The organism is Sphingomonas sp. CFBP 13720 (assembly GCF_014842075.1).
Classification (GTDB): Bacteria; Pseudomonadota; Alphaproteobacteria; order Sphingomonadales; family Sphingomonadaceae; genus Sphingomonas.
Genome location: NZ_JACYVA010000007.1, coordinates 1 through 115,343, shown reverse-complemented (window position 1 = coordinate 115,343; position 115,343 = coordinate 1). Strand labels below are relative to the sequence as shown.

Annotated in this window: 95 protein-coding genes and 2 tRNA genes (1 of these 97 running past the window's edge); 50 read left to right on the top strand and 47 right to left on the bottom strand. The window is 65.7% G+C overall.

Annotation, left to right across the window (positions count from 1 at the left end):
* On the top strand, positions 1-187 hold the end of the coding sequence (alaS, locus tag IFT55_RS14110; protein ID WP_192092984.1) for an alanine--tRNA ligase. It extends 2,471 nt beyond the left edge of the window; the window shows 187 of its 2,658 coding nt (coding positions 2,472-2,658); its start codon lies off the left edge, out of view; the stop codon is at positions 185-187.
* Positions 188-190: 3 nt separating this feature from the next.
* The gene (locus tag IFT55_RS14105; protein ID WP_192092983.1) at positions 191-1,036 is read left to right on the top strand and encodes a hypothetical protein; all 846 of its coding nucleotides are present in this window, start codon (positions 191-193) and stop codon (positions 1,034-1,036) included.
* A 563-nt stretch (positions 1,037-1,599) separates the two neighbouring features.
* Here the strand turns inward: IFT55_RS14105 and IFT55_RS14100 are convergent.
* Both IFT55_RS14100 and IFT55_RS14095 read right to left on the bottom strand, forming a co-directional pair.
* A complete protein-coding gene (locus tag IFT55_RS14100) occupies positions 1,600-3,372 on the bottom strand; it encodes a cation:proton antiporter domain-containing protein (protein ID WP_192092982.1) in 1,773 nt (590 codons plus the stop codon).
* Between the two features lie 109 nt (positions 3,373-3,481).
* Positions 3,482-4,702, bottom strand: a complete 1,221-nt coding sequence (locus tag IFT55_RS14095) for an NADP-dependent isocitrate dehydrogenase (protein ID WP_192092981.1) — start codon at positions 4,700-4,702, stop codon at positions 3,482-3,484.
* Between the two features lie 131 nt (positions 4,703-4,833).
* On the opposite strand from IFT55_RS14095, the gene IFT55_RS14090 reads away from it, so the two are divergent.
* Both IFT55_RS14090 and IFT55_RS14085 read left to right on the top strand, forming a co-directional pair.
* Entirely contained in the window at positions 4,834-5,565 is a 732-nt protein-coding gene (locus IFT55_RS14090) for a phosphatidylserine decarboxylase (protein ID WP_192092980.1), read from the top strand.
* A 2-nt stretch (positions 5,566-5,567) separates the two neighbouring features.
* Complete coding sequence (locus tag IFT55_RS14085; RefSeq protein ID WP_192092979.1) at positions 5,568-6,335, top strand: CDP-alcohol phosphatidyltransferase family protein; 768 nt, start codon at positions 5,568-5,570, stop codon at positions 6,333-6,335.
* Here IFT55_RS14085 and IFT55_RS14080 read toward each other — a convergent pair.
* Complete coding sequence (locus IFT55_RS14080; RefSeq protein ID WP_192092978.1) at positions 6,298-6,522, bottom strand: hypothetical protein; 225 nt, start codon at positions 6,520-6,522, stop codon at positions 6,298-6,300. The two genes, IFT55_RS14085 and IFT55_RS14080, sit on opposite strands and share 38 nt — an antisense overlap.
* Positions 6,523-6,779: 257 nt before the next feature.
* Between IFT55_RS14080 and rpsB the strand changes: the two genes are divergently transcribed.
* The 13 genes from rpsB (at position 6,780) to IFT55_RS14015 (ending at position 18,596) form a co-directional block, all read left to right on the top strand.
* On the top strand, positions 6,780-7,601 hold the full coding sequence (rpsB, locus tag IFT55_RS14075; protein ID WP_192092977.1) for a 30S ribosomal protein S2: 822 nt from the start codon (positions 6,780-6,782) through the stop codon (positions 7,599-7,601).
* 89 nt (positions 7,602-7,690) lie between these two features.
* Complete coding sequence (gene tsf / locus IFT55_RS14070; RefSeq protein ID WP_192092976.1) at positions 7,691-8,626, top strand: translation elongation factor Ts; 936 nt, start codon at positions 7,691-7,693, stop codon at positions 8,624-8,626.
* Between the two features lie 154 nt (positions 8,627-8,780).
* On the top strand, positions 8,781-9,503 hold the full coding sequence (gene pyrH, locus IFT55_RS14065; RefSeq protein WP_192092975.1) for a UMP kinase: 723 nt from the start codon (positions 8,781-8,783) through the stop codon (positions 9,501-9,503).
* Between the two features lie 31 nt (positions 9,504-9,534).
* On the top strand, positions 9,535-10,092 hold the full coding sequence (gene frr / locus IFT55_RS14060) for a ribosome recycling factor (RefSeq protein ID WP_192092974.1): 558 nt from the start codon (positions 9,535-9,537) through the stop codon (positions 10,090-10,092).
* A 53-nt stretch (positions 10,093-10,145) separates the two neighbouring features.
* Complete coding sequence (locus IFT55_RS14055) at positions 10,146-10,841, top strand: isoprenyl transferase (protein WP_274604051.1); 696 nt, start codon at positions 10,146-10,148, stop codon at positions 10,839-10,841.
* On the top strand, positions 10,838-11,644 hold the full coding sequence (locus IFT55_RS14050; RefSeq protein WP_342029319.1) for a phosphatidate cytidylyltransferase: 807 nt from the start codon (positions 10,838-10,840) through the stop codon (positions 11,642-11,644). The genes IFT55_RS14055 and IFT55_RS14050 overlap by 4 nt, the downstream gene beginning before the upstream one ends.
* Positions 11,641-12,798, top strand: a complete 1,158-nt coding sequence (locus IFT55_RS14045; protein ID WP_192092973.1) for a 1-deoxy-D-xylulose-5-phosphate reductoisomerase — start codon at positions 11,641-11,643, stop codon at positions 12,796-12,798. The genes IFT55_RS14050 and IFT55_RS14045 overlap by 4 nt, the downstream gene beginning before the upstream one ends.
* On the top strand, positions 12,795-13,928 hold the full coding sequence (locus IFT55_RS14040) for a M50 family metallopeptidase (protein WP_192092972.1): 1,134 nt from the start codon (positions 12,795-12,797) through the stop codon (positions 13,926-13,928). The genes IFT55_RS14045 and IFT55_RS14040 overlap by 4 nt, the downstream gene beginning before the upstream one ends.
* A gap of 103 nt (positions 13,929-14,031) precedes the next feature.
* Positions 14,032-16,776 (top strand): outer membrane protein assembly factor BamA, encoded by a 2,745-nt coding sequence (gene bamA, locus IFT55_RS14035; protein ID WP_192092971.1) that lies wholly within the window; start codon positions 14,032-14,034, stop codon positions 16,774-16,776.
* Positions 16,776-17,399 carry an OmpH family outer membrane protein gene (locus tag IFT55_RS14030; RefSeq protein ID WP_192092970.1) on the top strand — a complete coding sequence of 208 codons (624 nt, stop codon included), beginning with the start codon at positions 16,776-16,778 and terminating at the stop codon, positions 17,397-17,399. Before bamA ends, IFT55_RS14030 begins: the two co-directional genes overlap by 1 nt.
* On the top strand, positions 17,399-17,872 hold the full coding sequence (gene fabZ / locus IFT55_RS14025) for a 3-hydroxyacyl-ACP dehydratase FabZ (protein ID WP_192092969.1): 474 nt from the start codon (positions 17,399-17,401) through the stop codon (positions 17,870-17,872). Before IFT55_RS14030 ends, fabZ begins: the two co-directional genes overlap by 1 nt.
* A gap of 95 nt (positions 17,873-17,967) precedes the next feature.
* Entirely contained in the window at positions 17,968-18,198 is a 231-nt protein-coding gene (gene rpmE, locus IFT55_RS14020; RefSeq protein WP_192092968.1) for a 50S ribosomal protein L31, read from the top strand.
* 83 nt (positions 18,199-18,281) lie between these two features.
* Positions 18,282-18,596 (top strand): PilZ domain-containing protein, encoded by a 315-nt coding sequence (locus tag IFT55_RS14015; protein ID WP_192092967.1) that lies wholly within the window; start codon positions 18,282-18,284, stop codon positions 18,594-18,596.
* 177 nt (positions 18,597-18,773) lie between these two features.
* Here IFT55_RS14015 and purU read toward each other — a convergent pair whose 3' ends face one another.
* The 6 genes from purU to IFT55_RS13985 all read right to left on the bottom strand — a co-directional run bounded on the left by purU (position 18,774) and on the right by IFT55_RS13985 (position 25,776).
* Positions 18,774-19,631: a formyltetrahydrofolate deformylase gene (purU, locus tag IFT55_RS14010; protein ID WP_192092966.1), complete on the bottom strand. Its 858-nt coding sequence runs from the start codon at positions 19,629-19,631 to the stop codon at positions 18,774-18,776.
* A 40-nt stretch (positions 19,632-19,671) separates the two neighbouring features.
* Entirely contained in the window at positions 19,672-22,860 is a 3,189-nt protein-coding gene (locus IFT55_RS14005) for an efflux RND transporter permease subunit (protein WP_192092965.1), read from the bottom strand.
* Positions 22,861-22,864: 4 nt separating this feature from the next.
* Complete coding sequence (locus IFT55_RS14000) at positions 22,865-24,001, bottom strand: efflux RND transporter periplasmic adaptor subunit (protein ID WP_192092964.1); 1,137 nt, start codon at positions 23,999-24,001, stop codon at positions 22,865-22,867.
* The gene (locus IFT55_RS13995) at positions 23,998-25,245 is read right to left on the bottom strand and encodes a TolC family protein (protein ID WP_192092963.1); all 1,248 of its coding nucleotides are present in this window, start codon (positions 25,243-25,245) and stop codon (positions 23,998-24,000) included. Before IFT55_RS13995 ends, IFT55_RS14000 begins: the two co-directional genes overlap by 4 nt.
* Positions 25,246-25,294: 49 nt before the next feature.
* Positions 25,295-25,615 (bottom strand): hypothetical protein, encoded by a 321-nt coding sequence (locus tag IFT55_RS13990; protein ID WP_192092962.1) that lies wholly within the window; start codon positions 25,613-25,615, stop codon positions 25,295-25,297.
* Between the two features lie 87 nt (positions 25,616-25,702).
* Positions 25,703-25,776, bottom strand: a tRNA-Cys gene (locus IFT55_RS13985).
* A 252-nt stretch (positions 25,777-26,028) separates the two neighbouring features.
* Between IFT55_RS13985 and IFT55_RS13980 the strand changes: the two genes are divergently transcribed.
* The 5 genes from IFT55_RS13980 (at position 26,029) to IFT55_RS13960 (ending at position 31,880) form a co-directional block, all read left to right on the top strand.
* Positions 26,029-26,700 carry a protein-L-isoaspartate O-methyltransferase family protein gene (locus IFT55_RS13980; RefSeq protein WP_192092961.1) on the top strand — a complete coding sequence of 224 codons (672 nt, stop codon included), beginning with the start codon at positions 26,029-26,031 and terminating at the stop codon, positions 26,698-26,700.
* Between the two features lie 5 nt (positions 26,701-26,705).
* Positions 26,706-28,277: a TolC family outer membrane protein gene (locus tag IFT55_RS13975; RefSeq protein WP_192092960.1), complete on the top strand. Its 1,572-nt coding sequence runs from the start codon at positions 26,706-26,708 to the stop codon at positions 28,275-28,277.
* 31 nt (positions 28,278-28,308) lie between these two features.
* On the top strand, positions 28,309-28,848 hold the full coding sequence (locus tag IFT55_RS13970; RefSeq protein WP_192093042.1) for a DUF2497 domain-containing protein: 540 nt from the start codon (positions 28,309-28,311) through the stop codon (positions 28,846-28,848).
* Between the two features lie 61 nt (positions 28,849-28,909).
* Entirely contained in the window at positions 28,910-29,122 is a 213-nt protein-coding gene (locus IFT55_RS13965) for a DUF2497 domain-containing protein (RefSeq protein WP_342029318.1), read from the top strand.
* Between the two features lie 52 nt (positions 29,123-29,174).
* Positions 29,175-31,880 carry a valine--tRNA ligase gene (locus IFT55_RS13960; protein WP_192092959.1) on the top strand — a complete coding sequence of 902 codons (2,706 nt, stop codon included), beginning with the start codon at positions 29,175-29,177 and terminating at the stop codon, positions 31,878-31,880.
* Positions 31,881-31,954: 74 nt separating this feature from the next.
* On the opposite strand, the gene IFT55_RS13955 is transcribed toward IFT55_RS13960, so the two are convergent.
* On the bottom strand, positions 31,955-32,836 hold the full coding sequence (locus IFT55_RS13955; protein ID WP_192092958.1) for a diacylglycerol/lipid kinase family protein: 882 nt from the start codon (positions 32,834-32,836) through the stop codon (positions 31,955-31,957).
* 83 nt (positions 32,837-32,919) lie between these two features.
* Between IFT55_RS13955 and hemB the strand changes: the two genes are divergently transcribed.
* From hemB to IFT55_RS13940, 3 genes are read left to right on the top strand one after another with little or no spacing between them, the layout of a single operon-like run.
* On the top strand, positions 32,920-33,906 hold the full coding sequence (gene hemB / locus IFT55_RS13950; protein WP_192092957.1) for a porphobilinogen synthase: 987 nt from the start codon (positions 32,920-32,922) through the stop codon (positions 33,904-33,906).
* Positions 33,903-34,433 carry a GNAT family N-acetyltransferase gene (locus IFT55_RS13945; RefSeq protein ID WP_342029317.1) on the top strand — a complete coding sequence of 177 codons (531 nt, stop codon included), beginning with the start codon at positions 33,903-33,905 and terminating at the stop codon, positions 34,431-34,433. Before hemB ends, IFT55_RS13945 begins: the two co-directional genes overlap by 4 nt.
* The gene (locus IFT55_RS13940) at positions 34,430-36,628 is read left to right on the top strand and encodes a fused MFS/spermidine synthase (protein WP_249403837.1); all 2,199 of its coding nucleotides are present in this window, start codon (positions 34,430-34,432) and stop codon (positions 36,626-36,628) included. The genes IFT55_RS13945 and IFT55_RS13940 overlap by 4 nt, the downstream gene beginning before the upstream one ends.
* 4 nt (positions 36,629-36,632) lie before the next feature.
* Here IFT55_RS13940 and IFT55_RS13935 read toward each other — a convergent pair whose 3' ends face one another.
* Positions 36,633-37,121 carry a hypothetical protein gene (locus IFT55_RS13935; protein ID WP_192092955.1) on the bottom strand — a complete coding sequence of 163 codons (489 nt, stop codon included), beginning with the start codon at positions 37,119-37,121 and terminating at the stop codon, positions 36,633-36,635.
* 83 nt (positions 37,122-37,204) lie between these two features.
* Between IFT55_RS13935 and IFT55_RS13930 the strand changes: the two genes are divergently transcribed.
* The 5 genes from IFT55_RS13930 to IFT55_RS13910 all read left to right on the top strand — a co-directional run bounded on the left by IFT55_RS13930 (position 37,205) and on the right by IFT55_RS13910 (position 41,904).
* A tRNA-Arg gene (locus tag IFT55_RS13930) sits at positions 37,205-37,281 on the top strand.
* Between the two features lie 216 nt (positions 37,282-37,497).
* On the top strand, positions 37,498-39,768 hold the full coding sequence (locus IFT55_RS13925; protein ID WP_249403836.1) for a TonB-dependent siderophore receptor: 2,271 nt from the start codon (positions 37,498-37,500) through the stop codon (positions 39,766-39,768).
* Positions 39,765-40,079, top strand: a complete 315-nt coding sequence (locus IFT55_RS13920; RefSeq protein WP_192092954.1) for a hypothetical protein — start codon at positions 39,765-39,767, stop codon at positions 40,077-40,079. The genes IFT55_RS13925 and IFT55_RS13920 overlap by 4 nt, the downstream gene beginning before the upstream one ends.
* Entirely contained in the window at positions 40,046-41,656 is a 1,611-nt protein-coding gene (locus IFT55_RS13915) for a PepSY-associated TM helix domain-containing protein (protein ID WP_192092953.1), read from the top strand. The genes IFT55_RS13920 and IFT55_RS13915 overlap by 34 nt, the downstream gene beginning before the upstream one ends.
* A complete protein-coding gene (locus tag IFT55_RS13910; protein ID WP_192092952.1) occupies positions 41,653-41,904 on the top strand; it encodes a DUF3325 family protein in 252 nt (83 codons plus the stop codon). Before IFT55_RS13915 ends, IFT55_RS13910 begins: the two co-directional genes overlap by 4 nt.
* Here the strand turns inward: IFT55_RS13910 and trmFO are convergent.
* Both trmFO and IFT55_RS13900 read right to left on the bottom strand, forming a co-directional pair.
* The gene (gene trmFO, locus IFT55_RS13905; protein WP_192092951.1) at positions 41,891-43,207 is read right to left on the bottom strand and encodes a methylenetetrahydrofolate--tRNA-(uracil(54)-C(5))-methyltransferase (FADH(2)-oxidizing) TrmFO; all 1,317 of its coding nucleotides are present in this window, start codon (positions 43,205-43,207) and stop codon (positions 41,891-41,893) included. The genes IFT55_RS13910 and trmFO overlap by 14 nt on opposite strands.
* Positions 43,208-43,224: 17 nt before the next feature.
* Complete coding sequence (locus IFT55_RS13900; protein WP_192092950.1) at positions 43,225-43,533, bottom strand: hypothetical protein; 309 nt, start codon at positions 43,531-43,533, stop codon at positions 43,225-43,227.
* Between the two features lie 150 nt (positions 43,534-43,683).
* On the opposite strand from IFT55_RS13900, the gene IFT55_RS13895 reads away from it, so the two are divergent.
* Positions 43,684-44,121, top strand: coding sequence for a DUF488 domain-containing protein (locus IFT55_RS13895; protein WP_192092949.1), 438 nt, complete (start codon positions 43,684-43,686; stop codon positions 44,119-44,121).
* Between the two features lie 15 nt (positions 44,122-44,136).
* Here the strand turns inward: IFT55_RS13895 and IFT55_RS13890 are convergent, their stop codons facing one another.
* Both IFT55_RS13890 and gyrA read right to left on the bottom strand, forming a co-directional pair.
* Positions 44,137-44,484: a DUF952 domain-containing protein gene (locus IFT55_RS13890; protein WP_192092948.1), complete on the bottom strand. Its 348-nt coding sequence runs from the start codon at positions 44,482-44,484 to the stop codon at positions 44,137-44,139.
* Positions 44,481-47,267: a DNA gyrase subunit A gene (gyrA, locus tag IFT55_RS13885; RefSeq protein WP_192092947.1), complete on the bottom strand. Its 2,787-nt coding sequence runs from the start codon at positions 47,265-47,267 to the stop codon at positions 44,481-44,483. Before gyrA ends, IFT55_RS13890 begins: the two co-directional genes overlap by 4 nt.
* A gap of 127 nt (positions 47,268-47,394) precedes the next feature.
* Between gyrA and IFT55_RS13880 the strand changes: the two genes are divergently transcribed.
* A complete protein-coding gene (locus tag IFT55_RS13880; RefSeq protein WP_192092946.1) occupies positions 47,395-48,483 on the top strand; it encodes a mechanosensitive ion channel family protein in 1,089 nt (362 codons plus the stop codon).
* Here the strand turns inward: IFT55_RS13880 and IFT55_RS13875 are convergent.
* The 3 genes from IFT55_RS13875 to IFT55_RS13865 are packed head-to-tail and all read right to left on the bottom strand — an operon-like array spanning position 48,480 to position 51,761.
* Positions 48,480-50,294, bottom strand: coding sequence for a DUF885 domain-containing protein (locus IFT55_RS13875; protein ID WP_192092945.1), 1,815 nt, complete (start codon positions 50,292-50,294; stop codon positions 48,480-48,482). The genes IFT55_RS13880 and IFT55_RS13875 overlap by 4 nt on opposite strands.
* A 55-nt stretch (positions 50,295-50,349) precedes the next feature.
* Positions 50,350-50,784, bottom strand: a complete 435-nt coding sequence (locus tag IFT55_RS13870) for an NfeD family protein (RefSeq protein ID WP_192092944.1) — start codon at positions 50,782-50,784, stop codon at positions 50,350-50,352.
* Positions 50,781-51,761 carry an SPFH domain-containing protein gene (locus IFT55_RS13865; RefSeq protein ID WP_192092943.1) on the bottom strand — a complete coding sequence of 327 codons (981 nt, stop codon included), beginning with the start codon at positions 51,759-51,761 and terminating at the stop codon, positions 50,781-50,783. Before IFT55_RS13865 ends, IFT55_RS13870 begins: the two co-directional genes overlap by 4 nt.
* A 51-nt stretch (positions 51,762-51,812) precedes the next feature.
* On the opposite strand from IFT55_RS13865, the gene IFT55_RS13860 reads away from it, so the two are divergent.
* From IFT55_RS13860 to IFT55_RS13840, 5 genes are all read left to right on the top strand, one after another.
* Positions 51,813-52,619, top strand: coding sequence for an HpcH/HpaI aldolase/citrate lyase family protein (locus IFT55_RS13860; RefSeq protein WP_192092942.1), 807 nt, complete (start codon positions 51,813-51,815; stop codon positions 52,617-52,619).
* A gap of 37 nt (positions 52,620-52,656) precedes the next feature.
* Positions 52,657-54,081: a M28 family peptidase gene (locus IFT55_RS13855; protein ID WP_192092941.1), complete on the top strand. Its 1,425-nt coding sequence runs from the start codon at positions 52,657-52,659 to the stop codon at positions 54,079-54,081.
* 19 nt (positions 54,082-54,100) lie between these two features.
* The gene (guaB, locus tag IFT55_RS13850; protein WP_192092940.1) at positions 54,101-55,558 is read left to right on the top strand and encodes an IMP dehydrogenase; all 1,458 of its coding nucleotides are present in this window, start codon (positions 54,101-54,103) and stop codon (positions 55,556-55,558) included.
* A 257-nt stretch (positions 55,559-55,815) separates the two neighbouring features.
* Positions 55,816-56,997, top strand: a complete 1,182-nt coding sequence (locus IFT55_RS13845) for an RsmB/NOP family class I SAM-dependent RNA methyltransferase (RefSeq protein ID WP_192092939.1) — start codon at positions 55,816-55,818, stop codon at positions 56,995-56,997.
* An 11-nt stretch (positions 56,998-57,008) separates the two neighbouring features.
* Positions 57,009-57,539: a tetratricopeptide repeat protein gene (locus IFT55_RS13840; RefSeq protein ID WP_249403835.1), complete on the top strand. Its 531-nt coding sequence runs from the start codon at positions 57,009-57,011 to the stop codon at positions 57,537-57,539.
* A gap of 217 nt (positions 57,540-57,756) precedes the next feature.
* Here the strand turns inward: IFT55_RS13840 and IFT55_RS13835 are convergent, their stop codons facing one another.
* Together IFT55_RS13835 and IFT55_RS13830 are read right to left on the bottom strand one after the other, a co-directional pair.
* Complete coding sequence (locus IFT55_RS13835; RefSeq protein WP_192092938.1) at positions 57,757-58,746, bottom strand: alpha/beta hydrolase; 990 nt, start codon at positions 58,744-58,746, stop codon at positions 57,757-57,759.
* A gap of 189 nt (positions 58,747-58,935) precedes the next feature.
* Positions 58,936-61,653, bottom strand: a complete 2,718-nt coding sequence (locus tag IFT55_RS13830) for a DUF5695 domain-containing protein (protein ID WP_197976471.1) — start codon at positions 61,651-61,653, stop codon at positions 58,936-58,938.
* Between the two features lie 344 nt (positions 61,654-61,997).
* Here IFT55_RS13830 and IFT55_RS13825 point away from each other — a divergent pair, with 344 nt between their 5' ends.
* The 3 genes from IFT55_RS13825 to IFT55_RS13815 all read left to right on the top strand — a co-directional run bounded on the left by IFT55_RS13825 (position 61,998) and on the right by IFT55_RS13815 (position 68,426).
* Positions 61,998-64,361 (top strand): beta-L-arabinofuranosidase domain-containing protein, encoded by a 2,364-nt coding sequence (locus IFT55_RS13825; protein WP_192092937.1) that lies wholly within the window; start codon positions 61,998-62,000, stop codon positions 64,359-64,361.
* A 40-nt stretch (positions 64,362-64,401) separates the two neighbouring features.
* Entirely contained in the window at positions 64,402-65,964 is a 1,563-nt protein-coding gene (locus IFT55_RS13820) for a family 43 glycosylhydrolase (protein WP_192092936.1), read from the top strand.
* 479 nt (positions 65,965-66,443) lie between these two features.
* Entirely contained in the window at positions 66,444-68,426 is a 1,983-nt protein-coding gene (locus tag IFT55_RS13815) for a M10 family metallopeptidase C-terminal domain-containing protein (RefSeq protein ID WP_192092935.1), read from the top strand.
* 597 nt (positions 68,427-69,023) lie between these two features.
* Here the strand turns inward: IFT55_RS13815 and IFT55_RS13810 are convergent.
* The 8 genes from IFT55_RS13810 to IFT55_RS13775 all read right to left on the bottom strand — a co-directional run bounded on the left by IFT55_RS13810 (position 69,024) and on the right by IFT55_RS13775 (position 78,598).
* The gene (locus IFT55_RS13810; RefSeq protein ID WP_192092934.1) at positions 69,024-70,433 is read right to left on the bottom strand and encodes an amino acid permease; all 1,410 of its coding nucleotides are present in this window, start codon (positions 70,431-70,433) and stop codon (positions 69,024-69,026) included.
* A gap of 1 nt (position 70,434) precedes the next feature.
* Entirely contained in the window at positions 70,435-71,145 is a 711-nt protein-coding gene (locus tag IFT55_RS13805) for a GntR family transcriptional regulator (protein WP_342029316.1), read from the bottom strand.
* Positions 71,146-71,182: 37 nt separating this feature from the next.
* Positions 71,183-72,181 carry a 4-hydroxyproline epimerase gene (locus IFT55_RS13800; protein ID WP_192092932.1) on the bottom strand — a complete coding sequence of 333 codons (999 nt, stop codon included), beginning with the start codon at positions 72,179-72,181 and terminating at the stop codon, positions 71,183-71,185.
* 11 nt (positions 72,182-72,192) lie between these two features.
* The gene (locus tag IFT55_RS13795) at positions 72,193-73,119 is read right to left on the bottom strand and encodes a dihydrodipicolinate synthase family protein (protein WP_192092931.1); all 927 of its coding nucleotides are present in this window, start codon (positions 73,117-73,119) and stop codon (positions 72,193-72,195) included.
* Between the two features lie 370 nt (positions 73,120-73,489).
* The gene (locus tag IFT55_RS13790) at positions 73,490-75,229 is read right to left on the bottom strand and encodes a DUF885 domain-containing protein (RefSeq protein ID WP_192092930.1); all 1,740 of its coding nucleotides are present in this window, start codon (positions 75,227-75,229) and stop codon (positions 73,490-73,492) included.
* Positions 75,226-76,254 (bottom strand): Ldh family oxidoreductase, encoded by a 1,029-nt coding sequence (locus IFT55_RS13785; RefSeq protein ID WP_192092929.1) that lies wholly within the window; start codon positions 76,252-76,254, stop codon positions 75,226-75,228. Before IFT55_RS13785 ends, IFT55_RS13790 begins: the two co-directional genes overlap by 4 nt.
* Positions 76,255-76,335: 81 nt before the next feature.
* Positions 76,336-77,736 carry a glycoside hydrolase family 28 protein gene (locus IFT55_RS13780; RefSeq protein ID WP_192092928.1) on the bottom strand — a complete coding sequence of 467 codons (1,401 nt, stop codon included), beginning with the start codon at positions 77,734-77,736 and terminating at the stop codon, positions 76,336-76,338.
* Positions 77,737-77,740: 4 nt separating this feature from the next.
* Positions 77,741-78,598: a fumarylacetoacetate hydrolase family protein gene (locus IFT55_RS13775; RefSeq protein WP_192092927.1), complete on the bottom strand. Its 858-nt coding sequence runs from the start codon at positions 78,596-78,598 to the stop codon at positions 77,741-77,743.
* Between the two features lie 115 nt (positions 78,599-78,713).
* Between IFT55_RS13775 and IFT55_RS13770 the strand changes: the two genes are divergently transcribed.
* The gene (locus IFT55_RS13770) at positions 78,714-81,347 is read left to right on the top strand and encodes a glycoside hydrolase family 2 TIM barrel-domain containing protein (RefSeq protein ID WP_192092926.1); all 2,634 of its coding nucleotides are present in this window, start codon (positions 78,714-78,716) and stop codon (positions 81,345-81,347) included.
* A gap of 36 nt (positions 81,348-81,383) precedes the next feature.
* Here IFT55_RS13770 and IFT55_RS13765 read toward each other — a convergent pair whose 3' ends face one another.
* The 5 genes from IFT55_RS13765 to IFT55_RS13745 are packed head-to-tail and all read right to left on the bottom strand — an operon-like array spanning position 81,384 to position 85,111.
* Positions 81,384-81,734: an L-rhamnose mutarotase gene (locus IFT55_RS13765; protein ID WP_192092925.1), complete on the bottom strand. Its 351-nt coding sequence runs from the start codon at positions 81,732-81,734 to the stop codon at positions 81,384-81,386.
* Positions 81,731-82,459: an SDR family oxidoreductase gene (locus IFT55_RS13760; protein WP_192092924.1), complete on the bottom strand. Its 729-nt coding sequence runs from the start codon at positions 82,457-82,459 to the stop codon at positions 81,731-81,733. The genes IFT55_RS13765 and IFT55_RS13760 overlap by 4 nt, the downstream gene beginning before the upstream one ends.
* Positions 82,460-82,475: 16 nt before the next feature.
* The gene (locus tag IFT55_RS13755) at positions 82,476-83,489 is read right to left on the bottom strand and encodes an aldo/keto reductase (protein WP_192092923.1); all 1,014 of its coding nucleotides are present in this window, start codon (positions 83,487-83,489) and stop codon (positions 82,476-82,478) included.
* Positions 83,490-83,534: 45 nt separating this feature from the next.
* Complete coding sequence (locus tag IFT55_RS13750; RefSeq protein WP_192092922.1) at positions 83,535-84,362, bottom strand: amidohydrolase family protein; 828 nt, start codon at positions 84,360-84,362, stop codon at positions 83,535-83,537.
* A gap of 8 nt (positions 84,363-84,370) precedes the next feature.
* Positions 84,371-85,111 carry a FadR/GntR family transcriptional regulator gene (locus IFT55_RS13745; protein WP_192092921.1) on the bottom strand — a complete coding sequence of 247 codons (741 nt, stop codon included), beginning with the start codon at positions 85,109-85,111 and terminating at the stop codon, positions 84,371-84,373.
* 151 nt (positions 85,112-85,262) lie between these two features.
* Here IFT55_RS13745 and IFT55_RS13740 point away from each other — a divergent pair, with 151 nt between their 5' ends.
* The 3 genes from IFT55_RS13740 (at position 85,263) to IFT55_RS13730 (ending at position 90,565) form a co-directional block, all read left to right on the top strand.
* The gene (locus IFT55_RS13740) at positions 85,263-86,417 is read left to right on the top strand and encodes a mandelate racemase/muconate lactonizing enzyme family protein (RefSeq protein ID WP_192092920.1); all 1,155 of its coding nucleotides are present in this window, start codon (positions 85,263-85,265) and stop codon (positions 86,415-86,417) included.
* The gene (locus IFT55_RS13735; RefSeq protein WP_249403834.1) at positions 86,414-87,733 is read left to right on the top strand and encodes an MFS transporter; all 1,320 of its coding nucleotides are present in this window, start codon (positions 86,414-86,416) and stop codon (positions 87,731-87,733) included. The genes IFT55_RS13740 and IFT55_RS13735 overlap by 4 nt, the downstream gene beginning before the upstream one ends.
* Before the next feature lie 81 nt (positions 87,734-87,814).
* A complete protein-coding gene (locus IFT55_RS13730; protein WP_192092919.1) occupies positions 87,815-90,565 on the top strand; it encodes a TonB-dependent receptor in 2,751 nt (916 codons plus the stop codon).
* 58 nt (positions 90,566-90,623) lie between these two features.
* On the opposite strand, the gene IFT55_RS13725 is transcribed toward IFT55_RS13730, so the two are convergent.
* Positions 90,624-92,249 carry a rhamnogalacturonidase gene (locus IFT55_RS13725; RefSeq protein WP_192092918.1) on the bottom strand — a complete coding sequence of 542 codons (1,626 nt, stop codon included), beginning with the start codon at positions 92,247-92,249 and terminating at the stop codon, positions 90,624-90,626.
* Positions 92,250-92,367: 118 nt separating this feature from the next.
* Here IFT55_RS13725 and IFT55_RS13720 point away from each other — a divergent pair, with 118 nt between their 5' ends.
* Positions 92,368-94,386 (top strand): right-handed parallel beta-helix repeat-containing protein, encoded by a 2,019-nt coding sequence (locus tag IFT55_RS13720; protein WP_192092917.1) that lies wholly within the window; start codon positions 92,368-92,370, stop codon positions 94,384-94,386.
* Positions 94,387-94,398: 12 nt separating this feature from the next.
* On the opposite strand, the gene IFT55_RS13715 is transcribed toward IFT55_RS13720, so the two are convergent.
* From IFT55_RS13715 to IFT55_RS13680, 8 genes are all read right to left on the bottom strand, one after another.
* Positions 94,399-95,199, bottom strand: a complete 801-nt coding sequence (locus IFT55_RS13715; RefSeq protein WP_192092916.1) for a kinase — start codon at positions 95,197-95,199, stop codon at positions 94,399-94,401.
* 91 nt (positions 95,200-95,290) lie between these two features.
* Positions 95,291-96,061, bottom strand: a complete 771-nt coding sequence (locus IFT55_RS13710) for an enoyl-CoA hydratase/isomerase family protein (protein WP_192092915.1) — start codon at positions 96,059-96,061, stop codon at positions 95,291-95,293.
* Positions 96,058-97,158 (bottom strand): extracellular solute-binding protein, encoded by a 1,101-nt coding sequence (locus tag IFT55_RS13705; RefSeq protein ID WP_192092914.1) that lies wholly within the window; start codon positions 97,156-97,158, stop codon positions 96,058-96,060. Before IFT55_RS13705 ends, IFT55_RS13710 begins: the two co-directional genes overlap by 4 nt.
* Positions 97,155-98,345 (bottom strand): CaiB/BaiF CoA transferase family protein, encoded by a 1,191-nt coding sequence (locus tag IFT55_RS13700; protein ID WP_192092913.1) that lies wholly within the window; start codon positions 98,343-98,345, stop codon positions 97,155-97,157. The genes IFT55_RS13705 and IFT55_RS13700 overlap by 4 nt, the downstream gene beginning before the upstream one ends.
* 12 nt (positions 98,346-98,357) lie before the next feature.
* Positions 98,358-99,104, bottom strand: a complete 747-nt coding sequence (locus tag IFT55_RS13695; RefSeq protein WP_192092912.1) for an SDR family NAD(P)-dependent oxidoreductase — start codon at positions 99,102-99,104, stop codon at positions 98,358-98,360.
* Positions 99,101-100,282 (bottom strand): aldose 1-epimerase family protein, encoded by a 1,182-nt coding sequence (locus tag IFT55_RS13690; RefSeq protein ID WP_192092911.1) that lies wholly within the window; start codon positions 100,280-100,282, stop codon positions 99,101-99,103. The genes IFT55_RS13695 and IFT55_RS13690 overlap by 4 nt, the downstream gene beginning before the upstream one ends.
* Positions 100,283-100,341: 59 nt before the next feature.
* On the bottom strand, positions 100,342-103,452 hold the full coding sequence (locus IFT55_RS13685) for an alpha-L-rhamnosidase (protein WP_192092910.1): 3,111 nt from the start codon (positions 103,450-103,452) through the stop codon (positions 100,342-100,344).
* Positions 103,453-103,560: 108 nt separating this feature from the next.
* Entirely contained in the window at positions 103,561-104,541 is a 981-nt protein-coding gene (locus IFT55_RS13680) for a sugar phosphate isomerase/epimerase family protein (RefSeq protein WP_192092909.1), read from the bottom strand.
* A 71-nt stretch (positions 104,542-104,612) separates the two neighbouring features.
* On the opposite strand from IFT55_RS13680, the gene IFT55_RS13675 reads away from it, so the two are divergent.
* The 3 genes from IFT55_RS13675 to IFT55_RS13665 are packed head-to-tail and all read left to right on the top strand — an operon-like array spanning position 104,613 to position 107,895.
* Positions 104,613-105,476 (top strand): transketolase, encoded by an 864-nt coding sequence (locus tag IFT55_RS13675; RefSeq protein WP_197976468.1) that lies wholly within the window; start codon positions 104,613-104,615, stop codon positions 105,474-105,476.
* Positions 105,473-106,429: a transketolase family protein gene (locus IFT55_RS13670; RefSeq protein ID WP_192092908.1), complete on the top strand. Its 957-nt coding sequence runs from the start codon at positions 105,473-105,475 to the stop codon at positions 106,427-106,429. Before IFT55_RS13675 ends, IFT55_RS13670 begins: the two co-directional genes overlap by 4 nt.
* A complete protein-coding gene (locus IFT55_RS13665) occupies positions 106,429-107,895 on the top strand; it encodes an FGGY family carbohydrate kinase (RefSeq protein ID WP_192092907.1) in 1,467 nt (488 codons plus the stop codon). The genes IFT55_RS13670 and IFT55_RS13665 overlap by 1 nt, the downstream gene beginning before the upstream one ends.
* Positions 107,896-107,918: 23 nt before the next feature.
* Here IFT55_RS13665 and IFT55_RS13660 read toward each other — a convergent pair whose 3' ends face one another.
* A complete protein-coding gene (locus IFT55_RS13660) occupies positions 107,919-109,226 on the bottom strand; it encodes an MFS transporter (protein WP_192092906.1) in 1,308 nt (435 codons plus the stop codon).
* A gap of 94 nt (positions 109,227-109,320) precedes the next feature.
* On the opposite strand from IFT55_RS13660, the gene IFT55_RS13655 reads away from it, so the two are divergent.
* Entirely contained in the window at positions 109,321-110,880 is a 1,560-nt protein-coding gene (locus tag IFT55_RS13655) for a DUF5060 domain-containing protein (protein ID WP_192092905.1), read from the top strand.
* A gap of 85 nt (positions 110,881-110,965) precedes the next feature.
* Here the strand turns inward: IFT55_RS13655 and IFT55_RS13650 are convergent, their stop codons facing one another.
* Complete coding sequence (locus tag IFT55_RS13650; RefSeq protein ID WP_192092904.1) at positions 110,966-111,529, bottom strand: TetR/AcrR family transcriptional regulator; 564 nt, start codon at positions 111,527-111,529, stop codon at positions 110,966-110,968.
* 105 nt (positions 111,530-111,634) lie between these two features.
* On the opposite strand from IFT55_RS13650, the gene IFT55_RS17715 reads away from it, so the two are divergent.
* Entirely contained in the window at positions 111,635-112,327 is a 693-nt protein-coding gene (locus IFT55_RS17715) for a glutathione S-transferase N-terminal domain-containing protein (RefSeq protein WP_192092903.1), read from the top strand.
* A gap of 1,816 nt (positions 112,328-114,143) precedes the next feature.
* Here the strand turns inward: IFT55_RS17715 and IFT55_RS13640 are convergent.
* The 3 genes from IFT55_RS13640 to IFT55_RS13630 all read right to left on the bottom strand — a co-directional run.
* A complete protein-coding gene (locus IFT55_RS13640) occupies positions 114,144-114,476 on the bottom strand; it encodes a hypothetical protein (RefSeq protein WP_192092902.1) in 333 nt (110 codons plus the stop codon).
* A 34-nt stretch (positions 114,477-114,510) separates the two neighbouring features.
* Positions 114,511-114,858, bottom strand: a complete 348-nt coding sequence (locus tag IFT55_RS13635) for a hypothetical protein (protein WP_249403832.1) — start codon at positions 114,856-114,858, stop codon at positions 114,511-114,513.
* A gap of 202 nt (positions 114,859-115,060) precedes the next feature.
* Positions 115,061-115,343 (bottom strand): transposase (locus IFT55_RS13630; RefSeq protein ID WP_192092901.1); only part of this gene is annotated, 283 nt, incomplete at its 5' end.

Sequence of the window (115,343 nt, the reverse complement as noted above, 5' to 3'; positions counted from 1 at the left end):
GGTCGCGGTCGGCGTCTCGCCCGATCTGGTCGGACTTGTCAGTGCGGTCGATCTGGTGAAGGCCGCCGTCGCAACGCTCGGCGGGCAGGGCGGCGGGGGCCGCCCCGACATGGCGCAGGGCGGTGGCCCCGATGGCAGCAAGGCAGCGGACGCGATCGCCGCAATACGGGATATTCTGGGGGGATAAAGCATGCTGGCCACGACGGTGATGTCGGTCGCGATAGCGGTACTGGGACAGGCCACGCCGGCCCCGCCCGAACGCCAGACCCCGCCGGACGAAATCGTCGTGACTGCTCGACCCACGTCCGACACCGAGGAAGCGAATCGCTTCGTTCGGGAAGTCGCGCCACGGCTCGACTATGATACGCCGATGGCTCGCTTCGCCGAGCCGGTTTGCGTCGCAGCCGGCGGACTTCCCACTCGGTTACTCCGGTCGATCGCCGATCGCATGACCCGGCTGGCGGTAGGTGCAGGGCTGGACGTCGCGGCGGACGGGTGCATCCCCAATGTGCTGGTGATCTTTGCGCCCGATCCCGCCCGGCAGATTCAACCCATGCTGAACCGACGGCCTGCGCTGTTCCATGGTCTCGACCATGCGGTGATCGGCCGATGGAAGAAGACCGATGGTCCCGCGCTGGCGTGGTCGATTGCCGCGACCGTCGGTCGGGACGGCGTACCCCTTGCACCGGGTGCGGACGGCGTTCCGACGCAGCAGGTCTCGTTCCCGACCAGATTGTATCAGCCGGTCCGACGCGACATCGGACTGGCGGTGGTGATGATCGACCGTCGGTCGGTGGCCGGTCGGACGACCACTCAACTGGCGGATTACGCCGCGATGCGCGCGTTCACGGACGCCCGGCCGGGTGGCGGCGGTCGGTCGATCCTGTCGCTGTTCGACGCCGATCCCTCACCGGATACCGCAACGCCCTTCGATCTTGCCTATCTTCGCGCATATTACCGCATGTCGCCGGCACAGCGTAACGGCGCGCAAAGGCAGGCGTTGACGCGAGCCTTGACGACCCCCGGCAAACGCTGAGGTCAGCCTGATCTGTGTTCGTACGCGGTGCCGCTGCATCCGATCGAGAAAGGAGATTACTGCGCGACGGGACCACGCTCGCGCGGATGCGGACCGCTTCAAGCGAATGATCGCTGCATCCGGCACGCCGTATGATCGATACGCATCGATTCCGTTATGTTCTGAACGAACGTCGAAATGCTTCGACTGGCACGCCAACGATCACCATTGATACCAACGGGCTTTAGATATGCCCGGCTGTGCCAAATGCCGAACGCTGGTAGCACCGGTATCGGTCCGTGCAGGAACGCTCCTGCATCGACAGTGACCTATCGGCGCCCAGGAGCCTGCCCGAGCGGCCGACCCCATACGTCCATAGGCAAATCGCGCTTCGGGTTATCGGTCATTCTACCGCGTTATCAATAGGTTAGACTATGTTGCTCGCGCCACTTTCCTACAGTGGGCTCGCTCGATATCCTCGACGGGTTCGTTCAATCGGCTACCCGTTCGTACCGTCGTTTCCCGCCCGGCGACATACAAATACAAATGCGCCACGAGTGTGACTTTTGTGACCTTTGGCCGGTTCAGACCGATTCATCCATGCGCCGCAGCCGCCGGATGCGCGGCTCGCGTTCGAGGCTCGCCTGCGCCCGGATCGACTGGCGCAACTCGTCGCGCTTTTCGTGGATCGACGCGATCACCGGCCCCATCGCAACGCCCAGATCGACCAGCACGGCTTCGGAAAGTTGCAGCGAGCTTTCCAGCGTTTCGGGCACCGCGTCACTGACTCCGGCGGCATAGAGTTCCGCCGCATGGCCGGCATCGCGCGCCCGGGCGAGGATGGTCAGGTTGGGCACCCATCCGCGAACCCGCTTGGTCAGCCGGACGGTCAGTACCGGATCGTCCATCGTCAGCACCAGCGCGGTCGCGCGGCCAAGGTCCAGCCGGTCGACCAGTTCGGATCGAGATACGTCGCCGAACAGGATCGGGTGCCCCTCCGCCCGCGCCTGCGCGACGTTGTCGATGTCCGAATCGACCGCAATGTACGGCTTGCCGTGAACCTTCAGCATTTCCGCGATCAGGCGTCCGACCCGGCCGAACCCGATGATGACCACACCCGATGTCGTCGCCGGGGGTGGGGGCTCCTCACCGCCGGTACGCCCTTCGATCCGGCGCGATGCCCGTTTGCCCAGCATCGCCAGCAATGGCGTGATCGTCAGTCCGATCGCGGTCACGGTCTGCCAGAAGGCGGCAGTCGACGGCAGGATCAACTGCGCCTGCGTCGCCGCAGCCAGCACGATCAGCGTCGTCTCGGAAGGGCTTGCCATCAGCAGGCCGGTTTCGGTCGCGGTGCCGGTGCGTACGCCGTTGATGCGGAGCAGCAGCGTCGTCACCACCGACTTCACCACCACGACTCCGGCGATGGCCCCGAGCAGCGATGGCCAGTTGTCCGCGATCGTCGCCAGATCGAGGCTCATGCCGATGGTGATGAGGAACACGCCCAGCGCCAGTCCCTTGAACGGCGCGGTGATGACCTCGACCTCGCTGTGATATTCGGTTTCGGCGATCAGGAGTCCTGCCAGCAGCGCACCGACGATCGGCGACAGGCCTGCGGCGGTGGTGACGAGGCTGGCGACAATTACCACCAGCAGGCTGGCCGACAGGAACAGTTCGGGGCTTTTGGTTCGCGCCGCCTGCGCGAACAGCTTCGGCAGGAAGAAGCGGCCTGCACCGTACAGCGCGATCACGCTCAGTCCGCCGTACAGCGCAGTCATGCCAAGGTTCGACCAGCCGCCATCCTGCGCGGCCGGCGCCAGCGCGCCCAGCGCGAAGATGATCGGCACCAGCGCCAGATCCTCGAACAACAGCATCGCGAATGCCGTCCGTCCGACCGGCCCGGTCGTCCCCGCCATCGGCAGCACCAGCGCGGTCGACGACAGCGCCAGCGCGAGGCCCAGACCGATCGCGCCCGCGCTGGCCTGTCCCAGCAACAGCAGCGCGAGGCCGATCAGCAGGCCCGATCCGAACAGCTCCGCCGCGCCCAGCCCGAACACCAGCCTGCGCATCGCCCACAGCCGCTTGAACGACAGTTCCAGCCCGATCGAGAACAGCAGCAGGATGATGCCAAATTCGGCGAAGGGTTCGATCGAATGCCGGTCGGTGATCGTGACGTGGAACAGCCACGGGGCATAGGGGACCAATTGCCCCAGTCCGAACGGCCCGACCAGGATGCCGACCAGAATGAAACCGATCACCGGGTTGACGCGAAACCGGGCGAAGGCGGGGATGACGAGGCCAGCGGCTCCCAGGATGACCAGCGAATCGCTGAACGGCGTCGAATCGATCGGTAACGGCATGCCCTATTGTTGCGGAAGCGGCACGGTCGCCGCAACCACGAACACGAAAACGGCGTCCGTCCCGCTAAAGGGAACGGACGCCGTCGTCAGGCGCGTCGGGGCAAAGGGATCAGCCCTGCGAACCCATCGCGCTTTCGAGGTTGACGCGAACCTGTTCGAAGAACTGCTCGGTCGTCATCCACGGCTGGTTCGGGCCGATCAGGATCGCCAGATCCTTCGTCATGTGGCCGGCTTCGACCGTTTCGATGCACACGCGCTCCAGCGTCTCGGCGAACCGCGTCACGTCGGGCGTGTCGTCGAACTTGCCGCGATACTTCAGGCCGCCGGTCCATGCGAAGATCGACGCGATCGGGTTGGTCGACGTCGCCTTGCCCTGCTGATGCTGACGATAGTGGCGCGTGACCGTGCCATGCGCGGCTTCCGCCTCGATCGTCTTGCCGTCCGGCGACATCAGGACCGACGTCATCAGCCCCAGCGAACCGAAGCCCTGCGCGACCTGGTCCGACTGCACGTCGCCGTCATAGTTCTTGCACGCCCAGACGAACTCGCCATGCCACTTGAGCGCGCTGGCGACCATGTCGTCGATCAGACGATGTTCGTAGACGATGCCGGCTGCCTGGAACTGGTCCTTGAATTCGGCGGCGAACACCTCTTCGAAGATGTCCTTGAACCGGCCGTCATAGGCCTTCAGGATCGTGTTCTTGGTCGACAGGTACACCGGCCAGCCACGGCCAAGGCCGTAATTCATCGAAGCGCGCGCAAAGTCGCGGATCGATTCGTCCAGATTGTACATGCCCATTGCGACGCCGGCGGCGGGGAAGTCGAACACTTCCTCCTCGATCGTCTGGCCGTCGGTGCCTTCCCACTTCATCGTCAGCTTGCCGGCACCGGGGACCTTGAAATCGGTCGCCTTGTACTGGTCGCCGAACGCATGGCGGCCGACGACGATCGGCTTGGTCCAGCCGGGGATCAGGCGCGGGACGTTGGATATGACGATCGGCTCGCGAAACACCACACCGCCGAGGATGTTGCGGATCGTCCCGTTGGGCGAACGCCACATCTTCTTCAGGCCGAATTCCTCGACGCGCTGTTCGTCGGGGGTGATCGTGGCGCACTTCACACCCACGCCATAGCGCTGGATCGCCTTGGCGCTGTCGACCGTGATCTTGTCGTCGGTCTCGTCGCGCTTCTCGATGCCCAGATCATAATAGTCGAGGTCGATTTCCAGATAGGGCTGGATCAGACGCTCGCGGATCCATGCCCAGATGATGCGGGTCATTTCGTCGCCGTCGATCTCAACGACCGGAGTTTTGACCTTGATCTTCGCCATGCGCGTGCTCTCGATATGGTTGGAATTGTGTCGGCCTTACGGGTTGCGTCGTCTGCGATCAACCGGTGCGGCCCGGCCCTTGCTCGGCGATGTGGTTGTCAGCACGGCCCGGCTTGGGTACACCACGCTTCATGGCATCGCTCGAACAGCCCGCGGTCGGCACCACGACCGTCAAGTGGCGCTGGCCCTCCGTCCACCCTGAAGGACGCAAATACGTCCTGATCGCCGCCGCAATCACCGCGTTCCTTGCGTTCATGGCGTGGGAAACGCTGGCGTGGCCCATGGCATTGGTGACGTTGTGGGTCGCATCCTTCTTTCGCGACCCCATCCGCGCGACGCCGCAGGGCGAGGGGCTGATCGTCGCGCCGGCCGATGGGCTGGTCACGATGGTCCAGCGCGTCGATCTTCCGCCCGAACTTCGTGGTTCGAACGGGCTTGGCGAAGGGTCGATGATGCGCGTGTCGATCTTCATGTCGGTCTTCGACGTGCACATCAACCGCACGCCGATCGCCGGAACGATCCGCCAAGTGATCTATATCTCCGGCAAATTCCTGAACGCCGATCTCGACAAGGCGAGCGACGAGAACGAGCGCCAGCATTTCGTGGTGGAGGGGCATGACGGACAACGGGTCGGCTTCACCCAGATCGCCGGACTGGTCGCGCGTCGCATCGTGGCCTTCGCCAAGGCGGGGGATATCGTCGCGACGGGTCAACGGATCGGGCTGATCCGCTTCGGAAGCCGCGTCGACGTGTATCTGCCCGAAGGTATCGAGCCGCAGGTCGCGCTGGGTCAGCGCAGCATCGCCGGTGAAACCATCCTCGGGCGGCCTGCGATGCCTGCCGTCATCGGGATTGCACAATAACCATGCGACGCCCTCTGCCAGGCCGCGGCATCCCGCTGCGCGCGATCGCACCCAATGCCGTCACGGCGCTGGCACTCTGTTCGGGCCTTACCGGCATCCGGTTCGCCATCGGCGGCGAATGGGAGCGGGCGGTGCTGATGGTGTTGCTCGCGGGCGTACTCGACGGCATCGACGGTCGCGTCGCCCGTCTGGTGCGCGGCGAAAGCCGGTTCGGCGCAGAACTCGATTCGCTGTCGGATGCAATATCGTTCGGCGTTTCCCCGGCGCTGATCATGTATCTGTGGTCGTTGATGACCGAACCGCGCATCGGCTGGATCGTCGCGCTGGTCTATGCCGTATTCACGGCACTGCGCCTCGCGCGTTTCAACGCCAGTATCGACGTGGCGGAACAACCACACAAATCCGCCGGGTTCCTGACCGGCATCCCGGCACCGGCGGGCGCAGGGCTGGCGATGCTGCCGCTCTATATCTGGATCTGGAGCGACGAGGCGATCTTCCGCTCGCCATGGATCGTGGCACCGTGGGTTGCGCTCATCGCATTCCTGATGGTGTCGAGCGTTGCGACGTTCAGCTGGTCGTCGCTCAAGCTACGCCGCAACATCCGGTTCGAGGCGCTGGTCGCGGTCGTCGTCGTGGCTGCGGCACTGGTATCGGCACCATGGCAGACGCTGACGGTGGTCTGCGTGGCCTACCTCGCGACCCTCCCGTTCAGTATCCGCAGCTATTCCCGCGTCAGGCGGCTGCGCGAAGCGGCACCGTCGAAGGCGTGACCATCCGCTGATGGATGACACCACGGCGCGATGTCAGCCGCACCGGCGGCAGCGGCTCGATCGTCCATTCCGGCCCGGCCATCAGAAGCCGCAGGATGCGTTCCCGCGCCGGCAGTATCGTTCCCACGATCGCACCGAATGCGACGAGGAACGCAAAAGCAAACATCACTGAAGCGAGCAGGGCCATCTCTTAACTCCCCGTGTCCATGGTTAATCATGGAAAACGCAACGGACGGAACCACCCGTCGCGTTTCCGGTTCCACGATCATCGTCTGAACACTGTATGTTCCTATATCGTTCTCCCCGTCAAGCCTTGATCGCAACGATGCGATCGGCTAATGGCGCACCTCTCAACCCCACATGGGAAGCGCATAACCCGGTGCCCCGGCCTTCGGCCTGATGGGGTTCCTGCTTCCCAGAGGCTCAACCGGAAGGAATTATCCTATGGCGGCACCCGTCGTCACCATGCAGGCGTTGCTCGAATCGGGCGCGCATTTCGGGCACCAGACGCATCGCTGGAACCCGAAGATGAAGCCTTACATCTTCGGTGATCGCAACGGCGTTCACATCCTTGATCTGTCGCAGACCGTGCCGCTGTTCGCCCGCGCGCTGGAATTCGTGTCGTCGACCGTCGCGTCGGGAGGCAAGGTCCTTTTCGTCGGCACCAAGCGTCAGGCTCAGGAGCCGATCGCCGAGTCCGCACGTCGTTCGGGCCAGCATTTCGTGAACCATCGCTGGTTGGGCGGCATGCTCACCAATTGGAAGACGATCTCGCAGTCGATCAAGCGTCTGAAGGCGCTCGAAGAGCAGCTTTCGGGCGACACGCACGGCCTGACCAAGAAGGAAGTGCTGAACCTGACGCGTGAGAAGGACAAGCTGGAGCTTTCGCTCGGCGGCATCCGCGATCTGGGCGGCATTCCTGACATCATGTTCGTGATCGATGCGAACAAGGAAGAGCTGGCGATCAAGGAAGCCAACACGCTGGGTATCCCGGTCGTTGCGATCCTCGACTCGAACGTGTCGCCGGACGGCATCGCCTTCCCGGTGCCCGCCAATGACGACGCCAGCCGCGCCATCCGCCTGTATTGCGAGGCGATCGCGATCGCCGCGACGCGTGGCGGACAGCAAGCGATGGCGCATTCGGGTCGCGATCTGGGTGCGATGGACGAACCGCCGGCCGAGGAAGCGCTGAGCGAGCCGGAACATCCTGCCGCTGCGACCACGCCGGAAACCGCTGCCGAGGGCGAGCGTCAGATCGACGCCTGACCTGTCACGGACCTGACTTGCGGGCGGGGCAGGGCGTTTTTCACGCACTGCTTCGCCCGTACGCACATTCAAACCAATAGGAGCCGATCATGGCAGAAGTAACCGCCGCAGGCGTCAAGGAACTGCGTGAGCGCTCGGGCGCCGGCATGATGGATTGCAAGAAGGCGTTGACCGAGAATGGCGGCGACATGGAAGCCGCGATCGATTGGTTGCGGACCAAGGGTCTTGCCGCCGTCGCCAAGAAGTCGAGCCGTACCGCTGCCGAAGGTCTGGTCGGCATCGCCGTTGCCGGGACCAAGGGTATCGCGGTCGAGGTGAACAGCCAGACCGACTTCGTCGCAAAGAACGAACAGTTCCAGGGCTTCGTGCGCGACGTGACCGCGATCGCGCTTGAAACCGGCGACGATATCGAAACGCTCAAGACGCAGTCGATGCCGCAGGGCGGCACGGTCGAGGACGCACTGGTCGCCAACATCTCGACCATCGGCGAAAATCAGGTGCTGCGTCGTGCGAAGCGCGTCGAAGTGAAGCAGGGCGCGGTGATCCCGTACGTTCACAATGCCGCTGCACCCGGCCTCGGCAAGATCGGCGTGCTGGTCGCGCTCGAGTCGGATGCGGGTGCCGATGTTCTCGAACCGCTGGGCAAGCAGATTGCGATGCACATCGCGGCGGCATTCCCGCTGGCGTTGAATGCAGAGGGTATCGACCCTGCGATCGTCGAGCGTGAAGCCGCCATCGCGCGCGAGCGCAACGCGGACAAGATCGCCGGCAAGTCGGAAGAGGTTGCCGCGCGGATCATCAACGGCCCGGTCGAGAAGTTCCGCAAGGACAACGCGCTGCTGACCCAGGCGTTCGTGATGGACGGCAAGACCCCGGTCGGCGACGTCGTCGCCAGCGCCGCCAAGGCAGCCGGCACGACGATCGTGCTGACCGACTATGTCCGCTTCCAGCTGGGTGAGGGCATCGAAAAGGAAGAAAGCGACTTCGCCGCCGAAGTCGCCGCGACGGCCGGACTGACCAAGTAAGCGTCAAGCCAGTGTCGTTCGAACGGGCCGCGCGAAGCAATTCGCGCGGCCCGTTTCATGTCGGACGTCGTGCGGCCCGGCAAAGGCCGCTTGGCATCCCGCACGCCCGCGTCTAGGGTCCGCCGCGCTCCCGCCCCCCAATATCGCAGGTTTCATGACCCGTCCCCGTTTCAATCGTATCCTTCTGAAACTGTCGGGCGAAGTCCTGATGGGATCGGGCCAGTATGGCATCGACACAACAATGTGCGACCGCGTCGCGCGTGAGATACAGGCGGCGCGCAGCGAAGGGCACGACCTGTGCGTCGTCGTCGGCGGCGGCAATATCTTCCGTGGCCTTGCCGGTGCCGCGCAGGGGTTCGACCGGGCCAGCGCCGACTATATGGGGATGCTGGCCACCGTCATGAACGCGCTGGCGATGCAGAACGCGCTGGAGCGCATCGGCGTCGAGACCCGCGTGCAGTCGGCTATCCCGATGGCGTCGGTCTGCGAACCCTATATCCGTCGGCGCGCGGTGCGGCATATGGAGAAGGGTCGCGTCGTGATCTTTGCGGCGGGCACCGGCAACCCGTTCTTCACCACCGACACCACCGCCGCGCTGCGCGCCGCCGAGATGGGCTGCGAAGCGCTGTTCAAGGGCACCAGCGTCGACGGCGTCTATGACGCCGATCCCAAAAAGGTGCCGACGGCCAAGCGGTACGAGACGCTGGGCTTCAACCGCGTGCTGGCCGACGACCTGAAAGTGATGGATGCGTCGGCCGTGGCGCTGTGCCGCGACAACAATATCCCGATCGTCGTCTTCAACATTCGCGACGAAGGCAATCTTGCCGCGGTGCTCGCGGGCGAGGGCGTGTCGACGACCGTCCAGAATGACGCCTGATCCCTGTTTCGGATAAGCAAAGGAAGTATCTATGGCCGCATATAACAAGGCCGATCTGGAGCGCCGCATGGCCGGCGCGGTCGAATCGCTCAAGGGCGATCTCGCCGGGCTGCGCACCGGTCGCGCATCGGTATCGCTGCTCGATCCGGTGACCGTCGAAGTGTACGGCGCGCATACGCCGCTGAACCAGATCGCGACCGTTTCGGCGCCCGAACCGCGAATGCTGTCGGTACAGGTGTGGGACAAGGGCAATGTCGGGCCGGCGGACAAGGCGATCCGTTCGGCGGGGTTGGGCCTTAACCCGATCGTCGACGGTCAGACGCTGCGGCTTCCGATCCCCGACCTGACCGAGGATCGTCGCAAGGAACTGGCCAAGCTTGCCGGCAAATACGCCGAAGCAGCCCGGATTGCGGTGCGCAACGTGCGTCGCGACGGCATGGAAGGGCTGAAGACCGACGAGAAGAAGGGCGTCTATTCCGAGGACGAGCGCAAGCGCCACGAAACCGAGGTGCAGAAGCTGACCGACGCCACCATCGCCGATATCGACACGGCGGCGACGGCGAAGGAAAAGGAAATCCTCGGCAAGTGACCCGGTTCGCCGCGCATGCGCCGGCCGAGGCGGCCAATGGGCCGGACCCGGCGCTGCCCGTTCCGCGTCATGTGGCGATCATCATGGACGGTAATGGCCGCTGGGCGAAGGCCCGGCGGTTGCCGCGGATCGCCGGTCATCGACAGGGCGTGGAAGCGCTGCGTCGGGTGACGCGTGCGGCGCGCGAACTCGGGATCGAGGCGCTGACGCTGTACGCCTTCTCCTCCGAGAATTGGCGCCGGCCAGAGGAAGAGATCGGCGACCTGATGGGGTTGCTGCGTCACTTCCTGCGCAATGAAATCGATACGATGGTGCGCGAAGGCGTTCGGCTGCGCATTCTGGGCAACTACCGCGTGTTGCAGGACGATCTGGTTCGGCTGATCGACGATGCCGTCGCACGTACCGCTTCGAATGACGGGCCGATCCTCGCGATCGCGCTTAATTACGGCGCGCAGGCCGAACTGGTCAGCGCCGCCCGGCGTCTCGCCGAGCGGGTGGCGGCGGGCATGCCGGTCGAGGCGATCGACGAAGCGGCGATCGATCGCGAGCTTGATACGCAGGGGTTGCCGCCGCTAGATCTGATGATCCGCACCTCGGGCGAACAGCGTCTATCGAACTTCCTGTTGTGGCAGGCGGCCTATGCCGAGTTGCTGTTCGTCGAGACGTTGTGGCCCGATTTCGACGGTGCCGCGCTGGCCGATGCGGTCGCCGCGTTCGGGCGGCGGCAGCGGCGGTTCGGGGGCCTGTGACGACCGATCCCGTTTCGTCCGATCCGGTCGCCCGGCGCAAATCGGACCTCGCCACCCGGACGCTCGCCAGTATCGCGATGATCGCGGTCGCCGCCCTGGCGTTGTGGATCGGCGGGTTCGGTTTCTGGCTGCTGGTGACGGTCGGCACGTTGTTCATGATGGCCGAATGGGCCGACCTTCACCAAATTTCGCGCGAGCACAAGCGCCTGGCGCAGTTCGCGCTGATGGTTCCACTGGCGATCCTGTCGCCATGGGCAGCGGGGCCGGGGTTCCTGACGCTCGGCCTGATCGCGGGCGCGGCGTTCTTCGTCGTCGCCGTCACGCGCTCCCCCGCGCTGGCGCGCGGCATCGTCTATTGCGGATTGCCGGCATTGTCGGTGGTGCTGCTTCGCGCGCAGGCGGACGGCCTGCTTCTCGCCTTCTGGGCGATGGCGCTGGTTTGGGCGTGCGATATCGGTGCGTATTTCTCCGGTCGGACGATCGGTGGACCGAAGCTGGCGCCAAAGATCAGTCCGAACAAGACTTGGGCTGGCTTGATCGGCGGGGTGATCGCGGCGAGCGTGCTGGGCGGTGGCTTACAGTATGCCGGACTGCCGCTCCACCTCGTGCTGGCGACGCCGGTGCTGGCGGTGCTGGCGCAGGTCGGCGATCTGTATGAGAGCCAGTTGAAACGCGCCGCCGGGGTCAAGGATTCGGGAAACATCCTGCCGGGACATGGCGGGGTGATGGACCGGCTGGACGGGCTGGTGCCTGTCGCGCCGGCTGCGGCATTGATGGTCGAGGCGGCACGATACCTGGCATGAAGCGGATCACTATCCTTGGCGCGACCGGCTCGGTCGGGTCGTCCACGCTCGACCTGATCGAACGTGCGCCGGACCAGTTCTCGGTCGAGGCGCTGACCGCGCATCGCGACGTTGCGAAGCTTGCCGCGGCGGCGATCCGGGTGGGCGCGGCGGTGGCGGTGATCGGCGACGAATCCTGCTTGCCCGCGTTACGCGAAGCGCTGTCGGGCACCGGCATTACGGCGACCGGCGGCGCGCAGGCGGTGATCGATGCCGCCGCGCTGCCGGTCGACTGGACGATGGCGGCGATCGTCGGCACCGCCGGTCTGCGTCCGGTCATGGCGGCGCTGGAGCGCGGCGGCGCGGTGGCGCTGGCGAACAAGGAAGCGCTGGTATCGGCGGGCGAGGTGATGATGGCGGCGGCCGGACGGGCCGGCACCACGTTGGTGCCGGTCGACAGCGAGCATAATGCAATCTTCCAATGCCTCGACGACTGTCCCCCCGAACGCATTCGTCGGATCATCCTGACGGCGAGCGGAGGACCGTTTCGCGAGCGGTCGCTGGCCGAGATGCGTGGGATCACGCCGGCGCAGGCGGTCGCGCATCCGAACTGGTCGATGGGTGCCAAGATCTCCGTCGATTCGGCGACGATGATGAACAAGGGACTGGAGCTGATCGAGGCGTTCCACCTGTTCCCCGTCGCTGCGGATCAACTCGACGTACTGGTCCACCGGCAGTCGGTGATCCATTCGATGGTCGAATATGTCGATGGGTCGACGCTGGCGCAGTTGGGATCGCCCGACATGCGCATTCCGATCGCACACGCGCTCGCATGGCCCGACCGGATGGCGACGCCGTGCGAGCGGCTGGACCTTGCCCGGATCGGGCGTCTGGATTTCGAGGCGCCGGACATGGTGCGGTTCCCGGCACTGGCGCTGGCCCGGGCCGCCCTGTCGGCGGGCGGAGGGCGCCCCGCGATCCTGAACGCCGCGAACGAGGTCGCGGTCGAGGCGTTTCTGACGCAGAGGATCGGTTTCCTCGAAATTGCCGCAATCGTCGGCGATGTGCTGGATCGCTACGACCCGCCGGGTCCGCAGACGCTCGACGCGGTACTCGCCGTCGATGCGGAAGCGCGTGCATTGGCACGGCAGCGTGTGAAGGATTGCGCCGCTTGATCGAAACTCCCGGGTTATTGATCACGATCATCGGGTTCCTGCTGGTGCTCGGACCGCTCGTGTTCCTCCACGAGCTCGGACACTACGTCGCCGGTCGCTGGTTCGGGGTGAAGGCGGAGGCGTTCGCGATTGGTTTCGGGCGGGAGATCGCCGGTTTCACCGATCGTCGTGGCACGCGCTGGCGCTTCGGCTGGCTGCCGCTGGGAGGATATGTCCGGTTCGCGGGCGATATGAACCCGGCGTCGCAACCCGACGCGGCGTGGCTGCAACTGCCGCCGCACGAGCGGGCGCAGACGTTTCAGGCGAAGCCGGTATGGCAGCGCGCGATCATCGTTGCAGCCGGACCGGCGGTGAACCTGTTGCTGGCGGTGTTGATCCTCGGCGGATTTGCGGTCGCTTATGGCGTCGATCGCACCCCGGCGACAGTCGGGCGGGTGGTCGAGGGCAGCGCGGCCGAACGCGCCGGTTTGCAGGCCGGCGACCGGGTGACCGCGATGGGCGGACGGTCGATCGAGACCTTTTCGGACCTGTCCTTCTACGTCGTGCTGCGGCCGAACGAACGGATCGAAGTCGACTATCTTCGCGATGGCACCGCTCGGTCGACCGAGGCGACGATCGCGGCAGTTGTGCAGCGCGATCGCTTTGGTAACGAAGCGAAAATCGGCCGGTTCGGGGTGGAGCGGTCGACACCGGTCTATGCGCCGGTCCCGCTGTGGGATGCACCGTGGCACGGCGTCCGGCTGGTCGGATCGATCCTGCGCGGATCGATCGACGGCCTTGGGCAGATCATCACCGGTCGTCGATCGATCGAGGAAATGGGCGGGCCGCTACGCATCGCCAAGACGTCGGGCGAGCAGTTCTCGCTCGGCTGGCCCGCGCTGGTGTCGTTCGTTGCGTTCGTGTCGATTAATCTGGGATTCATCAACTTGTTGCCAGTTCCCATGCTGGATGGCGGACATTTGATGTTCTATGCGATCGAAGCGATCCGGCGCGGACCGGTCAGCGCGCGGGCGATGGAATGGGCGTTTCGCGGTGGATTGGCGGTGCTACTGGCATTGATGGTCTTCGTTACGGTGAACGATCTGGGGGCGTTCGGCGTGTGGCGCGGGTTGGCCGGCTTGATCGGTTGACCGGGTTAGGGCAGGGCGCGGGCGTCCTGTGGGAAAAGTTCCTCCGGTTGGGGTGGGTTTGGTGACGGCAAGCAAGTTTTCGATTTTAGGCGCGCGGGGCGCCATGCTGCTCGCGGGCACCATGTTGTCGGGCACGGCGGCGTTCGCGCAGGGTCAGCCCACACCTGTTCCGGCACCGGCCTCCGGCACGACCGTTCCGGCGCCTGCGGCGACCGCGCCGGTGGCACCCGCCGTGGCACCCGCGCCGGTCCGCACGATCCGCACGCTGCGTGTCGAGGGATCGCAGCGGATCGAGCCGGAAACCGTGCTGTCCTATACCAAGCTGCGCACCGGCACGCCGTACACGGCGGAGACGCTGGATCAGGCGATCAAGGATCTGCTGGCGTCCGACCTGCTGGCCGACGTGTCGATCGAAGGCGTCGAGACCGGCGACATCGTGGTTCGCGTGCGCGAAAACCCGATCATCAACCGCGTGGTGCTGGAAGGCAACAAGCGGCTGAAGGACGACAAGATCACCAAGGAGATCAAGCTCGCGCCGCGGCAGATTTTCACGCGCACCGCGGTGCGTGCCGACGTTGCGCGGATCATCGAGCTGTATCGCCGGCAGGGCCGGTTTGCGGCCAGCGTCGAGCCCAAGATGGTCATGCTCGACCAGAACCGCGTCGACGTAATTTTCGAAGTGACCGAGGGCGCCAAGTCCAAAGTGCGTCAGATCAACATCATCGGCAACGAAGTGTTCGACGACGACGCGCTGCGCGGTGAGATGTACACCAAGCAGTCGCGTCCGTGGCGGCTGTTCAGCTCCGCCACCAGCTACGATCAGGACCGCTTGTCCGCCGATCAGCAGAAGCTGCGCCAGTTCTACCTGACGAACGGCTATGCCGATTTCCGCGTGATCTCCGCCGTGGCCGAGCTGACGCCGGACAAGGAAGATTTCATCATCACGTACGTGGTGGAGGAAGGCGAACGGTACAAGTTCGGGGATGTGACCGTCGAAAGCGCAATCCGTGACTTCGATGGCGCGGCGCTGGCTAAAACGCTGCCGATGAAGAAGGACGACTGGTATAACGCGAAGCAGGTCGAGGACAGCGTCGACCAGTTGAGCGAATATGCCGGTCTGTTCGGCTACGCCTTCACCGACGTGCGTCCCGAATTCCAGCCCGACCGCGAAACCCATATAATGGGGATCAGCTTCTTCCTCGCCGAAGCGAACCGGACCTATGTCGAGCGCATCGACATCACCGGCAACACGCAGACGCAGGACCGGGTGATCCGGCGCGAGTTCCGCGTCGCGGAAGGCGATGCGTTCAACGCATTCCTCATCAAGCGGTCGCAGGACCGGATCAACTCGCTCGGCTATTTCCAGGAAAAGTTCGAGATCGAGCGCAAGGAAGGGTCCGCGCCCGACCGGATCGTGCTGGCCGCGAACGTGGAGGAAAAATCCACGGGCGAATTGACGCTGTCGGCCGGTTTCTCCAGCCTCGAACGCTTCATCATTCAGGCATCGATTCGTCAGCGCAACTTCCGCGGCAAGGGGCAGGATCTCCAGGCCAGCGTCAACTATTCGACCTATTCGAAGTCGATCGAACTCGGGTTCACCGAACCCTATCTGTTCGATCAGAACATCGCGCTGGGCGGGACGCTGTTCCGTCGTGATTTCAATTCGTTCAACTTCATCGGGTCCGACCGCAACACCACCTATTCGCAGGTGTCGACCGGGGGCCAGATCGTCGCCAGCGTGCCGCTCACCGAATTCTGGACCATGTCGGGTCGCTATCAGCTCAGCCAGGACAATGTCGGGCTGGACGAAGCGACGTTCTTTACCGGTGGCCAGTGCGATCCGACCAAGGCCGGGCGCTATCTGTGCGAGGCGATCGGCGACCGGTTGACCAGCCTGATCGGCGCGAACCTGATTTTCGACAATCTGAACAACCGCATTCGCCCGTCGCGCGGTCAGCGTCTGGTCACCAGTCTTGATTTCGCGGGTCTGGGCGGGGACGTCCGCTATGCCCGTGTGCGCGGTGATTTCGACAAATACTGGAACCTCGGCGGGTTCGTGCTGTCCGCCGGGATCGAAGGCGGATACATCCATTCGCTGGAAAAGAAGCGGGGCGAAGGCATCGATCCGGTGCGGATCGTCGATCGCTTCTATCTGGGCGAACCGCAGTTCCGTGGTTTCGATATCCGTGGCGTTGGACCCCGCGTCCAGCGATTGAGCTATTCGGGGTCGGTTGCTGGCGGCGACCAGACGCTCATTACCGCGCGCGATCAGGTGATCGACGATCCATTGGGCGGACGTGCCTATTATCTCGGCAAGATCGAACTGGAACCGCCGCTGGGATCTGGTATCGCCGAACTGGGGCTGCGGCCGTCGATCTTCATTCAGGCGGGTGCGCTGTTCGGCGTCACCCGTCCACTTCCGACGATCGCATTCCAGCAAGCGACGAACGCCGATGGATCGGCCCGCGTCAACGCCGATGGTTCGCCGGCATTGCTGCCGCTGACGACGTTGAGCAAGACGACCGACGGGCTGCAGATCTACAACAACCAGTTCACTGACTCGACCGGCAGCACGTCGTTCCGCCAGACGACCTGTTCGATCGGATATTCGACCACGGCGGGCGGCACCTGCGCGGGCGGCGAGACGAACACGATCGCTACCGTCACCACCCCGCCGTTCCTCGAACGCTTCCTCGGCGATTCGCCGCGACCGCGCCTGTCGATTGGCATCGGCGTGAACTGGAACTCGCCGTTCGGACCGCTTCGAATCGATCTGGCGAAGGCGCTGCTCAGCCAGCCCGGCGACGACAAGAAACTCATCACTTTCAACGTAGGAACCCAATTCTGATGCGTACGCTCACCCACGCGGCTGTCGCCGCTCTCGCCTTCGCCCTTCCGGCCGCACCGGCGCTCGCGCAGGCGCTGCCCGATGCGAAGATCGCCGTGGTCGATTCGGACCGCATCCTGCGCGATTGCACCGCATGCCGCGCCGCCAACACGCAGTTGCAGGCGCAGCAGACCCAGCTTGAAACGCAGGCACGTTCGCTGCTCCAGCCGCTTCAGACCGAGCAGACGGCGTTGCAGACCGCGGTGCAGGCCGCCAACGGCAACCCCGATGCCGCGCTTCAGGGTCGCATCCGTACCTTCCAGCAGCGTCAGCAGCAGATCCAGCAGCAGCTTGCGCCGCAGGAGCAGCAGCTTCAGCGCAACGCAGCTTATGTGCAGCAGCAGATCGGTCAGCGGCTGGTCACGGTGATCGGCACCGTCGCGCAGCAGCGCGGCGCGACGGTCGCCATGTCGAAGGGTAACACCTTCTACAACGCAGCGGCGGTCGAGATCACCGATGCGGTGCTCACCGCGCTCAACGCACAGCTGCCCAGCGTCAGCGTGACCGCACCGGCACAGGCAGCCCCGGCCGCACCGGCACCGGGTGCCGCACCGGCCGCCACCCCGGCACCGCGCGGCCGCTGATGAGCGACGGGGCGGCGGCGTCGATCGGACCGTTCGACATCACGCGCGTGATGGCGGCGATCCCGCATCGCTATCCCATGTTGCTGGTCGACCGCGTCGTGGAACTGATCCCCGACCGGTCGATCACCGCGATCAAGGCGGTGACGATCAACGAGGGGTTTTTTCAGGGGCATTTCCCAGGCCGCCCGATCATGCCGGGTGTGCTGATCGTCGAGGCGCTGGCGCAGGCCGCGGGCATCCTCGCGGTCGAAAGCCTCGGCCTCGCGGGATCGGGCAAGCTGGTCTATTTCATGTCGATCGACGGCGTGAAGTTCCGCAAGCCGGTCGAACCGGGCGTACTGCTGACGCTGGAGGCGGAATTCGTCCAGAAGCGTTCGCGGGTGTGCAAGTTCACCGGCAAGGCGCGGATCGACGGCGACCTTGCGGCCGAATGCGAATTCACCGCGATGATCGCCGACCCGCCCAAGGCGTAACGAGGTACGATCGGTTGCCATCGGGGGCGCGTCCGTGTACGGGCGCGCCTTCCTTTATCAGGCTGGTCGGAACCAGCCATGTCCGGAGCAGACCCATGAAAAAAGACACCCATCCCGCCTATCACACCATCAAGGTGCAGATGACCGACGGCACCGTGTTCGAGACGCGTTCGACCTGGGGCAAGGAAGGCGATCTGATGACGCTGGACATCGATCCGCTGGCGCACCCGGCATGGACCGGTGGCCGTGGTCAGATGCTCGACGCGGGCGGCCAGGTTGCACGCTTCAACAAGCGTTTCGGTGGGCTGACGCTCGGCAAGAAGTAAGCCGGTATGGTGGCGCGCGACGGGAAGCTTGGCTCCTTTACCGTCGCGCGCTACGCTCCGTTCCTTGGGTGGAATGGATAACGATGTTTACGGCCGAATATGAACCCGCCCAATCGGGCAGCCGCCGCCGTTCGCGCGCGCCGGTGCCGTTGGAAGAGGGTATCGGCAGGGGCGGCATCGACCGCACGCTGTGCAAGGTCACCGGCCTGTCGGTCCACGGTGTTCGCCTGCAAACCTATTCTCCGCTGAAACCGGGCGTGCTGCTGTGGCTGACGCTGCCCGGCACGCCGCCGCGCGCGGTACGCGTCCTGCGCGCCGACGATTTCGAAGCGGGGTGCGAGTTCGTCGACACGCTGTCCAACAGCGACTTCGAACGGCTTGTCGAACTAGGCCGCTGATCGTTCTGCGCCCGCATCGTGGCATCGGAATCGATACAAAGGCAGCCTGTTCGGACTACCGGCGGCCGAGCGAACCTATCGCCGCTGCCATGATTTCGCCGGGCAGATCGCCGGCCGTCTCACGCGCAACAGGTAAACCGGTGGCGGGCGTCGTGCGGTCCCGTGCCGGCGCTGCAATCAGCGAAACACTACCGTGCGGTGCCCGTTCTGGAACACGCGCCGCTCCGCTGCCCAACGAACCGCGCGCGCCAGTACCTGCGATTCAATATCCCGGCCGATGCGAATCAGGTCGGCTTCGGTCGCGCGATGGTCGACGCGTTCGACCGCCTGCTCAATGATCGGCCCTTCGTCGAGATCGCCGGTGACATAGTGCGCGGTTGCGCCGATCAGCTTGACGCCGCGTTCATGCGCGCGGGCATAGGGGCGGGCACCCTTGAAGCTGGGCAGGAAGCTGTGATGGATGTTGATGCAACGCCCCGCCAGCCGCTGCGCCAGTTCCGGGCCAAGCACCTGCATATATCGGGCAAGCACCAGCAACCCGGCCTGTGTCGCATCGAAGATCGCCGCGATCGCCGCCTCCTGTGCTACGCGATCGCCGTCGACGATCGGCAGATAGTGGAACGGCACGCTGTGCCATTCGGTAAGGTCGCGCAGCGTATCGTGGTTCGACACCACGCCGACGATATCCACAGGCAGATCGCCGGTCTTCCACCGGTGCAGCAGGTCGTTGAGGCAATGGCTGCCCTTCGACACCGCGATTAGCAACCGGGTGCGGGCATCTTTCGCGTCCAGCGACCAGTCGAGCGCGAAGGCGGCGGCGATGTCCGCGAACCCGTCACGTAAGGTAGCAGCAGAGTTGGGAAAGCCCGGCCCAGCCGCCTTGAATTCGACGCGCATGAAGAAGCGGCCGGCATCCAGATCGGCATATTGCTGGCTGTCGAGAATGAAGCCGTCGATCCGGGCCAGATAGCCGCTGACGGCGGCAACGATGCCCACGCGATCGGTGCACGACAGGGTCAGGACATAGGCGGTCATGGCCGCTTCCATGCGGGCGGCGGACGGTGTGCGCAACGCTTCATTGCGCGCCGTCGGGTGCGCGCCATCCGCCGAACCGGGCGTACAGCGTCGGCAGCACGAACAGCGTCAGCAACGTGGCGGAGATCAGCCCGCCGATGACGACGGTGGCCAGCGGCTTCTGCACCTCCGCGCCCGCACCATGTCCCAGCGCCATCGGCAGGAAGCCGAGGCTGGCGACCAGCGCCGTCATGGCAACCGGACGCAGGCGCGACGTGGCGCCGTCGCGTGCCGCCTGCGCCCGCGTAGCACCGGCGGCGAGCAGATCGTGGACCGCACTGATCATGACCAGTCCGTTCAGCACCGCGATGCCGGACAGCGCGATGAGCCCGACCGCGGCGGAGATCGAAAAGGGCATCCCGCGCAGCACAAGTGCCAAAACGCCGCCGACCAGCGCCAGCGGGACGCCGGTAAAGACCAGCACCGCATCGCGCACCGATCCCAACGCGCCGTACAGCAGCAGCATGATGACCGCGAAGCACAGCGGCACGACAAGGGTCAGCCGATCGCGGGCCGATGCCAGGTTTTCGAACTGCCCGCCCCATTCCAGATAGGTGCCCGGCGGCAGGGTCACGTCGGCGGTGATCTTTGCCTGTGCATCGGCGACGACGCTTGCCACGTCGCGGCCCCGGACGTTGGCCTGTACCACGACGCGACGCTTGCCGTTCTCGCGGCTGATCTGGTTGGGACCGTCGACGACCTCGATCCGCGCCACGGTGGACAGCGGCACGAACGCACCCTGCGGCGTCGGCACCGGCAGTTGCCCGATCATGGTAAGGTCCGACCGCGCGGCATCGTCGATGCGGATCACGACCGGAAAGCGCCGGTCGCCCTCGAATACCATACCCGCCTCACGCCCGCCGATCGCGGCAGCGACCACGTCCTGCACGTCGCCCGCCGTGATGCCGACACGCGACAGCGTGGTGCGATCGGGGCGTATGTCGAGCATTGGCAGCCCTTCGGTCTGTTCGACACGAATGTCAGTCGCGCCGCGCGTGCTGCCCAGTGCCGCCGCGACGTCGCGTGCCGCCGCATTCATACGGGCGAAGTCGTCACCGAAGATTTTGACCGCAATGTCGCCGCGTACCCCGGCAATCAACTCGTTGAACCGCATCTGGATCGGCTGCGTGATCTCATAGGCATTGCCGGGCAGACTCGACAGCCGTTCCTCCAGCGCTTCGACCAGATCGGCCTTCGCCATCGACGGATCGGGCCATTGCTCGCGGGGTTTAAGGATGACGAAGGTGTCGGTGATGTTCGCGGGCATGGGATCGGACGCGATTTCCGACGTGCCGGTGCGGGAGAAGGCCAGCCGGACTTCGGGCTGGCGGGCAATGGCGCGTTCGACCTGGAACTGCATCGCCTGCGACTGGTCGACCGACGTGCCCGGTACACGGATCGCCTGCACCAGCAAGTCGCCTTCGTCCAACTGTGGCAGGAACTCCTGCCCAAGCGTCGTGAACGCCCCCCCCGCCAGCGCCAGCGCGGCCAGCGCTATGCCGACCGTGGTCCTTGGACGGCGCATCGCGCGGTCGAGCCGCGGTTCGTAGCTGCGGCGCAACCACGAGACGATGCGCCCTTCCTTTTCCTCGACCGGCCGCGACAGCCATATCGCAAGCGCGGCGGGTACGAACGTCAACGAAAGGACGAAGGCGAATGCCAGTGCGATGATGACGGTCAGCGCCATCGGTTCGAACATCCGCCCTTCGACCCCGGTGAAGGTGAGCAGCGGCGCGTAGACGAGGATGACGATCGCCTGTCCGTACACCGACGGACGGATCATCTCCCGCGCCGACCGTGCGACGATATCGAGCCGTTGGCGCAGCGGCAGCGGTTCGGCGCGTCCATGCTGCGCTTCGCCCAGCCGGCGCAGCGCGTTCTCCACGATGATGACCGCGCCGTCGACGATCAGTCCGAAATCCAGCGCGCCGAGGCTCATCAGGTTGGCCGACACGCCGGCGCGGAGCATGCCGGTAGCAGTCAGCAACATCGTGACGGGAATGACCAATGCCGCGATCAGCGCCGCGCGAAAATTGCCGAGCAGTGCGAACAGGACGACGATGACCAGCAGCGCTCCTTCGGCAAGGTTGCGCGCGACTGTGGCGATGGTGGCGTTGACCAGATCGGTACGGTTCAGCACCGGTTTAACGATTACATCGACCGGCAGCGACGGACGGATCGTCTCCAGCCGTTCCGCCACGGCAGAGGAAATCGTCCGGCTGTTCTCACCGATCCGCATCACGGCAGTGCCCACCACGACCTCACGTCCGTTTTCCGAAGCCGATCCGGTGCGGGGCGCATGGCCAGTGCGGACGACCGCGATCTGGTTCAGGACCACCGGCACGCCTTCGCGCGTGGCGACGACGGTGCGCGCCAGTTCGTCGGCATTGCGTATCCGGCCGTCGGATCGGACCGCCAGTCCTTCGCCGTTTCGGTTCACCACGCCGGCCCCCGCGCTGACGTTGTTGCGCTCCAGCGCGGTCGCGAGATCGTCCAGCGTGATCCGCATCGCGGCCATGCGTTGAAGATCGGGGACCACCAGATATTCGCGCGCATATCCGCCGAGGCTGTCGACCCCGGCCAGCCCCGGCGTACCCTTGAGCAACGGCGCGACGATCCAGTCCTGTACCGTGCGGAGATACGTCGCCTTATCCGCACCGTCGACCAGATGGTCGCCCTCCGGCGTGATGTAGCTGCCGTCCTTTTGCAGTCCGGGTTCGCCGTTGCGGTGGCGCACCTCGTCCAGTTCGCGCATCTCGACGGTCCACATGAAGATGTCGCCGAGACCGGTGGCGATCGGCCCCATGTCGGGCACGGCACCGTAGGGCATTTCTCGTTCGGCAGAGCGCAATCGTTCGGCGACCTGCGACCGGGCGAAATAGATGTCGGCGTCGTCGTCGAACACCGCCGTCACCTGCGCGAAGCCGTTGCGGCTGAGCGAGCGCGTATGGTCGAGACCGGGAATGCCGGCCAAGGCAGTTTCGATCGTGAACGCGACCTGTTTCTCGATCTGGTCGGGGGACAGGCCCGGCGCGCGAACGTTGATCTGGACCTGGTTGTTGGTGATGTCGGGCACGGCATCGATCGGCAGCCGCTGGAGCGCGAGCGCGCCAGCGAATGCGGCCAGCGCGGTCAGCAGCACGACCAGCCAGCGCCGTTCGACCGACAGGGTGACGATATAGGCGATCATCGCATCAATCCTCGTGTCCGGCGGCGCCCTTGCCCAGTTCCGCCTTCAGGATGAACGAGTTGGTCGACGCGATCCGCTCGTCGCCACCCAGCCCCGAGGCCACCGTCACGATCCCGCCGTTGGTGCGACCCAGCGTGACCGGCGTCGCCGTAAACCCGGTCGCGGTGCGGACGAACACATGGGGGCGGTCTCCGATCATCTGGACGGCGGTGGACGGCACCGCGATCGTCCGGTCGCCGGTCGGTGGGATCAGGATGGATGCACTGACGGTCTCTCCGACGCGCCACGTCCCGGCACGATTATCGATTGTCGCGATCACAGGCACCAGCCGGGTCGTTTCGTCCAGCACCGGCGAGACGAAGCTGATCCGCGCCCGCTGCCGCCGTCCGGCCGCAGTGATGTCGACTTGCGCACCCGGACGAACGCGACCGGCATCAGCGGGGACCAGCGACAGGGCGACGGTCGCGCGCGACAGGTCGGCGACGCGATAGAGTTCGGCGTCGGCGGCCACTGTCTGGCCCAGCGTCGCGGATCGGGCGATGACCTGCCCACCCAGCGGGGAGCGGATGGCGACACGGTTGAGCGCTCCGCCACCGCCGCCGGTCGCCGTCATTTGCTGCCGGGCGAGCCGCAGCGCGATCGCGGCTTCGATCGCGGTGGTACGCGCCGCGACCAGATCCTGCTCGGGGGACACGCGTTCGGCGAACAGCCTTTGTTCGCGCCGAAGGTTCGATTGTGCGAGTGCGGCGCGCGCCTGCGCCGCCTCGACCTCGGCATTCAGCGACGCCGCTTCGCGGCTTTCGATGATCGCCAGCGTGTCGCCGCGACGGACCGGCTGACCCAGATTGCGGGTCAGCGACACGATCCGTCCGCCGAGTGCGGCCGATACGACCTGAACGCCCTGCGGATCGCCTTCGATCACGGCGCTGACTTCGATCGCGCCGGCGGCCCCGCCGACGGTCGGCCGGGTGACTTCGATACCGGCTTCGGCGATCTGTTGCGGGGTCAGCCGGACGGCGTCGGGGGTTGCGGCATGGCCATCGTCGGTGTGGCCGGCTTCGGCAGAGGCGTTGCCGTCGTCGGAGCCGCCGCATGCGCCGAGTGCGAGCACCAGCGCGAGGGCAAGGGGGCGGATGTTCATCGGCGAGTATCCCGGTTGGCGGGCGCGGTCAGCCGGTCGAGCCGGGCCTGCGCGTCATGAAGGGTGGCAAGCGCATCGATCGCGGCCATGCGGGTGTCGGCCAGCGTCCGTTCGGCATCGAGCAGGTCGATTTGCGGAAATTTCCCCTCGCGGTAGCCGATCCGCGCGATCCGCGCCGCTTCGACCGCCGCGTCCAGCGCCGGTCCGTTCGCATTGCGCGCGGTCACTGCCGCGTTCGCGGCATCGGCCTGCGCGCCGGCCACCGCCAGTTCGGCGTCGAGCAAGGCGGCGCGGCGCAGTGCGTCCGCCCGTTCGCGTTGCGCGGCGGCGGCTTCGATGGCGGCGCTGCCGGTATCGAACACGCGGATCGGAAGCGACACGCCGACGATCGCGGCGATATCGTTGGTCTGTTCCAGCCGTCGTGCCCCGGCACTGATCGTCAGGTCCGGGACGCGACGACTCCGGGCAACCCGGACTGCGGCGTCGGCAGTCGCGACGTCCGCCGTTGCGGCGGCGGCGGTCAGCGTGCCGGACAATGATCGGTCGGACAGGCCGGTCGGCGGCCGGTCGAACCAGTCAAGATCGAGCGCGTCGACCGGCCCGTCGGTCAGTCGCGCAAGGACGGTGGTGGCAAGCTGCGCCGACCGCGTTGCGCGTTCGAGCGCACCTTCGGCCGCGAGCCTGAGGACGTCGGCACGCTGGCGTTCCAGCGGGGACGCTCGCCCCGCACGGACGCGCGCATCGGCGACGCGCAGCGCTTCGCCAGCGATGCCGACCTGATCCTGCGCGATCGTCAGCCGGCGTCGGGTCGCGACGGCGGCGATATACGCCTGCACCACTCGCAGCCGCAGGTCGGCCCGCGCGATATCGCCGTCCAGCCCGGCGCGGTCGATGCGCGCATTGGCAAACGCGATGCGTGCGCCACGCTTGCCGCCGCGTTCCAGCGGCAGGGTGAGCGCGGCGGTCGTCTCGGCGGCGCGGACGCCGCGATACAGGCCGCTGCCGCCGACATTCTCGGTTTCCAGGGTTACCGACGGGTCGGGGCGCAGCGCTGCGATCCGGCGATCGGCATCGGCTGCGCGTCGTCCGGCGTCGGCGGCCTCGCGCGATGGCGAGGCGATACCGGCGCGGTCGAGCGCCTCCGCGAGTGTGAGGACCGGCGGGGCGGCGGGCACGGTGACGACCTGCGCCGGTGCGGGTGCACAGGCGCTCGCGACCAATATGGCCGCGATGAGATGATGCATGATACTTGGCTCCTGACGACACGGGGGCCGGCGCGCGGCCGGCGGGTCGTCAGGGGCGGGGTGGTCGCAGGGCGGGGTCGATGCGCGCGCTGGTCAGTCCGGCATGGCGCGCGACGGGCCGCACGCCCGTCGGACCGGCCGGAACGATGGCGAACACATCATCGATCGGCGCGGCGATATTATGGCCGTGGCAACTCGCATGCGAATGTGCACAGCCCTTGCCCGGTTCGTCGGGTTCCGCGTCGGGCTGGCCCGCTGCATGCGCCGCGACGGTTTCGATCGCGGCCGCACAACCCAGTGCTTCCGTCGCATGCGCGCCGATCGACACGAACAACGCCAACACGGCGAACAGGCGGAGCAACAGCGTCACGCCGTGGCTGCTATCACATGAATGTCGGAATGTCAGTCGCGCTGGAGAACCCGCGATCGATGGCCGGTTGCCGAACGGCAAACCGACTGGAGGCGCGACCGGGAATCGAACCCGGGTGCAAGGATTTGCAGTCCTCTGCGTCACCACTCCGCCATCGCGCCTCGATGTCGTGGGAGGCGGGCAAATGCGTGGGTTTTGCGTCCGCGTCAACCCGCCAGGTCCAGTTTTCACGATCATGCCGAAGCCACGCGTCCGTCTGACGGTCGGAAGTAGCAGTTTCGGACGCAAATGCATTCGGCACGATAAATATGCGTCGGCCGTCGCTTGGCGGGCGCTGGCGGGCACGATAGACAACGCGCGAACCGGCGCGATGTGTATTGCGCAAGTAAAACAGTTGTGCGACAGGATTGGCCATGACCGATACGACCCGAGCCCAGACCGATTTCGACGCCATGCGCCATGCGATGGTCGTCAGCCAGCTTCGCACCAGCGCCGTCAGCGATCCGCGCGTGGTCGATGCGATGGGCACGGTCCGCCGCGAAGATTTTGTGCCGCCAGCGCATGCGATGCTCGCCTATCGCGATGCGTCGTTGTCGCTGAACGATATGCGGGCGATCAATGCGCCGCTCATCACCGGACGCTTGCTGGTTGCCGCCGAAATCGTTGCAACCGACCGTGTCCTGCTGATCGGTGCTGCGCTGGGATATGCCGCAACGGTCGCAGCGCGGCTTGCCGCGTCGGTAGTAGCGTTGGAAGAAGATTCCGCGTTGGTAGCTGGCGCTCGGGCCGCGATCACGGACCCGAAGGTTACGCTGGTCGAAGGACCGCTGTCGCAGGGCTGGGCGGCGGATGCGCCCTATGATGCGATCGTGATCGACGGTGCGATCGAAACCGTGCCCGACGCCATCATCGCGCAACTGGCGGCGGGCGGACGGCTGGCGACCGGGCTGGTCGATCGCGGCGTCACGCGGCTGTCGCTGGGCCGCAAGACCGAAGGAGGGTTCGGCCTAATCGATTTCGCCGATCTCGATTGTGTGACGCTGCCCGGCTTCGCCCGTCCGAAAACCTTTCAGTTCGCCCGATAATTGTGATGCGGGGGGGGATCTTCTTCGGCGGCGTCGCAATCGCGGCGATACTCGCGGGACCGGCGGGGGGGGAGACGTTGCGAGAGGCGTTGGTGCGCGCATATGCCACCAATCCCCAGCTGACCGGCGCGCGTGCCAATCTGCGCGCGACCGACGAGACAGTGCCGTTGGCCCGGTCGCAGGGGTTGCCGCAGGTCACGACGCAAAGCTCGGTGATCGAGAACGTGCTGAACACCCGGTCGCAGGGGATCGCGCAGCCGGCGCGAACCGGATCGGTGCAGGTCAACGCGTCGCTGCCGCTCTATGCCGGCGGAGCGGTGCGCAACGGCGTGCGCGCGGCCGATGCACGGGTCGACGCCGGACGCGCGAACCTGCGCAGCACCGAAGCGAACGTGTTCACGCTGGTCGTCGCCGCGTATAACGACGTGATCCGCGACGAGGCGATCGTGCGGCTGAATCAGCAGAACGTCCGCGTGCTGGAGGTCAACGTCCAGGCATCGAACGACCGGTTCCAGGTCGGCGACCTGACCCGCACCGACGTCGCCCAGTCGGAAGCGCGGCTGGCCTTCGCACAGTCGCAGTTGCGACAGGCGGAAGCGTCGCTGATCAGCAGCCGCGAGAATTACGTGGCGGTGACGGGTGCGCCGTCCGGTTCGCTCGACACGCCACCGGCGTTGCCCAACCTGCCGGTCGATCCGACCGCGGCGGTCGGCGTGGCGGTGGCGAACAATCCGGCATTGCTGGCCGCACGGCGGCAGAGCGATGCGGCCGGGTTCGACGTCGGCGTGGCACGCGCCGGCCGGTTGCCGACGGTCAGTGCCGTCGTCGGGGGCAGCTATACCAGTTTTCTCGGATCGGCGCAGAGCCTGAACGGGATCGTGTTGCAGCAGGATGGCGGCGCGGCGCAGGCCGGGCTGCAAATGAACCTGCCGCTGTTCCAGGCCGGCCGTCCCGCCGCGCAGGTCCGCCGTGCACAGGCGCTGGAGGGCGCGGCGCTGGAACAGGTGACGCAGGTCGAACGATCGATCGTTTCGGATACCCGGTCGGCGTTCGCGGCGTGGCAATCGGCATTGCGCGTGATCGAATCGTCCGAAGTGCAAGTTGCAGCCAACCGCCTGTCGCTGGAAGGGGTGCGCGCGGAAAACAGCGTCGGTACGCGCACGATCCTCGACATCCTGAACGCCGAACAGGAACTGCTCAATTCGCAGGTCCAGTTGGTGACGGCACGACGCGACGCCTATGTTGCTGGTTTCGCGCTGCTGGCCGCGATGGGCCGCGCCGAATCGCGCGATCTGGGGCTGGACGGCGGCGCGCTGTACGATCCGACGGTGAACTACAGCCGGGTGCGCAATCGCATCTGGGACTGGGACCAGGACGAGAAACCGGTTCCGGTCGCGCCCGGCACGGTGAATACGCCGGCACAGACGCCGGTCGTGACGCGCGAACTCGATCCGTCGTTGCAGCGCAGTCCCAATCCCTATACGCCGACGCAAGGGATCGACGCGCCGAACCGACAGGGCGGCGTGGCACCGGCGACGCAAGGCGTTGACACGCCGTCGTCGTCTCCCCAAGGCTAGGCGTTTAGAGGCGTTAACGATGAGGGTTGCGATGGGGGATATCAGCAACGAGACGTCGATGGAGGACATTTTGTCGTCCATCAAGCGGATCATCGCCGAAGAGGGCGAAGGATCGGCTCAAGCGTTGCGCGGTCGCAAATCGATCCGCACGGCACAGGCTGTGCGCGATGAGGACGACAGCGACGAAGTGCTCGAATTGAACCAGAGCGTCGCCGCGCCGCCGCCTCCGCCACAGCGCGAAGCGCCGCGTGCGGAACGGCCCCGTGCCGCGCCGCCTGCGCCCGCGCCCGCGCCCGCGCCCGAACCGCATCCCGAACCCGTTGCGCCGACCGTTGCCGCCGAGCCCGAGGCGACGATCGTGTCGGACCGTGCTGCCGAGGCAAGTCGCGGTGCGCTGGACCAGTTGTCGCGGATGCTGGTGAAGCCCGAAACCCCCGGCGGCGATACGCTGGAAGGACTGGTGCGCGAGATGCTGCGTCCGATGCTGCGCGACTGGCTCGACGCCAAATTGCCCGGCATGGTCGAGACGATGGTCGCGCGCGAGATCGCCCGGATCAGCGGACGCGAGTAAAAGGCGGGCGGCGCTTTCCTGCGTCGCCGCCTTCGTCGCCGCCGAGCCCGAGGCGACGATCGTGTCGGACCGTGCCGCCGAGGCAAGTCGCGGTACGCTGGATCAGTTGTCGGGAATGCTGGTGAAGCCCGAAACCCCCGGCGGCGATACGCTGGAAGGACTTGTGCGCGAAATGCTGCGTCCGATGTTGCGCGACTGGCTCGACGCCAAATTGCCCGGCATGGTCGAGACGATGGTCGCGCGCGAGATCGCCCGGATCAGCGGACGCGAGTAAAGGCGGGCGGCGCTCTCTTGCGTCGCCGCGCCATCCGCGCCATTCGGCGGGGATGAGCGAACTGCCCAAGACATTCGACCCCGCCGCCATCGAGGCGCATTGGTATCCGCATTGGGAACAGGCCGGCCTGTTCCGCCCCGATCGTCCGCAGGCGGAGCCGTGGACGATCGTGAACCCGCCGCCCAACGTGACGGGCAGCCTGCATATCGGCCATGCGCTCGACAACACGTTGCAGGACATTCTGGTCCGGCATGCCCGGTTGCAGGGCAAGGACGCGCGCTGGGTGGTCGGCACCGACCATGCCGGCATCGCGACGCAGATGGTCGTCGAGCGCCAGATGGCGGCCAAGGGCGAAAAGCGCACCGACCTGTCGCGCCAAGCCTTCGTCGCGAAGGTCTGGGACTGGAAGGCAGAGTCCGGCGGTACGATCACCGGCCAGTTGCGGCGGCTGGGCTGTTCGATGGACTGGTCGGACGAACGCTTCACCATGGACCCCGGTTTTTCGGCGGCGGTGCTGAAGGTGTTCGTGCAGTTGCACCGCGAAGGGCTTTTGTACCGCGACAAGCGGCTGGTGAACTGGGACCCGGGTCTGGGCACCGCGATCAGCGATCTGGAAGTCGAAACGCGGGAGGTCAGCGGCAGCTTCTGGCATCTGCGCTATCCGCTGGCCGATGGCAGCGGCTTCATTCACGTCGCGACGACCCGGCCTGAAACGATGCTGGCCGATATGGCGGTGGCGGTGAACCCGGCCGACGAGCGCTATACCGCGCTGATCGGGCAACAGGTGCGCCTGCCGATTACCGGGCGGCTGATCCCGATCGTCGCCGACGACCATGCCGATCCCGAACTGGGGTCGGGCGCGGTGAAGATCACGCCGGGCCACGACTTCAACGATTTCGAGGTCGGTCGGCGTGCCGGGATCGAGGCGCGTGACATGCTCAACATGCTCGATGCGCAGGCGCGGGTCGTGCAGACCGCCGATGGGTTGATCCCCGCCGGCTATCTGGGCGTTCCGGGCAACGATGCGAAGGCGCCGATGGACGCGCGCCGGATGGTCGTCGCCGCGTTGAAGGCGCAGGGGTTCCTCGTGCCGCATGTCGACAAGGACGGCGTGGAGCATGATGCCGAACCGCGCCGTATCCAGACGCCCTATGGCGACCGTTCGGGCGTGGTGATCGAACCATGGCTGACCGACCAATGGTATGTCGACGCCGCGACGCTGGCAAAGCCCGCGATCGAGGCGGTGCGGTCGGGCGCGGTGAAGATCGTGCCGAAGTCGTGGGAAAAGACGTATTTCAACTGGATGGAGAACATCCAGCCGTGGTGCGTGTCGCGGCAACTATGGTGGGGCCACCGTATTCCGGCGTGGTTCGCGGAAGACGGATCGGTGTTCGTCGCCGAGACGGCGGCCGAAGCACAAGCGCAGGCGGGCGAGGGCGTCGCACTGACGCAGGACGAGGACGTGCTCGACACGTGGTTCTCCTCCGCCTTGTGGCCGTTCGCCACGCTCGGCTGGCCGGACAATACCGACCCGACGCTGGGCGGGCGCTATTCCAACGACGTGCTGATTTCCGGCTTCGATATCCTGTTCTTCTGGAATGCCCGCATGATGATGCAGGGGCTGCACTTCATGCAGGAGGTGCCGTTCAAGACGCTGTATCTCCACGGCCTCGTCCGCGCCGCCGACGGCGCGAAAATGTCGAAGTCGAAGGGCAATACCGTCGATCCGCTGGGCCTGATCGACCGCTATGGCGCCGATGCGCTGCGGTTCTTCATGGCGGCGATGGAAAGCCAGGGCCGCGACATCAAGATGGATGAGCGGCGGGTCGAAGGGTATCGCAACTTCGCGACCAAGCTGTGGAACGCCGCCCGTTTCGCGCAGGCCAACGGCATCGCCGCGTCGGCGACGCTGGAACCGCCGGTCGCGACGCTTGCGGTCAATCGCTGGATCGTGGCCGAGACGATCGCATGCGTGCAGGCGCTGGACCTCGCCTTTGCCGACCTGCGGTTCGACGGCGCGGCGAACACGATCTATCAGTTCACGTGGAGCCGGTTCTGCGACTGGTATCTCGAACTCATCAAGCCGGTGTTGCAGGGCGGGGCCGAGGGCGGCGACGAAACCCGCGCGGTGGCGGGCTGGGTGCTCGACCAGATTCTGGTGATGCTGCATCCGTTCATGCCGTTCATTACCGAGGAACTGTGGCACGCGCTGGCCGATCCGGCGCATCCGCGGTCGAACGACCTGATCGTGGCGCGCTGGCCGATGGCGGATGCCCGCGCGATCGATCCGGCCGCGGCGCAGGAGATCGACTGGCTGATCCGGCTGGTCAGCGAAATCCGCGCGGCGCGCACGGAGCTGAACGTACCGCCGGGTGCGCGCTTGCCGCTGTACGTGCGCGATGCATCGGCGGCGACGCTCGCACGGCTGACGGCGCAGGACGCGGTGCTGGCACGGCTGGCGCGGGTCGATCGTATCGACGGCGATGCGCCGGCGGGCGGCGCGTTGCAGATCGTGGTCGACGAAGCGACGTTCGTGCTACCGCTGGGCGACGTCATCGACCTCGATGCCGAACGATCGCGCCTGACCAAGGCGATCGCCGCGACCGAGAAGGAGCGCGATGCGCTCGCGGGACGGCTGAGCAACGCCTCGTTCGTGGAGCGTGCCAAGCCCGAAGCGGTCGAGAAGGCGCGGACGGACCATAGCGAAAAGATGGCCGAGGCAGCGCGGTTGCACGCAGCGCTGGGTCGGTTGGGGTAACGCTTCGCCGACACGCGAAGGCCGGGACCGCTGACGTCGCGATCCCGGCGTTCGCCGCAACGGCGATGTGCCTACTACACCGCCGGTGCCATCACCTCGATGATGCCGGCGGCGATCTTTGCCTGTACCGGCGTCGTCGCCAGTACTTCGCCGTCGATCGAGATTGGCAGCGGGGGAATGGTGGTGATGCGCAACGACTGGCCGTGAAAGGTCAGGGTATCGACGCGGCGCGATTCGAGTTTGAAGAAGCTTGCCGCCCAGTTGCGCACGAGGCTGCGCTTGCCCTTGCCCGCGACGACCTGAACGATGATCTCCCCGCTGTCGAGCCGGGCTTCCTCGACCAGCTCGGTGCCGCCGTGAAACCGGCCATTCGAGATGCGGACCTCGGTCGCCATCATTCGCCGTGCGGCCGGGCCTTCGCCGACGATCAGTTCGAACGGATGGAACTTCGCGAATTGCAGCGCCGCCCATGCGAGGTAGCCGGCACGACCGAAGGCACGCTTCACGCCATGCGGAACGGTCTGCGCAATCTGCGGCGACAGGCCGATCGCCGCGCAATTGGCGAAATAGTCGCCGTCGATCATGCCCAGATCGATTCGGCGCGGCGTACCGGTCTTCAGCACTTCGACCGCGCCGGGAATGTCGAGCGGGATGCCAAGCGTGCGGCAAAAGCTGTTGGCGGTGCCGAACGGCAGCACGCCGAGGATGACGTCGTGGCCAAGCAGGTGATCGACCAGACTGCTGATCGTACCGTCGCCGCCGCCCAGTACGAGCAGGTCTGGCTTGCGCGCCAAAGCCTTGTGCACCGTTTCCACGAGGTCGTCGGGGTTTTCGACCGCGTGGGCATCGACCTCGAACGGCATCCCCTGCATCGCCGCGCAGGCTTGCGTGAACTGGTCCCGTCCGTTGCGCGAGCGGGCGTTGACGATCATGGCGGCGGATCGGATCTGGGTCATGCGGTCGATAACGCACCGTAACGAAACCGGACGCAACGACTTTCGGTTGATCGTCGTCCGGGGTTGGCCCACAAGTCGCCGCCATGTCCGCCGCTTATCCTGCGCTGCGCCTTCGCCGCACGCGCGCCTCCGCCTGGAGCCGCCGGCTGCATGCCGAAACGGTCCTCACCCCCGCCGACCTGATCTGGCCGCTGTTCGTCACTGAAGGCGATGCCGGCCCGATCGCGGCGCTGCCCGGCGTGTTGCGCTGGTCGATCGCCGGGATCGTGGAGCGCGCGCGGGAAGCGCGGGATCTGGGCATTCCGGTGCTGGCGCTGTTCCCCAACACGCCCCCCGCGTTGCGCAGCGACGACGGCCGCGAGGCGTTCAATCCCGACAATCTGATGTGCCGCACGATCCGCGCGATCAAGGACGCGGTTCCCGACATCGGCATCCTGACCGACGTCGCGCTCGATCCCTATACCGCGCACGGCCATGACGGCATTGTCGACGATGCCGGCTATGTGACGAACGACGTGACCAGCGACACGCTGGTGCGGCAGGCGCTGGTGCAGGCGGCGGCGGGCAGCGACATCGTCGCGCCGTCGGACATGATGGACGGTCGCGTCGGCGCGATCCGCACCGCGCTGGAACGCGACGGACACGTCAATGTCCAGATCATGGCCTATGCTGCCAAATATGCGAGTGCCTTCTACGGTCCGTTCCGGGATGCGGTGGGTACGCGCGGGCTGTTGAAGGGCGACAAGACGACGTATCAGATGGACCCGGCCAACGCGGAGGAAGCGCTGCGTGAGGTCGCACTCGACCTTGCGGAGGGCGCGGACAGCGTGATGGTGAAGCCGGGCCTGCCCTATCTCGACGTCATCGCGCGCGTGAAGGCAGCGTTCGAGGTGCCGGTGTTCGCGTACCAGGTGTCGGGCGAATATGCGATGATCGAGGCTGCGGTGGCGGTCGGCGCGGGGGACCGCGACGCGCTGGTGCTGGAAACGCTGATGGCGTTCAAACGCGCGGGATGTTCGGGCGTACTGACCTATCATGCGGCGCATGCGGCGCGGTTGTTGGGGGCGTGATCGTCACCGAACGGCTGGTCCTACGACCGTATGCGGCGCGGGACCGGGCGACGATCGTCGCGCATATCGCCGATGCGGAGGTCATGCGGTATCTGAACCCGGTGCCGACCGATGCGGACGTCGATGCGATGATCGAACGGCAGAATGGCTATCTGGCGACGCTCGGCTATTGCTTCTGGAGCGTCGAGGTGCGGGCGACGGGGGCCATGATCGGCGTGTGCGGGTTGAAGCCGGGAACGGCCGGCGGGTCGCTGGACGGGGCGGTCGAGATTGGATGGCGGTTCGGGCGCGACCATTGGGGGCAGGGGTTCGCGCGCGAAGCGGCGCAGGCCAGCCTCGACTGGGGTTTCGCTACGCTGCCGGTCGACCGGGTCGGTGCGATCACCGTCGCGGCGAACGTGCGTAGCTGGACCCTGATGGAGCGGATCGGCATGGTCCGCGATCCTGACGGCGACTTCGATCATCCCAGCGTCCCGGACGACAGCCCGCTGAAACGCCATATCACCTATTGGAAGGTCCGCTCTTGACCCTTCGCGACCGGACCGCCGGCCTGCCGGTCCGCTTGACCTTCGTCGCCGCGATCCTGACCGGATCGTTCCTGCTGTTCCTCGTCCAGCCGATGGTGGCGCGCATGGCGCTGCCGCAACTGGGCGGCGCACCCGCCGTGTGGAACTCGGCGATGCTGGTGTATCAGGCGCTGCTGCTGGGCGGCTATGCCTATGCCCATCTGCTCGGCAAGCTGGTGCCCAAGGCGCAGGCGACCGTTCATCTCCTGATGCTGTTGCTGGCGGCGGCGTGGCTGCCGATCGGCGTGGCGCGGACGCAGGTGCCGGCGGGCGTCGAGCCCGCGCTGTGGACCCCGTGGCTGCTGGCGGCATCGATCGGGCCGCTGTTCTTTGCCGTGTCGGCGCAGGCCCCGTTGCTGCAACGCTGGTTCGCATTCGTCTGTCCCGGCCGCGATCCCTATGCGCTGTACGCCGCGTCGAACGTCGGCAGTTTCGCTGGGCTGATCGCCTATCCCCTGCTGGTCGAGCCGCTGTTGCCGCTGCGGACGCAAAGCTGGGGGTGGAGCATCGGCTATGGCGTGGTGTTCGTGCTGGTCGTCGCGTGCGGATGGATGTTGCCGCACCAGCGCGATCAGTTGGTGGAACAGGTGGACGCCGGCGAAGCGCCCGGCCTGTCCACCGTGCTGCACTGGATCGCGCTGGCGTTGGTGCCGTCGGGCCTGATGCTGGCGACGACCACGTTCCTGACGACCGATATCGTCGCCGTACCGCTGTTGTGGGTGCTGCCGCTGGGGCTGTACCTGTTGAGTTTTACCGTCGCCTTCGCCGACCGGCGCGGCCCGGCGGAGACGATCACGCGCTTCGCTCCCGTCACGATCCTCGTGTTCGGGGGTATGATGATCGCGGGGCATCATCAATATCCGTTGCTCAACGCGCTGGCGGCGCTGATGCTGCTGTTCGCGGTATCGGTGGCGCTGCATACGCGGATGCATGCGTCGCGGCCCGCGCCGGCGCGACTGACCGGCTTCTATCTCGCCATGTCGGTCGGCGGTGCGCTGGGCGGTGTGTTCGCCGGTCTGGTCGCGCCGGTCGTGTTCGACTGGACCTATGAATATCCGTTGCTGATCCTTGCGGCGGGGATGCTGACGCCGTTGCCGTTCCTGCTGCCCGGTGCGCAGCGGTTGTGGGCCCGTCGGAACGATGCGCTGTCGATCGGTGCGCTGGTCGCGGTTGCGCTGCTGGTGGTCGTCGGGCTGACCGATCCGGGCGGGATGCTGGGCGCGAACGCCGGGGTCATCGCGTTCTTCGGGATCGTCGTCGTCGGGCTGTTCGCGATCGGCGCACGACTGCCCTATGTCTTCGCGTTGGCCGGCGCGTTGTACCTGTTCGGCGGGTATCGCGCGATCGAACTGTCGATGGAGCCGGGCGCACGGACACGCAGCTATTTCGGCGTCTATACCATCGGGGAGGAACCCGGCGTGCGCACGTTGCAGCACGGCACCACGGTCCACGGCGTGCAGTTGATCGGCAGTGCGGAGCGCGAACGCACGCCCACCACCTATTACGTGCCGCAATCGGGGGTGGGACGAGCGCTGCTCGCCGCACCGAAGCTGTACGGCACCGGCGCGCGGATCGGCGTGGTCGGGCTGGGGACGGGTACGTTGTCCTGCTACGCGCGTCCGGGGCAGCAGTGGCGGTTCTACGAAATCGATCCGGTCGTGGTCCGCATGGCACGCGATACGGGGACGTTCACCTTTCTGAAGAACTGCCTGCCCGACGCACAGATCGTCATGGGCGATGCGCGGTTGAGCCTGACCGATCAGGCGACCGGCAGCCTCGACCTGCTGACGCTCGATGCGTTTTCATCGGACGCCGTCCCGATGCATCTGATGACGAAGGAAGCGTTCGCGACCTATGGCCGGGTGCTCGACAAGCGCGGCCTGCTGCTGGTCCATGTATCAAACCGCTATCTCGATCTCGCGCCGGTCGTTGCGGCGACAGCGGGCGGCTGGATGGCGGCGGCGTTGAGCTATCACCCGGATGAGGGCATCGAAGGGCAGACCGGGTCCGAATGGATCGCCCTGACGCGCGATCCGGCGGTGCTCGACGGGCTTGTCGCGGCGGGCGGGGACTGGATGCCGCTGCCGCCGACCGACGCGTCGGCATGGACCGACGATTACGCGTCGATCCTGCCGGTCCTGCGCGCGCTGCAATAGGCGGTCAGCGCAGCGTTGCCGACAGCGCCGTGATCGTTGCGCGCTGTGCGGCAGCGGCAGTCTTGGCCCGGTCGAGCGCCGCGTCGAGCGCGGGGTAGGGCGGCTGGCCCTCAGCGGCGCGGTCGATGGTCAGCTGCTCCAGATCGGCGACCGGCGCGTCGATCTCCGCACGCGTGACGTCGAGTTGCGCCAGCCGGACCTGCGCGCCCAGCCATGCGTCGCTGCCCTCCGCCGAACGCGCGGCGGCATTCACCGCCGGGCGTGCCTGTGCGACCGCCGCGTCGAATGCCCTTGCGGCCTGCGCCACCCGATCGGACAGCGTCGCGACCCGCGCGTCTAGCGCCGCGTCCGGCGTCGCCACTGCCGTGGCCCGCACCGGCTCGGCAAAGCTGCCCGATTCGATCGGACGCGGCAGCAGCGAAGGATAGTCGCTCGCCGGTGCGACGCACGCGGACAGGAGCAGCAGGACGGGAAAGATCGCGGTGCGGTTCATGGCATTGCGATATTCGGCATCAAAAAATGAAGCAACGGGGTTGCCAGACTAAAAAACCGCCTCTAACAGGCGACCTCCACCGGGCACCCATAGCTCAGCTGGATAGAGCATCAGACTACGAATCTGAGGGTCGGGCGTTCGAATCGCTCTGGGTGCACCACTTCTCTTTCGGGGGAAGCGACGTGGATACAAAGGGGCAGCGCAAGCTGCCCCTTTTTTCTTGTCCGCCGTACACGATCGCTCCGCTTGTTCGGCGACGATGGCGCGAAATCGATCCGATCGGTAAGTTGCGAACGTATCGCATTAGCATTGCGCACCGCCGATTCTATGCCTAGAGGCTTTCTGTATTGAGAGTGATTCGCATAAAGGGGTGCTGATGCTTCGTTCCAACTGTTCGACCGTGATTGCCGCGTTGTGGATGCTGGCCGCCGCGCCAGCGCTGGCGGAACCCGTCATGGCGACCGCGTCGGCAGAGGAACCGGACGACACGCAGCAGTCGGACGAGATCGTCGTGGTCGGCAAAAGCTATGGGCAGGCGGTCGGCAAGACCGTCACCCCGTTGAAGGATGTGCCGAACACCATCACCGTGATCGATCAGGAACAGTTGCAGTTGCGCAGCCTGTTCACGTTGGAAGACGCATTGGCGGCGACCCCCGGCGTGACGATCACCGGCATCAGCAGCGAGGACCCGTCCTTCCTGTCGCGCGGATTCACGATCAGCAATTACCTTGTCGACGGCGTGCCGACGATGGGCTTTGCCTTTCCCAATGTGGTGCCCGACCTGTTCCTGTACGACCGGATCGAGGTGTTGCGTGGACCGGCCGGCCTGTTCAGCGGTGCGGGCAACCCGGCGGGCAGCATCAATCTGGTGCGCAAGCGCCCGCTGGATGCTTTCCGCGTCAGTGCGCTGGCGGGTTATGGCAGTTTCCAGAATTTCCGGGGCGAAGTCGACATGTCGACGCCGCTGGACGAACGCTCCGGGCTGCGGGTCGGGGCGATGGTTCAGGATCAGGACCAGTTCTTCGACGTCGCGCATCGCTATCGCTTCGGTGCGTTCGCGGTCGCCGATACCAAGATCGGCGACGATACGACGCTGACGGTTGGCGGCAATTACGAACTGTTCAAACCGGCGATCCAGTCGGGTCTGCCCGGTCTGGTCGGCGGGGCGGACGGCAGCGACGGCCAGTTGCTGGATATCGACCGTTCGACCTATCTGGGCGCCGACTGGAACCGGTTCCGGTCGGAAGGCTGGTCGGGGTTCGTCGAGGTCGCGCATAGGGTCAGCGATCGCTGGACCCTGCGCGCTACCGGCCTGCTGAGCGAGGTCGATCGCATCGACATCTACAGCTATATCGGCAACCAGCCGGTGACGCCCCAGAATCTGGGCGTCACCAGCCACATCGCCTATCGCGGCGACAGCACGATGCAGAGCCGTGCGTTCGACTTCAACGGCGTGGGCAGCTTTCCGTTGTTCGGGCGCGACCAGACGCTGATTCTGGGCACCGATTATCAGGCAAGTTCCGCGACGTCGGACTTCGTACGCCTGTCCAACTATGCGCGGATCAACGTGTTCGATCCGGTGTCGCCGGCCGAACCGCCGCTCAATCCCTATGGCGCGTCGCCGCCCTATCCGGTGCAGGGGACGGAGGGCCGTTGTACGACCGTGCCGACCGAATGCGTGACGCAGGTGTTCGGCGGTTCGACGACGGAGGTCGAGCAATATGGCATCTATGGCCAGATGCGGCTCAGTCCGTTCGCCGGCTTCACGCTGGTCGGCGGCGGGCGGATGACGTGGTGGGACACCACCATCGCGACCACCCGCAACGTGACCGGCATCCTGCCGCTGCCGACCAGCTACAGCTTCGAAAACCGCTTCACGCCTTATGGCGGGGTCGTGTGGGACGTGACGCCGCAGTGGAACGTCTATGCCAGCTATGCCGACAGCTTCACGCCGCAGGCACCGCCGGTCGGGCGCACCCGCCCCGATGGCGAGAAGATCGATCCGTTGATCGGCGCGCAGTACGAAGCCGGGACAAAGCTGGCGCTGGCCAACGACCGTCTGCTGCTGTCGGCGGCGGTGTATCAGATCACGCAGGACAATCGCCTGTTCAACGACCCCAACCTTCCCACCGTCGTGTTCCAGATCGGCAAGGTCCGGGCACGCGGCGTCGAGGTGGAGGCGAGCGGCGAGATCCTGCCCGGATGGCGCGTCAACGGCGGCTACAGCTTTACCCGGACGAAGTATCTGGAAGACGCGACGACCTCACTGGAGGGGATCAGCCTGTTGCCGGTCATCCCCGAACACATGGTGAAGCTGTTCAGCAACTATGCGCCGAAGGATGGTCCGCTGGCCGGGGCCAGCATCGGCGGCGGTGTGACGTGGTTCGACAAGACGTGGGGCGGGACCGCCGCCGTGTTCAACGCCGACGGCACCGTGCGCACCCGTTCCTCGATTGTACGCCAGGGCGGATATGCCGTTGTCGACCTGCGCGCCGGTTATGCATTGACTGAGCAGGTCGCGTTGTCGGTCAACGTCAACAACCTGCTGGATCGCGAATATTATTCGCGCATCTCCGCGACCGGCCGGGGCAATTATTATGGCAGCCCGCGCAGCGTGTTCGCCAGCGTCCGCGTGAACTTCCCGTGACGAGCAGCGGTAAGGCGGCCGATGCGCGCTGGCGGCGGCATGGCGACAATGCGTTGCGGCTGGTCGCGGCATTGCCGGGCGGATATGCGGTCGCCAGCCTGTGGGCGATGGCGCTGGCGCGCACCCTGCCCGGCGGACCGGCCAGCGCGACGATCGTCGCGACGCTGCTTGCGTTCGTCGTCTGCGCGGGGGCGGTGATGTGGGCCTATGCGGCGCGCAGCGGTTGGCGCGCGGTATGGACGCTGACGATCGCGGGCGCTTTGGCCGGGGCGATCGCATGGGGATCGATCCTGACGGGGGGACGGGTGTGAAGGGGTTTCGCCAGTCGCAATCGACGTTGCATACATGGTCGGGGCTGCTGCTCGGCTGGGTGCTGTTCGCGGTCTTCGTCGCCGGCACCGCCGCCTATTGGCGTGAGGCGCTCAACCGGTGGAGCCGGCCGGAGCTGACGCGGATCGAACGCCCCGAACGGGTGGTGGACGGTGCGGTCGCCTATCTGATGAAGCGCGCGCCCGACGCGAAAAGCTGGTTCATTCCGGTTCCTACTGTCCATAGCGCGGGATCACAGGTCTTTTGGCAACCGCAGGAGACGCCCGGCGTCCCGAAGCGGCGCGGGCGCGGCCGGCGTGATACGCAGGCGCTGATCGGCGCGGACGGACAGCCGGTCGCGGCGCGCGAGACGCGCGGCGGCGAATTCTTCTACCGGTTCCATTTCGATCTACACTATGTGCCGGTGTTTTTCGCGCGCTGGATCGTCGGCATCGCGGCGATGTTCATGCTGGTCGCGATCCTGTCGGGCATCGTCACGCACAAGAAGATCTTCCGCGATTTCTTCACGTTGCGACGGGAAAAGGGGCAGCGGTCGTGGCTGGACGGACATAATGCCAGCGCCGTGCTGGCGTTGCCGTTCCACCTGATGATTACCTATACCGGGCTCGTCACGCTGATGGCGATGCTGATGCCGTGGGCGGTGGTCGCCAACTATACCGACGAAGCGAAGCTGTTCGACACGCTGTTCCCGCAGGCCCCGGTCGCCGAACGCGTCGGACGAAACGCACCGCTGGTGCCGATCGTGCCGCTGCTGCGCGATGCGGAACGGCGGCTGGGCGGGCCGGTCGGCTATATCGGTGTGGCCAATCCGAACGACGCGGCGGCGCGGATCACGATGACCCGCGCGCCGACCTCCATGCTGTCGGCGCGTACGCCGAGCGTCGCCTATGACGGCGTCACCGGCGCACCGTTGTGGAGCGCGCCGTCGCCGAGTGCCGCCGTGGTGACGCAGGGCGCGATGGTCGGGCTGCACGCCGGTCGCTTCGGCGACTATGGCATTCGCTGGCTGTATTTCCTGTGCGGGATCACCGGGTCGATCATGGTTGCCAGCGGACTGATCCTGTGGACGGTCAAACGACGCGAACGGCTGCCCGATCCGGCGCGTCCGCCGTTTGGCTTCCGGCTGGTCGAACGGTTGAACATCGGGTTCGTCGCCGGGTTTCCGATCGCGATGACGCTGTATCTGTGGGCCAACCGGCTGCTACCCGTCGCGATGGAACGGCGTGCCGATGGGGAGGTCAACGCGATGTTTGCCGGATGGGGCATCGCCTTTGCCTATGCGCTGATCCGGCGATCGGCGCGGGCTTGGGTCGAATTGCTGACGCTGCTCGCCGCGTTGCTGATTGCGTTGCCGCTGTACAATCTGGTCGCGCTGCCGACCGGGCTGGTCTGGACGATCGCCGCCGGGGACTGGGTGCTGGCCGGGGCCGATCTGACGCTGGCGGCGCTGGGCGGCGGGTTTGCCTTCGCGGCGTGGCGCGTCCATCGCTTCCGCCCGAAAGTCAGACGACGCGCGGCGCGGGTCGCTCCCTCGAACGCATGGGCACCGGCGGAATGACCCTGTTCGCGCTTCTTCTCGCGCTGGCCGCGCTGACCTTGCTCGCGCTGGCGACCGATCGGCATCGCGACCGGTTGCGCCCGCACCGTCGACGCTGGGTCCGGCCCGCCGGCTGGGCGCTGGTCGTCGCAGCCTTCGCCGCCGCCATCGCCGGCTGGGGACCGGTTTACGGACCGATCGGCGGCATCGGGTTGCTGATGCTGGCGGCGGGCGTCAACCTGCTGGTGCTCAACCTCACGCGGCGTTGAGCCACTCCGCAAAGGCATCGCGCGCGCGGGCGGTGTACATCTTCTTGCGATCCGCCTTCTTCGTGCGGCCGGGAATCGGCGGCATCAGCCCGAAATTGACGTTCATCGGCTGATAGGTTTCCGCCACCGCCGCGCCGGTAATGTGGTTCAGCAAGGCACCCAGCGCGGTTTCGACCGGCGGCGCGGACAGCGCGCGTCCGGCGAGTTCGGCGGCGGCGAAGCGTCCAGCCATCAATCCCACAGCGGCGCTTTCGACATAGCCCTCGCACCCGGTCATCTGTCCGGCGAAGCGCAGATGCGGCCGCGCCTTCAACCGCAGCGTCGGGTCGAGCAATTCGGGCGAACGGATGAACGTGTTGCGATGCAGCCCGCCAAGCCGCGCGAATTCCGCATTCTCCAGCCCGGGGATGGTGCGGAACAGGCGGACCTGTTCGCCATGCTTCAGCTTCGTCTGGAACCCGACGATGTTCCACAGCGTGCCGGTGGCATTGTCCTGCCGCAACTGCACCACGGCATGCGGCCAGCGCCCGGTCCGCGGATCGTCAAGGCCCACCGGCTTCATCGGCCCGAAGCGCAACGTGTCCAGCCCGCGTTCGGCCATCACCTCGATCGGCATGCAGCCTTCGAAATAGGGGACGTTCTCCCATTCGCGGAACTCGGCCTTCTCGCCCGCGATCAGTCCGGCGTGAAACGCTTCATATTGCTCGCGGTTCATCGCGCAGTTGATGTAGTCGTGCCCTTCGCCCTTGTTCCAGCGGCTCTGGAACCATGCCTGTTCCATGTCGATCGAATCGCGGTGGACGATCGGGGCGATCGCGTCGAAGAACGCCAATGCCTCGCTGCCGGTCGCGCCGCCGATGCTCTGCGCCAGCATCGGCGCGGTCAGGGGGCCGGTGGCGACGATGGTCGCGCCTGCATCGGGCAGGACGTCGATGCGCTCGCGCACGATCGTGATGTTGGGATGTCCTTCGAGCGTCGCGGTGACGCCCGCCGAAAAACCGTCACGATCCACCGCCAGCGCCGACCCTGCCGGCACCTTATACTCGTCGCCCTTCGCCATGATGAGCGATCCCAACGCGCGCATCTCGGCATGGAGCAGGCCGACCGCATTCGATTCTGCGTCGTCCGACCGGAAGCTGTTGGAGCAGACCAGTTCTGCCAGACTATCGCCCTGATGCGCGGGCGTCGTATCGCCGCCGCCGCGCATTTCGGACAGGCGGACCGTCGCGCCGGCTTGCGCCAACTGCCACGCGGCTTCGGATCCGGCGAGGCCGCCGCCAATGATGTGAACGTCATACTGCATGGAGGTCGCTTACGGGGTCAAATTGCAACCGGCAATGAACGTCCGTCGGTCCACGCGATGAAACGGCGCGCGACCAAGGCGATCAGGATGCCGCTTGGAACGCCCAGTCCGTCGGGAACGACCGGCAGTATGTGCCGAGCCACGACGGGGATCAACGTCCCGCCTGCCGTACCGCCAGCGATTGCCCATATCGCCGGATGCCGGGACCATCGCCACCGTTGACCAAGCCAGCCGCCCATGCCGACCGCCAGTATCACCGGCACGCTCGCAATCGTCATGGAGAAAATCAGGCATATCAGGGACAATCCAAACCACTGATCGGCCACAGCAGCGCTTCTTCGATCGACCTGGGCGTTGGCAGATACATTGCGATGAATATCGGACCTGCCGCGATCGTCCCCGCATACATGGCAGGTGACCGACCGTTCACCTCAGGCGTTGGTCGCCTCGTGGAGGCGACATGGAGTATCTCCGGCATGACGACACTCATCCATACCATCGGGTACGAAGCAACGACGATGGCCGATTTTATCGCGGCGTTGCAGGCCGCGGGCGTACGCCGGGTCATCGATGTCCGCGCGCTGCCGTTATCGCGCCGGCCGGGATTTTCGAAGACGTCGCTTAGCGCCGAACTCGCGGGTTACGGGATCGACTATGTCCATTTGAAAGCGCTCGGGACGCCCAAGCGCGGACGCGACGCGGCCAAGAAAGGCGACGTGGCGACGCTGGAAGCGGTCTATGCCGAACAGCTCGAATTGCCCGAAGCACAGGCCCAGGCGGCGATCATGCTGGCGCTCGCCGCAGAGATGCCCTCCGCGCTGCTCTGCTTCGAACGTAACCCGGCACATTGCCACCGCACGTTGTTGCTGGAAGCCGTGGGGCAGGGGACGACGGTCGTCGAACTCTATGCCTGACCGCCGTCCGGCCGGTCAGCCCGTGACCGGTGGCTGGACCCGCCCGTCATCCGCGCGATGGAGCGGCCCATAGGCGACCACCGCATTCAGCGGCAACGGTCCATAAAGATGCGGGAACAACTGTCCGCCGCGTGACGGTTCCCACTTCACCTGGTCACCCAACGCGTCGAGATCGACCTCCGCAACGTGCAGATCGGTCTGACCCGCGAAGTGCTTGTCGGCGGTTTCCGTCAACTGATCAATCGTCGAAAGATGGATATAGCCATCGGACAGGTCGACCGGTGCCCCGGCAAAGCTGCCATCGGCTTCCAGCGCCGCCATCTGATCGGCGGTCAGTATCTTGAAGGCGGTGGCGTCGCTCATTCTTCTTCGATCCGTTCATCGATCGTGTCGGGACCGGTGCCGTCGTCCAGCTGGATCGAATCGTCGGCATCGGACAGATGCGATGCGGCTTCGTCAGCAACGATCGCTTCGGCGTCGTTCTCCGGCGTTTCGTCCTCGTCGATCTTCGCCGCCGATACGACATGTTCGTTCGCGCCGACGCGGAAGATCGTGATCCCCTGCGTATTGCGGCCCGCGACGCGGATGCTGCCGACGGTGGTGCGGATCAGCTTCGCCTGATCCGTCACCAGCATCAGTTGCTGCCCGTTATGCGCCGGGAAGCTGGCCACGACCGGACCGTTGCGGTCCGACGTCACGATGTTCGTGATCCCCTGACCGCCGCGATTGGTCCGGCGATACTCATAGGCGGAGGTGCGCTTGCCATAGCCGTTCGCGGTGACGGTCAGGATGAACTCCTCCGCTGCCTCGAACTCGGCCATGCGCTCGGGCGACAGCGTCACTTCGCGTTCGCCTTCCTTCCACGGCGCGGCCTTGAGATACGCCTCGCGCTCATCGGGGGTCGCGGCGAACCCGCCGAGGATCGACAGCGAGATGACTTCGTCGTCGGTGCCCAACGTGACGCCGCGCACGCCCGTGGACGTGCGGCTCTGGAATTCGCGCACGTCGGTCGCCGAGAATCGTATCGCCTTGCCCGCCTTGGTCGCCAGCAGCACGTCGTCGGTTTCGGTCAACAACGCCACGCCGATCAGCCGGTCGGGATTGTCGTCCTCGAACCGCATCGCGATCTTGCCGGCGGTCGGCACGTTGGCGAACGCGTCCATCGAATTGCGCCGTACCGTCCCGTTCGCGGTGGCGAACATGACGTGAAGGTCGCCCCACTTATCCTCGTCCTCGGGCAACGGCAGCACGGTCGAGATCGTCTCGCCCGCCGCCAGCGGCAGCAGGTTGACCATCGGCCGCCCGCGCGTCGCCGGACCGCCTTCGGGCAGACGCCACACCTTCATGCGATAGACCTTGCCGGCGGTCGAGAAGAACAGCACCGGCGTGTGGGTCGACGTCACGAACAGGTTCGTGATCGCGTCCTCGTCCTTCGTGGTCATCCCGGCGCGGCCCTTGCCGCCGCGCTTCTGCGCACGGAACGCGTCGAGCGGGGTCCGCTTGATATAGCCCTGCACCGTGACGGTGACGACCATTTCCTCGCGCTCGATCAGGTCTTCGTCGTCGATGCCGTCGGCGGCGTTGGCGATTTCGGTCCGGCGCGGCGTCGCGAATTCGGCGCGCACGTCGACCAGTTCCTGCCGCATCACGGCATAACGCTTGGCGCGGTCGCCCAGAATGTCGAGCAGATGCGCGATCGTCGACGCCAGTTCCTTCAATTCGTCGCCGATCTCGTCACGGCCGAGCGCCGTCAGGCGATGCAGGCGCAGGTCGAGGATGGCACGGACCTGAAGGTCGGACAGGCGGTAGTAATCGCCGACGTGATCCGCCTCGACCGCTTCGACCAGCCGCAGATAGGGCGCAATTTCCGCAACCGGCCATTCGCGCATCAGCAACGCATTGCGCGCCGCCGCCGGGCTGGCCGAACCGCGGATAATCCGCACCACTTCGTCGAGATTGGTGACGGCGATGACGAGACCCAGCAATAGGTGCGCCCGGTCGCGCGCCTTGGCCAGCTCGAACTTCGCACGGCGCGTGATGACTTCCTCGCGGAAGCCGACGAACGCGTCGATGATCTGGCCGAGGTTGAGCAATTCGGGCCGGCCGCCGCGGATCGCGAGCATGTTGGCGGCGAAGCTCGACTGCGCCGGGGTATGCCGCCACAGCTGGTTCAGCACGACGTCGGGGGTGGCGTCGCGCTTCAGGTCGATGACGATCCGCACGCCTTCGCGGTTCGATTCGTCGCGAATGTCGCTGACGCCTTCGATCCGCTTGTCCTTGGCGGCCTCGGCGATCTTTTCGACCAGCCCGGACTTGCCGACCTGGAACGGGATTTCGGTCAGCACGATCGAGCGTCGCTCGCCGCGCGCCTCGACGATATGCCGCGACCGCAGGATCACCGATCCGCGCCCGGTGGCATAGGCCGCGCGTGCACCGGCGCGCCCCAGCATCAGCGCACCGGTCGGGAAATCCGGTCCCGGTACGATCTCGCACAGTTCCTCATGGGTCAGCGGCTCGCCGCCTTCGACCCGACGATCGATCGTGGCAAGGCACGCGTCGACCACTTCGCCCAGATTGTGCGGCGGCACGTTGGTCGCCATGCCGACCGCGATCCCGCCCGCGCCATTGACCAGCAAATTGGGATAGCGCGCGGGCAGCACCGACGGTTCGCGTTCCGACCCGTCGTAATTGGGGACGAAGTCGACCGTATCCTTGTCGAGATCGTCGAGCAGCGCCATCGCCGACTTCGCCAGCCGCGCTTCGGTATAACGCATGGCGGCGGGCGGATCCGGGTCCATCGACCCGAAGTTGCCCTGACCGTCGATCAGCGGCAGCCGCATCGACCATGGCTGTGCCATGCGGGCCAGCGCGTCGTAGATCGCGGTATCGCCGTGCGGATGGTATTTACCCATCACGTCGCCGACGATGCGCGCCGACTTGCGGTACGGCTTGCCCGGAACGAAGCCCGATTCCTGTGCCGAATACAGGATGCGGCGGTGCACCGGCTTCAACCCGTCGCGCACGTCGGGCAGCGCGCGGGAAACGATGACGCTCATCGCATAGTCGAGATAGCTCGACCGCATCTCGTCCACGATCGAGATTGGGGCGATGTCGGATGGGTCGGCGATCAGCGTCGCGTCTGTCAAAGTTCGGTGCTTTCGGGGAATGGTTCGTTCTTGTCGCAGCCTAGCCGGTCGGGGCGGCAAAGCCAAGTCTCCCGCAGCCAGTCGGAACGCGGTCGGAACATGCTGCGGTGCAGCAGGTTGTAGCGGGATGCGAGACCTTCAACGCGCGATCGCCGACATTCCTCCCGGTGCGCTCGATCTGCTCACGATCTTCGGCGTGGTACTGTCGGCGCTGCTCGTCCACGGCGTGACGTTTCGCGTGCTGCGACGGCTGGCGGCGCGGACGCCGGGGTCGGTCGACGACGTGTATGTGGCGCATGCGTGGCGACCGGCGCGGTGGATCCTCGTCGCGATCGCGCTGGCCGGGGTGCGCCGGCCGTTGCGCCTGCCCGAACGCTGGGACGATCTGTGGACGCAGGTCGCCGGGCTGGCGGTGCCGTTGCTGATGGGCTGGTTCGCGATCGTCATGATCCGTGCATCGGTAAAGGCGGTCGAGATCGCCACCGACGTCAGCGTCGCCGACAATTTGCGCGCGCGGCGGCGACGGACGCGCAGTGCGATCCTTGGCAGGATCGCGATCATCGCGGTCGGGTTCATCACCATCTGTCTGATGCTGCTGTCGATCCCCAGCATCCGGTCGATCGGCGTCACGCTGATGGCATCGGCGGGTCTCGCCGGCCTTGCGGTCGGTGCTGCCGCGCAGCCCGCGCTCAAGAACATCATCGCCGGTATCCAGATGGCGTTTACCGAACCGATCCGCATCGACGACGTCGTCATCGTCGAGAAAGAATGGGGCCGGATCGAGGAAATCCGACTGACCTATGTCGTCGTCCGCCTGTGGGACGAACGGCGTCTGGTCGTGCCGGTATCGAAGTTTCTGGAGGAAAGCTTCGAGAACTGGACCCGGACCACCAGCGGGCTGCTGGGATCGGCATTCTTCTGGCTGGACCCCATCACGAACGTCCCGCGCCTGCGCGAGCATTTCGAGACGGTCGTGCGGGCCGATCCGTTGTGGGACGGGCGGGCGTTCGTGTTGCAGGTGACCGATACCAAGCCCGACGCGATCGAGGTCCGCATCCTCGCCACGGCATCGGATGCTGCACGCGCGTTCGACCTGCGCTGTTCGCTGCGCGAGGGCATGCTGGCGTTCATCCGCGATGAAATGCCCGAAGCACTGCCCCGCCGACGCGTGGCGATCGACGGCAGGCCGGAAGCCGCGGAAGGCGCGGCGGCCTAGCCCCGCCGCTTCGCCACGAACGCGTCGACGTTGCGCTCAAGCACCGTCATCGGCACGCCGCCGCCCTGTACCACCGCATCGTTGAACGCGCGGAAATCATAGCGCGCGCCTAGCGCCGCCTGCGCCCGGCCGCGCAGCCGGTTGATCTCCGAATGGCCGACCTTGTATCCGCATGCCTGTCCCGGCCACGAACAATAGCGGTCGACCTCGCCCGACACTTCGTCGACGCTCGACCCGTTGGTCTGCGCGAACCAGTCGATCGCCTGTTGCCGGGTCCAGCGCTTGGCATGCAGGCCGGTGTCCACCACCATGCGGCACGCGCGGAACGCGATCGACTGGAGATAGCCCAGCCGGCCGACCGGATCGCCGTCATACGCGCCCAGTTCGTCGCCGAGCTGTTCGGCATAGAGCGCCCAGCCTTCGGAAAAGGCATTAAACGCCAGCAGCGACCGGACCAGCGGCAGGCGGAAGGTATATTCACCCTGCCAGACGTGGCCGGGAATCGATTCATGATAGACTAGGGTCGGCAACGAATAGCGTGTCCAGATATCGGTGGTACGCAGGTTGATCCACATCCGGCCCGGCACCTTGCCGTCGATCGATCCCGGCCCGCCATAGGCGCCAGGTGCACCGGCTTCCTCCGCCACCGGGATGCGCCGCACCTCGACCTTGCCCGGTGCCAGCGTGCCGAACGCGCGCGGCATACGACCACGGATATCGGCCAGCCGGTCCTGCACCAGCGTCATGATCTGTGCGCGGCCGGCATCGTCGTTGGGAAAGGTGAAGCGCGCGTCCTTGCCCAGCGCGGTCATGCGTTCACCCACCGTTCCGCGCGTCAGGCCCAGCGTCTTCAGGATCGTGTCCATCTGCGCCTGCAACCCGGCTAGTTGCTCGCGGCCCATCGCATGCACCTCGTCGGGCGTCATCCGCGTGGTGGTGGAGGCGCGCAGCCCCCACGCATACCATTCGTCGCCGCCGGGCTGTGCCCACATGCCCGCATCGGCGGTCGCGCGTGCGCGATCGGCGCGCAGCGCCGCGATCTGCCGGTCCAGCGCGGGGGCGACCTTTTCCTTCGCGATCGTCGTCGCCCGTCCGGTCCAGTCGCCCGGAATATCCTTCGTCCGCCGGCCGATCGACGTCACCACGTCCCACGTCGCCGGATCGCTTGCCCGCAACCGGGTCATCTGGCCCAACGCCTTGTCGAGCAGGAAGTCCGGGGCGACCACCCCCATGGCCGACGCGGCGCGCACGCGGTCGGTCTCCCCGTCCAACTGGACCGGAAAATCCTCCAGCCGTGCCAGATACGCCTCTGCATCGGCGCGGTTCGCGATGCTGTGATCGCTGTCGAGGAAACGCGGTATGTCCAGATAGGCACCGACATTCTGGATCACGACATAGGGCGTGTTCCGCCATCCGCCGACCGCAACGTCGCCATAGGGGAGCGCAAAGCCGTCCAGCGCGGTTTCGAACGCGGTACGCACCACGTCGACATCGGTGCGCGTCGCGGGGGACAGCGTGGCGGCGTCGATCGATTTCAGCGCGGCGACATGGGCGCGCAGATGATCCGCGATCGCCCGCTGCCCAGCCGCCGACCGGTCGGCCAGCCGCGACTTGAGCGCGGCGCGTGCGCCGGTATCGATGCCGAGGCTGCTGGCGCCTTCCGGCGAGTCCGCCAGCAATGCCTCGGCGATCCGTGAGAGCGTCGCTTCGGCCGCGCGATCGGGCGCGGTCCCCTGCGCCCGGACGGGCAGGGCGGCGGCAAGGGTCGAAGCGGCGGCTCCGGCGATCCAGTCGCGGCGGGTAAGGTCCATCGGTAATCCCCGTATACGATGCGTCGCACCCTTGTTCCGTGCGGACGGCCGGTCGTCAATCGGCAAGCGCGACCGTGACGCCGGTGCCGGACACGCCGACGATGCGTACCCGGCTGCCGACGGGCAGGTCGGGACCATGCGCGGACCATTCGCCATCGCCGATACGGACGCGGCCGGAACCGCCGACGATCGGTTCGACGACGATGACGTCCTGTCCGATCAGCCGCGCCGCACGGTCGTTCAGCATCGGATCGGCGGTATCCACAGGGTAATCGCGATACCAGCGCCGTCCGATCAACGTCGCGACGACGCTCCACGCCCCGAACACGACCAGTTCGACGGGCAGCGTCAGGTCGGGAAAGATCAGCGAAAGCGCGCCGGTGATCGCGGCAGCAATCGCGACGAACACGAGGAAGACGCCGGGGACCGCCAGTTCGGCCCCGGCCAGTACGACCGCCAGCAGCAGCCAGACATAGCCGCCATCCATCATCGCGGCGGCGGCTCGAACGGTCCGTCCGTACGCACCACCGGCGCATTCTCGCGACCCGGGGGAGTGGCACCGTCGCCCAACGCTTCCTTCGCAAGCTGGCCGATACCGCCCAGCGTGCCGATCAGCTGCGTCGCCTCGACCGGGAACAGGATCGTCTTGGCATTGGGGCTGGTCGCGAACTTGCCGACCGCCTCGACATATTTCTGCGCGATGAAATAGTTGATCGCCTGAGTCCCGCCCTGCGCGATGGCGTCGCTGACGACCATCGTCGCCTTCGCCTCGGCCTCGGCGGCGCGTTCGCGCGCTTCCGAATCGCGGAACGCCGATTCCTTGCGACCTTCTGCTTCGAGGATGCGGGCCTGTTTCTGCCCCTCGGCGCGCAGGATTTCCGACGCGCGCGTCCCCTCCGCTTCGAGAATGTTGGCTCGCTTCTCGCGCTCCGCCTTCATCTGCCGCCCCATCGCGTTGACGATATCGGCGGGCGGGCGAATGTCCTTGATCTCGACCCGGGTGATCTTGACCCCCCACGGATTGGTCGCGTGGTCGACCACGCCCAGCAACCGTGCGTTGATCTCGTCGCGCTTCGACAATGTTTCGTCGAGGTCCATCGACCCCATGACCGTGCGCAGGTTCGTGGTCGTGATCTGTTGCAGCGCCACGAACAGGTCCGACACCTCGTACGCCGCCTTGGCCGGGTCCAGCACCTGAAAGAACACCACGCCATCGGTCGATACCATCGCGTTGTCGCGGGTGATGATCTCCTGCCCCGGAATGTCGATCACCTGCTCCATCATGTTCACCTTGCGGCCGACCCGATAGAAGAAGGCGGGATAGAAGTTGAACCCCGGCCGCGCGACGGCCGTGAATCGGCCGAAATGCTCGATGGTATATTGATAGCCCTGCGTGACGATCTTCACGCTGGCGAACAGGTAGAGCAGCACCAGCAGCACCAGCCCGGCGATCACACCCAGTATCATGCGGCTTCTCCCTGCTTGCAACGTCGGGGCGCAGTCTAGCATAGCGCGGGGATGGAGACAGCCCGTACCCTGCCGCCGCGCAGCCTGTTGTTCGTTCCCGCATCGCGCCCGCGCATGATCGCAAAGGCGGCGGGGCTGGCGGCGGACTGGATCGTCCTCGATCTTGAGGATGCGGTGCGCGACGACGCAAAGGACGCGGCCCGCGCCGCGCTGCCCGAATCGATGGAGGTGCTGGCGGGGCGGGCGGTGGCGGTCCGCATCAACGCGCTCGATGGCGCGCATCGTCCGGCGGACCTTGCCGCGATCGATGCGGCCGGAGTGACCACCGTCGTTGTTCCGAAGGTCGAATCGGTCGCCGGGATCGCGCAGTTGGCGGATAGCGGGCGCAGCGTCATGGCGATGATCGAGACGCCGGCGGGCGTACAGGCGGCAAGCGCGATCGCCGCCGCGCCGGGGCTTGCCGCGCTGATCGTGGGCACCAACGATCTGGCGGCTGGATTGCGCCTGCCGCCGTCGTCGGGGCGGGCCGCCATGGGCATGGCGTTGCAAGGCGTGGTGCTGGCCGCGCGCGCGGCGGGAGTGTGGGCGATCGACGGCGTTTTCAACGCGCTGTCCGACCCGGAAGGATTGGAGCGCGAATGTGCGGAGGGACGCGCACTGGGGTATGACGGGAAATCGCTGATCCATCCCGATCAGGTGGCGATCGCCAACGCCGCGTTCGGCCCCACTAACGCCGAACTGGCCGATGCGCATGCGCTGATCGCGGCGGCGGGGGGCGGGGCCGAACGGTTCCGCGACCGCATGGTGGAGGATTTGCACGTCGAAATGGCGCGTGCGCTGATCGAACGCGCGCGTTGACGCTTGCCCGTCACGAAAACGGCGGATAGTGGGGCGCATGTCGCTCCGCACCATCTTCGGACTCGCTGCCGGCCTGCTGGCCACGACGTCCGCCTTCGCCCAGTCGATCACGCCCGACATGTTGCGTGGCCACATCGCGGTCCTTGCCAGCGACGCCTATGAAGGACGCGAACCGGGCACGGCGGGCGGCGAGCGCGCCGAAGCCTATGTTCTCGAAGCATTCGCCGCCGCCGGACTGAAGCCCGGCGCGCCCGATGGCCGCTGGCGGCAGGAACTGGTGCTGACCCATGTCCGGTCGAAATCGTCGGCGGCGACGATCCGCAGGGGCGCTGTCGCGACCCCGCTGGCGGGCGTGGTCGCGACCGGCGCGATGCCCGACATGCGCGTCGCAGGTGTCGCCATGACCTATGCGGGCACGCTCGATGCCGCGACGCTCGCCGCCGCGCCGTTGCGTGGACGGATCGTTGTGCTGGCAATGGCGCCGGGGCGGGCCGACCGCGTTTCCGCACTGGCCCGGGCGGGCGCGGCGGGCGTGGTGTTCATCGCCCCGGCGTCGCTGAAGGACGACCAGTTGCCGGAGATATTCGGGTCGACCGTCGCGCCGGGCGACGTCGCGCAACCGCCGCTGGTCGCGTTCGTCCCCCAATCGCAGGCCGCGACGCTGCTCGGACCACAGGCGGCGACGCTGACGAAGGCGGGTGCCGCGAAGGACTTCCGTCCGGTCGCGCTCGACGGCACGATCGACCTGTCCGCGACCACCGAACGGCGCCGCTTCACGACGGCCAATATCGTCGGCATGATCCCGGGCACGCAGCGTCCGAACGAAGCGGTACTGCTGTCCGCGCATTGGGATCATATCGGCATCTGCCGTCCCGAAGGAACCGCCGACCGCATCTGCAACGGTGCCGCCGACAATGCCAGCGGCACCGCGATCCTGATCGAAACGGCACGGGTGCTGGCAAAGGGGCCGGCCCCGGCGCGCAGCCTGTATTTCGTGGCGACCACCGCCGAGGAAATGGGGCTGCTCGGTTCGGACGCCTATGCCGCCGCCATCGCCGGCACGCCGCTTCGTGTCGTCGCGAACCTGAACATCGATACGACCGCGATCACGCCCGCCGGGCTGCCGGTGGCGATGGTCGGGCGGGGCAATCATCCGGCGATCGACCGGCTGGTCGACGAAACCGCGCGGTCGATCGGCCGCAAGGTCGATACCGACACCGAAGCCAACATCATGGTCGAACGGCAGGATGGCTGGGCGTTCGGCAAGCGCGGCATCCCCGCCGTGATGGCGACCGGATCGGTCAGCGATATGAAGCAGTTGTTCGCCTATCTTGACGGGCCGTATCACAAGCCGACCGACGATCTAGCGCATCTCGAACTTGCCGGTGCGGCGGAGGATGCCGATCTGCACGTGGCGCTCGCCCGCACGCTCGCCGATCCCGCCCGCTACCCCGCCAACTGACGAAAAGACGACGATCCCCATGGATATCACCCTCGGCCTTACCTTCGACGACGTGCTGCTGGTTCCGGCGGAATCCGACGTTCTGCCCAGCCAGGCTGATCCGCGCACGCGCGTCGCGCGCAATCTGGCGCTCAACATCCCGTTCCTGTCGTCGGCGATGGACACCGTGACCGAAGCGGACATGGCGATCGTCATGGCGCAGCTGGGCGGGATCGGCGTGCTTCACCGCAACCTGACGGTCGAGGAACAGGTCGCCGCCGTCCGCGCGGTCAAGCGGTTCGAAAGCGGCATGGTCGTCAATCCGATCACCATCACCCCGGACGCTCCCCTGAGCTCCGCCCGGACCCTGATGCAACGCCACCGGATCAGCGGGATACCGGTGGTCGAGGCATCGGGCAGGCTGGTCGGCATCCTGACCAATCGCGACGTCCGCTTCGCCGAAAATCCGGGTCAGCCGGTTGCCGAGTTGATGACCCACGACAATCTGGCGACGGTGCGCATCGGCGTGGCTCCCGACGAAGCACGCCGGCTGCTGCATCAGCGCCGCATCGAAAAGCTGCTGGTGGTGGACGACGCGTATCGGTGCGTCGGGCTGATCACCGTCAAGGACATCGAAAAGGCGGTGACCTATCCGAACGCGACGAAGGACGGGGCAGGGCGGCTGTGCGTCGCCGCCGCGACGACGGTCGGCGATACAGGCTATGAGCGGACCGAGGCGCTGATCGACGCCGAGTGTGATCTGATCGTGATCGATACCGCACACGGCCATAACCGGCAGGTCGCCGCTGCGGTCGAGCGCGTGAAGAAGCTGTCCAATTCGGTACAGGTGATCGCGGGCAACGTCGCGACCGGCGACGCCACGCGCGCGCTCATCGACGCCGGTGCGGACGGGATCAAGGTCGGCATCGGTCCCGGATCGATCTGCACGACGCGCGTCGTCGCGGGCGTCGGCGTCCCTCAGCTGACCGCCGTCATGGAATCGGCCAAGGCGGCGCAGGGCAGCGGCGTACCGGTGATCGCCGATGGCGGCATCCGTACATCGGGCGACGTCGCCAAGGCGCTGGCGGCCGGTGCTTCGGCGGTGATGATCGGATCACTGCTGGCGGGCACCGAGGAAGCGCCGGGCGAAACCTTCCTGTATCAGGGGCGATCGTACAAGAGCTACCGCGGCATGGGATCGGTCGGCGCGATGGCCAAGGGATCGGCCGATCGCTATTTCCAGCAGGATATCAAGGATCAGCTGAAGCTCGTGCCCGAAGGGATCGAGGGGCAGGTCGCCTATAAGGGACCGGCGCGCGACGTGATCCACCAGCTGGTGGGCGGTGTGAAGGCGGCGATGGGCTATACCGGGTCGCACACGATCACCGAGCTTCAGGAACGCGCGCGCTTTGTCCGGATCACTAACGCGGGGCTGCGCGAAAGCCACGTCCATGACGTGACGATCACGCGCGAGGCGCCGAATTATCCGACCCGCTGACACCGGGTATTGTGGACTATGGATTGATGCAGATCAGTCTGTTAGGGCGATGCCCGATCAGCTCGCAGGACCGGCACCGAAAGGTGCGCGGTTCAAGCGTACCCGGTCGAGGGCGCGATATCGTGGTATCGCGACCGACGAGCAGCGCTGCGGCTGGCCTCAAGCGCCATGCCGTGACGCAGTCGCCCGACGGGCGACGATGGTGGTACAAGCTGGTCGCGAACCGCGTTTGCGGGGATGACCCGAAAGGACTGTAAGTGAACCCTGCCGCGCGTACCCAGGCGGCGATCGATCTCGTCGATGCGATCCTTGCCGCTGCCCGCACCGGCGGGGCTGCGGGCGACCAGGTTGCCAAGCGCTTCTTCGCCGAGCGCCGATATGCCGGATCGAAGGATCGCCGCGCGATCCGTCAGCTGACCTATGACGCCGTCCGCCGCTTCGGGGAACGGCCCGCCGACGGTCGCGCCGCGATCGTCGCGCTGGCCGATAGCGACGCCGCGCTGGCAGAGACGTTCGACGGATCGACCTATGGTCCGGCACCGATCGCTGCCGACGAAACACGCGCCGCGGCGACCCTCGCGCCGGCGTGGCTGGAAGATGCCATGCGCGGTTCGGGGCTGGACGATCGTGAACTCGCCGCACTGCTCGACCGGGCGCCGCTCGACCTGCGCGTCAACCGGCTCCGGTCGACGCGCGAGGATGCGCTGTCCGAACTGGGCGGCGAGCCGGCGGAAGACATGCCCGACGCCATCCGCCTGCCCGCCGACACGCCGGTCGACCGCAGCGACCTGCTGCGCGACGGTCGCGCCGAAGTGCAGGACATCGGGAGCCAGATCGTTTCTCTGGCCGTCGGTGCGCAACCCGGAGGCTTCGCGATCGACCTGTGCGCGGGCGGCGGCGGCAAGACGCTGGCCATCGCGGCGCAGATGGCCGGCGAGGGACGCATTCTGGCCTCCGACACCGATCGCGGCCGATTGTCGCGGCTGGGACCGCGTGCCGCGCGGGCCGGCGTGACGATCGCCGAGACGCGCCTGCTCGATCCGGGCAAGGAAGCGGCGATGCTCGACGACGTGGCGGGACAGGCCGACTGGGTGATGATCGATGCGCCATGTTCGGGCACCGGCACATGGCGGCGTAATCCCGAAGCGCGCTGGCGGCTGACGCCCGACCGGCTCGAACGGCTGGTCGCGACGCAGTCGCGGCTGCTCGACGTGGCGGTCGGGCTGACGGCGTCCGGCGGGACGATCACCTATGTCGTATGCTCGCTGCTCGATGCCGAGGGTGCGGGACAGGTCGATGCGTTTCTGTCGCGGCATGCCGGCTGGCGCGCACTGCCGCTTGCATTGCCGCGCGGGCGAGTCCACGGTTCGGGCATGCGCCTTACTCCGGCATCCGATGGCACCGATGGCTTTTTCGTCGCCCGTCTGGGTGCCGGCTGACGATGGCGGGCATGGCGGAGATGTGGATGCGGATCACCTCGGTTTCGGTTGCAGCGGCGCTGACGCTGGTCTGCGCGTCGACCTCGCTTAGCGGACAGCGTCCCGACAGTCAGATCGACCCGCGCTCGACCGCGTTGCTGCAACAGGGGCGGGCAGCGCTTTCGTCGGGCGATCTCGACGGCGCGACCGGTCTGATTGAAAGCGCGCTGGTGATCGACCCCCGCAACCGCGAGGCGTTCGTCACGCTGGCACAGGTCGCGGCGCGGCAAGACCTGCCCGGCAAATCGATCCGCCTGTACCGCGAGGCACTGGTGCTCGAACCCAATGATCCGGTGGCGTTGAAGGGCGAGGGCGAGGCGCTGGTCCAGAAGGGCGCGGTCGCACGTGCACGCGACACGCTGGCAAAGTTGCGCGTGGTTTGCGGTACGAACTGCCCCGCCGCGACCGAACTGGCTGCCACGATCGCCAAGGGACCGCCGGTGACCGCGACCGCGCAACAGGCTGCGCCGACGCCTGGCGCGACGCCGACCACCACGCCCTGATCCGCGTGGCGGGTCTGCACAGCGTCCGCCACGCCGGGGCGGCAGGGATAGGCGATTTCCTGCCGCACGCGACCAGTCACGTCGCATCCGCATAATCGACCCGCGGCCGATGCCGACGGATAGCGCGCTCGCCGCTCCTTTGTGACCCCAATGGCCACGGACGACCGCCCGGTCCGGTCGTCGTCGAACGACGCCCGGACCGCAGCGTATCGCAACCCTATAATCGCGCGCCGGCGTCCGGTGCCCGCGCCTTACCCTTCACCGGTTCGCCGAGCGTCTGTCGGAACCAGCTCACGACCCGTTCGATGACCGGTGCCTGATACCAGTACAAGTCGCCATGGCCCGCGCCCTCGACCATCACATAGTCGACCTTGTTCCGCCCGGCCTTCAGCGCTTCGTACAGATGCTTGCTCTGCATCGGCGATACCAGCGTGTCGGCGGTGCCATGCATGATGAGGAAGGGGGGCTTCTTGCCCGCGGCATGTCCGATCGAGCTTGCCGCCAGCGCCTTTGCGGGATCGCTGCCGATCGCCGCGCCGACGAAACGGCCGAATGCGGGGCCGTTCACCAGCAGCGCTTCGGTCACGGCCGGCGACTGGTGCACTTTCTGCACCGCGTCGGGAAAGCCTTCGCCGATGTTACGCAGGTCGGAAATGCCATACAGCGTGACGGCGGCCTGTACGTCGGACGATTTGTCGAGATAGTCGCCCTTGTCGAACGCCTTTTCGCCATTGGTCGTACCGAGCATCTGAGACACATAGCCGCCGGCCGAATCGCCGATCACGCCGATGCGCGTCGGGTCGATTCCATATTCCTCGGCATGTTCGCGCAGATACCGCACCACCGCTTTCCCGTCCTGCACCAGCGCGGGAAACTTGTCGGGGACGACCCGGTATTCCGCCGCCGCGACGACGAAACCGGCGCGCGCGAGCGCCGTGCGCATCTCGGAATATTTCTCATGGTCGGCCGATATGAAGCCGCCGCCGGGGAAATAGACGATGGCGGGTTTCAGGTCGTTGTTGCGCGGCACCAGCACGGTCATCCGAAGCTGGCGGATCGCACGCTGCGATTTGATCTGGGAATAGATCACGCCACCGATCGTATCGACCTGTCCCGTCGTCACTTCGACCCGCATCGTCTGCGCGCCGTCCGACCATGCCGGCGAAGGCGATTGCGCCGGGGCCACGCCGCCGGTTGCCATTCCCATCAGCAGAACTCCTGCACATGACTGCCATGTCCGCTTCATCGCGTTTTCCCCGATCGATAGAAAGGTCGTTACAACGTCTTGCCCGGCATCCGTGCGCCGCGAGCGGGCCGGTGGACGGGCTTCGGGATCGCTGTGCACGAACGGCCCATCGCGGTCATCTCCATCATTCGGATGACGGGTTCGCGATCATCACGTCAGTCGCACGACGGTCGGCCCTTCGCTCAGCGCGATCGTATAGCCACCACGCTCGACCGCCGCGCCCGATATCCGAAGCGGCGTTGCCCGCGCGACGGTCGCCTCCACCCGCACCCGCGCGACCGGCGTCGCGGTCGTCGCGGGGTCGAGCGTCAACTTGATCGCTCCGGTTGCGGGTACATAATCGGCGCGGGCGATCTTTCCGGCGTCCAGCGTGATCCACTGTCCGGCGGGTGCGATGAACAGCCGGCTGCGCGCCCCGTCCTTCGGCACGATGCGCACGCTGCCGCCAGCGGTGGTCACGTCGCCGCCGAACCCGATCCAGCCGAACGTCGGATGATCGACCAGATAGCTCGCCGCCGCCAGCGCATGGCCGTACAGCCCCATGCCAGAATCGCCGGTATAGGGGTCCCAACGCAGCATATCCGGTTCGGAATGGAATGCGGCCGACGCGAACCCGTCGCGATCGATGTTGGTGATGCCGCCCATCATCCCGCCATAGGCGACGCGCAGCAGGTGAAGGTCGGCGGGATCGTGACGGAACGCGTCGAACAGTGGTACGGCGTTGAGCGTCGATCCATAATGATGGATCTGCCGTTCGATCCGCGCCGTCTTTCCGCCGTACAGAAAGTCCCAATACCGGCGGGCGTTGCCGTTATAGCCCCAGTGGGGGATCGTCGGATCATAGCCCAGAATGACCTCGCGCGTCACGTCGGCCTGCGGCTGGTATCCGAAATAGCGCATCCACGCATATACTTCGGGCTGGCCGGTCGAATCCCACGCCATTTCCGATCCGAACGGATAGGCGAGCGAGCGCCAATGATCGGCGCGCGCCTTCATCAACCGCTCCATGTCGGCCGCCTCCGTGCTCATTCCCTCACGCTGCAGGTCTTTCAGGATGTCGACGAACACGTCGCCTTCCATCTGCCCGAACTGGGCATAATGCGGGGCGTCGCGCATCATCGCGGCCGTCGTGCGATACGCCCAGTCGAGATAGAAGCGCCAGTCGTGCGTCCGCACCAGCCCGGCATGATTGCGCGCCAGACGGTACAGCACCCAATGCCCGATCGCGACATGCGGATAGTTGTACGACCGGCCAAGGTCGTCCGCGCCCTTCCGGTTCCACGACGTCCAGCTTTTCCACTGATCGTCGGGCTTGGCGTAATAGCCCGGGAAGGCGGCGGGATCGTACCAGAACAGGCTTTTCTTGACCGCGCCCTGTGTCGGACCTTCGGCGACCTGAAGCTTGCCGAGGACGGTTTCGTTGACGACCCGTTCCAGCTTCGCGACTTCGCCCGCATCGGGATGATCGAGCTGCTTCATCATCGCCGCGATCCACGCACCGGCGCCGCCTTCGTCGCTCATCCCGGCGATCCAGACGCGCGGTTCCTGCGTCAGCAACCGGTCCGCTTCACGGTCGTAGCTGAGGATCGTGGGCGCCCGGCCGAACGGATCGGCCTTGTCGTCGAACCATTGCTTCGTCGTGGAGAACCGGCCGAGATCGGCCATCGCCTGATCGATCGGCTTGGTCAGGTAATAATGCACCGTCTGCACGCTGCCATCGGCATAGGTGATCGAAACGCGCGATCGGCCCCATCCGTTCGCCTTCACGTCGTATCGCGCCCACCCTTTGGTCGGGGCGGCGGGTGTCAACGTCATCGATCCCGTTGGAACCACCTCGACCCCGCGAACCGGCTGCGAAGAATGCAGGAACAGCGACGCACGCTGGTCGGTGGGGACCACATAGCCGGGGATACCGACCGCCACCGGACGCCCTGCCGCGATCAGCGTCGGTTCGATCGTGCGGATCGACGGGGCGGTGGCAAAGCGCACGCCGATCGTCCGCCGTTCGCCGGGGGCCAGTACGAAGCCGGTGGGCTGGTTCCATTGTTCGGCCCCCGACCATTCCCGGTCGGCCATCGCCTTGCTGGCGACCATCCAGTCATAGAATCCCTCTGACGTCTGGCTCCGGTCCGATCGGTCGGTGAAGATATCGCCCTTCGCCGCCCGCCGGTCCTGCGCGATGGCGCGATATGCTTCCAGCGGCGTCGCCGTTTCCGGCGTCACCAGCAACGCCGGCCCGCGCCCGTTCAGCCGCGTGACCTGAAGATAGCCGGCGTCGCGCCCGATATAGGGATCGACGAAGCTGGCCTTCGCATGCGCCTGCTCAAGGCTCCGGTCGGTGATGATGTTGTCGAACACCATCGGCATGCCCAGCGCGCCGACCTCGATCGGCTGCGCGGTCGGATTGGCGAGCGTGTAGCGCAGCGACAGCACGCCGGCATCGTCGATCCACTGCCGCGTCACCTGTAACGGCGCCCCGCCCATCGTTGCGGTGATGTCGGCCGCCGCAATCGTCCCTTTCGCTGCGGGCAGGGGGCGGATCGGCCTGCGATCGCGCGACGACGAAAAATCGGCCCACGGACCGCCGCCGGAACGTACGCGCAGGTGCAGGTCGCCGATATGGACATAGCCGTTGCCGGCACGTTCCGCCTCCCGCCTACCGGGAACGAAGTCGAATTCCGGCTCCGCACCCGGCGACAGTCGCGCCAGCGTCTGCGTATCGCGTCGCAGTTCAACGATCATCGCGCCGATGCGGAAACGGTCTTTCGCGATCGGGGGATAAACCTTCGCGACGGGTTCGGTTTGCGCCGGAGCGGGGGACAGGCCCGTCGTCAACAGGAACAGGCCAATTGTTACGGGGCGGATCATGGACGGTCTCGCTGAAATGGACGGATCGGGCTGGCCGACGGCCGGCCGGCGTGGATGGACGTGCAGTGGAACTGGTCGGGACATGGGCCGCGATGCCCAATGTCCGCGGCCGGATGACGCAACCCATCGCCTCGCGATCCAAATCCCGCCGGTTGATGGCACGCCGGATTCCAGAACCGCCACCTCGCTCCTCTGAACTATGTATACGGTATATAGTGGTAGACGGTCGGGCAACCGACTTTGGTCCGTCCAGCCCGATTTTCCATATTGGCGCTAGGCACGCCATTGGTTGACAACGATCGTACGATAACATCGTATACGATAAGGCTGAATGGAAAGTCGGCATGAAGTTGCTACGCCGTGAATTCTTGTTGGGCACGGTGATGCTGCCGCTGGTCTTGCACCCTGCGATCGCCGCCACGCCCCGCATCCTGCCGGAGAAGGCGCGGCCGTTTCCACTGTCGTCGGTCCGGTTGCGCACGTCGGACTTCGCCCGCGCGGTCGAGGTGAACCGGGCGTATCTGATGACGCTGGAATCCGACCGGCTGCTGCATAATTTTCGCCGGTTCGCCGGACTGGAACCGAAAGCCGCCGTGTATGGCGGATGGGAAAGCGACACGATCGCCGGACACACTCTGGGCCACTACCTGTCGGCGCTGGCGCTGACTCATGCCCAGACCGGCGATGCCGAATGCGTGACCCGCGCCCGCTACATCCTTGGCGAACTCGCGGAATGTCAGGGCAGGAGCGGGGACGGCTATGTCGCCGGCTTCACCCGCAAGCGCAAGGACGGCACGATCGTCGACGGCAAGGAGATATTTGCCGAGATCATGGCTGGCGACATCCGGTCGCAGGGGTTCGACCTGAACGGATGCTGGGTGCCGTTCTACAACTGGCACAAGCTGTATACGGGGCTGTTCGACGTCGCCGATCACATCGGCGATCCACGCGCGCTGTCGATCGCCGTGGCGCTGGGCGGGTATATCGAGCGCGTGTTCGCCGCGCTGGACGACGATCAGGTGCAGCGCGTGCTCGCGTGCGAATATGGCGGGCTGAACGAAAGCTTTGCCGAACTCCACGCCCGGACGCGCGACGCGCGCTGGCTGACGCTGGCCGAACGCATCTACGACCGGCGCGTGCTCGACCCGCTGACGCAACGTGTCGACAAGCTGGCCAATTTTCACGCGAACACGCAGGTGCCCAAGCTGATCGGCCTCGCCCGTCTGCACGAACTGACCGGCAAGGAAGCGCAGGCGACCGCGCCGCGCTTCTTCTGGGAACGGGTGACGGGGCATCACAGCTATGTCATCGGCGGCAACGCGGACCGCGAATATTTCTCCGAACCCGACACCATCGCCGCGCACATCACCGAACAGACGTGCGAGCATTGCAACACCTACAACATGCTCAAACTCACGCGGATGCTGTTTTCCTGGGCACCGCAGGGAAGCCTGTTCGACTATTACGAACGCGCGCATCTGAACCATGTCATGGCACAACAGGAACCGGTCTATGGCGGGTTCACCTATATGACCCCGCTGCTGTCCGGGGCGAAGCGCGAATATTCGGTGCCGGGGGAGGACGGGTTCTGGTGTTGCGTCGGGACCGGCATGGAAAGCCACGCCAAGCACGGCGAATCGATCTTCTGGGAAGGGGACGATACGCCGTTCGTGAACCTGTACATTCCGGCGGAGGCGACGTGGGCGGCACGCGGCGCCGCGCTGACGCTCGATACGCGATACCCGTTCGAACCCGAATCGCGGCTGACCTTCACTGGCCTCGCGCGCGGTGGGCGGTTCGCGGTCGCGTTGCGCGTGCCCGGCTGGGCGAAGCAGGCGGACGTGACCGTCAACGGCAAGCGGGTCGAACCGGTGCGCGAGAACGGCTATGCGATCGTCACGCGCCGGTGGAATGCGGGCGATACGGTGGCGATCACCCTGCCGCTCGACCTGCGGATCGAAGCATCGCCGGGCGATGACAAGACGATCGCGATCCTGCGCGGACCACTGGTGCTGGCCGCCGATCTGGGCCGCGCCGACGGCGAATGGGACAAGCCCGAGCCGGCACTGGTCGGCACCGACCTGCTCGCCGCCTTCTCGCCGGTCGTCGCCGACGAAGCGCAATACGCCACGCACGGCATCGTCCGTCCGGCGGACCTGACGTTCGTGCCGTTCTATCGCCAATATGACCGGCGCAGCGCGGTGTATTTCAAACGATTCACCGACGCCGAATGGAAGGTCGAGGAAGCCGGGTTCCTCGCCGATCAGGCGAAGGCACGCGACATCGCCGCGCGTTCGGTCGACGTCATGCATCTGGGCGAGATGCAGGCGGAGCGCGACCACGGCCTTACCTCCGCGCTGTCGTACCCGCTGGCGTATCGCGGGCGCAACGGTCGCGACGTCCGGTCGGGCGGGTTCATGGAATTTGCGATGAAGACGCGTGCCGGACCGCTGCTGCTGCAGGCGACCTATTGGGGCAACGAACGCGGCCGGGTGTTCGATATCCTGGTCGACGGCGTCCGGATCGCGACACAGCGGCTGGACAATGGCCGGCCGGGCAAGTTCTTCGATATCGAATATCCGCTCCCGATCGGCCTGACCAAGGGCAAGGACAGCGTCAAGGTCCGCATCGTCCCCGCCGAGGGCAACACCGCCGGCCCCGTCTTCGGTGTCCGCCTGTTCTCCGCCAAGCCGGCCGCCACCACTTGAACCCCGTCCGGCGACAGGATCGATTTATCGACGGGATGCCATGCGCGGTCGACTGACGGTGGCGCTGCTGGCGGTGCCTGCAATAGCGGGCGCACAGGAAGCGCGTGTCGTGACGACGCCCGGCAATCCAATTCTGGACACGCCGTCGTCGACCGATCCCGCCCCGCTGGTCGACGGCGACACGCTCTACATCCTCACGGGGCGCGATGAGGCGCCGCCGGGGGTCAACGACTTCGTGATGAACGAATGGCAGCTATTGTCGACCACCGACCCCGGATCGCGCAAGTGGACGCACCGCCCCGCCATCGCCCGCCCGGAAACGATCTTCGCATGGGCCGAGCCGGGGCGGGCCTATGCCGCGCAGATCGTCCGGGGACCCGATGGACGCTTCTATCTCTACGCCCCGATCGTCGAACGCGACAGCGCTGCGGAGGACCGGTTCTCGATCGGCGTCGCGGTGGCCGATACGCCGACCGGCCCGTTCCGCGACGCGCATCCCGCCGGTCCGATCGTGTCGCAGCGGCGTCCCGTCCCCAACCGCATCCACAATATCGATCCCACCGTACTGGTCGCCGCCGATGGACGCGTATGGATGTATTGGGGATCGTTCGGGCAGCTGCGCGGCATCGAACTGGCGCGCGACATGGTGACGCCGATCGGTGCGCCGTTCGCGGTGTCGGGCCTGACCGGATATTTCGAGGCACCATGGGTGCTGGAACGCGACGGCACCTACTATATGCTCTACGCCGGCAACCATGCCGGGCCGGCATCCGACTGCACGCCGGCGGTATATTATGCCTGCATCGCCTATGGCACGGCGGCCGATCCACGTGGCCCGTGGACCTATCGCGGCGTCATCCTGAAACCGGTCAGCTCGACCACGTCGCACGCTGGAATCGTGCCGTTCAGGGGCGGGTGGGTCATCGCCTATCATACCGCCGATGGTATCGACGGCGGCCATTTTCATCGCAGCGTGGCGATCGACCCGGTGCGGTGGGACGACAGCGTCCGCCCCGCACGCATCCTGCCGGTGGTGCCGACCCGGCGCGCGTTGCCGCCCGGTCCACCGACGCGCAACCGCGCCCGCTCCGCCACGGCGACGTCGTCGAACGAGCCAATTCCGTTGCAATACTGGATCGGAGCGCTGAACGACGGAAAGGTCCCCGCCAATCCGCTGCCACCCGACCTCTGGGGTAGCTGGACCGGGCACAATCCGCCGCGGCAATGGATCGAATATCGCTGGCATGCGCCGGTCACGCTCGACGGGTCGCGCATCTGGTTCTGGGCCGATCAACCCGCCGGATCGGGTGTCGGGGTCGCGCCACCCGCCGCATGGCGGATCGAATATTGGAACGGTGGTTGGAAGCCGGTGGCGGCCCGAACCGCTTATGGCACCGCACCCGATGTCGTGCAGGCGGTACGTTTCGCGCCCGTCACCACGCGGTGCCTGCGCGCCGTGTTCGATGCCAGCCACGCCGGTGCCAGCCATGCTGCCTTGGCGGTGAAGGAGTGGGAGGCGCTGTCGCCGATCGCGCAACCCGTCACACCGGCTGAAAGGGTCGCCGCGCCCTGCGAACAAATGCCGGAACGCCATGGACGTTGAAGCGCGACGCCCGTTCAGAAATGCGGCACCGCGTTCGGCAACACCGTTTCCGGGAACAACGAAATTCGGGGACCGCCGTCGCGTAGGGAGAACACGCTCGTCCCGAATGCCGGCGCTGCCCCGTCTTCAGAGGTAAATGGACCGTCCGCGTAGAAAGTCATAGTATACGGTATAAGAACTGGTTACGAAAGCGTTACGCTGCTTGAGGGGCGTGTGATGCGAAGACTAAAAACACCGCAGAAATGGCCGCAGGCCGCTCACTGCCGTTGTCACAACGAACGCTGCGCGCGTCGCTGGCATGCCCGCAAGGTCGGCGACCCGCGCTTCATCGAACGCAGCTCCGACCATCTCCGACAGCCCCGCACCCGCGTCGAGGCGGCAACGGCCGGGCAGGGCCGCCGGTCGAGCCGATCGGTGACGAAGTCCTGCGACGCTCGCGCGATGGCGCAACATCATCAAATTTCAAACTGGAGAAACTCATGGACGCTTCTTTCGACGTTGCGAGCACCTTTGGTTGTGCCTGTCCGACCTGCGCGGGGGGATTGACCCGGCATGGCGATGACGGCGGGGTGGTACTGTCGGCCTCGCTCGATCCCAGCGCAGGTTCCACCTATGGGTCCAAACCGGTCTGGAGTGCAGAACAGGCGGCGATCTTCCTCAATCGCGCGGGGCAGAACTGGAACTCGAACAATTACGGCGAACTCGACGACGGCGTACTGAACTACGGTTTCTGGCTGACCCAGGAAGAGCTTGCGAACAGCTATTACGTCAACGAGACCGGAACCGCCGCGCTCAACGAATATTTCAGCTTCGGCGCCTTCACCCCGGCGCAAATCGATCTTGCGCAGCGTTCGATCGCGTTCTGGGACGAGGTCACCGCCATCTCGTTCCGGCAGACGAAGTCGGGCAGCGCGGATATTACGTTCGGCAACGCCAATACCGGTGGCGCGCAGGCCTATGCCTATCTGCCCTTCGGCGACAGCGGCGATGCGCAGATCGAACGGGATTACGGCTTCGCCGAATTCGGCCGGCTGGGCGGTGACGTCTGGGTCGATATCGGGATCGCGTCGAATTTCACGCAACTGACCGCCAGCTATTACGGCCAGACCGCGATGATCCATGAAATCGGCCATGCGCTCGGCATCAGCCACCCCGGCGACTATAACGCGCTCGACGACAATGACGGCGACGGCGTGCCCGATCCGATCACCTATGCCAACGATGCGGTCTATGCGCAGGATTCACGCCAATACAGCATCATGAGCTATTTCGACGCGTACGAAACCGGCGCGCAGCATATCGACTTCGCGCTGCTGAACGTCGCCTATCCCGGAACGCCTCTGGTCCACGACATCGCGGCAGCCCAGCGGCTATATGGTGTCGACACGACCACCCGCACCGGCAACACCGTGTATGGCTTCAATTCCACCGCCGGTAATGCGGCGTACGATTTTTCGGTCACCACCAGCCCGGTCGTCGCGATCTGGGATGCCGGCGGCATCGACACGCTCGACCTTTCCGGCTGGAACACACCTTCGACCATCGACCTGAACGAAGGCGCCTTTTCGTCCGGCGGCGGGATCGAGGCGTTCCTGACGCTGGATCAGATCAACGCCAACCGTGCCGCAGCCGGTCTCGACCCGCGCAGCGCCGGCACCTTCGCCTATTACGAAAGCTTCAAGCAATTCTTCGGTTTGAAGAGCGGCCTGCTGACCGACAACATCTCGATCGCCTATGGCGTGGTGATCGAGAACGCCGTTGGCGGGGGCGGCAGCGACCGGATCGTCGGAAACGGGGTCGCGAACCTGCTGACCGGCGGGGGCGGCCGTGACGTGTTCGAGCTTCGGTCTGCCGGCGTATCGGGTGCGGATCGCATCACCGACTGGCAGCGCGGCGACGTACTTGCCACGACCAAAGCCATTGCCGACGGCAACGGCGACGGCATCATCACGTGGAGCGGCGCGTCCCTCATGCTCGACCGGACCGATGGCGACCGGGTCGAACTGGTCGGGGCGGCCAAAACCGGTCTGCGGCTCATGGGCAGCATCGACGGCGTCTTCTATTACGACGATGCCCGCATCCGTCCCGTCGCGTCGAGTGGTCAGCGGGTGTACGAAAGCGGCTTCGGCGACGATACGATGCGTGGCCGGTCGTCGGGCAGCTCGACTGATGTCTTCTTGTTCGACACGGCCAATCCGGTGGCGGGGCTGGGCAACGATATCGTCGTCTTCACGCGTAACGACCTGTTCGTAACGACGACCAAATTGGCGGATGCCGACGGCGACAACCGGATCACCTTCGGCAGCGACGGTCTTCTGGATCTGACCGGCGAAGGCGGCACCGTGAAGTTCGGCGGTGCGTCCGCGCTCGAATATGACGGCGTGGTCGTGAACGACGGCATCGAATATTATGTCTACAGCCAGGTCGGTTCTTCGATCGGCATCGGCGGCCTGCACGTTTGATGCGGGACGGGGCAGGGACGGTGTTCCTGCCCAGTGATACAATATGGTCGGTTTCGCCGTCAGCGCTGTTTTACCGCGCTGGCGGCGTTTCGCGCTTCATCGTCCCGACGCACGGCGCTGCGGCGATCTTCAGCGCCTGTCGGGTTTCCGCGTTATCGTCGAACCGGCTGCCACCGGGACGTGAAGCGTCGTTCGGCACTGGCCTGCATCGCCGTGCAGAACGTTCGACCAGACCTGGTTATCGTATGCACGTTCGGCGCGCATTGGATCACGCGGACTCCGAACTGGTCTAAACCTCTGCGAAAGTCACCCTGTCGTACCGCCGCGAAAGCCGGGCGCAGTTGGGGGACGTTGGTAACGTACCGAAAAGCTTTCCCAACTGGACCCGTCCTCCGCCGGGGTACGGCCCGAGGACGGCACGCTGCGGGACTTTCGCCGAGCTTACAACTGTCCCGAGGTAAGCGAAGCGGGCGAACATCGGCGCAGGCCGGCCGGATGGCAGGTAGCAACGCTGGTTCGGATAGGGCAGCGTCGGCGTAGCCGGAAGGCCTCCGCTGCAAAGCCGCTATAGTCGTCCGCCCCCCCCATGCGCCGCGTTCAGGCAGCGGCGCGACGCGCGAAGCTGGCGCGGCGACCATAAGCGACATAGGCGACCAGTCCGATCGCGTTCCAGCCGAGGAACCGCAGCAGCGTCGCGCCGGGCAGGCTGTACAGCAGGTACAGGCATCCGAGGATCGCGGCGGTCCCCACGACCATCGGCGCGGGACACCGGAACAGCCGTGGCGCGTCCGGCGCGGTGCGACGCAGGACCATCAGGCAAGCGCCAACCGCGATGAACGCGACCAGCGTGCCGGCATTGGCCAGCTCCGCGATTTCGTCGAGGCGGAAGAAGCCCGCGACGGCTGCGATCGACAGTCCGGTCAGTACGGTGATCCGCGTCGGTGCGCCGGTGCGCTTGCTGACCGTCGCCAGCCGCTGAGGCAGCAATCCGTCCCGCGCCATCACGAAGAAGATGCGGCTCTGTCCGTACATCATGACGAGAATGACGGAGGGCAGGGCGATGACCGCCGCCAGCGCGATCATGTGCGCGGCGACCGGCTGCCCCAGCGTTCGCAGCACCAGCGCCAGCGGCTCGGGCGAATCCGCGAGCTGCCGGAACGGGATCGCGCCCACGGCGGCGATCGCGACCGCCATATAAATGACCGTGCACAGGATCATCGACCCGACGATACCGATCGTCAGATCGCGCCCCGGATTCTTCGCTTCCTCGGCAGAGGTCGCGACCGCGTCGAACCCATAGAAGGCGAAGAACACGATCGCCGCCGCCGCCATGACCCCGCGCTTGGTGCCGTCGATCTCGGTGCTGCCGAAGCCATAGGGCATGAACGGCTGCAGATTCTGTCCGTCGAACGCGGGCAGTGCGAACAGGACGAAGACGCTCAGCGCCACCAGTTTGATGATGACCAGCACGATGTTGAGCGTCGCGCTCTCGCGCGTGCCGGCGACCAGCATGCCCATCACCGCCAATGCGACGAACACGGCGGGCAGGTTGATGATCCCGCCGGCATGCGGTCCGACCAGCAGCGCGGGCGGCAGCGACACGCCCAATGCGTGGATCCATCCCACCAGATATCCCGACCACCCGACCGCAACGGTCGAACATGCCAGCGAATATTCGAGGATCAGGCTCCATCCGACGACCCACGCGACGGTTTCGCCAAGCGCGGTATAGCTGAACGTATAGGCGCTGCCCGCCGCCGGAATCATGGTCGCCAATTCGGCATATGCGAGCGCCGCACACGCACAAACCGCCCCCGCGATCGCGAAGGCAAGGATCACCGCCGGTCCGGCACGCTCCGCACCGACCCCGGTCAGCGTATAGATGCCGGTGCCGACGATCGCCCCGACGCCCAGTGCGATCAGATGCGGCCAGCCAAGCGTCTTGGCCAGCGTCTGGCCGGCGGGGGCATGTGCGCCCAACACCTTGCGCGGTCCGATGATCGACATGTCACTTCCCCTGTAGGTGCGATCCCATCGCGTGGTTTGGCGCGGTCGATGAGCGACTGGTCGCGAACTGGACGCGCAGGTCGAGCAGCGTCGCTTCGATGTGGCGGTGCAGCAGCGCCTGCAGCGTCACGCCGTCGCGCGCCAGCCATGCGTCGATGATGTCGCGATGCTCCAGATGCGCCCGCGCGTCGCGTCCCGCCGGTTCGAGATGCGCGACGACATAGCGTTCGGCCTGGATCGCGAGGCGTTCGACGAGTTGCGTCGTGATCGCGCGGTCGCCCGGCCGCACCAGCGCAACGTGAAAATCGCGATTGCGCATCGCCACCTCGCCAAGATTGCCGTGCGCCGCCTTGTCCAGCGCATGGAAGGCGGCGGTCGCGGCACCGCGGTCGGCGTCGGATGCGTGCAGCGCCGCGCGTGCCGCCGCAGCAGGTTCGATCGACAGGCGCAACGCATAGATTTCGTCGGCCTGATCGGCGGACATCGGCTGAACGGTATAGCCGCGATTGGGCTGGCTTTGCAGCAGTCCGTCCTGTTCGAGCCGGCCCAACGCCTCGCGCAGCGGGATCTTGCTCACGCCCAGTTCGGTGGCCAGCGCATCCTGCCGGATCGGCGCGTCGCCGGCCAATTGACCGGTAACGATCCGTTCGCGCACGATGGCGAACACCTGATCCGACAGGGTTCGTACGACGATGGTCTGACGCGCGCTCACAAACGAACCCTCCCGGCCGTGGCGCGGTGGTTCCACGTCATCGAACGACGAAACCATTCCAGAACGGATCGTCGCGATCAATCCAGATCGTGTTGAATCCGGTGGCGACCGCCGATCCCTCGATCGACGGCACGATCGCGGGAATGTCGCCCAGCATGGTCGCGGATTCGACTCGGCCGGTGAAGCGGCTGCCGATATAGCTTTCGTGGACGAAGCTTTCGCCGACCGACAGCCGTCCGGTCGCCGCCAGATGTGCCAGCCGCGCCGACGTGCCGGTGCCGCACGGACTGCGATCGATCGCGCCGTCGCCATAGAAGACCGCGTTACGCCCGTCCGCATCAGGACTGCGCGGCGCGTCGGCCCACAACACGTGGCTAACGCCGCGGATGGTCGGGTCGATCGGATGAACGGGTTCGAATACGGCGCGCACCGCATCGCGTACTGCCCGGCCGAACGACGCCAGTGCGGCCGCGCCCAGCGCGTCGACGCCACTATACGCACCCTGCGGCTCGACGATCGCGTAGTAATTGCCGCCATAGGCGACATCGACCGACAGCGGCCCCAGACCCGGCACGTCGATCATGAGCCCCCGCGCCGCCAGATAGGAAGCGACGTTGGTGATCCGAACCGACGTCACCCGGTCGCCCTGCGCCGTATAGACGATATCGATCAGCCCGGCGGGTACCTCGACGCGCAGCCGGCCGGGCAGGGCAGGCTGGATCAGCCCGTGTTCGAGGCCGAACGTCACGATCCCGATCGTACCATGTCCGCACATCGGCAGGCAGCCGGAGGTTTCGATGAACAGGATGCCGATGTCGCTGTCGTCGCGGGTCGGGGGATACAGGAACCCGCCCGACATCATCGCATGCCCGCGCGGTTCGAAACACAGCCCCGTGCGGATCCAGTCGAACCGGGTCAGGAAATCCTGTCGCCGCGCCGACATGCTCGCACCACGCAGCAACGGCGCCCCCCCCGCGACGAGCCGTACCGGATTGCCCGCCGTATGCCCGTCGATGCAGAAAAAACTGTGGCGCATGGGGGGATCGGTCAGGCCGCGACGGCGGCTGGGGTCGATGGTGTGATTTCGGGCCGGGTCGCAGCGGCATGTTCGACCATCGCGATCACTTCCGCACGGCGCGCGCCGACCAAGGGATAACGCGGCGGCAACACCCGTTCGGACCCGCGACCCATGACCTGTTCGGCCAGCTTGATCGACTGGACCAGATCATGGTCGGCGTCGAGATGGAGCAATGGCATGAACCAGCGGTAGATTTCCATCGCCTTCGCATGGTCGCCCCGCTGGAACGCCCGCACCAACTCGACCGATTCACGCGGAAATGCGTTGGTCAGACCCGATACCCAGCCCTGCGCACCCAGATACAGCCCCTCGAGCGCGACGTCGTCCAGCCCTGCGAACAGGACGTACCGATCACCGAAGCGGTTCTTCACATCGGTGAAGCGCCGCGTATCGGGCGACGATTCCTTGATCGCGACGATCGTCGGCGCGTCCGCGACCAGTTCCAGCACCTCGTTATCGATCTGCGCGCGATAGGCGGGCGGATTGTTGTACAGCATGATCGGCAACGCGGTCGCCGCCGCCACCCCGTTGAAATGCGCGGCAAGCTCCGGCGCTTTCGGGACATAGACCATCGGCGGAAGCAGCATCAGCCCGTCCGCACCGGCTTTTTCGGCAGCGACGGCATAGCCGGCGGCGCGGCGCGTGTCATATTCCGATACGCCGGTCACGACGGGCACGCGCCCGGCGACGACCTCGACGATCGCGGTCAGCACCGACACCTTCTCCTCATGCGTCAGCGAGTTGTTTTCGCCGACCGTGCCCAGCGCGATAATGCCCGTCACGCCGTCGCGGATCAGATCGTCGACCACCCGCTGCGTATCCGCGAGATCGATCGACATATCCGTACCGATCTGCGTCGTCACCGCAGGGAAAACACCTTGCCAATCGATAGCCATCATAGTTCCCGAAGCTGATTTAGGAATATCGTATACGATGATGCCGCGCGCCGAGCAAGGTCTGAAACGAACGATGCACGATCGGATTATGATGGTTGCCGGAAAGGACGGCCGTGCCGCTCGAACAATGGCCGATAACGATTCCGCACAATCCCGGGCGGTTAGGGATGGCGAGGTTGTAGCATCCAGCGCGACCCGGCAACCTCGGCTGCCATTTTTTTCCGTGCCGGCGGGGCCAGTGGCCACCGCATGTTCCATCCGCAATCTTCGTACGGCCGCTGGCTGTGAGCCGCCGGAGACGAGCGCCGCATTCACTATGTGACAGCGGGCCGGCGGGGCCATCGTACCCGGCCGGGGCGGGGGGGGGCGATCACTTCAGCGGATATGGCCCCCGGCCGCCATCGGCGATGAACCGGTCAACACGCGCGTCGATCATCGGCAGCGTCACCGATCCCAGCGACAGCATCGCATCGTGGAACGCGCGAACATCGAACTTTTCGCCCAGCGCCTTCTGCGCCCGTGCCCGCCCGTCGACGAACGCCATCTCACCCATATAATAGCTCAATGCCTGTCCGGGCCACGCGATGTAGCGGTCGACCTCGGTCGTGATTTCATGGTTCGACAGCGCCGTATTGTCCCGCAGGAACGCCTGTGCCCGTTCGCGCGACCAGCCCTTTGCGTGGATGCCGGTGTCGACCACCAGCCGGGCAGCGCGCCACATCTGATAGCTCAGCATGCCGAACACCTCGTACGGCGTGCCGTACATGCCCATCTCCTCACCCAGCGCTTCGGCGTACAGCGCCCAGCCTTCGCCATAGGCCGAAATATACGTCTCCCGCCGATAATCGGGCAGGTCGTCGAGTTCGGCGGCGAACGGCATCTGCCACGCATGGCCCGGCGCACTTTCGTGCAGCGTCAGTGCAGGCAGCGAATAGAGCGGGCGCGCAGGCAGGTTCCAGGTGTTGAGCAGGAAGATGCCCGGGCCGCCGCGCCCTCCGGTGTAGAAGGGCGCAAGATCGGCGGGGACCGGCTCGATCGCGAAACGCGCGCGCGGCATCCGGTTGAACCATCGCGACGCCTTGCCGTCGAACTGTTTGGCGGTCCAAGCCGCGCGGTCGAGCAGCGCCTGCGGCGTACCGACATAAAATTGCGGATCGGTGCGCAGGAATTGCAGAAAGCCGGACAGGTCGCCCTTCCACTTCACCTCTGCCATCACGTTAGTCATGCGTGCGCGGATGCGCGCTACCTCCGCGACGCCGATCCGGTGGATCTGGTCGGCAGTCAGATCGCGGGTGACATATTCGCGGATCTTGGACGCATAATAGGCCCGTCCGTCGGGCAAGTCGTACGCGGCCAGCGTCGTCCGCGCGCCGGGGACATATTCGTCGCGCAGAAACGCCAGCAACCGGGCATGCGCCGGCACCACCTCGGCGGAAATCGTCCGCAACGCCTCTGCGCGCAGCGCCGTTCGCACATCGGCGGGGATCGCGTCCGGCATCGTCCGGAATGGCGCAAAGAAGGGGGACGCTTCGCCACCGCCGGCCTCGACCACCGCTGCCACGCCCGCATCGCGACCCTGCAACGTAATCGCGGGTGGCGTAAAGCCGCGCGACAGGCCCGCGCGCATATTGGTAACCTGTTGTCCGTAAAAGCGCGGAATGTCGTGGAGCCGCCGGAGATAGCCGCGATAGTCCGCCTGCGTCCGTGGTTCCTCACGCACCATGGCGGTCACGTCGATCCAGAAGCTGGTGTCGGCGGTCAGCGGCTTTTCATAGTCGCGGAAGCGTTGCTGATCGACGAGCGCGTCGATCTGCGCGCGATAGACGAGGTAATTGTCGCGCTTGCCGGGCGATAGCGTGGCCGGATCGATCGTCGCCAGCGCGCGTGCGGTCGCGGTCCAGCGCGCGGTCTTCGCGGCCTGCATCGCCGGACTCACGTCGGGCAGGGTGCTGTCGGGACTGGGCGGGGCGTCCTCTCCCGGACCCGCCAGCGTCTTGCGCCAGCGATATTCGTCTGCGGCCAATGCAGTGAAGCGCGTATCCGCGTCCTGCGCCATCGCCGGCATCGCGATCGAGGCGAGAAGCAGCGCGGGGAAGATCGTCCGGTTCATCGGGCGGCATCCCGTACCACAGCGTCGATGTCGGCAATCAACCGCCGCGGCACGCGAACCCCGTCGCGCAGGCTGACCGCCCGTGCCGCATGGCGACGCGCACCGGGCAGGCGCGCGCCCTGACCCTCGATCCCGGCGAAGACCGCTTCGGCGCGGGTCAGATGGTCTGCGGCGGCGGTGCCGAGAAACCCGGCGGGGTCGATCGCGAGGATCAGTTCGCCGCCGATCGGCGATCCCTTGCGCCCGGCATCGGCGGCCAGCGATCCGGCGCTGGTCAGGTCGCCGATCAGCGGTCCTGCGATCAGTTCGACCATCGTCGCCAGCGCCGATCCCTTATGCCCGCCGAACGTCCGCATCGCCCCGGCCAGAACGGCTTCAGCATCGGTAGTCGTGCTGCCGTCGGCGGCATGGCCCCAGTCGGGTGGCACCGGCTTGCCCGCGCGGCGGTGCAGCTCGATCTCGCCGCGCGCCACCTTCGACGTCGCAAAGTCGAACACGAACGGCAACGATCCCGGTCGAGGCCAGCCGAACGCGATGGGGTTGGTTCCGAACAGCGGCTTCGTACCCCCGGCTGGTGCGACCCACGCATGGCTGGGCGTACAGGCAAGCGCGACCAGCCCGTCTTCGGCCAGCGCCTCGACCTCCGGCCACAGCGCCGCGAAATGGACGATGTTGTTCAGCGCGAGCGCGGCGATGCCATTCGCCCGCGCCGCCGCGACCAGTGGCGCGCGGCCCGTCTCGAACGCCAGTTGCGCGAAGCCGCCGCCACCATCGACGCGGATCAGCCCCGCCCGGGGACTGGTCAGCACCGGCACCGCGTCGGGCACGACGGTGCCCACCGCCACGCTGTGCGCCGCGACCAGCAGGCGATAGAGGCCGTGCGATCCGCAGCCATCACGCTCGCCGGCGACCATCGTCTCGGCCACCGCCGTCACATGCGCCGGGGACAGTCCGACCGCTGTCAGCGTTGCGTGGGCATAGCCGCGGACCTCTTCCAGCGTCATCGAAATCAAATCATCGTCCATGTATCGTATATGATATATAAGACGACTGGGATGCAAACGCTATCCTCGAAGTCCCGTGCGATGGCTGGACGGCAGGGTGCCCTACGCGCCAGTTACGATCCGCCCCGGCGCACCGTTCACCCGAACGTTTTCCATACGGATATTCGTCGTGTCGCGGGCGATCAGGGCGGTCCGGTCGGGATCGGTCAGTCGCACGTCGATGTTCCGCAACACGAAGTCGCTGATCGTGGTGGTCGGGTTGCCCGAGATGCTGCCAAAACCGCGCGTCGTCCCGCGCACATCCTCGATCACGACATCGCGGATGATCGCGCCGGGCATCTTCGGCGCGACCTTTGTCCCATGCGTAAGCCGGGCGTTGACGATCAGGCCGATCGCCGGATCGCTCATGCTGAAATTTGGAATGTCGGTGCCATAAAACACCTCGTCATTGTGCCAGCGGGAAGTCGGCGTCGGTGCTTCGGCCAGCCGTACGCCCTTGACCCGCAGCTTTTCATAGACCTGTCCGGGCGTGTCGGGCCGCACCTTGAACCGGATGGTCGGAATGTCGCCGACATTGGTGATCCGTTCGACCCGCACGTCGCGCACGACCGTCGCGTTGCTGCCGTACGTGACACAGCCCAGCCCATGTTCGAACACGCAATCGTGGATGTGGATGCGCTCGACCGGCGGCGCTTCGGCATAGGCGGCCGCCCCCGGCCCCTGTGTCCCCTTCAGCGCGATGCAGTCGTCGTCGACCGAGAACCGGCAGCGCCGCACGACCACGTCCTGGCAACTGTCGAGGTCGATTCCGTCACTGCTGGGTGCGCGGATCACATGCGGCACCTCGAACGCGCAATCCTCGATCACCGCGCGGCGACAGCGATAGAGGTGCAGGTTCCAGAACGCCGGGTCCTTGAACGTCACGCCGCTGACCAGAACGTCGTTACAGTCCTCGATCGCGCAGAGTTGCGGCAGGTGATACTGGACCTTCGCCGTGCCGACATATTCGTCGGGCATTTCGAAGAACTTCCGCCAGAACGGATCGCCCTGTCCGTCGAGCGTTCCCGGCCCGACGATGCGCAGGCCATGGTTGCCCGTCGCGTTGACCAGCGCCAGCCGCAGCGGTTCGGGATAGGCTTCGGCAAAGCGCCGCAGGACCAGCGGATAATCGGACAGGCGGGCCGATCCCTTCAGCACCGCGCCGCGCAGCAACGCCATGCCGACCCCCGGTCGCAGGATGATCGAACCGCTGACGAACACCCCGGCGGGGACAGCGATCATGCCGCCGCCGCCCGCTGCGCATGCGTCGATGGCGCGCTGGATGGCGGCGGTATTGACGGTTCGTCCGTCGCCGATCGCACCATGATCGCGAATGTCGATCGTGCGTTGCCGCTGCCCCAGCGCGATGCCGGGGGCAGCAGCCATCGACAGCGTGCCGGCAAGGCCGCGCAACAGGGTCCGGCGTCCGTTCACGATCCCATCCCCCGCGTTCCGCACGATCATCGGGTCAGGTCCGTGCGGCCCATGCGACGAAATCCTGCCGCTGTTCGCCCAGCCGTTCGATACCCAGCGTGACGACGTCGCCGGCTTTCAGATACCATGGCTCGGGCTTCTGGCCGAGACCGACGCCGGGTGGCGTGCCCGTGGTGATGATGTCGCCGGGTTCCAGCGTCATGAATTGCGAAAGATAGGCGATGATCTGCGCCACGGTGAAGATCATTGTCGCGCTCGATCCGTTCTGCATCCGGCGCCCGTTGACCGACAGCCACATCGACAGCGCCTGCGGATCGCCCGCTTCGTCCGCCGTGACCAGCCACGGGCCGACCGGGCCGAACGTCGGAAAGCCCTTGCCCTTGTCCCACGTCGGGCCGCGTTCGACCTGCCAATGCCGTTCGGACACGTCGTTGACGACGCAATAGCCGGCGACGTGCGACAGCGCGTCTGCTTCGCTGACATGGCTCGCTTCGGTGCCGATGACGACGCCCAGCTCGACTTCCCAATCGGTCTTCAGCGAATCCTTGGGGATCACCACCGGGTCGTTCGGCCCCTGGATGCAATTGACCCATTTGCTGAATACGACCGGTTCTTCCGGGATCGGCAAATTGGATTCGGCGGCATGGTCGGCATAGTTCAGGCCGATCGCGATGAACTTGCGCGTGCCCGCAACCGGCGGTCCGTAGCGCAGATCGCCGGTCGCCAGCGGCAGCGTCGCAGGATCGATCGCGGCGATCCGCGCCAGCGACGCAGGGGACAGCGCGTCGCCGGACAGGTCGCCGACGACGGACGACAGGTCGCGGATACGACCCTCTGCATCGACGACACCGGGTTTTTCGACATTCGGGCTACCGTAACGACACAGCTTCACTTGGACATTCTCCATCTGACCGAACGACGATCATAGCCGGTTTACTCGCCACGGCGAGCCCGTTACGATTAGGTCATAATACGTCATACGTCAAATGATGGTCGTGGAGAGTAGCATGCTGCAACGGTGGTGCATGGTCGGGATGATGGTGCCGGCGATGGTCGTGACGGCGCCTGCCGCCGCGTCGGAACGTACCGAGGTGCAACTGGCGGAAGGCTGGCGTTTCCATCAGGGCGCGGTGCCGGGCGATGCGACCGCGACCGCCTATGACGACAGCGGATGGGATCGCGTGGCGGTGCCGCACACATGGAACCGCGTCGGCAATTATGCCGTCACCCGCCGGCCGGATGCGAACACGACGCGCGGGGTGGGCTGGTATCGGCTGCGCTTCACTGCGCCCGCCGCGACGAAGGGCAAGCGCGTCTATCTCCAGTTCGACGCCGCCAGCATCGTGGCCGACATATGGGTCAACCGTCGCAAGCTGGGCCGTCACGAAGGCGCGTTCAGCCGCTTCCGTATCGATGCCACCGACGCGATCCGCGCGGGTGAGAACATACTGGTGGTAAAGGTCGACAATTCCAAACCCGGACCGGGCAGCCCCACCGAATTCGTCGTGCCGATCTCCGGCGACTTCTTCATGTATGGCGGGCTGTACCGCCCGGTGTCGCTGATTACGACCGGACAGGCGCATATCGACCTGCTCGATCATGGCGGACCCGGTGTGTACGGGCGCATCGCCGCACTGGACGATGGCAGTGCGCGTGTGGCGGTACGGACGCGTCTGCGCAACGATGGCCGCTCGGGCGCGATGACGCTGCGCACGACCATCCTCGACAATGACGGACGAACGGTCGCGCGCGACGAACAACGGCTTCGGCTGGCCGCCGGGGCGAATGTCGAGCGGGAGGCGATGCTGACGATCGCCAGACCCCGGCGCTGGAACGGGACTGCGGACCCGTATCTCTACCGCATGGTCGTGGAGTTGGTCGGGCAGGGGGCGTCGGATCGCGTCGAACAGCCGCTGGGCCTGCGCACGGTGGCCGTCGATCCGAACCGGGGCTTCCTGCTGAACGGCAAGCCGTTGCCGCTACGGGGCGTCAACCGTCATCAGGATCGGCAGGAGAAGGGCTGGGCACTGACCACCGCCGATCATGCGCAGGACATGGCGTTGATCGAGGAACTGGGCGCGAATTCGGTTCGGCTGGCGCATTACAATCACGCCACGCCGTTCTACGACCTAGCCGACCGCAACGGCATGGTGTTGTGGGCCGAACTGGGACTGGTCAACCTCGCCTCGATCCCCGGCGTCGCCGATACGCCGCCTGCGATGAAGGCCAGTGCCGAGGCGCAGATGGTCGAACTGATCCGCCAGAATTACAACCATCCCTCGGTCGGGGTCTGGTCGATCGGGAACGAGATCACGAACTGGGCATCGAAGGGGCTGACCCCATCGAACGCCCGGCCGCTGATGAACGCGCTCGACGTGGTAGCGAAGCGTGAGGACCCGTCCCGGCCAACCACGATCGCCGCGTGCTGCGAAGTGCTGCCGGGCGAGAAGGACGACGGACGCGATCGCACCGCCGGGACCGCCGATACGGTCGCCTACAACCTGTATTACGGCTGGTACGTCTCCGGCCGGGTGTCCGACGCTTCGAAGCTGGGCGCGGTGATGCGCGGCTATCATCGGGAAAACCCGACATTGCCGGTCGGCGTCGGCGAATATGGCGCGGGCGGTGCGATCACGCAGCACACCGACAACGTCCATGGCGGAAAGATCGAAAGCATCTATCGCCCGCAGGCCGAGGAGATTCAGGCGGTCGTCCACGAACTGTCGTGGAAGGAACTCAAGCCGCTCGATTTCCTGTGGGGAACATGGGTGTGGCAGATGTTCGACGCGACCAGCGACCTGCGCGAGGAAGGCGACAGTACCGACATCAATACCAAGGGGTTGGTGACGTTCGACCGCACGGTCCGAAAGGACGCCTACTGGTTCTACAAGGCGGCGTGGAGCACGAAGCCCGTGCTGCACCTGACGGGGCGGCGTTATGTCGATCGCGCCTATCCGGTGGTCGACATCCGCGCCTATGCCAATGCACCCGAAGCGATGCTGACCGTCAACGGACGGTCGATCGGCCGTGCCGCCTGTGCCGATTATGTGTGCGTATGGCCGAAGGTTCGGCTGGGCGCGGGCGACAATGCGGTGGTCGCCACGGCGGCGGGGCAGAGCGATCGGATGACACTGCGCTACACCGGACCGCAGCGTGCGATCCATGTCCGCACGGGTACGCTGGAAGGCGTCACGCTCGGCAATGGCACGCGCTACGGATCGGACGATTTCTTCGATGGCGGCCTCGGCTTCACGCTCAATCCGTATCAGCGCGAACTCTATGCGGCGGACCAGACGCGCAAGCCGGGCAAGGTCGTCGCGGGCGCGGGCGAACCACGCCTCTATGCGAGCTGGCGCGCGGGCAAGGCCTTCCGCTACGCCCTGCCGCTGCCCGATGGCCGGTATCGCGTGACGCTGCACCTGTTCGATCCGACCGAGACGGCGGCGGGCAAGCGGGTGTTCACCGTGGTGGCCAGCGGCGGCGCGACGCAGCGCATCGACGTGGTGGCCCGTGCCGGTGGCGGGTTGCGGGCGACGACGGTGGACCTGCCCGCGACCGCGACTGGCGGCATGCTGACGCTGGACTTTGCCGGGGTGGTCGGCGACGCCGTGGTTTCGGCGATCGACGTCGTGGCGCGGTAAGAAGCGGGGGCGCGCCTCGCCGCGCCCCCCGCCCGGTCAGTCGTGTTCACCCAGCGCGAAGATACGGTCCATCGGATACCATGTGCCGTCCGGTCCGGCGACGGGGATCGGCTGCTGGAACCGCAGCATTTTTTCGACCCACGCGACCACGGCAGGATTTGCCGCATCGGCGGCCGCCTTGGCTTCCCCGCTGTAGCGTTCGCCGGCTTCGATGATCATGAACAGCCGGTTGCCCGCCCGCCAGATCTGCATGTCCTCGATCCCCGCATCACGAATCGACCGGGTGACAGCCGGGTCGGTGTTGCCGACGCGGTGCCAATGTTCGTATTCGGCGATCAGCGGCGCATCGTCGACCAGGTCGAGCGCAAGACAGATGCGCGTGGTCATGCGTTGGTCCACCCGCCGTCGATCACGCTTGCGGTGCCGGTGGTGTAGGACGACGCATCGCTGCCCAGATACAGCGCCAGTTCGGCGATCTCGCGCGCAAGTCCGATCCGGCCCATCGGTTGCCGTGCGACGAATTCCGTGCGGGCCTTGTCTGCGTCGCCGGTGGCGGCCAGCCGATCGTCCAGCGATGGCGACTGCACCGTGCCGGGGCAGATCGCGTTGCAACGAATGCCCTGTCCCACAAAGTCCTGCGCGACCGATTTGGTCAGGCCGATGACCGCAGCTTTCGATGCGCCATAAACGAAGCGGTTCGGCACCGCGATGATCGATCCCGATACCGACGACATGTTGACGATCGATCCTCCCCCGCGCGCGATCATCGCGGGCAGGAACGCACGGATCATGCGATAGGCGGACTTGACGTTCAGATCGAACGAGAAGTCGAAATCGGCTTCGTCGGTGGTCAGGATTGTTCCTGCGTGGACGAATCCGGCGCAGTTGAACAGAATGTCGACCGCGCCGACCTTCTCGCCGAACGCGGCGATCGCCGCGCCGTCGCGCAGGTCGAGTATGGCCGTCTCGCATCCCTCCAGCGTCGACAGGGCGTCCGCATTGATATCGGCGGCGATGACGCGTGCCCCTTCGGCCGCGAACAGTTCGGCGGCGGCGCGCCCGATGCCCTGGGCGGCGGCGGTGATGACGGCGGTCTTGCCTGCTAGGCGCATCGGATATTGCTTTCGTTCAGGGTGAAACGGGAACCGGGGTATCTGCACGGATCAGGCCGCGATCCTTCAGGTCGCGCCACATCGCCGACGGGATCGCCAGGTCCATCAGCGTGACGGCCTGCGCCACCTGTGCGGGACTGCCCATGCCGGGGATGACCGACACGACCTGCGGATGCGCCAGCGGCAGTTGCAGCGCGGCGGCGGCCAGCGGCACGCCATGCGCGATACAGACATCCTCGATCGCGCCGACGCGTTCGACGATCGCGGGTGGGGCGGGCTGATAGTCGTAATGCACGTCGCCGCCGTGCCGCACGCCCTTGGCAAGGATGCCCGAATTATACGGACCGCCCAGCACGATCTTCACGTCGCGCGCCTCGCACAGCGGCAGGAAGGTTTCGAGCGCGTCCTGCTCCAGCAAGGTATAGCGCCCTGCCAGCAGCACCACGTCGATCGCGCCGACGGCCAGCACTTCCTCGCACACCCGCGTTTCGTTGACGCCCAGCCCGATCGCCCCGACCGCGCCACTGTCGCGCAATTCGCGCAGCGCGCGGTAGCCACCGTCCATGAACTCGGCGAACCGGCGCGGATGATCGTCGCCATGCGCCATTGCCCCGATGTCATGCACATAGAGGATGTCGATCCGGTCGCGCCGCAACCGGACGCGGCTGGCCTCATAGGATCGCATCACCGCGTCGTAGCTATAGTCGAATACGCTTTCGAACGGCTCGGGCGTCACGAACGCCTGCCGCATCACACCCAGATCGGTGCCGGGAGGTACGGGCGTGAGCAGCCGTCCGACCTTGGTCGATATGATCGCGGTTTCGCCGGGGTCCAGTTCGGCCAGCGCAGCACCGACCCGCTTTTCGCTGAGGCCGAAGCCGTAATGCGGCGCGGTATCGATATAGCGTATTCCGGCATCCCACGCGGCGCGCAGCGTCGCGGCGGCATCGGTGTCGGGCATCGAACGATAGATGTTCCCGATCGACGCGGCACCGAAGCCGAGCCGTCCGAGCGTAGCGAGATCGACCATGACGCACTCCAACCGACGTTGCCGTCAGCTAGATAACATCATACGTCATACGTCAATGGCGTAAAACTCGCGGGTGGCACCGACGAACAGCCGATCGCGCTCGTCGGACGACACGGAACCGATCAGATCGAGCGTCGCCTGCACCCAGTCCGCATAGCGATCGCCGACCTGACGCAGCACCGGCCAGTCGCTGCCCCACATCAGCCGCTTCCCGAAGCATGCCCGAAGATGCGCGACATAGGGCCGCAACGCCGCATAGGGCTGTTCCGGCGCCTGTTCGGTACGCAGCCCTGACAATTTGCACCAGACGTTGGGCAGGGTCGCCAGCGCGGCGATCTCGTCCCGCCACGGATCGAGTTCGCCCTGCGCCACGTGCGGCTTCGCGGCATGATCGATGACGATCGGCAGGGTCGGCCAACGCATCGCGAACCGGTGAAGCGTCGGCAAATGGCGTGGCTGGATCAGCGCATCGAACCGCAGGCCATGCGCGACCATCGTCTCGATCGCCGGGGTCAGGTCGGCACGCAGCATCCATTCGGTATCGGCGATCCCCTGCAGCATCGGCCGCAATCCACGCAGCTTCGGATGGCGCGCGATGTCGGCGATCCGGTCCACCGCCGCCGGATGCGACAGTTCCACCCATCCGACCATCGCGCGTATCACCGGATCGTCGAGCGTCAGCATCCAGTCGGTATCGCGGTCGTCCGGCTGCGCCTGCACCAGCACCGCGCCGGCGCGATCATATCCGCCCGCCTCCGCATGCAGATCGGCGGGCAGGAAATCGCGATGGAGCAGCGGCCAGTCGGCGTCGGGCCAGACGTGCCCCGGACCACCGATCCGCCAGAAATGAACGTGCGAATCAACGATACGCATCGCGGCGGTCAGCGATGCAGTTCGCGGGCGGCCCGGCGGCGTGCCCACGACAATTCGATATGATCGCGCATCGCCTGCGACGCCCCGTCGGCATCGCCGCGAACGATCGCTTCATAGATCGCTTCGTGCGCGGCATGGGTCTGGCGGACATGCTCGACGTTCAGCTTGCCGCTATAGCCGTGGTTGCGCAGCGCTTCGGCCTGCACGCCGTCGATCACCGCCTTGCTCAGCTTGTCGCCCGAAATACGCATCACGATGTCGTGAAACGCGACGTCCTCATGCACATAGGCGGCGGGGTGGGGGATCAGCCGTTCCAGCTTGGCCATCTGTTCGGTCAGTTCGGCGATGGCGGCGGGGGTGCGCCGCTCCGCAGCCTTGGCGGCCATCGCCCCTTCGAGCAGCGAACGGATTTCGGACAGATTATCCAGATAGACCAGCCCGTCCTCGCGCTGGAACAACGCCGCGAGGATCATCGGGTCGAGCATGCCCCACGCGCTCGAATCGCGGACGATCGTGCCGCGTCCCTGCTGCGATACCACCAGCCCCTTTTCGGTCAGCGCCATCGTCGCTTCGCGGATGACGGTGCGGCTGACCCCGTACATCTCGCCCAGCATTCCTTCGGGCGGCAATGCGGTTCCCGCCGGATAGGTTTCGGTGACGATCGACTTCACCAGATCCTCGACCACTGCTTCGGCAAGACGTGGTCGGCGACGGATACGCAGCGATTCCGCAGGCGGTGTTTCGGTCATGGGCGTCGCGTCTCGTTCCGGCATGGGGGTGATATAGGATCGGAATCGTGGGCCTGTCGACGCGCGTTCGTCAACGCCTTGCCAACGACAAAGATAATACATAATATGTTTCCACGTCGCAGGACAGTTTGCGGACGTGGGGGAGGCGTGGATGAAAGTAACCGGCTATCGCAGCCTTGTCACTTCGCATGATTGGGGACGCCCGGTCGGCGATGTGAACGGCGTGGTCGCATCCGGCATCACCGACGTGCCGATCCTGATCCTCGAAACCGACGGCGGTCTCGAAGGCGTGGGTCTGGGACAGCATGGCGATATCGCCCGCGTGTTCGGCGCGGTCGAGGGACAGGACCCGCGCGCCGCGCCCGCGCTGTACGACAGCATGCTGGCGCATGTGTTCAAGAGCGGCCATGCCGGGCAGACCTATGGCGCGGTCGCCGCGATCGACATGGCGCTGTGGGATCTGAAGGCGAAGATGGCGGACGAACCGTTGTGGCGCACGCTGGGTGCCGCCGACCGGTTCGTGCGCGGATATGCGTCGGGGCTGTGCCACGGGCTGGACGACGATGCCTTTGCCGCATTGTACGCGCGCTTTGCCGAGCGCGGCTTCACCGCTGCGAAGATCAAGGGCGGCCGCGATATCAAGCGCGACATCCGCCGGCTGAAGCAGGTGCACGGGATCATGGGCGACAACAGCAGCGCGCCGGCGCTGATGCTGGACGTCAACGAAAGCTGGAATTGCAAACAGGCGATCCGGCATCTGGCGGAGATCGAGGCGGCAGGCATCGACCTGACGTGGATCGAGGAGCCGGTCCGCCGCTGGGACGTCCATGGGTTGGCCGCCGTATCGCGCGCCGCGCGCTGCGCGGTCGCGACCGGCGAGAATCTGACCGGGCTGGAACAGTTCGCGCCGCTGCTCGACGCGCACGCTGTCGATGTGGTGCAGACGGGCAGCGTGTGGGGCGTCACCCATTTCCAGCGCGTCGCGATCGCCGCGCACGTCCGCGACCTGCCCGTGTCGCCGGTCGGATATGACGGCAACCCGATCGCGCATGCCGCCGCCGCCGCGCCGAACATGATCGGCATCGAAGTGCAGGATCTGGCATGGCCCGACGGGCTGGATATCGATCAGGAGATCGCCGACGGCGGCATCGTGCTGGGCGACCGGCCGGGGCTGGGGATCGTCGTGGACGAGGCCCGGATCGCACGCGATCGTGCGGGCAACGGTTGGATGACCAGCGGCGGGCCGCATCGCCGTCCGCGCGAAGCCGGGCTGCGGCTGGTCCCGGATGGGGAGCGGGTGCGTTGAGCTCGGCACCGATCGTGCCGCCGGTGCCGGGACCCGTCCCGGTCCCGAACGACAGTGCGGCCCCTGTCGAAACCGCGATTCCAGCCTATGTCACCGGCGGTACGCGCTGGCGGCTGCAAATCTCGCTGATGGTCAATTTCTTTCTGCTGATGGCGCTCTACAGCGGCGTTCTGGGCGTCCTACTGCCGAACCAGATCGCGGAACTGGATGCGGGGAACAAGGCGAACAACCTCGCGCTGCTGTTCGCCATCACCTCGATCTTCTCGACGCTGGCGACGCCGATCGCGGGTGCGTTGTCCGATCGGACGCGCAGCCGCTGGGGCCGCCGCGCGCCATGGATCGCGATCGGATCGCTGTTCGGTTCGCTGGCGCTGTTCGGCGTGTCGTTGATGACCAGTTTCTGGTCGCTGATCGTGCTGTGGGTGATGGCCGCCGTTGCCTATAATTCGATGCAGCCCGCGATGACGACGCTGATCGCGGACCGGTTCGCGCCGGAAGTCCGCGGCAACGTATCGGGGATCGTCGGGGCGGGCATGACCGCCGGGCTGACCGCCGGGACCGTTGTCGCCGGGTATCTGGCGGGGCAGGCGGTGCTGGCATATGGCCTGTTCGCCGCTGCCGTGGCGGTGTCCGGCCTCGCCTTCGTGCTGCTGAACCGAGAACCGTCGAGCGCGGCGGTGCCGCATCGCCCGATCCGCTGGGGCGAATTCGTGCGCGGCTTCTGGATATCGCCGCGCGACCATCCCGACTTCGCATGGGCGTTCCTCAGCCGCTTCACGATCTACATGGGGTATCAGGGGGTGGCGGCGTATCTGCTGTACATCCTGCGCGACTATATCCGGCTGGGCGACGCGGAATCGAACATCGCGATCGCGAACATGGCGATCGTCACGCTGGTCTGTCTGGTGGCATCGTCGCTGCTGTCCGGGTGGCTGTCGGACCGGATGCAGCGGCGCAAGCCGTTCGTCGTTCTGGGCAGCCTCATCATGGGCTGCGCGATGGTCGCCCCGCTGGCGCTGCCGTCGATGACCGGCATGTGGATCTATGCCGCCGTCATCGGCGTGGGCTACGGCATGTTCATGTCGATCGACATCGCGCTGATGACGCAGGTGCTGCCGCAAAGCGCATTGGGCGACGAAGGCCGCGACCTCGGCGTGCTGACCACCGCCGTCAACATTCCGCAGATCATCAGCCCGGTGATGGCCGCCGCGCTGCTCGGTATGACCGGTGGCGACTACCGTGTGATTTTCGCCGCCGCGATCGTGTTCGTGTTCGGATCGGCGCTATGCGTGCTACCCATCAAATCGGTTCGATAATAGGTAATACGTATTATCATCCTTTGACATGAAACGAAATTCGTGGTGAGAAGGAACAAATAGAAAAGGGAGAGAATAATCATGGCGTTGTTGGCTCGTCGTTTGCGCACTTGCCTGTTGGCAACCCCGGCGCTGGGAGCGCTGATCTTCAGCGGAGCCGCCGCCGCCCAGACCGTCGATCCGGTGCCCGTCGCCCCTGCCGCCGAAGATGCGCAGGCCACGTCGGCCGACGACATCATCGTCACCGGCATCCGTGCCGCCGAACGCGCAGCCATCGATATCAAGCGCAACTCGGTCGGCGTGGTCGATTCGATCGTCGCCGAAGAGCTTGGCAAACTGCCCGACAACAACGTCGCCGAATCGTTGCAGCGCGTCACCGGCGTGACGATCGAACGCAACCGGGGCGAGGGGCGCTTCGTCACCGTTCGCGGTTTCGGACCCAAGTTCAACGCGGTCACGGTCAACGGCCGTACGCTCGCTACCGACAATAATGGCCGCGAATTTTCGTTCGACGTGCTGCCGTCGGAAATCATCTCGGGTGCCGACGTGTACAAATCGCCGCAGGCCAATATCAACGGCGCGTCGATCGGCGCGACGGTCGACGTCCGCACGCTGCGTCCGCTGGACGGCAAGCGCGGGTTTAAGTTCGCGGGTGCCGCCGGTGGCATGTATTCCGAACTGGCGGACACCTATAACCCCGAATTCTCGGCGGTCGGCAGCTGGAAGAACGATGCCGGCACGTTCGGCGTGGCGCTGGCCGGCGTCTATTCGGAGCAGGAAAACCGGATCGACGAGTTCACGATCGGCGCGGGCCATGTCCGCCGGTCCAGCACCGATTCCTATTATAACCGCGCGGGCGTGGCGGGCGGCCGGATCGGCCCAGGCGTCGCACCGTTCTCGCGCATCTCGATGCCGTCGAACCTGTCGCCGTTCTTCTTCGAACGCGATCTGACGCGGTGGGGCGTCAACGCATCGGTCCAGATGCGGCCCAGCGACAAGTTCACCGTCACCATCGATGGCCTGTATTCGAAGGCGCGCTTCGTCGAGCAGCAGACCGGTCTGGCGTACGACTTTGCGGGCGGCATCCTTGCCGAACAAGTGGTCGAGGGCGGCGAAGCGGTCTTCCAGCGCTATGTCGGCGGCTTCGTCGATCAGATCATCCAGTATGACGACCGCGACGTCACGACCGATCAGTTCGGCATCAACGTCGACTGGAAGCCGACCGACGATCTGCGCGTGCGCGTCGACGGGTCGCTGTCCGACGCGCGGCGTCGCGGCAAGGAGAACAACCTGTTCACCACCATCCGTCGCAAGAATGTCGATCTGTCGTTCGACCGGCGCGGCGGCAGCCCGATCTATCAATACGGCTTCACCAGCCCGACCTATGCCAATGCCGCGACCAATCCGCAGGGGCTGACCGCGCATTACTACATCTGGGGCGGCGGGTCCGATATCGACGACGAGATCGAGGAATACCGGACCGATATCGACTGGAAGCCGGGTGGCGGCCCCTTCACCATCTCTGTCGGTGCGCTGGCACAAAGCCGGATCAAGACGATCACCGCCGACGAAACGTCGTTCGCCGAACAATGCGCCTATTGCGACTCCAACCGCGTGTTGCCGCAATCGCTGTTCCAGCCGACCGACCGCAACTTCTTCAAGGGCGAGGGCGGGGACATCATCCGCGACTGGCTGATCTACGACCCGCGCGAGCTGGTGCAGACGATCGACCGGTTCGCGGCAGAGGACGGCCGGACCTTCAACCCGGCGGTCTTCTCGCCATCGGCATCGTCGGTGGTCGATGAGAAGGTGAAGGTCGGCTATGTCATGGGCGCGCTCGACACGTCGATCGGCGGCATGGCGTTGGCGGTCAATGTGGGCCTGCGCTACGAGAATACGGACTATACGTCGTCCGGCGCATCGCGCACCGTGCTGAGCGCGCGGCCCAACGGCGCGGGGCAGAACCTGATCGTCGTGTCGCCGGTCGTGCCGGTCAGCTTCCGGGGCAAGTATGACGACTGGCTGCCGTCGATCAACGCACGCCTGTCGCTGACCGATACCCTGTTGCTGCGCTTCGCCGCGTCGAAGGTCATTACTCGGCCGACGCTGTCCGACCTGTCGCCGCGCCAGACGATCCAGACCAATCCGGGGAACGAGACGATCCGTCGCGGCAATCCCGACCTGCAACCGTTCCGCGCGAAGCAGGCCGAACTGGGCGCCGAATGGTATTTCGCCCCCAGCTCGCTGCTGAACGCCGCCGTGTTCTACAAGGATATCGAATCCTTCGTGACGCTGGTGACGACGGCGCAGGTGGTCGATCAGGTGTCGTTCCAGGTGACGGTGCCCGGCAATGGCAACGGCGCGACGGTCAAGGGCTTCGAAATCGGATACCGCCAGTCGTTCGACAACTGGCTGCCCGCGCCGTTCGACGGGTTCGGCGTCCAGACCAGCTACAACTACACCGACTCCAACGCGAACTATACCAACACCGTCGCCAACGTGTCGTTCGGATTGGAGGGTCTGTCGAAGCACAGCTACAGCCTCGTCGGTTTCTACGAGAAATACGGGCTTTCGGCACGCGCCGCCTATACCTACCGCGACAACTTCCTTCAGGTGGCGTCGGGTCGCAACGGCGAGCCGGAATATTTCGACGCCTATGGCCAGCTCGACGTCAGCCTGTCGTACGATGTCGGTTCGCACTTCACCGTGTTTGCCGACGCGATCAATCTTAACAGTGCCAAGGAGTTCATCTATTCGGTGAGCGAGAACCGCACGAAGGAATATCGCCAGACCGGCCGCCGCGTGTCGGCAGGCGTGCGGGTGCGGTTCTAGGATCGCCCGACCCGGCCCGTACCCCGCAACGGCGGCGGGGTACGGGCTGGTTTCTTCCTCAGCCGTCGAACGTAACCACGTCGCCGATCGCAACGTTCCTGCTGTCCCTCGCGTCCAGCACGCCATCGCGTCGCATCGCCGATGCGATATCATCGACCACCGCCCCCTCGACATTGCGCAACGCCACGACCGGACGCTGGTCGGGCGCTTCGGTCCGCAGCCGCAGGTCGCGGACGGTCAGCCGACGGGCGTGCCGTGCATAGATGCCCGCAGCGGGCAGGGTGCCGAGATAGCTTACCTCAAGGCTCGTTTCGCGGCGATAGGCCGGCGTCCGCTGCGCATCCTCGCGCGTGCCGCCGCCCCGGGTCGTGATGTCTATGCCGTCGAAGCTGACATCCTCGACCGGCGCATCCGCAATCCCTTCGATCCCGGTCGTGAAGCGCGGATCGGCCCCGGATACGACGATATCCTCGAACCGCACTTGCCGCACGCGACCGACCGGCGTGCCCCGTGGCGCGCGCATCCGGGCGCCGTGGTGGACGAACAGCGGATGGTTGACCGGTTCGCGCAGCACGATACCCGATACCGACACGTCTTCCAGCGTACCGCCGTCGACGATCCCCATCAGGATACCGCGCGTGTTGGTGCAGATACAGTCGCTGATCCGCACGCCGCGAAACCCGCCATTGGTTTCGGTGCCCAGCTTGATCCGTCCCAGCACGCCCAGCTTGTCCGGCGAACGATAATCGGATTGCCGATAGCTGCCGTCGAGCAACGATCCCATCGCGTAGCCGCTGGTCTTGCACCCGGCGATCAGCACATCCTCGCACGGCACGGCCTTGCCCAACGCGTAACTGCTCTTCAGGACGATCGCGTCGTCCTTTGGCGCGTTGACGGTGCAGTTGGTGATGCGGACGTCGCGGCACGCGTCGATGTCGATGCCGTCGCGGTCGGTGTCGATCGTCAGCCCGTCGACGTGCAGGTTGGTGCAGCCATGCGCGATCACCGCGAAATGCCCACCCTGCAGGATGGTGAACCCATCGAGCCGGACGTTGCGGCATCGCATCAGCCCGATCGCCTTGTTGGCACGGCCGATCGTCGCCCGTTCGGCCGGATCGCGCAGCGCGAGTTCGCGCGGCGACAGGCCAAGCGCGGCTGCCGATTGCCACCCGGCCCGGCCATGCCAGCGGTCGCCCGGTCCTTCGCGGTCCAGTCCCGTCCCGTGAATCATACCGGGGCCGAGGATCGCGACGTTCGACACGCCGTCGCCGCGAATGAGGCTGTTGTGGACATGCGTGATGCCGAAGTCCTGAAACTGTTCCTCCATATAGTTTTCGGGCGGATCATAGTGCGCGCCATGCACCGCAGGATCGGCGGCGATAATGGTCGCGCCGGCCGACAGCACCAGCGCGATATTGTCGCGCAGCCGCAACGTGAAACACAGATATCGCCCTGCCGGAACCACCACGGTCCCGCCGCCGCGCCGCGCCGCCGCGTCGATCGCGCGGTTGATCGCCGGGCTGTCGATGGCGATCCCGTTTCCCTTTGCACCATGGCGGCGAACGTCTTCGAACATCCCGGCGGTGACCGCCGCCGCGCGATCCGTGAAGCCAGCGGCGAAAAGGACTGCGCCGGCTCCTGTCAGGGCGAAGCGGCGACTGACCGGCGTAGATACTGAAACCATGGGACTCTCCGTTCGGGTATCGTCTTGCAACTCCGCGATACATAAGACATCATACGTCTGTATGCGGTGCTGTCCATGGTGCCCGACGACACCGTGTAGCGGTCTAGGAGCAGGAACGATGAACGCTGGTGCCCCCCGATCGCGATATCGCGCGACCGTGCGCGTGGTGTTGACCATGGCAGGATTGATGACCAGCGCGGCGGCGCTGGCGCAGGCGACGATTCACGTCGCGCCCGACGGCAACGACCGCGCGACCGGCAGCGCGACGCGTCCGGTCCGCTCGCTCGAACGCGCGCAGGCGCTGGTACGGGCGGCAAGTGCCACCGGGGACGTGACGGTCGTGCTTGCCGATGGCACCTATCCGCTGGACCGGCCACTCCGCTTTACGGCGGCCGATGGCGGGCGGGCGGGGCATCGCGTCGAATGGCGCGCGGCGGACGGCGCCCAGCCCGTGCTATCCGGCGGAATGACGGTGCGCGGCTTCCGTCTGCACGACGCAGACCGGCGTATTTGGGTCGCGGACGTTCCCAAGGGTCTCGACGCGCGGCAATTATGGGTCGACGATCAGCTCGCCGAGCGGCCCTGGCTAGAGATCAAGGCCAGCGACGTGGCGTTCTCGGCGACGGGGTTCGATATCGTCAATCCCGACCTCGCCTATGTCGCGGCGGTCGCACGTCCCGACCGGATGGAGGTGGAGGCGACGGGCTTCTTCACCGATCGCTTCTCACCTGTAAAATCGATCGCCGGTCGCACGGTGACGATGCAGCAGCCGGCATGGGATAATAACAGCTGGGGCTATGACACGATCACCAAGCCGATCTTTCCGGCGGACTCGCGGCTGTTCCTCGTCAACGCGCTGGAGTTCATCGGAAAGGCCAATGACTGGCATTCGAAGCCCTATCAATGGTTCCTCGATCCGCAGGCGGGCAAAATCTATCTGCGGATCGCGCAGGACGACGATATCACGCGGTTGAAGGTCGTCCTGCCCCGGCTGGGTGCGCTGGTATCGGTCGCGGGGACGCCCGCCGCACCGGTCGAGCGGCTCGGCTTCCGCGGGTTGCGTTTCTCCTACACCAGCTGGATGGGGCCGTCGCAACCGACGGGCTATGCCAACCAGCAGAGTGGCGCGTTCCTGTCCGACGTGTCGCCGATCCGGCCGAAGGACGCGTGGGAACGCTGTGGCTGGGGCTGTGTCGAGTTCGAATCGATGCGTCAGAAATGGCACCAGATGCCCGCCGCCGTACAAGTCGCCGCCGCGCGCGACGTGACGTTCGAGGGCAATCATTTTACCCAAATCGGTCAGGTCGCGCTGGGCGTCGGCAACGACGCTAACGCGAATCTCAGCGGCGTCGGCCTTGCGACCGCGCGCATCCGGGTGTCGCGCAACCACTTCGCGGTACTGTCGGGCAGCGCGATCATGGCGGGCGGGGTGCGCGTCGATGCCCACCATCCGGGCGACCCGGCGCTCATCAACCGCGATCTGGTGATCGAGGACAATGTCGTGACCAGCGTCAGCCAGGATTATCGCGACAATGCCGCCATCCTGACGACCTATATCACCGGTGCGCGCATCGCCCATAACGACATCAGCGACGCGCCGTATGACGGGATCGCCGTCGGTTGGGGCTGGGGATATAACGACGTCGGCGGCAATCCGAACTATGACGAGAACCAGAAGGGGTACGTTCACAACACCCGCTACACCACGCCGACGACGCTGCGCGACACGCTGGTCGAAAACAACCGCATCCATGGCGTGAAAACATGGTTCATGGATGGCGGCGCGATCTACAACCTGTCGGCCAACCCGAACGCGATCGTCCGTGGCAACCACATCTTCGACATCGGCGGCAAGATCGCGATCTATCTCGACGAAGGCAGCAAGCATTTCAGCGTGACCGGCAACGTCGTGGAGACGCGGGGCAAGTGGCTGAACATCAACACCGCCGGCAAGATGTTCCGGCGGCGCATCTCGACCGACAATCTGGCGACCGGCAACTGGCATAATTCCAGCGCGACCGGCGGGCGCTGGCTGACCGAGATCGGCAACACCGCACGCGACAACATCCTCGTGCCTGATAGCCGGTGGCCGACAGAGGCGCATGCGGTAATCGACCGCGCCGGCGTGCGGAAGTGATCGGTCCGGTCGCTATTCCGACAGCCGGCGCATCGCGTCGAGATGCAGGACCAGATCGGCGCGGTCCGGCATTTCCTCCAGTATCCAGCGCGTCAGCCGTTCGTAATGGGCGACAAACCGCGTGATTGCGGCGTCGTCCATCAGCCCGTCGATCGGCCGCGCCGCCGCTGCCAGCCGCCGACGCAGCGTTTCCTCCTGTTCGGCGCGCCAGCGTGCGACGACTTCGAAACCGGGGGCGGCCAGCAACACCAGCCGGTCGATCCGTCCGAACAGTGCTGCATATTCGTTCGCCAAAGCAATATTTACCGCACGTCGCCAGTCGCCGCCCGCGTCCTGCTCCCGTTCGAGCGCATTGACCGGTTGAACGAGGGCGGCGGGCGACTGCGCACGTGCACCGACGCACCAGCCTTCGAAAATCAGCAAGTCGATAGCCGGCGGGGCCATCGGCCAGCATTCCACCGGCTCGGGCTCGTCGCGCGCCTTGTCGAAGCGCGGCAGCGCAACGGCGTGCCCTGCGCGGATCGCGTCGATCACCGCAATGCCTTGCGCCACGTCGTGCGTCAAAGGCACGCCGCGCGTCCGCAACAACGGGTGTACGTCGCGCGCCAGTCGGTCGCGGGCGGCAGTGCCAAGGTACAGGTCGTCCAGCGACAGGATCGCGACCCGGACGTCGTCGGCGGTCAGACGGTCGCGAAGCGCTGCCGCCACCGTGGACTTGCCGGCCCCCTGCGCACCGCACAGCCCCAGCACCAGCGGTCGCCCGCCGAGCCAACCGCGAACCGCGTTTTCAAGGCGTTCAGTCGCCCCGATCACCGGAGGTTCGTACAAGGAAGGAAACAGTACAATTCTCGGACGATCCCCTGCTCGTTTTGCCGATGGCGCGGGGAAGGGCGGCGGTCACCGGTCACCGCCTGCGAAAGTCGGGCGCACGCTTTTCCGCGAAAGCAGCGCGGCCCTCCCGCGCATCGTCGGTCGCGAAGCAGATCGCCTGAAGGTCCCGCTCATATTCGATCGCCTTGTCCCATGGCATGGTGAAGGCGGCGCGCAGGTTCAGCTTGGCGGTTTCGGCGGCGATCGGCGCGCGCGATGCGATGACCGCCGCGATCTCGTGTCCGCGCGCCATCAACCGGTCGGGTGCGACGACCTCGCTGACCAGCCCCCATGCCAGCGCCCGGTCGGCGTCGATCATGTCGCCGGTCAGCAACATCATCGCCGCGTTCGATGGACCGGCGGCATAGGCCAGACCCGCCGCCATACCGCCGCCGCCGATCCAGCCCAGCTTGATCTCCGGCGCGGCGAACCGAGCGTTGATCGACGCGATGCGGATGTCACATGCCATCGCCGTTTCCAGCCCGCCGCCGAGCGCATAGCCGTTAACCGCCGCGATCACCGGCTTGCGGCAGGCACGTAGCGCGTCGCAGTAATCCGCGCGGTTCCGAAAATCCCATGGGGTGGCATATTGATCCAGCGTGGTGATGTCCGATCCGGCACTGAACGCCTTCTCGCCCGCGCCGGTCACGACGACGGCGCGAACCGCATCGGACCGGTTGCATTCGACGACTGCCGCGACCAGCGCATCGGCCATGGCGGGCGTCATCGCGTTCAGCTTGTGCGGACGGTCGATCACGATCGTCGCGATATGATCGGCGATGGTGAAGCGCAGGTCGTCGGTCATGTTTCCGCTCCGGGCGTATGATATCGGGTATAGGCGGCATCGACCGCGTCGAGAACGGTATCGGCGGGCGTTCCGTCGAGTAATCCGGTTCGGATTGCCGCCGATGCCGCTGTCTGGAACGCGATCGCGTGATCGTGGCGCGGGCGGACCAGCGCCGCCTCCGTCGTGGCGCGCGTCGCGCTGTAGAATCCGCCGGCTGCGGCATCGACGGCGGGATCGGTCCATGCCGACCGGAGCGACGGCTGGCCGTCATGCGTTGGGATGAACCCACGCTGCGTCGCGTCCGACAATAGCCAGCGGAGATGGTCGAGCAGTTCCGGCGTCACCTTCGCCCGGCGCGACACCGCGACGCCTGTGCCGCCCAGCGTCGATCCGATGCGCCCGCCGGGGCCGCGCGGCGCATCGGCATAGCGCACCCGTCCAGCGGCGGCATAGTTCACATAGCCGTAGATCAACGGACACAGCGCGGGGCCATCACCGGACGCCATCGCTTCCAGCATCGCGATCGGGTTCATCGCCGCCGCCGCCCGAGTGGCATCGCCGGTCAGCCGCGCCATCAGCGCATAGGCCTGTTTCGCCAGTGCGCGGTCGACGAACCGGTCGCCCGGTCGCGCCGACGTATCGGCCAATGCGCCACAGATCGATTGGAAACTCAACGCCCCATGCGGACCGGCCAACGACAACGCCACCGGCACCCGCTCAGCCAGCAGGATCACCGCATCCCATGTCGCGGGGGGCGTTTCGCCCAGATCGTGCTGGATCGCCATCACCTGCGTCGCGGCATCCAGCGGCAGCGCCCAATGGTGTCCGGCATAGCGGTAACTTGCTAGCGACGGCCCGATTGCCGCTTCGCCCCACGCCGCCAGTTCGTCGGCGGCGAACAGCGTTTCGAGCGGGACAAGACAGTCGGACGCCACCGCTTCGCCGACATGCGGGTGATCCAGCACCACCAGATCGTACAGCGCGCACTGGTCGGCGATCGGGCGCGATTCGAACCCTTCCAGCGGATGCTTGTCCCACGCGATCAGCCCGCCACCCGCCGCCGCCAGCGCGTTGTAACCACGGGGATGGTCCCACGTCAGGCCACGAAAACTCATGCGTGCTGTCGCACCACACCCGATTCGACCAGCCGGTCGATCGCTTCCGCATCCAGCCCCAGTTCGCCCAGCACTTCACGGCTATGCTCGCCGACCAGCGGCGCGCCACGCGCGATGGTGGACGGCGTCTTGGAGAAGCGGATCGGGAAACCCGGCGTCTTCACTCGGCCTTCCGTGGGGTGTTCATATTCCACAAAGGTGCCGTTGTGGCGGATCTGCGGATCGTCGACCAGGTCCGCGTAACCATAGACCGGCCCGGCCCAGATATCGACCGCGCGAAACCGTTCGAGCCATTCGGCGCTGGTCGCCGACGGCAACCGCGCCTTGACCCGTGCGAAGATCGCGTCGCGGTGGGTCCAGCTGTCGCGTTCGTCGTCCAGTTCGGCAAAGAACGGGTCGTCCAGCAGTTCGCCCAGTTTCTTCAGCGGGGCCATTGCCAGCGTGATATACCCATCACTGGTTTCGAACACGCCGTACGGGGCGCGGATATAGCTGTGGGCGTGCGCTTCGGCGGATCGCGTCTGCGGCTTGTTGCCGATGGTGAACACCGACAGTTCCTGCATCTGGATCGTAGTGATCGCGTCCAGCATGTTGATCTGCACCAACTGCCCCTCACCAGTGCGTTCGCGGTGGAACAGCGCGGCCAGCGCGCCTTCGAACGCGGAATAGGCGGTGACGGCATCGACCAGATATTGCCCGGCGGGGGCGGGGGGCTGTCCCTCTGCGCCCGCCGACAGCATCGCGCCCGACATGCCCTGCAACAACAGATCCTGTCCCGGATAGCTGCGATACGGGCCGTCTTCGCCATACCCCGACATCGATACATAGATCAGGCGCGGGTTGATCGCCGACAGCGTGGCATAATCGACGCCCAGCCGTTCGGCGACGCCGGGCCGGTAGTTCTGAAGGAACACGTCGGCGGTCTTTACCATTTCCAGCAACAGCGCCTTGCCCTCCGCCGCTTTCAGGTCGACGGCGAACGAGCGCTTGTTCCGGTTGAGCGACAGGAACGACACGTTGATGAGGTTGCCGGTGGCCCCGCCGGCCGAGGCATGGCGCTGCCATTCGCCCGATGTCGGTTCGACCTTTACGACGTCGGCACCGAGATCGCCGAGCCGCTGCGCCGCGAATGGCCCTGCCATCGCGATCGAACAGTCGAGCACGCGGATACCGTTGAGGATACTCATTGTTTCGGTCCTTCAGGCCATGACCCAGCCGCCGTTGACGTGCAGCGTCTGGCCGGTAATGAAACTCGCCTCGTCGGAAGCGAAAAAGGCGATCGTCGCGGCGATATCGGCCGCCGTTCCGCGCCGCTTGATCGACTGCGCGTCGAGGACCATGCGGTTATATCCGTCGGGATCGGGGTGGATCGCTTCGGCATCGGTCGGGAAAGCGCCCGGTGCGATCGCGTTGACGGTGACGCCGTACGGCCCGAATTCGCGTGCCCATGCCCGTGTCAGTCCGATCAGTGCGCCCTTTGACGCGACATAGGGCGACAAATTGGCCCACCCGCCGGAAACGGTGATGCTGGAAATGTTGAGGATGCGTCCGAACCCGCGCGCGCGCATTCCCGGCAACGCCGCCTGTACCGCGACGATCCCGGCATCGACGTTGATTCGCTGCACCCGCTGATGGTCTTCGATCGAATATCCTTCGAACGGCTTCGACGGGTAGATCGCGGCGTTGTTCACCACGACATCAATGCCGCCCAGTTCGCCGATCAGCCGGTCGAGTTCGGTTCGAAAGGCGGTCAGGTCCGACAGGTCGATCGTCGATACCACCAGTCGCCCGGTATCGATGGCCTTTGCTGCCGCACGCAGCCGCGCGACCTTTGCCGAATCATTGTCCACCGCGACCACGGTCGCCCCGCGCCGCATCAGCAACAGCGTCGTGTCGAGGCCCAGTCCGCCAGCGGCACCGGTGTACAGGATCGTCCGCCCGATCATGCCACAAGTCCGGGTATCGGCGGGAAGTTGCCGCTGGGGGAAGGATATTCGTCGTCCGGCTGACGGGCGACGGCTTCGATCCGGGCGACGGCTTCGGCGACCGCAGCGGCATTCGGCAACACGCGCAGCACGGTATCGTACCGACGTTCCTCACCATGCTCCAGCTGGATCAACTCGCCGCGTTCACGCGCAAAGTCCTTCCCCATGACGTGGTTCGTCGATGGCTCGATCCCCATCGCATAATGACCGGCGTGGAAATTCTGCCACTGATACATCGCGGGAAACTGGTCCTTGCGGGTTTCGACCTCGAAACCAAAACCGATCCGTTCGTTGACCAGCGCGACGTTCACGCGACCATCGGCGTCGGGAGCCATGTCGTGCTGCCACACCTGTTCATGAAAATTGGCGATCGGCGCGGGGGCGGTGCGATAGCCGACGCCCTGCGCTTCGTAGCTGTCGGCGTGTGCTGCCCAGATCACGTCCCGGATCGGCGCGACATAGCGCGCGCCCTCCGCCAGCACCGGATGGCCGACGTTGATGTGGTAACAATACATATGTGGCGTCGTGTAGAAGCCGTGATTGATTACCCGGTCGTGCAGCCGGATCGCGTCGCCGCCCACGTCCGCCTCGATCCGGCGGATCAGGTGCAGGTCTTCGCCGAAGACGGTCGATTGCTGGACGATTCCTTCCGCCCATAGCACGCATTCGTCGCCGTCCCAGCGTTCGCCATAGCCGGTCAGCCGCGCGGGGATCGTGCCGACGCGACCGTGCAGCGAGGACGATACGGATTTGCGCGGGCCATAGTGATAGTGCCCGGCGGGATCGTCGTGCATGAACAGCGTATGGTCTAGGCCGCAGGTGATGTTCAGCCCCGACATCGACCGGAACCAGCCCAGTCCGCCTTCGCCTTCATAGTCGTGCAGGCCGGGATGGCGGAAACCCGATGGCGAATGCCAGCCTACCGCCCGGCCGGCATGTTCGCATTCGGCAATGTCCATCGCCCGGTCGATCAGCACGGTGAAGCGGAGCCCGGTGCCAGTGCGAAATTCGAGCTGGCGTATACCGCGTTCGACGCCGTCGCCCAGCGTCGATAGCCGGACGCCCGCGAATTGCGACAATGCCCCGGTACGGGTCGCCAGCGTCCGCCGCGACATCGTCTCGCCGAACAGCGTGACCAACTGACTCTCTCCTGCCCTATCGTAAGACGTATGATGTTTAGGTGGGGAACGCTACCTCGTCAATCGTCCGTCGCAAACTCCCAGTCGCCGGAGCCAACCGAGAACCGCACGACGCCGTCCGATCGTTGGGCCGCGTGGATATCCGGGTGCCGATCGATCAGCAGGCTACCTTCCCGCCAAGCCCGATCCGGCAACTCGATATCCGCGACGCAATTGGCTGGCACCGTGAGTGACAGCCGGCTCAAGCCTTCGGAGTCGCCGTCCGTTCGCGTTGCTATGCGACCGACGCAGGATTCATAGGTCGCCTCGACCCGTCCGGCGCCGGCCAGCCACAAGGGTCGGACCGCGATCCGGCGGAACCCCGGTGCGCCCGGCGCGATGCCGCCCAACCGTCGATAGAAGAACCCGACGACCGCACCGAACGCATAATGATTATAGCTGTTCATCGCGATATCGCCGGTGTCGCCGTTCCACCGCTCCCAGACGCTGGTAGCCCCCTGCGCCGCCATATAGCCCCAGCCGGGATAGCCGGTTTGCAGGAGCAGTTGCTCGACGTCCGCCAGCAGTCCGGCGTCAGCCAGCACGTCGAGCAGGTACGGCGTGCCGAGGAACCCGGTCGACAATTTCATGCCCCGGCGCCGGATATCGTCGGCCAACACACGCGCAGCAGCCTCCCGCAGGTCCGCTGGCACCAGCCCCATATAGAGCGCCAGCACCTGTCCGGTCTGGCTGCCATTGCCGACGACGCCGTCATGCCCGACATATTCGGCGGCGAAGCCAAGGCCGATCTCCTCGCGTATCGCGGCATATCGTTCGGCGTCGGCAGTCCGACCGGTCGCTTCGGCCATCGCCGCCATCAGATCGGCGCTCCACGCCCAATAGGCGGTGGCGCACAGCCCGCGCGGGGTCGTCTCGTCGTCGGGCTTCACCGCATCGACCGACAGCCAGTCGCCCAGATCCAGTCCTCGATCGTTGCGCCAGACCCAGTCAGGGTTGGCCGCGGCAACGTGCGTCATCCAGCGTTCCATCGCCGTCCAGTTTTCCTCGATCACCGCTGTGTCGCCATAGCGTTGCCATAGCTGGTACGGCAGAATGATCCCCGCCTCGCTCCACCCGGCGGTGACGACGTCGGGATAGGATTGCGGCTGGGGCACGACGATCGGATAGCCGCCGTCGAGCCGCTGCGCCGCGCGTGCCTCGATCAGGAAGCGGCGCAGGAACGGGCCCACCTCCATGTTGAACGCGGCGGCATCGAGAAAGACCTGGATGTCGCCCATCCATCCCATGCGCTCGTCGCGTTGGGGGCAATCGGTGGGCACCGCGAAGAAGTTCGACCGCTGGCTCCACATCGCGTTGCGCCAGATCGTTTGCAGCAACGGTGCGTCGGGGAACGCCATGGCACCCGTGATGCGGCAGTCGCTGTGGACGACGATGCCCAGGATATCGTCGACGGTCGGCACGCCGGGATATCCCTCGACCTCGACATAGCGAAAGCCGTGATAGGTGAAGGACGGCTCGAACGTCTCCGGCCCTCCGGTGCCTGCGAGGATGAACCGGTCGGTCGCGCGCGCCAGTCGCAGATTGGCCATGTCGGCGGTGCCGTCCACCGCCAGCAACTCGGCAAACCGTGCCGTGATGGTCGACCCGGCCTGCCCCTGCGCCACGATCCGTGCCCAGCCGGAGAAGTTCTGCCCGAAGTCGAACACGAAGCGGCCCGGCAGCGGCTCGCTGACCGTCACGGCTCGCCTCTCGTCCACCGGTCGGATGGGCGGCGAGGTAAGCGGAAGCAGCGCAGCGTCGGGCGCGACGCCGGTCCGGGGCGCCTCCCATGTCGACGCATCGAACCCGGCCCGGTCCCACCCGGCGGCCGTGCGACGCGCATCGTACGTCTCGCCGTCATAGATTTCGGACGTCACGATCGGCGACGTGGCGATGCGCCAGTCGGGACCGGTCGCTATCCGGTCCTGCGTGCCGTCGGCATAGTCGATATGCAGTTCGGCCAGCACCCGGCGCGGCGCGGGGCCGAACCCATACCGCTCGATCCGCCAGCCGAACGCACTTGCGTACCATCCGTCCCCGACCGTCAGCCCGATGGCGTTGTCGCCCGGCGCGACCAGCGCGGTGACGTCGACGGTCTGATAATAGACATGGCTATCCGCGACGCTGATTTCGGGCGACAGCACCGCGTCCGATACGCGCTGACCGTTGATCGTGGCGATGTAGCCGCCCAGCGCCGTCGCATAGAGCCGTGCGCGCGTAATCCCGTCACGTACGGCAAAGTCATGGCGCAACAGCATCGCCGGTTCGGCAGGGCGTGGATCGTTCTGCGCGTTCGATCCGCTGGATATTGCGTGCGGCCAGTCCCCCGCGTCGAATGCTACCGCGTGCCAGTCGGCGGGTGGATCGGGCAGTACCCGCCAAGCCGGCCCGCTGACGATCCGGTCGATCCGCCCACCCGCGCGGTGCAGGCGGATCAGGCTGGCGAACGCGCCGCCATCGACCGGGAAGAAGCCGGTCGTATCGGCATCGACCGCGACACAGATGCTGGCGGGACCGGGGCGCAGGGTCGCGTCGACCGGGGCCAGCGATCCCCAGAAGGGCAGGGGGCTGTCATACCCCCATGGCTGTACCAGCGACGCCGGCTGGCCATCGACCCAGACGCCGCGCAGATGATCCTTGCCCGCGACCCATATCTCGGCACGCTCGATATCGTCCGGTATGGTCAGGTCGAGGCGGAAACCATGCGGGCGCGGGTCGAGTGCGGTTTCGCTCCATACCCATGCCATGCCGACGGCGCGATCGGCACGGGCCAATGCGTCTTCCGCCTCGATCCAGTCGCCTTGCCAATCGTCGAGCAGGCCCGTTTCGAACCATGCTGCTTCGGACTGCGCCCGCCGTCCCGCAACGTCGGTGATTTCGACCGACCAATGCACGCGTTGACGGGAACGGAGCGGCAGGCCGGCGTAGGGGATGTCGAAGCAGGCATCCGAATCGATCTCGCCACTGTCCCATACCGCTTCGCCATCCGCTTCGGCGCGGATGCGATAGCGTTGCTGGACGGTGCCGCGCTCCCCGCTTTCGATCCGCCACGACAGTCGCGGGCGGGCGAGATGCGTGCCGATAAGATCGGTGGAGCCTTCGGCGCGAAGGTCGACGACGCGCAGGGTCATCGACCAGCTACCGGCATCAGCGGGGCAAGCGCGCCGGTCAGGGTATGAAAGATCATGCGGAGGCTCCGATGGCGACGCGAAAGGGCAGGACCGCTGGCGACACGATCGTCAGTACGAACTGAACAGCGCCTGCCGGGCCATGTTCAGCGCCGCGACCGCATCCTGCCGGTCCTGTGCCGCCTGCATCGCCGCGAAATCCAGCTTGTCCAGCGCTCGCTCGACCGCCTTCAGGAAGCCGATCGCGGAGTTGGCGGCGGCGACGCTGTCTTCGCGGAACGGGAACTGGTCGAGCTGCCACACGCCCTCCCACTTGTTCTTGCGCAGGGTATAGAAGAATTCGAACAGCTCGATCGGATGCACCGACCCGGCGATCAGGTCGTCGTCCCACGCGCGCAGATTGTCGTTGACGTCCATCCCGAACAACCGGCCGTAATCGATGGCGAGTTGCGCTGCATCGGCCGGACTTTCGCCGCCGTACAGCGAATGGCCGAAGTCGAGCAGAATACCGACATTGGGCAACCCCATCCGTTCGATCCCCAGCAAGGTCCGCGCGACGCTGTCGAAGCTCATGTGCACGCGCGGTTCGCGCGGCTTGTATTCGATCACGAACTTCAGGTCGGGATTCTGTCCGGCCAGTTCCGCGACCCCCTCGACGCTCATCCGCCACAGATCGCGATGATCGACTTGGAACGGATAGTCCCAGCCGTCCTGACCCGGCCATAGTTTCACATAGTCAGCGCCGAAATGCCGGACGACACGCGCGGCATCGTTGCACATCTCGTTGGCAAGGCGGCGGATACCCGGATCGGGGTTGGTGAACGCACCCTTCGCGAACTGCCGGGTATAGATTTCGGGCGTGATGCCGATCACCGACAGCCCGTTGCGGGACAGCGCATCGCCGACGGTGGCCAGCGACATGCTGGGATCGACGAAGGGATAGTTGATGTCCACGACCGACAAGTCGTCGACCATTCCCGCCAGGTCGATCATGTCGATCAACGACCGCGTCTCGCCATAGCCGTCGGTCGCGTACCGATCGACATAGGTCGCGAAATGCCAGATGCCGGCTCCGTAGCGTTGCTTGCCCATCGATCACTCTCCCGACGTTTTGGCGTGCCGACACGATTGCGTTGCGCCGCCAATCACATATAAGACGTCATATGACTATCAATGTGGTAACGAGCAATAACGATCTCGCTTCTCGCGCCGATCAGGTGCGGGCCCGGGCCAACTGGATGCGTCGGCGGCTGCTGGCCATGATCGTAAAGGCGGGGCAGGGGCATCCCGGCGGCGACCTGTCGGCGACCGACATTCTCGCGACGCTCTATTTCGACGTGTTGCGGATCGACCCGTCGCGACCGGACGCGCCGGACCGCGACCGGTTCGTGATGAGCAAGGGGCATTGTACCGGTGCGCTGTACTCGGCACTCGCGGCACGCGGCTTCTTTCCCGAAGCCGAACTGGACACCTATCTTCAGCCCGAATCACGCCTCAACGGCCATCCCAACCGCGTGTACCTTCCGGGGGTGGAAACCAATACCGGGCCGTTGGGCCATGGCTTTCCGGTCGCGGTCGGCATCGCGATCGCGGGGCAGATCGATCGCGCCGACTATCGCGTCTTCGCTCTGACCGGTGACGGCGAATTGCAGGAAGGCAGCATGTGGGAAGCCGCGATGCTCGCCGGGCACCGTGGGCTGGGTCGGCTGACCGTGATCGTTGATCGCAACCGGCTGCAACAAGGCGCGCGCACCGAGGACACCAACGCGCTCGAACCGCTTGCCGGCAAATGGCGGGCATTCGGATGGGAGGTCGAGGAGGTCGACGGCCACGATGTCACCGCACTGCTGACCGCGTTCGATGCAGCCGCCGAACCGCGCGACCGACCGCGCGTGATCATCGCGAATACGGCGAAAGGACATGGTGTGAGCTTCATGCGCGATCAGGCCGGCTGGCACCACGGCGTCCCCAGCGCCGCGCAATTTGCGCAGGCGATCGAAGAACTCGAAGCGGAGATGGCATCATGAGCGCCACCACCGCACCACAGGGCATGTATGATTGCCGCGACGCCTATGTCGCGACGCTGGAAGAACTGGCCGTCAGCGATGAGCGCATCGTCGCGGTGGTGAACGATTCGGTCGGATCGTCGAAGCTGGGCAAGTTTCGCGATCGCTTCCCCGACCGCCTCGTCAACGTCGGCATTGCCGAACAGAATATGGTCAGCGTCGGCGCGGGACTGGCCAATGGCGGCAAGGTGCCGTTCGTCAGCGGCGCGGGATGTTTCCTGACCGCACGGGCGATGGAACAGATCAAGGTTGATTGCGGCTACAGCCAGGCCAACGTCAAGCTGTGCGGCATCTCCAGCGGCGTCGCGTACGGCGAACTGGGCGCGACGCACCACAGTATCGAGGATGTCGCGTGGCTGCGCGCGATCGACAAGCTGACCCTCATCGTTCCCGCCGATCCTTGGCAGACCGGCGAGGCGATCCGCGCCGCCGTCGCGCATGACGGCCCGGTCTATATCCGTATCAGCCGGATGCCGGTGCCGGCACTGGATCGCGGCGACGATCCGTTCGTGATCGGTCGTGCGGAAACGCTGCGTACCGGCGGGGACGTGGCGATCGTCGCGAATGGTACGCTGGTCCATCGCGCACTGGCGGCGGCGGCGATGCTCGCGGATCAGGGGATTGCGGCGCAGGTCATCAACATGGCGACCGTCTCCCCGATCGATACCGCCGCGCTGGCGACGGCGGCCGCGACCGGTGCGATCGTGACGGCCGAGGAAGGGCTGGCGCATGGCGGCTTGGGCGGCGCGGTCGCCGAATGGTGCGCGCGAAATGCTCCCGTTCCGATGCGGATGCTCGGTTTCCCGGGGTTCCTGCCGACGGGATCGGCCGAATGGCTCATGCAGCGCTTCGGCCTGACCGCCGACGGGATCGCGGCTGCCGTGCACGACGTGCTGGACCAGCGGCCGGCGTGATGAACCGCCCGGTCATCCTCGCGATCGATCAGGGGACGACGAATACCAAGGCGCTGCTGGTCGCGACCGACGGCACCGTCGTTCGGTCGCGGTCCCGCGCGATGCAGGTCGCCTATCCCCGGCCCGGCTGGGCCGAACAATCGGCGGCGGAGATATGGGAAGCGGTGGCGGCGCTGATCGCCGAGTTGATCGCCTCCGCGCCCGACCTGCACGTCGCCGGCGTCGCCATCTCCAACCAGCGCGAAACGGTGGTGATCTGGGATGCCGCGACCGGACAGGCGCTGACCCCAGCGGTGCTGTGGCAGTGCCAGCGATCTGCGACCCGGCTGGCCGAGTTGCGGGCGCAGGGACATGAGCCGTTCGTCGTCGACCGCACCGGGCTCAGCCTCGAACCACTGTTCCCCGCCGCGAAGATCGCCGGGCTGCTCGACGCGATGCCCGGCGCGCGCGATCGTGCGGCACGCGACGAACTGCGCTGCGGTACGATCGACAGCTGGCTGTTGTGGAACCTGACCGGCGGGGCGGTCCATGCGACCGATCACAGCAATGCGTCGCGGACCCAGTTGTTCAACCTCGACACGCTGTGCTGGGACGAGGATCTGGCCCGCATCTTCGACGTGCCGATCGCGATGCTGCCGCAGGTCCTGTCGTCCGATGCGCGGTTCGGCACGGTCGCGCCCGGCATAACCGCGCTGCCGCCGGGGACGCCGGTCCATGCGATGATCGGCGACAGTCATGGCGCGCTGTACGCGCACGGCATCGAGACACCCGGTAGCGGGATGAAGGCGACGATCGGCACCGGCAGCTCGCTGATGACGCCGACCGAAGGGCGGGTCCGGTCCGCGCATGGCCTGTCAGGCACGATCGCGTGGAGCCGGGGCGGGCAGGTGCGTCATGCGCTGGAAGGCAACATTTCCGTATCGGGGCAGGCGGCGGCATTTGCCACGATGCTGCTGGGGCTGTCCGATCCCACCGCACTGGGCGTGCTGGCTGCATCGGTGCCGGACGCGGGTGGCGTGACCTTCGTTCCGGCACTGGCCGGTCTGGGCGCACCGCATTGGCGACCACAGGCACGTGGTATCGTGGCCGGCATGACGCTCGCCACGCGTCCGGCGCACATCGCGCGCGCCACGCTGGATGCGATCGCGCTTCAGATCGCCGACGTGCTGGCCGCGATGCAGGCCGATCTGGGCACCGGGTTCGCGACGGTATCGATCGACGGCGGGGCGGCGAAGAACGATTTGCTGGCACAGATTCTCGCCGACCTGACCGGCCTGTCGGTCGTCCGGCCCCATGCGGCGGAGGCCAGTGCGCTGGGTGCCGCGCGGATGGCGGCGGAGGCGCTGGGGCTGGGCGGTGCCGGGTTGCGGCTGCGACCCGACGACAGTTTTGCGCCAGCGATGGGTGCGACCGAACGCGCCAAGGTCCGTAGCGACTGGGCCGCCGCCATCGCGAAGGCGGGCTGACCTGCGCGATGAGGCGGGGCGGATCAGGCCGCCGCCCGCCCCTCGATCGGTGCGACGTCCATGTCCGCCTCCAGTTCGTCGAGCGACTTGCCCTCGTTCCGTGGCGCGCCGAGATATCCGATCAGCCCGCTGACGAACAGGAACCCGGTCAGGATCCATGCCAGCGTCTGGAACCCGGTCGCGGTGAGTAGCGGCACGAAGAAGCTGAATACCCCCAACGTGATCCGCACGACGCCGAACATCAGCCCCTGCGCGGTCGACCGTAGTAGCGTGGGGAACATTTCCGCGCTCCACAGCTGGAAGAACGACTGCGCGCCGAACCCTTGGCCGATGCTCATCAGCACGACGTGGAACAACGCCATTGGCAGCGTCAGCGGGAAGATGGCGAGCAGCGCCATGCCGAACACCTGAATGATGGCGGACACGAGGAACAACGTGCGCTGGTTCACCCGGTCGGCCAACCGCATGAAAATCAGCCAGATCGACAACATGCCCAGCAGGAAGCTGAACGATTGCACCGCGACCGACATCGCCTGGCTCTGATTGCCGACGGTGCGCAGGATATAGGGGAAGAAGAAGCCGTTGGTGCCGGCCCACAGGTTCCACATGCCGTACATGCCGGTCAGGAACGCCATCGGCGCGATCCATTTCGCCTTCATCAGATCGCGCAGTCGGGCGGGTTGCGCCGCGACCCCCGACGCCGGGGCGTTGTCCGCCTGTGCGTCCAGCCAGCGTTGCGATTCCTTCATGCGCGACCGCAGGAACGTCAGCGCCACCGCAAGGATCGCCAGATGTGCGAAGACGATGCGCGCGCCCAGTAGGCCAAGCGGTTCGAGAACGAGGAACATCAGCAGCACGACGACCGGCCCCAGATACCACAGCACCTGTGCCACGCCGCTATGTTTGCCTCGCGCACCTTTCGGCGCGGTCTCGGCGATCAGCGACCATGACGCCGGAATATCCGCCCCGACGGCCAGGCCGACGAGGAAGAAGCCGATCAACACCATCCATGCGTTCATCGCGAAGATCAGCCATAGCATGCCGAACGCGTAGAACAGCATGTCGTACTGGTAGATCGTCTTGCGCCCGAACAAATCGCAGAGCCGTCCGCCGACGAACGCACCGATCCCGGCGGAAATGGCGTTCGGTCCGAATGCGCCGATCAGTCCGACGAAGCTAGGGCTGAGATCATAGGCCTGCATCCACAGCGCCAGTGCCGCCGATCCCGCGACGATCGATCCGGCGTCGATATAATTGGCCAGCCCGGCAAGGATCGTATTCTTCCAGTCGTCGCGATCCGATCCAATGCCCTGTCCGGTGGCAACATCCATATCCCCGCCTCTCGTCTTTATTTCATATGACGACATATGATATTACCTATTACGACGCAATCGGGAGAGTGGCGTGGAAGTTTCGCGACGAGATATGCTGGGTGGAACGGCGGCGACCGCTGCCCTTGCGCTGACGACGCCAGCGAGGGCCGCTGTCGCAACGCCGCGAGTCGAGCGCTGGGGCATGCACGAAATCGTGTTGAAGGGTCCGGCGAGCGGCAATCCGTTCGACGACATCCGCCTGTCCGCTATCTTCGTCTGCGGAACCGTGCAGATCGACGTCTCCGGGTTCTACGACGGCGACGGCACCTATCGCATCCGTTTCAGTCCGCCATCGCTGGGTCGCTGGGACTGGACGACCGGTAGCAACGTCGCCGCGCTCGACGCCCGGACCGGGCGGTTCGACAGCATTCCGCCCCGACCGGACAATCATGGTCCGGTCCGCGTCACGCGTGACGGCTATCATTTCGCCTATGCCGACGGCACGCCCTATCGCCCGGTCGGGACCACGGCCTATTCATGGGCGCTGCAATCGGATGCCCGGTGCGCGCAGACGCTGGCGACGCTAAAGGCAGCCCCGTTCAACAAGATGCGGATGTGCGTGTTTCCGAACGTTACGTCGGTCGCGACCAACCCGTTCGTGCGCACCGGCGGCGGCCCGCGCGACTGGAATTCGACGCGGTTCGATCCGGATTATTTCCGGCGATTCGAGGATCGCATCCGGCGGCTGGGCGAACTGGGGATCGAGGCGGACGTGATCCTGTTCCACCCGTACGACAAATTGCGCGGCTATTCGGCCATGTCGCGCGCCGATGACGAGCGGTACGTCCGTTATGTCGCCGCCCGCTTCGGTGCCTATCGCAACGTGTGGTGGGCGATGGCGAACGAATACGACATCGTCGAGGGGAAGACCGTCGACGATTGGGATCATCTGTTCGAGGTGCTGGTCGCGGCCGATCCGCACGACCGGCTGCGATCGATTCATCAACTCAACGTCTATTACGACCATCGCAAGCCATGGATCACGCATGCGAGTGTCCAGCACGGTGCGGCGGTGCTCGACGACGGGCGCGTCCATCCGCACCGGAACTTCGCGCAGAAGGCGGTGATCTTCGATGAGGTGATCTACGAAGGCAATTCGGACAAACGCTGGGCGCGGCTAACGGGCGAGCAACTGGTCGAACGCTTCTGGTGGGGAACGCTGGGCGGTGCCTATGTCGGGCATGGCGAGGTGTTCAGCGACGACGGCAACCCCGATATCTCATGGTTGGGGCAGGGGGGAAGCCTGCGCGGCACCAGCCCGCCGCGCCTCGCGTTCTTGCGCCATATTCTCGACAGTGCACCGTCGCCCGGTATCGATCCGATCCAGCAATTCTGGGACTATCATCTGGGGGGGCGCGACTTCACTTGGTATCTCAAATATTTCGGCAACAGCCGCCCGACGAAATGGGACGTCGCGCTGCCCACCCGCGCGGCAGACCCGCACCCGGATTACCGGATCGACGTGATCGATACGTGGGACATGACAATCACCCCCGTCGCCGGCGTGTTCCGCATGGTCCAGCGCGACGAATATGACGTCCACGACCCGGCGCGTCCGACGATCGCGCTGCCCGGCAAGCCCTATATCGCGGTTCGCATAATGCGTGTTTGACGAAGGACGTGCGGCCTCGCGCGTCCCGATCGTCCAGCTTACCAATTCCGGACCTCTTAGTTGCCTGACCGACGCACGATTGCGCCTAAAGTGGCAAAAGACCCGCCTCTCGATAGCTGTCGATCGCCCGGTCATACAGACCGATGTTTGATCGGCTTCTCGCCAACAGTTGCGCTCCGGCGATAGCGGCGAAGATTGCCCGCGCCCTCTGTTCGCTTTTTTCGACCGCAATGAGGGACGACGCGGATAGTTGGCGAGCGATCCATGCCACATTGACGTCGGCAAACGCCTGGACTTCGATTGCGACCGCGTCCGGTAGATCCGCGTACTCGGCAGCCATGAAACTGGCGAGACACATCCGGTTGTCGTTCTGGAGTGTCGTACGGAATGTATCAGGATAGCGGCGAAGACATGCGACCGGATCGGGCGTCTCGCTCGACAGGGCTTCCAGAGCCGCTTCAGCATCCTCCCGATACCGTCTTGCCACTGCCGCACCAAGATCGGCCTTGCCGGGGAAATAATAATGGATGCTTGCCGACTTGATGCCGACATCCCGTGCGAGATCGCGAAAATTCAGACCGCCATAGCCATGCGCCTGCGCAGTCCGCTTGGCGGCGCTCAGGATCAATTCCCTCGTGCTCGTACTCATTCCAAGTTCCCTGAAGTCTTTCACCTGCCAACTGGCAGATAGACGTTGACGCGCAGTTCGCAACCGTCATAGACGAGTCTATCAACTGGTAGGTAGAGATGCTCTGTGAGAATTTACGATCGTCAGGCCGCACCTCATCCGGCGCGGGTCCGCATCGTCGTCGCCGCAAAAGCCCTTGAGGACCAGATCGAGTTCGTCAGTGTCGATCTGATTGCTGCTGAACAGAAGCAGCCGGATTTCCTCGCGATGAACCCGATCGGTAAGATCCCCGTTCTCGAACTGGCCGATGGCACGATCATTTCCGAATGCACCGCGATTACCGAGTATCTCGACAATCTGGATGGCAGCCCGATCCTGACCGGCACTACGCCGCGCGAGAAGGGACTGATCCACATGATGCAACGTCGGGTTGAGATGATGCTGATCGACGCGGTCGACGATTATTTCCATTATGGCACCCCCGGCCTTGGCACAGCGCTGCGGCCGTGGCGGATGCCAGACTGGAGCGGCGCGCACGAATGGGGGAAGCGGCGCGGTGCGTATGCCGTGGCAAATATGCCCTTCTTCAACGATCTGCTGGCCAAGCAGCCTTTTCTGGCCGGTGATGGCTTTTCGATGCCGGACATCACCCTGTTTGCCGGCCTGATGTTTGCCGAGCTTGTCGGTCTGCCGATCGCCCCGGAACTCTCTGCGCTTCACACCTGGCGCAGCAAGGTAGCCGATCTTCCTGCCGTAAAGAATCGCAGCGGTCAGACCCCGCTGCCGGAAGATCTGGCGCGCCCGAGTGGCGCGGCATAACAACGGCGCATCGGCTTTCCGGCTCCCGTGGGAGAGCGCGCTAGTGATGGACTGACGAGATGCAGGACTGTCCCCGCGAATAGATCGTCGGAGTTCGCATAACTGAGGGGCAGGCGTCTAGATCCGCATAGGACGACAGACCGGAGCAAATCGTGCTGCGCGTTTCTACGCATCTTGTGTCGTGTGCGCGGGGCGCCGAAGATGGTGGTACTCCGGCCGTGACTGAGCGGCTCCCAATTTTCACGCCGCTGCTGAGTTAGCTTCAATGTCCTCGTGCCCTCGACAAGGGCAGCTCGTAAAATCCACGGGCACAAACCGCCGCGGTTGTCGCGCCCGAGCACGGTGTTGCCGTCCGTCCGCCATTCCTTGAATGGCCGTCTCGCCGCAATCAGTGCTGCGCACAGGTACTCGTTCAGACGATCCCCGTTGAACGATTCCGCAAAGCAACAAACCCAGTAGTTTTGAAAACCGGCGGAGGACGGCGTCGGGTTCGAAACCGTCTATTGCCCGTTCGGCCTAATGGGCGGTAATGGGGCGTTAACCCCGGCGATTTGGAGTTTACCCAGCCGCCTTTGCTTCGAACGCTATAAAAAAGGAAGCGCCGTGCCGGAGCAGGAACAGCCTCGATACAGCGAGGCGTATCCCCGTTTTTCGATATCGCAGGCGAAAGCGAAGGTGGGCACTGAGCGTCGAATTCTGTTGTGGCGTAATCAAGACAACCACGCGATTGGAACGCTCCGCTTCGAATGGGAAGCCGATCAACGGTTGACCCTTAAGCCACGTATCCAAGACCTTCCGTATTGCGACGGGTCCACAGCCGACGCTGAACTTGATATATCCCAAGAACTTACAGGATACGGCCGATCACAGTATTTTACTATATGTCCTCGGTGCGGTCAACGCATCGATATCGTAATCTATTGTGACGGATACTGGCAATGTTCAAAATGTCACGGCCTACGCAACCGATCATCGCTACTCGATCGAGTTATCCGTATCTCCATCGAACTTGGAGCGCTGGAAGATGAGGTCGGCAATGGCCGTCCGTTCAGGATGCGTCAGAAGTCCTACGATGCGAAGGTGGAACGTTTGCAGGAACTTGCCGCCGCCCTTGGGAAGCAACCTCGTCGGGTCCCGGACCGGCGTTTTCGATTCAACGTAAGTGGTAGCTGGGAAGCAGAAACTGACAGCCTACTATATTTCGAAAGCGGCTTTGCGCGCGGATTACCTTGGTAATTGTGTGGATAGTTGGGCGCTAACCGGCGCGCAATGATAGGCTGCTGATTAGCGCATCGTCAAAATCGAGCGGATGCTGGGCGCCGAGCGATGTGTCGATCGGCGCAGCGTTGCAAATCGGACCAGCCGCGAATTCGCCCGCGAGGATAGCGCACTATGCACATTCTGGCCTATTTTGATGAGCCGTTGGGCGCAAAACTCGGATCCGTGCGCCTAGCGCACATCTCGATTTTCTCATCACAAAGTAGGATTGAGGGGTGCAATTTAATCTTGATATCTCAATGAGATAACGGCTTATTGCCGAGCTAATTTGGTGCACCCCTCATAAAATTTCGAAAATTTACACCTGATTGCGCGATGCACCCCTTGGAAAATGCTTTGTTTTCAGTCTCACCCCTCAGCACCCCTGTGCTAAAAGGCTCTTGTTGCAGGCGGCCCTTTTGGGTGCGTCAGGACCGCTCCACCAGATCAAACACGGTGCCACATCAAGCATGGCCCGAGGATCGGTAAGGCGACCGCATCTGGCAGCACATTCCGCCCTAGTTGGTGCGTGATGCGCTATTTGCCATTGTACTGCGACTTAGTCGGTCACACCAATCTGCTTGTAGACGTCGATCTGCCTCCAGCCCATGCGCATGTAGCGTGCGCGGATCAGGCTTTGCGACTGTGCAGCGGACGCAACCCAGACGACCGGAGCGATGAAGATAAGTAGCGGCCACATTATGATGGACGTGGCCATCAGGATCAGCATCGATACGATCAGCGGTCGCCATAGGCTGCGGGCGGCCATGTAGAAGACGCCGAACAGGAACATCCAGAGCCAGGCAAGCTTGGGCGCTGCTTCACGCCAGCCGTTGGTGGGGTTCTCATATACTGCAGCATATCGGTTCGGATTGAAGACACGTGGGCGCATGAATTGTTCTCCTGAAAAATTTGCTCGGGAAACGTTATGGCTTCGGGCTTAGGCCGACACATGGTCGCCAGTAGATCAGCATGCCGCCCAGGAAGTCCTTGCGAACTTCGATGCGGCTACCTGTTCCTTCGGGATAAACCGAAAATGCTCGTTCGACACCGCCATAGCCGTTGCGGATCCGTACGACGCGTGCGCCGTCGGCGCGCTCGATCGCTCGTTTGTTGTTGTTCACCTCAAGGCACTTCACGACCTCGTCGGCCGACGTGGCAACCCGGAACACTTCTTCGGGCTCTTTGCGCAGAATCTTGTTGGTCGTTGCACATCCCGTGACCAGCAGAAGTGCCGGTAGGATTTGCGTGTAGCGGAAGGCCTTTGATGACATGTCTCACCCCCTTTTGCGGGGTGGTACGGCTTTGCTCGTTGCCACCCCTATGTTCCTCTCGGGGCGGCGGCCGAAGCCGGATGTTGGAAACCTGTCGCTAGAGCAGGCGCATGCGCCTTTATCGACCGAGGCCGACTGGACATGCGCGCATGCCACCCGGCCTCGAAATGCTTCGCGACCGAGTCCTAGGCGGGATCGACATTCACCGTAGCCAGATCATGGCGGCGGCGAGGTGGACGAAGCCGGTGAAGTGGACGGTGCGTCGGTCGTAGCGAGTGGCGAAGCGGCGGAAGTGTTTGAGGCGGCTGAAGCATCGCTCGATCTGATTGCGATGTTTGTAGATGCTGGCGTCGTGCGGGATGGCGACCTTGCGGTTGCGTTTTGACGGGATGACGGCGGTGGCGTTCATGGCTGCGATGCGGTCGCGCAAGTCGTTGCCATCATAGGCCTTGTCGGCCAGCACCGCCCCGGCTTGCTGGCCATCG

Coding starts and splice junctions, on each gene's coding strand:
- IFT55_RS14105 (WP_192092983.1), top strand. CDS start 191: ATGCTGGCCACGACGGTGATGTCGGTCGCGATAGCGGTACTGGGACAG.
- IFT55_RS14100 (WP_192092982.1), bottom strand. CDS start 3,372: ATGCCGTTACCGATCGATTCGACGCCGTTCAGCGATTCGCTGGTCATC.
- IFT55_RS14095 (WP_192092981.1), bottom strand. CDS start 4,702: ATGGCGAAGATCAAGGTCAAAACTCCGGTCGTTGAGATCGACGGCGAC.
- IFT55_RS14090 (WP_192092980.1), top strand. CDS start 4,834: ATGGCATCGCTCGAACAGCCCGCGGTCGGCACCACGACCGTCAAGTGG.
- IFT55_RS14085 (WP_192092979.1), top strand. CDS start 5,568: ATGCGACGCCCTCTGCCAGGCCGCGGCATCCCGCTGCGCGCGATCGCA.
- IFT55_RS14080 (WP_192092978.1), bottom strand. CDS start 6,522: ATGGCCCTGCTCGCTTCAGTGATGTTTGCTTTTGCGTTCCTCGTCGCA.
- rpsB (WP_192092977.1), top strand. CDS start 6,780: ATGGCGGCACCCGTCGTCACCATGCAGGCGTTGCTCGAATCGGGCGCG.
- tsf (WP_192092976.1), top strand. CDS start 7,691: ATGGCAGAAGTAACCGCCGCAGGCGTCAAGGAACTGCGTGAGCGCTCG.
- pyrH (WP_192092975.1), top strand. CDS start 8,781: ATGACCCGTCCCCGTTTCAATCGTATCCTTCTGAAACTGTCGGGCGAA.
- frr (WP_192092974.1), top strand. CDS start 9,535: ATGGCCGCATATAACAAGGCCGATCTGGAGCGCCGCATGGCCGGCGCG.
- IFT55_RS14045 (WP_192092973.1), top strand. CDS start 11,641: ATGAAGCGGATCACTATCCTTGGCGCGACCGGCTCGGTCGGGTCGTCC.
- bamA (WP_192092971.1), top strand. CDS start 14,032: ATGCTGCTCGCGGGCACCATGTTGTCGGGCACGGCGGCGTTCGCGCAG.
- IFT55_RS14030 (WP_192092970.1), top strand. CDS start 16,776: ATGCGTACGCTCACCCACGCGGCTGTCGCCGCTCTCGCCTTCGCCCTT.
- fabZ (WP_192092969.1), top strand. CDS start 17,399: ATGAGCGACGGGGCGGCGGCGTCGATCGGACCGTTCGACATCACGCGC.
- rpmE (WP_192092968.1), top strand. CDS start 17,968: ATGAAAAAAGACACCCATCCCGCCTATCACACCATCAAGGTGCAGATG.
- IFT55_RS14015 (WP_192092967.1), top strand. CDS start 18,282: ATGTTTACGGCCGAATATGAACCCGCCCAATCGGGCAGCCGCCGCCGT.
- purU (WP_192092966.1), bottom strand. CDS start 19,631: ATGACCGCCTATGTCCTGACCCTGTCGTGCACCGATCGCGTGGGCATC.
- IFT55_RS14005 (WP_192092965.1), bottom strand. CDS start 22,860: ATGATCGCCTATATCGTCACCCTGTCGGTCGAACGGCGCTGGCTGGTC.
- IFT55_RS14000 (WP_192092964.1), bottom strand. CDS start 24,001: ATGAACATCCGCCCCCTTGCCCTCGCGCTGGTGCTCGCACTCGGCGCA.
- IFT55_RS13995 (WP_192092963.1), bottom strand. CDS start 25,245: ATGCATCATCTCATCGCGGCCATATTGGTCGCGAGCGCCTGTGCACCC.
- IFT55_RS13980 (WP_192092961.1), top strand. CDS start 26,029: ATGACCGATACGACCCGAGCCCAGACCGATTTCGACGCCATGCGCCAT.
- IFT55_RS13975 (WP_192092960.1), top strand. CDS start 26,706: ATGCGGGGGGGGATCTTCTTCGGCGGCGTCGCAATCGCGGCGATACTC.
- IFT55_RS13970 (WP_192093042.1), top strand. CDS start 28,309: ATGGGGGATATCAGCAACGAGACGTCGATGGAGGACATTTTGTCGTCC.
- IFT55_RS13960 (WP_192092959.1), top strand. CDS start 29,175: ATGAGCGAACTGCCCAAGACATTCGACCCCGCCGCCATCGAGGCGCAT.
- IFT55_RS13955 (WP_192092958.1), bottom strand. CDS start 32,836: ATGACCCAGATCCGATCCGCCGCCATGATCGTCAACGCCCGCTCGCGC.
- hemB (WP_192092957.1), top strand. CDS start 32,920: ATGTCCGCCGCTTATCCTGCGCTGCGCCTTCGCCGCACGCGCGCCTCC.
- IFT55_RS13935 (WP_192092955.1), bottom strand. CDS start 37,121: ATGAACCGCACCGCGATCTTTCCCGTCCTGCTGCTCCTGTCCGCGTGC.
- IFT55_RS13925 (WP_249403836.1), top strand. CDS start 37,498: ATGCTTCGTTCCAACTGTTCGACCGTGATTGCCGCGTTGTGGATGCTG.
- IFT55_RS13915 (WP_192092953.1), top strand. CDS start 40,046: ATGGGGATCGATCCTGACGGGGGGACGGGTGTGAAGGGGTTTCGCCAG.
- IFT55_RS13910 (WP_192092952.1), top strand. CDS start 41,653: ATGACCCTGTTCGCGCTTCTTCTCGCGCTGGCCGCGCTGACCTTGCTC.
- trmFO (WP_192092951.1), bottom strand. CDS start 43,207: ATGCAGTATGACGTTCACATCATTGGCGGCGGCCTCGCCGGATCCGAA.
- IFT55_RS13895 (WP_192092949.1), top strand. CDS start 43,684: ATGACGACACTCATCCATACCATCGGGTACGAAGCAACGACGATGGCC.
- IFT55_RS13890 (WP_192092948.1), bottom strand. CDS start 44,484: ATGAGCGACGCCACCGCCTTCAAGATACTGACCGCCGATCAGATGGCG.
- IFT55_RS13880 (WP_192092946.1), top strand. CDS start 47,395: ATGCGAGACCTTCAACGCGCGATCGCCGACATTCCTCCCGGTGCGCTC.
- IFT55_RS13875 (WP_192092945.1), bottom strand. CDS start 50,294: ATGGACCTTACCCGCCGCGACTGGATCGCCGGAGCCGCCGCTTCGACC.
- IFT55_RS13870 (WP_192092944.1), bottom strand. CDS start 50,784: ATGATGGATGGCGGCTATGTCTGGCTGCTGCTGGCGGTCGTACTGGCC.
- IFT55_RS13865 (WP_192092943.1), bottom strand. CDS start 51,761: ATGATACTGGGTGTGATCGCCGGGCTGGTGCTGCTGGTGCTGCTCTAC.
- IFT55_RS13860 (WP_192092942.1), top strand. CDS start 51,813: ATGGAGACAGCCCGTACCCTGCCGCCGCGCAGCCTGTTGTTCGTTCCC.
- IFT55_RS13855 (WP_192092941.1), top strand. CDS start 52,657: ATGTCGCTCCGCACCATCTTCGGACTCGCTGCCGGCCTGCTGGCCACG.
- guaB (WP_192092940.1), top strand. CDS start 54,101: ATGGATATCACCCTCGGCCTTACCTTCGACGACGTGCTGCTGGTTCCG.
- IFT55_RS13840 (WP_249403835.1), top strand. CDS start 57,009: ATGGCGGAGATGTGGATGCGGATCACCTCGGTTTCGGTTGCAGCGGCG.
- IFT55_RS13835 (WP_192092938.1), bottom strand. CDS start 58,746: ATGGGAATGGCAACCGGCGGCGTGGCCCCGGCGCAATCGCCTTCGCCG.
- IFT55_RS13830 (WP_197976471.1), bottom strand. CDS start 61,653: ATGATCCGCCCCGTAACAATTGGCCTGTTCCTGTTGACGACGGGCCTG.
- IFT55_RS13825 (WP_192092937.1), top strand. CDS start 61,998: ATGAAGTTGCTACGCCGTGAATTCTTGTTGGGCACGGTGATGCTGCCG.
- IFT55_RS13820 (WP_192092936.1), top strand. CDS start 64,402: ATGCGCGGTCGACTGACGGTGGCGCTGCTGGCGGTGCCTGCAATAGCG.
- IFT55_RS13815 (WP_192092935.1), top strand. CDS start 66,444: ATGGACGCTTCTTTCGACGTTGCGAGCACCTTTGGTTGTGCCTGTCCG.
- IFT55_RS13810 (WP_192092934.1), bottom strand. CDS start 70,433: ATGTCGATCATCGGACCGCGCAAGGTGTTGGGCGCACATGCCCCCGCC.
- IFT55_RS13800 (WP_192092932.1), bottom strand. CDS start 72,181: ATGCGCCACAGTTTTTTCTGCATCGACGGGCATACGGCGGGCAATCCG.
- IFT55_RS13795 (WP_192092931.1), bottom strand. CDS start 73,119: ATGGCTATCGATTGGCAAGGTGTTTTCCCTGCGGTGACGACGCAGATC.
- IFT55_RS13790 (WP_192092930.1), bottom strand. CDS start 75,229: ATGAACCGGACGATCTTCCCCGCGCTGCTTCTCGCCTCGATCGCGATG.
- IFT55_RS13785 (WP_192092929.1), bottom strand. CDS start 76,254: ATGGACGATGATTTGATTTCGATGACGCTGGAAGAGGTCCGCGGCTAT.
- IFT55_RS13780 (WP_192092928.1), bottom strand. CDS start 77,736: ATGATCGTGCGGAACGCGGGGGATGGGATCGTGAACGGACGCCGGACC.
- IFT55_RS13770 (WP_192092926.1), top strand. CDS start 78,714: ATGCTGCAACGGTGGTGCATGGTCGGGATGATGGTGCCGGCGATGGTC.
- IFT55_RS13765 (WP_192092925.1), bottom strand. CDS start 81,734: ATGACCACGCGCATCTGTCTTGCGCTCGACCTGGTCGACGATGCGCCG.
- IFT55_RS13760 (WP_192092924.1), bottom strand. CDS start 82,459: ATGCGCCTAGCAGGCAAGACCGCCGTCATCACCGCCGCCGCCCAGGGC.
- IFT55_RS13755 (WP_192092923.1), bottom strand. CDS start 83,489: ATGGTCGATCTCGCTACGCTCGGACGGCTCGGCTTCGGTGCCGCGTCG.
- IFT55_RS13750 (WP_192092922.1), bottom strand. CDS start 84,362: ATGCGTATCGTTGATTCGCACGTTCATTTCTGGCGGATCGGTGGTCCG.
- IFT55_RS13745 (WP_192092921.1), bottom strand. CDS start 85,111: ATGACCGAAACACCGCCTGCGGAATCGCTGCGTATCCGTCGCCGACCA.
- IFT55_RS13740 (WP_192092920.1), top strand. CDS start 85,263: ATGAAAGTAACCGGCTATCGCAGCCTTGTCACTTCGCATGATTGGGGA.
- IFT55_RS13730 (WP_192092919.1), top strand. CDS start 87,815: ATGGCGTTGTTGGCTCGTCGTTTGCGCACTTGCCTGTTGGCAACCCCG.
- IFT55_RS13725 (WP_192092918.1), bottom strand. CDS start 92,249: ATGGTTTCAGTATCTACGCCGGTCAGTCGCCGCTTCGCCCTGACAGGA.
- IFT55_RS13720 (WP_192092917.1), top strand. CDS start 92,368: ATGAACGCTGGTGCCCCCCGATCGCGATATCGCGCGACCGTGCGCGTG.
- IFT55_RS13710 (WP_192092915.1), bottom strand. CDS start 96,061: ATGACCGACGACCTGCGCTTCACCATCGCCGATCATATCGCGACGATC.
- IFT55_RS13705 (WP_192092914.1), bottom strand. CDS start 97,158: ATGAGTTTTCGTGGCCTGACGTGGGACCATCCCCGTGGTTACAACGCG.
- IFT55_RS13700 (WP_192092913.1), bottom strand. CDS start 98,345: ATGAGTATCCTCAACGGTATCCGCGTGCTCGACTGTTCGATCGCGATG.
- IFT55_RS13695 (WP_192092912.1), bottom strand. CDS start 99,104: ATGATCGGGCGGACGATCCTGTACACCGGTGCCGCTGGCGGACTGGGC.
- IFT55_RS13685 (WP_192092910.1), bottom strand. CDS start 103,452: ATGACCCTGCGCGTCGTCGACCTTCGCGCCGAAGGCTCCACCGATCTT.
- IFT55_RS13680 (WP_192092909.1), bottom strand. CDS start 104,541: ATGGGCAAGCAACGCTACGGAGCCGGCATCTGGCATTTCGCGACCTAT.
- IFT55_RS13675 (WP_197976468.1), top strand. CDS start 104,613: ATGACTATCAATGTGGTAACGAGCAATAACGATCTCGCTTCTCGCGCC.
- IFT55_RS13670 (WP_192092908.1), top strand. CDS start 105,473: ATGAGCGCCACCACCGCACCACAGGGCATGTATGATTGCCGCGACGCC.
- IFT55_RS13665 (WP_192092907.1), top strand. CDS start 106,429: ATGAACCGCCCGGTCATCCTCGCGATCGATCAGGGGACGACGAATACC.
- IFT55_RS13660 (WP_192092906.1), bottom strand. CDS start 109,226: ATGGATGTTGCCACCGGACAGGGCATTGGATCGGATCGCGACGACTGG.
- IFT55_RS13655 (WP_192092905.1), top strand. CDS start 109,321: ATGCTGGGTGGAACGGCGGCGACCGCTGCCCTTGCGCTGACGACGCCA.
- IFT55_RS13650 (WP_192092904.1), bottom strand. CDS start 111,529: ATGAGTACGAGCACGAGGGAATTGATCCTGAGCGCCGCCAAGCGGACT.
- IFT55_RS13640 (WP_192092902.1), bottom strand. CDS start 114,476: ATGCGCCCACGTGTCTTCAATCCGAACCGATATGCTGCAGTATATGAG.
- IFT55_RS13635 (WP_249403832.1), bottom strand. CDS start 114,858: ATGTCATCAAAGGCCTTCCGCTACACGCAAATCCTACCGGCACTTCTG.